This is a genomic window from Streptomyces sp. NPDC001514 (genome assembly GCF_053597075.1).
This window is the reverse complement of the sequence record NZ_JBSFHO010000035.1, coordinates 1-96,822: the sequence shown is the minus strand read 5'-3', so window position 1 is coordinate 96,822 and position 96,822 is coordinate 1. Positions and strand designations below refer to the sequence as shown.

General features: G+C 71.2%; 85 protein-coding genes and 1 tRNA gene. 45 read left to right on the top strand and 41 right to left on the bottom strand.

The annotated features are described in order from the left end of the window. Positions 1-157: 157 nt before the first annotated feature. The 3 genes from cobM to ACWCXB_RS29790 all read right to left on the bottom strand — a co-directional run bounded on the left by cobM (position 158) and on the right by ACWCXB_RS29790 (position 2,355). Positions 158-907: a precorrin-4 C(11)-methyltransferase gene (cobM, locus tag ACWCXB_RS29800; RefSeq protein ID WP_450726851.1), complete on the bottom strand. Its 750-nt coding sequence runs from the start codon at positions 905-907 to the stop codon at positions 158-160. 3 nt (positions 908-910) lie between these two features. Continuing rightward, positions 911-2,146, bottom strand: a complete 1,236-nt coding sequence (gene cbiE, locus ACWCXB_RS29795; RefSeq protein WP_450726850.1) for a precorrin-6y C5,15-methyltransferase (decarboxylating) subunit CbiE — start codon at positions 2,144-2,146, stop codon at positions 911-913. Between the two features lie 80 nt (positions 2,147-2,226). Further along, positions 2,227-2,355 carry a DUF6126 family protein gene (locus ACWCXB_RS29790; protein WP_450726849.1) on the bottom strand — a complete coding sequence of 43 codons (129 nt, stop codon included), beginning with the start codon at positions 2,353-2,355 and terminating at the stop codon, positions 2,227-2,229. 129 nt (positions 2,356-2,484) lie between these two features. On the opposite strand from ACWCXB_RS29790, the gene ACWCXB_RS29785 reads away from it, so the two are divergent. Then, on the top strand, positions 2,485-3,573 hold the full coding sequence (locus ACWCXB_RS29785; protein ID WP_450726848.1) for an LLM class flavin-dependent oxidoreductase: 1,089 nt from the start codon (positions 2,485-2,487) through the stop codon (positions 3,571-3,573). 2 nt (positions 3,574-3,575) lie between these two features. Then, positions 3,576-4,211 carry an FMN reductase gene (locus tag ACWCXB_RS29780; protein WP_450726847.1) on the top strand — a complete coding sequence of 212 codons (636 nt, stop codon included), beginning with the start codon at positions 3,576-3,578 and terminating at the stop codon, positions 4,209-4,211. A 360-nt stretch (positions 4,212-4,571) separates the two neighbouring features. Here the strand turns inward: ACWCXB_RS29780 and ACWCXB_RS29775 are convergent, their stop codons facing one another. After that, a complete protein-coding gene (locus ACWCXB_RS29775) occupies positions 4,572-4,949 on the bottom strand; it encodes a hypothetical protein (RefSeq protein WP_450726846.1) in 378 nt (125 codons plus the stop codon). A 106-nt stretch (positions 4,950-5,055) separates the two neighbouring features. Beyond that, positions 5,056-6,393, bottom strand: coding sequence for an aminotransferase-like domain-containing protein (locus ACWCXB_RS29770; protein ID WP_450726845.1), 1,338 nt, complete (start codon positions 6,391-6,393; stop codon positions 5,056-5,058). Between the two features lie 74 nt (positions 6,394-6,467). Between ACWCXB_RS29770 and ACWCXB_RS29765 the strand changes: the two genes are divergently transcribed. Together ACWCXB_RS29765 and ACWCXB_RS29760 are read left to right on the top strand one after the other, a co-directional pair. Further along, positions 6,468-7,250, top strand: coding sequence for an alpha/beta fold hydrolase (locus tag ACWCXB_RS29765; protein ID WP_450726844.1), 783 nt, complete (start codon positions 6,468-6,470; stop codon positions 7,248-7,250). Between the two features lie 37 nt (positions 7,251-7,287). Beyond that, positions 7,288-7,719, top strand: a complete 432-nt coding sequence (locus ACWCXB_RS29760; RefSeq protein ID WP_450726843.1) for a DUF7144 family membrane protein — start codon at positions 7,288-7,290, stop codon at positions 7,717-7,719. Positions 7,720-7,902: 183 nt separating this feature from the next. Here the strand turns inward: ACWCXB_RS29760 and ACWCXB_RS29755 are convergent, their stop codons facing one another. Continuing rightward, on the bottom strand, positions 7,903-8,730 hold the full coding sequence (locus ACWCXB_RS29755; protein ID WP_450726842.1) for an MBL fold metallo-hydrolase: 828 nt from the start codon (positions 8,728-8,730) through the stop codon (positions 7,903-7,905). A 206-nt stretch (positions 8,731-8,936) separates the two neighbouring features. Between ACWCXB_RS29755 and ACWCXB_RS29750 the strand changes: the two genes are divergently transcribed. From ACWCXB_RS29750 to ACWCXB_RS29735, 4 genes are all read left to right on the top strand, one after another. Continuing rightward, entirely contained in the window at positions 8,937-9,617 is a 681-nt protein-coding gene (locus ACWCXB_RS29750; RefSeq protein ID WP_450726841.1) for a TetR/AcrR family transcriptional regulator C-terminal domain-containing protein, read from the top strand. A gap of 133 nt (positions 9,618-9,750) precedes the next feature. Further along, positions 9,751-10,203 carry an FxLYD domain-containing protein gene (locus ACWCXB_RS29745; RefSeq protein ID WP_450726840.1) on the top strand — a complete coding sequence of 151 codons (453 nt, stop codon included), beginning with the start codon at positions 9,751-9,753 and terminating at the stop codon, positions 10,201-10,203. A 104-nt stretch (positions 10,204-10,307) separates the two neighbouring features. Next, positions 10,308-11,393 (top strand): endonuclease/exonuclease/phosphatase family protein, encoded by a 1,086-nt coding sequence (locus ACWCXB_RS29740; RefSeq protein WP_450726839.1) that lies wholly within the window; start codon positions 10,308-10,310, stop codon positions 11,391-11,393. A 4-nt stretch (positions 11,394-11,397) separates the two neighbouring features. After that, the gene (locus ACWCXB_RS29735; RefSeq protein ID WP_450726838.1) at positions 11,398-13,338 is read left to right on the top strand and encodes an FUSC family protein; all 1,941 of its coding nucleotides are present in this window, start codon (positions 11,398-11,400) and stop codon (positions 13,336-13,338) included. Between the two features lie 93 nt (positions 13,339-13,431). Here ACWCXB_RS29735 and ACWCXB_RS29730 read toward each other — a convergent pair whose 3' ends face one another. Next, positions 13,432-13,830 carry an RNA-binding S4 domain-containing protein gene (locus ACWCXB_RS29730; protein WP_450726837.1) on the bottom strand — a complete coding sequence of 133 codons (399 nt, stop codon included), beginning with the start codon at positions 13,828-13,830 and terminating at the stop codon, positions 13,432-13,434. Positions 13,831-13,951: 121 nt separating this feature from the next. Between ACWCXB_RS29730 and ACWCXB_RS29725 the strand changes: the two genes are divergently transcribed. Next, complete coding sequence (locus tag ACWCXB_RS29725; protein ID WP_450726836.1) at positions 13,952-15,427, top strand: APC family permease; 1,476 nt, start codon at positions 13,952-13,954, stop codon at positions 15,425-15,427. Between the two features lie 44 nt (positions 15,428-15,471). Beyond that, positions 15,472-16,449: a hypothetical protein gene (locus ACWCXB_RS29720; protein WP_450726835.1), complete on the top strand. Its 978-nt coding sequence runs from the start codon at positions 15,472-15,474 to the stop codon at positions 16,447-16,449. A gap of 52 nt (positions 16,450-16,501) precedes the next feature. On the opposite strand, the gene ACWCXB_RS29715 is transcribed toward ACWCXB_RS29720, so the two are convergent. Continuing rightward, positions 16,502-18,559 carry a PhoX family protein gene (locus ACWCXB_RS29715; protein ID WP_450726834.1) on the bottom strand — a complete coding sequence of 686 codons (2,058 nt, stop codon included), beginning with the start codon at positions 18,557-18,559 and terminating at the stop codon, positions 16,502-16,504. Positions 18,560-18,841: 282 nt separating this feature from the next. Here ACWCXB_RS29715 and ACWCXB_RS29710 point away from each other — a divergent pair, with 282 nt between their 5' ends. Together ACWCXB_RS29710 and metG are read left to right on the top strand one after the other, a co-directional pair. Next, positions 18,842-20,734 (top strand): VWA domain-containing protein, encoded by a 1,893-nt coding sequence (locus tag ACWCXB_RS29710; protein WP_450726833.1) that lies wholly within the window; start codon positions 18,842-18,844, stop codon positions 20,732-20,734. A 221-nt stretch (positions 20,735-20,955) separates the two neighbouring features. Then, entirely contained in the window at positions 20,956-22,572 is a 1,617-nt protein-coding gene (gene metG, locus ACWCXB_RS29705) for a methionine--tRNA ligase (RefSeq protein ID WP_450726832.1), read from the top strand. A 159-nt stretch (positions 22,573-22,731) separates the two neighbouring features. On the opposite strand, the gene ACWCXB_RS29700 is transcribed toward metG, so the two are convergent. Next, positions 22,732-23,493 carry a hypothetical protein gene (locus tag ACWCXB_RS29700; RefSeq protein WP_450726831.1) on the bottom strand — a complete coding sequence of 254 codons (762 nt, stop codon included), beginning with the start codon at positions 23,491-23,493 and terminating at the stop codon, positions 22,732-22,734. 240 nt (positions 23,494-23,733) lie between these two features. Continuing rightward, complete coding sequence (gene aspS, locus ACWCXB_RS29695) at positions 23,734-25,521, bottom strand: aspartate--tRNA ligase (protein ID WP_450726830.1); 1,788 nt, start codon at positions 25,519-25,521, stop codon at positions 23,734-23,736. Positions 25,522-25,680: 159 nt separating this feature from the next. Here aspS and ACWCXB_RS29690 point away from each other — a divergent pair, with 159 nt between their 5' ends. Further along, positions 25,681-27,891: an ATP-binding SpoIIE family protein phosphatase gene (locus tag ACWCXB_RS29690; RefSeq protein WP_450726829.1), complete on the top strand. Its 2,211-nt coding sequence runs from the start codon at positions 25,681-25,683 to the stop codon at positions 27,889-27,891. On the opposite strand, the gene ACWCXB_RS29685 is transcribed toward ACWCXB_RS29690, so the two are convergent. From ACWCXB_RS29685 to ACWCXB_RS29675, 3 genes are all read right to left on the bottom strand, one after another. After that, entirely contained in the window at positions 27,813-28,931 is a 1,119-nt protein-coding gene (locus ACWCXB_RS29685; RefSeq protein WP_450726828.1) for an AI-2E family transporter, read from the bottom strand. The genes ACWCXB_RS29690 and ACWCXB_RS29685 overlap by 79 nt on opposite strands. A gap of 133 nt (positions 28,932-29,064) precedes the next feature. Continuing rightward, positions 29,065-30,021 (bottom strand): pirin family protein, encoded by a 957-nt coding sequence (locus ACWCXB_RS29680; RefSeq protein ID WP_450726827.1) that lies wholly within the window; start codon positions 30,019-30,021, stop codon positions 29,065-29,067. 127 nt (positions 30,022-30,148) lie between these two features. Next, on the bottom strand, positions 30,149-30,652 hold the full coding sequence (locus tag ACWCXB_RS29675; RefSeq protein ID WP_450726826.1) for an SseB family protein: 504 nt from the start codon (positions 30,650-30,652) through the stop codon (positions 30,149-30,151). 218 nt (positions 30,653-30,870) lie between these two features. On the opposite strand from ACWCXB_RS29675, the gene ACWCXB_RS29670 reads away from it, so the two are divergent. From ACWCXB_RS29670 to ACWCXB_RS29660, 3 genes are all read left to right on the top strand, one after another. Next, entirely contained in the window at positions 30,871-32,697 is a 1,827-nt protein-coding gene (locus ACWCXB_RS29670; protein ID WP_450726825.1) for an acyl-CoA dehydrogenase, read from the top strand. 174 nt (positions 32,698-32,871) lie between these two features. Further along, positions 32,872-34,173, top strand: a complete 1,302-nt coding sequence (locus ACWCXB_RS29665; RefSeq protein WP_450726824.1) for a M18 family aminopeptidase — start codon at positions 32,872-32,874, stop codon at positions 34,171-34,173. A gap of 76 nt (positions 34,174-34,249) precedes the next feature. Next, positions 34,250-34,480: a DUF6458 family protein gene (locus ACWCXB_RS29660; protein WP_450726823.1), complete on the top strand. Its 231-nt coding sequence runs from the start codon at positions 34,250-34,252 to the stop codon at positions 34,478-34,480. Positions 34,481-34,678: 198 nt separating this feature from the next. Here the strand turns inward: ACWCXB_RS29660 and ACWCXB_RS29655 are convergent, their stop codons facing one another. Then, on the bottom strand, positions 34,679-36,499 hold the full coding sequence (locus ACWCXB_RS29655; RefSeq protein WP_450726822.1) for an NHL domain-containing thioredoxin family protein: 1,821 nt from the start codon (positions 36,497-36,499) through the stop codon (positions 34,679-34,681). A 399-nt stretch (positions 36,500-36,898) separates the two neighbouring features. Between ACWCXB_RS29655 and ACWCXB_RS29650 the strand changes: the two genes are divergently transcribed. Further along, on the top strand, positions 36,899-37,642 hold the full coding sequence (locus tag ACWCXB_RS29650; RefSeq protein WP_450726821.1) for a CAP domain-containing protein: 744 nt from the start codon (positions 36,899-36,901) through the stop codon (positions 37,640-37,642). Positions 37,643-37,833: 191 nt separating this feature from the next. Here the strand turns inward: ACWCXB_RS29650 and ACWCXB_RS29645 are convergent, their stop codons facing one another. After that, a complete protein-coding gene (locus ACWCXB_RS29645; protein ID WP_450726820.1) occupies positions 37,834-38,625 on the bottom strand; it encodes a carbon-nitrogen family hydrolase in 792 nt (263 codons plus the stop codon). Positions 38,626-38,791: 166 nt separating this feature from the next. On the opposite strand from ACWCXB_RS29645, the gene ACWCXB_RS29640 reads away from it, so the two are divergent. Next, positions 38,792-39,616, top strand: a complete 825-nt coding sequence (locus ACWCXB_RS29640) for a maleylpyruvate isomerase family mycothiol-dependent enzyme (RefSeq protein ID WP_450726819.1) — start codon at positions 38,792-38,794, stop codon at positions 39,614-39,616. A 108-nt stretch (positions 39,617-39,724) separates the two neighbouring features. Here the strand turns inward: ACWCXB_RS29640 and ACWCXB_RS29635 are convergent, their stop codons facing one another. Both ACWCXB_RS29635 and ACWCXB_RS29630 read right to left on the bottom strand, forming a co-directional pair. Next, positions 39,725-41,038: an MFS transporter gene (locus ACWCXB_RS29635; protein ID WP_450726818.1), complete on the bottom strand. Its 1,314-nt coding sequence runs from the start codon at positions 41,036-41,038 to the stop codon at positions 39,725-39,727. Then, on the bottom strand, positions 41,035-41,673 hold the full coding sequence (locus tag ACWCXB_RS29630; RefSeq protein ID WP_450726817.1) for a GntR family transcriptional regulator: 639 nt from the start codon (positions 41,671-41,673) through the stop codon (positions 41,035-41,037). Before ACWCXB_RS29630 ends, ACWCXB_RS29635 begins: the two co-directional genes overlap by 4 nt. Positions 41,674-41,911: 238 nt before the next feature. On the opposite strand from ACWCXB_RS29630, the gene ACWCXB_RS29625 reads away from it, so the two are divergent. Then, the gene (locus ACWCXB_RS29625; protein ID WP_450726859.1) at positions 41,912-42,835 is read left to right on the top strand and encodes a D-alanyl-D-alanine carboxypeptidase family protein; all 924 of its coding nucleotides are present in this window, start codon (positions 41,912-41,914) and stop codon (positions 42,833-42,835) included. Between the two features lie 83 nt (positions 42,836-42,918). On the opposite strand, the gene ACWCXB_RS29620 is transcribed toward ACWCXB_RS29625, so the two are convergent. Genes ACWCXB_RS29620 through pdhA (ACWCXB_RS29610) form a run of 3 tightly spaced genes read right to left on the bottom strand, consistent with a single transcriptional unit; the run spans position 42,919 to position 46,510 of the window. Continuing rightward, positions 42,919-44,349, bottom strand: coding sequence for a dihydrolipoamide acetyltransferase family protein (locus ACWCXB_RS29620; RefSeq protein ID WP_450726816.1), 1,431 nt, complete (start codon positions 44,347-44,349; stop codon positions 42,919-42,921). Between the two features lie 10 nt (positions 44,350-44,359). Next, complete coding sequence (locus ACWCXB_RS29615) at positions 44,360-45,340, bottom strand: alpha-ketoacid dehydrogenase subunit beta (protein WP_450726815.1); 981 nt, start codon at positions 45,338-45,340, stop codon at positions 44,360-44,362. Positions 45,341-45,343: 3 nt separating this feature from the next. Then, positions 45,344-46,510 (bottom strand): pyruvate dehydrogenase (acetyl-transferring) E1 component subunit alpha, encoded by a 1,167-nt coding sequence (gene pdhA, locus ACWCXB_RS29610; RefSeq protein ID WP_450726814.1) that lies wholly within the window; start codon positions 46,508-46,510, stop codon positions 45,344-45,346. 326 nt (positions 46,511-46,836) lie between these two features. Here pdhA (ACWCXB_RS29610) and ACWCXB_RS29605 point away from each other — a divergent pair, with 326 nt between their 5' ends. The 3 genes from ACWCXB_RS29605 (at position 46,837) to ACWCXB_RS29595 (ending at position 49,223) form a co-directional block, all read left to right on the top strand. Further along, a complete protein-coding gene (locus ACWCXB_RS29605) occupies positions 46,837-47,499 on the top strand; it encodes a response regulator (protein ID WP_450726813.1) in 663 nt (220 codons plus the stop codon). A 230-nt stretch (positions 47,500-47,729) separates the two neighbouring features. After that, entirely contained in the window at positions 47,730-48,167 is a 438-nt protein-coding gene (locus ACWCXB_RS29600) for a pyridoxamine 5'-phosphate oxidase family protein (RefSeq protein ID WP_450726812.1), read from the top strand. Positions 48,168-48,182: 15 nt separating this feature from the next. Continuing rightward, positions 48,183-49,223: a phosphotransferase gene (locus ACWCXB_RS29595; protein WP_450726811.1), complete on the top strand. Its 1,041-nt coding sequence runs from the start codon at positions 48,183-48,185 to the stop codon at positions 49,221-49,223. A 15-nt stretch (positions 49,224-49,238) separates the two neighbouring features. Here ACWCXB_RS29595 and ACWCXB_RS29590 read toward each other — a convergent pair whose 3' ends face one another. Beyond that, positions 49,239-50,786, bottom strand: a complete 1,548-nt coding sequence (locus tag ACWCXB_RS29590) for a protein kinase domain-containing protein (RefSeq protein WP_450726810.1) — start codon at positions 50,784-50,786, stop codon at positions 49,239-49,241. A 309-nt stretch (positions 50,787-51,095) separates the two neighbouring features. Between ACWCXB_RS29590 and ACWCXB_RS29585 the strand changes: the two genes are divergently transcribed. The 6 genes from ACWCXB_RS29585 (at position 51,096) to ACWCXB_RS29560 (ending at position 59,002) form a co-directional block, all read left to right on the top strand. Then, positions 51,096-52,748: a protein kinase domain-containing protein gene (locus tag ACWCXB_RS29585; RefSeq protein ID WP_450726809.1), complete on the top strand. Its 1,653-nt coding sequence runs from the start codon at positions 51,096-51,098 to the stop codon at positions 52,746-52,748. A gap of 246 nt (positions 52,749-52,994) precedes the next feature. Next, complete coding sequence (locus ACWCXB_RS29580) at positions 52,995-53,915, top strand: hypothetical protein (protein ID WP_450726808.1); 921 nt, start codon at positions 52,995-52,997, stop codon at positions 53,913-53,915. 108 nt (positions 53,916-54,023) lie between these two features. Further along, entirely contained in the window at positions 54,024-54,647 is a 624-nt protein-coding gene (locus ACWCXB_RS29575; RefSeq protein WP_450726807.1) for a PadR family transcriptional regulator, read from the top strand. Between the two features lie 89 nt (positions 54,648-54,736). Next, positions 54,737-55,498: an ABC transporter ATP-binding protein gene (locus ACWCXB_RS29570; RefSeq protein WP_450726806.1), complete on the top strand. Its 762-nt coding sequence runs from the start codon at positions 54,737-54,739 to the stop codon at positions 55,496-55,498. Beyond that, positions 55,495-58,356 (top strand): FtsX-like permease family protein, encoded by a 2,862-nt coding sequence (locus ACWCXB_RS29565; protein WP_450726805.1) that lies wholly within the window; start codon positions 55,495-55,497, stop codon positions 58,354-58,356. Before ACWCXB_RS29570 ends, ACWCXB_RS29565 begins: the two co-directional genes overlap by 4 nt. A gap of 109 nt (positions 58,357-58,465) precedes the next feature. Next, entirely contained in the window at positions 58,466-59,002 is a 537-nt protein-coding gene (locus ACWCXB_RS29560; protein ID WP_450726804.1) for a bacterial proteasome activator family protein, read from the top strand. Positions 59,003-59,147: 145 nt separating this feature from the next. On the opposite strand, the gene ACWCXB_RS29555 is transcribed toward ACWCXB_RS29560, so the two are convergent. From ACWCXB_RS29555 to pdhA (ACWCXB_RS29525), 7 genes are all read right to left on the bottom strand, one after another. Further along, a complete protein-coding gene (locus ACWCXB_RS29555) occupies positions 59,148-60,161 on the bottom strand; it encodes an NAD(P)H-quinone oxidoreductase (RefSeq protein ID WP_450726803.1) in 1,014 nt (337 codons plus the stop codon). Positions 60,162-60,193: 32 nt separating this feature from the next. Further along, complete coding sequence (locus tag ACWCXB_RS29550; RefSeq protein ID WP_450726858.1) at positions 60,194-61,249, bottom strand: potassium channel family protein; 1,056 nt, start codon at positions 61,247-61,249, stop codon at positions 60,194-60,196. A gap of 20 nt (positions 61,250-61,269) precedes the next feature. Continuing rightward, complete coding sequence (locus ACWCXB_RS29545; protein WP_450726802.1) at positions 61,270-62,751, bottom strand: molybdopterin molybdotransferase MoeA; 1,482 nt, start codon at positions 62,749-62,751, stop codon at positions 61,270-61,272. Further along, entirely contained in the window at positions 62,751-63,617 is an 867-nt protein-coding gene (locus tag ACWCXB_RS29540) for an NTP transferase domain-containing protein (protein WP_450726801.1), read from the bottom strand. The genes ACWCXB_RS29545 and ACWCXB_RS29540 overlap by 1 nt, the downstream gene beginning before the upstream one ends. 111 nt (positions 63,618-63,728) lie before the next feature. Then, positions 63,729-65,297 (bottom strand): dihydrolipoamide acetyltransferase family protein, encoded by a 1,569-nt coding sequence (locus tag ACWCXB_RS29535; protein WP_450726800.1) that lies wholly within the window; start codon positions 65,295-65,297, stop codon positions 63,729-63,731. Next, positions 65,297-66,313 (bottom strand): alpha-ketoacid dehydrogenase subunit beta, encoded by a 1,017-nt coding sequence (locus tag ACWCXB_RS29530; RefSeq protein WP_450726799.1) that lies wholly within the window; start codon positions 66,311-66,313, stop codon positions 65,297-65,299. The genes ACWCXB_RS29535 and ACWCXB_RS29530 overlap by 1 nt, the downstream gene beginning before the upstream one ends. Beyond that, on the bottom strand, positions 66,310-67,470 hold the full coding sequence (pdhA, locus tag ACWCXB_RS29525; protein WP_450726857.1) for a pyruvate dehydrogenase (acetyl-transferring) E1 component subunit alpha: 1,161 nt from the start codon (positions 67,468-67,470) through the stop codon (positions 66,310-66,312). Before pdhA (ACWCXB_RS29525) ends, ACWCXB_RS29530 begins: the two co-directional genes overlap by 4 nt. 214 nt (positions 67,471-67,684) lie before the next feature. Between pdhA (ACWCXB_RS29525) and ACWCXB_RS29520 the strand changes: the two genes are divergently transcribed. Then, positions 67,685-68,200, top strand: a complete 516-nt coding sequence (locus ACWCXB_RS29520) for an Lrp/AsnC family transcriptional regulator (RefSeq protein WP_450726856.1) — start codon at positions 67,685-67,687, stop codon at positions 68,198-68,200. Between the two features lie 101 nt (positions 68,201-68,301). Here ACWCXB_RS29520 and ACWCXB_RS29515 read toward each other — a convergent pair whose 3' ends face one another. Together ACWCXB_RS29515 and ACWCXB_RS29510 are read right to left on the bottom strand one after the other, a co-directional pair. After that, positions 68,302-68,895 (bottom strand): TetR/AcrR family transcriptional regulator, encoded by a 594-nt coding sequence (locus tag ACWCXB_RS29515; RefSeq protein WP_450726798.1) that lies wholly within the window; start codon positions 68,893-68,895, stop codon positions 68,302-68,304. 5 nt (positions 68,896-68,900) lie between these two features. Then, a complete protein-coding gene (locus ACWCXB_RS29510) occupies positions 68,901-70,433 on the bottom strand; it encodes a 3-hydroxyacyl-CoA dehydrogenase (RefSeq protein WP_450726797.1) in 1,533 nt (510 codons plus the stop codon). A 125-nt stretch (positions 70,434-70,558) separates the two neighbouring features. On the opposite strand from ACWCXB_RS29510, the gene paaN reads away from it, so the two are divergent. Then, positions 70,559-72,220, top strand: coding sequence for a phenylacetic acid degradation protein PaaN (paaN, locus tag ACWCXB_RS29505; RefSeq protein ID WP_450726796.1), 1,662 nt, complete (start codon positions 70,559-70,561; stop codon positions 72,218-72,220). 192 nt (positions 72,221-72,412) lie between these two features. Here paaN and ACWCXB_RS29500 read toward each other — a convergent pair whose 3' ends face one another. The 3 genes from ACWCXB_RS29500 to ACWCXB_RS29490 form a co-directional block, all read right to left on the bottom strand. Further along, on the bottom strand, positions 72,413-73,075 hold the full coding sequence (locus ACWCXB_RS29500) for a TrmH family RNA methyltransferase (RefSeq protein ID WP_450726795.1): 663 nt from the start codon (positions 73,073-73,075) through the stop codon (positions 72,413-72,415). Then, positions 73,072-74,271, bottom strand: a complete 1,200-nt coding sequence (locus ACWCXB_RS29495; RefSeq protein WP_450726855.1) for an HTTM domain-containing protein — start codon at positions 74,269-74,271, stop codon at positions 73,072-73,074. Before ACWCXB_RS29495 ends, ACWCXB_RS29500 begins: the two co-directional genes overlap by 4 nt. 155 nt (positions 74,272-74,426) lie before the next feature. Beyond that, positions 74,427-75,161: a DUF5819 family protein gene (locus ACWCXB_RS29490; RefSeq protein WP_450726794.1), complete on the bottom strand. Its 735-nt coding sequence runs from the start codon at positions 75,159-75,161 to the stop codon at positions 74,427-74,429. 120 nt (positions 75,162-75,281) lie between these two features. Here ACWCXB_RS29490 and paaA point away from each other — a divergent pair, with 120 nt between their 5' ends. The 6 genes from paaA (at position 75,282) to ACWCXB_RS29460 (ending at position 80,127) form a co-directional block, all read left to right on the top strand. Beyond that, a complete protein-coding gene (paaA, locus tag ACWCXB_RS29485; RefSeq protein WP_450726793.1) occupies positions 75,282-76,289 on the top strand; it encodes a 1,2-phenylacetyl-CoA epoxidase subunit PaaA in 1,008 nt (335 codons plus the stop codon). Then, positions 76,286-76,576 carry a 1,2-phenylacetyl-CoA epoxidase subunit PaaB gene (paaB, locus tag ACWCXB_RS29480; RefSeq protein WP_450726792.1) on the top strand — a complete coding sequence of 97 codons (291 nt, stop codon included), beginning with the start codon at positions 76,286-76,288 and terminating at the stop codon, positions 76,574-76,576. The genes paaA and paaB overlap by 4 nt, the downstream gene beginning before the upstream one ends. Further along, positions 76,573-77,274 carry a 1,2-phenylacetyl-CoA epoxidase subunit PaaC gene (paaC, locus tag ACWCXB_RS29475; RefSeq protein ID WP_450726791.1) on the top strand — a complete coding sequence of 234 codons (702 nt, stop codon included), beginning with the start codon at positions 76,573-76,575 and terminating at the stop codon, positions 77,272-77,274. Before paaB ends, paaC begins: the two co-directional genes overlap by 4 nt. Continuing rightward, positions 77,268-77,762 (top strand): 1,2-phenylacetyl-CoA epoxidase subunit PaaD, encoded by a 495-nt coding sequence (gene paaD, locus ACWCXB_RS29470; protein ID WP_450726790.1) that lies wholly within the window; start codon positions 77,268-77,270, stop codon positions 77,760-77,762. The genes paaC and paaD overlap by 7 nt, the downstream gene beginning before the upstream one ends. Further along, positions 77,763-78,815: a 2Fe-2S iron-sulfur cluster-binding protein gene (locus ACWCXB_RS29465; protein ID WP_450726789.1), complete on the top strand. Its 1,053-nt coding sequence runs from the start codon at positions 77,763-77,765 to the stop codon at positions 78,813-78,815. It abuts the gene before it with no gap. A 175-nt stretch (positions 78,816-78,990) separates the two neighbouring features. Next, on the top strand, positions 78,991-80,127 hold the full coding sequence (locus tag ACWCXB_RS29460; RefSeq protein WP_450726788.1) for an acyl-CoA dehydrogenase family protein: 1,137 nt from the start codon (positions 78,991-78,993) through the stop codon (positions 80,125-80,127). 6 nt (positions 80,128-80,133) lie between these two features. Here the strand turns inward: ACWCXB_RS29460 and ACWCXB_RS29455 are convergent, their stop codons facing one another. The 4 genes from ACWCXB_RS29455 to ACWCXB_RS29440 all read right to left on the bottom strand — a co-directional run bounded on the left by ACWCXB_RS29455 (position 80,134) and on the right by ACWCXB_RS29440 (position 83,534). Then, complete coding sequence (locus ACWCXB_RS29455; protein WP_450726787.1) at positions 80,134-80,475, bottom strand: rhodanese-like domain-containing protein; 342 nt, start codon at positions 80,473-80,475, stop codon at positions 80,134-80,136. A gap of 61 nt (positions 80,476-80,536) precedes the next feature. Further along, positions 80,537-81,292, bottom strand: coding sequence for a hypothetical protein (locus tag ACWCXB_RS29450; RefSeq protein ID WP_450726854.1), 756 nt, complete (start codon positions 81,290-81,292; stop codon positions 80,537-80,539). A 232-nt stretch (positions 81,293-81,524) separates the two neighbouring features. After that, positions 81,525-82,970 (bottom strand): DUF2252 domain-containing protein, encoded by a 1,446-nt coding sequence (locus ACWCXB_RS29445; RefSeq protein WP_450726786.1) that lies wholly within the window; start codon positions 82,968-82,970, stop codon positions 81,525-81,527. A gap of 204 nt (positions 82,971-83,174) precedes the next feature. Beyond that, positions 83,175-83,534, bottom strand: coding sequence for a winged helix-turn-helix transcriptional regulator (locus ACWCXB_RS29440; RefSeq protein WP_450726785.1), 360 nt, complete (start codon positions 83,532-83,534; stop codon positions 83,175-83,177). 134 nt (positions 83,535-83,668) lie between these two features. Between ACWCXB_RS29440 and ACWCXB_RS29435 the strand changes: the two genes are divergently transcribed. Continuing rightward, a complete protein-coding gene (locus tag ACWCXB_RS29435; protein ID WP_450726853.1) occupies positions 83,669-84,283 on the top strand; it encodes an FMN-dependent NADH-azoreductase in 615 nt (204 codons plus the stop codon). Between the two features lie 166 nt (positions 84,284-84,449). Here ACWCXB_RS29435 and ACWCXB_RS29430 read toward each other — a convergent pair whose 3' ends face one another. Both ACWCXB_RS29430 and ACWCXB_RS29425 read right to left on the bottom strand, forming a co-directional pair. Next, complete coding sequence (locus ACWCXB_RS29430) at positions 84,450-85,085, bottom strand: response regulator (RefSeq protein WP_450726784.1); 636 nt, start codon at positions 85,083-85,085, stop codon at positions 84,450-84,452. Positions 85,086-85,293: 208 nt separating this feature from the next. Then, positions 85,294-86,982 carry a sensor histidine kinase gene (locus ACWCXB_RS29425; RefSeq protein WP_450726852.1) on the bottom strand — a complete coding sequence of 563 codons (1,689 nt, stop codon included), beginning with the start codon at positions 86,980-86,982 and terminating at the stop codon, positions 85,294-85,296. A gap of 128 nt (positions 86,983-87,110) precedes the next feature. Here ACWCXB_RS29425 and ACWCXB_RS29420 point away from each other — a divergent pair, with 128 nt between their 5' ends. Continuing rightward, positions 87,111-87,587 (top strand): hypothetical protein, encoded by a 477-nt coding sequence (locus ACWCXB_RS29420; RefSeq protein WP_450726783.1) that lies wholly within the window; start codon positions 87,111-87,113, stop codon positions 87,585-87,587. 10 nt (positions 87,588-87,597) lie between these two features. Here ACWCXB_RS29420 and ACWCXB_RS29415 read toward each other — a convergent pair whose 3' ends face one another. Further along, complete coding sequence (locus tag ACWCXB_RS29415) at positions 87,598-88,629, bottom strand: DUF5937 family protein (protein WP_450726782.1); 1,032 nt, start codon at positions 88,627-88,629, stop codon at positions 87,598-87,600. A gap of 84 nt (positions 88,630-88,713) precedes the next feature. Here ACWCXB_RS29415 and ACWCXB_RS29410 point away from each other — a divergent pair, with 84 nt between their 5' ends. The 6 genes from ACWCXB_RS29410 (at position 88,714) to ACWCXB_RS29385 (ending at position 95,694) form a co-directional block, all read left to right on the top strand. Continuing rightward, a complete protein-coding gene (locus ACWCXB_RS29410; RefSeq protein ID WP_450726781.1) occupies positions 88,714-89,907 on the top strand; it encodes an MFS transporter in 1,194 nt (397 codons plus the stop codon). Between the two features lie 271 nt (positions 89,908-90,178). Further along, positions 90,179-90,877 carry a FadR/GntR family transcriptional regulator gene (locus tag ACWCXB_RS29405; protein ID WP_450726780.1) on the top strand — a complete coding sequence of 233 codons (699 nt, stop codon included), beginning with the start codon at positions 90,179-90,181 and terminating at the stop codon, positions 90,875-90,877. A gap of 44 nt (positions 90,878-90,921) precedes the next feature. Continuing rightward, entirely contained in the window at positions 90,922-92,379 is a 1,458-nt protein-coding gene (locus tag ACWCXB_RS29400) for a four-carbon acid sugar kinase family protein (protein WP_450726779.1), read from the top strand. Next, a complete protein-coding gene (locus tag ACWCXB_RS29395; protein ID WP_450726778.1) occupies positions 92,379-93,239 on the top strand; it encodes a class II fructose-bisphosphate aldolase in 861 nt (286 codons plus the stop codon). The genes ACWCXB_RS29400 and ACWCXB_RS29395 overlap by 1 nt, the downstream gene beginning before the upstream one ends. A gap of 92 nt (positions 93,240-93,331) precedes the next feature. Further along, a complete protein-coding gene (locus ACWCXB_RS29390) occupies positions 93,332-94,258 on the top strand; it encodes an NAD(P)-dependent oxidoreductase (RefSeq protein WP_450726777.1) in 927 nt (308 codons plus the stop codon). Further along, entirely contained in the window at positions 94,255-95,694 is a 1,440-nt protein-coding gene (locus ACWCXB_RS29385) for a GntT/GntP/DsdX family permease (protein ID WP_450726776.1), read from the top strand. The genes ACWCXB_RS29390 and ACWCXB_RS29385 overlap by 4 nt, the downstream gene beginning before the upstream one ends. Before the next feature lie 235 nt (positions 95,695-95,929). On the opposite strand, the gene ACWCXB_RS29380 is transcribed toward ACWCXB_RS29385, so the two are convergent. After that, positions 95,930-96,016, bottom strand: a tRNA-Leu gene (locus ACWCXB_RS29380). A gap of 320 nt (positions 96,017-96,336) precedes the next feature. Between ACWCXB_RS29380 and ACWCXB_RS29375 the strand changes: the two genes are divergently transcribed. Then, positions 96,337-96,822, top strand: a 486-nt coding sequence (locus ACWCXB_RS29375; RefSeq protein WP_450726775.1) for a DUF3662 domain-containing protein, incomplete at its 3' end; no start/stop codon positions are given.

Genomic DNA, 96,822 nt, shown 5'->3' with positions numbered 1-96,822 from the left:
CCGATTTCCGAGGAGGCGAGCCCGGAGGGGCCCCGCACCACCACCCACCCACAGCAGCCGCCCCAAGCCCGTCCGGCGCTTGAGGACGGACACACAGGGTGCCCACCCGGTACCGGGCAACACCGCACAGGCCCCGCACCCCGCACCGCCGGAGGCGTCAGCAGACGTGGCGGTCCCGCGCCGGGTCGTACAGGTGGCTGTCCCTGAACTGGGACGCCGCCAGCGTCCGGCCGACGATGATCACCGCGGTCTTCGTGATCCCCGCCGCCTTCGTCTGCCCCGCGATGTCGTCGAGGGTGCCGCGGAGGACCACCTCGTCGGGGCGGCTGGCCATGGCGACGACCGCGGCCGGGCAGTCGGCGCCGTAGTGCGGCAGCAGCTCCGCGACGACCCGGTCCACGTAACGGGCCGCCAGGTGCAGCACGAGCAGCGCCCCGCTGCGCCCGAGCGTCGCCAGGTCCTCGCCCTCGGGCATCGGCGTGGCCTGCTGGGCGATACGGGTCAGGATGACCGTCTGGCCGACGGTCGGGACGGTCAGCTCCCGCTTCAGCGCGGCCGCCGCCGCGGCAAAGGCCGGCACTCCCGGCACGACCTCGTACGGGATCCCCGCCGCGTCCAGCCGCCGCATCTGTTCCGCCACCGCGCTGAAGACCGACGGATCGCCGGAGTGCAGCCGGGCGACGTCGTGGCCCTCCTCGTGGGCGCGGACGATCTCGGCGACGATCTGGTCCAGGTCGAGCCGGGCGGTGTCGACGAGGCGTGCGTCCGGTGGGCATTCGGCGAGCAGTTCGCGGGGGACGAGGGAGCCCGCGTACAGGCAGACCCGGCACGACGCGAGCGTCCGCGCACCCCGCACGGTGATCAGGTCGGCGGCGCCTGGGCCCGCCCCGATGAAGTAGACGGTCATCGTTCACTCCTCCTTGGTGACGGACCACTGCGTGACCGGCATGGCCTGGCGCCACCCGGTGAAACCCCCGACGGGCACGGCGTGGGCGACGGCCAGCCGTACGAGCTCGCCGCCGTGGCGCCGGTAGCGGTCGGCGAGCAGCGCCTCGGACTCCAGCGTCACGGTGTTGGCGACCAGCCGCCCGCCCGTCGGCAACGCGCCCCAGCAGGCGTCCAGCAGACCGGGCGCGGTGAGCCCGCCGCCGATGAACACCGCGTCGGGCACGGGAAGTTCGGCGAGCCCCGACGGAGCGGCGGCGGTCACGACGCGCAGGCCCGGCACACCGAGCGCCTCCGCGTTGCGGGTGATGCGCTCGGCCCGTACCGCGTCCCGCTCCACCGTGATCGCCCGGCACGACCGGTGCGTACGCATCCACTCGATCGCGATCGACCCGGACCCGCCGCCGATGTCCCACAGCAGCTCCCCGGGTGCGGGCGCGAGCGCGGCCAGCGTCGCCGCGCGGACGTGGCGCTTGGTGAGCTGGCCGTCGTTCTCGTACGCCTCGTCCGGAAGGCCGGGCACGGCGGACAGCCGCAGCGCGCCGGGCGCCCGCGCGCACTCGACGGCGATGACGTTGAGGGGGTCCCCGGGTGCGTGCGCCCACCTCTCCGCGGTGCCGGTGACGTGGCGCTCCCGTACCGAGCCCAGCTGCTCCAGTACGTGCATCCGGCTCGGCCCGTAACCCCGCTCCCGCAGCAGCCCCGCCACCTCGCCCGGCGTGCCCGCCCCCGCGCCGAGCACGAGCAGTCGCCGCCCGTCGTGCAGGGCCGCCGCGAGCGAGCCGAGGGGCCGGCCGACCAGGGTCACTGTCTCGGCGTCCTCCAGCGGCCAGCCGAGGCGGGCGCAGGCGTACGACACGGACGACGGATGCGGCAGTACGCGCAGGGTGTCCGCGCCGAGCTCCTCCGCGAGTGCGCGGCCGATCCCGTAGAACATGGGGTCGCCGCTGGCGAGGACGGCCACGTGCCGCCCGGCGTGGGCGGTGAGCAGCCCGGGCACGGCGGGTCGCAGCGGCGACGGCCAGGACACGCGCTCACCCGGGCACTCCTCGGGAAGGAGGTCGAGCTGGCGCTTCCCGCCGATGATCACGTCGGCGGCGCGCAGGGCGGCGCGGGAGGTGTCGGGGAGCCCGTCCCAGCCGTCGGCGCCGATCCCGACGACGTGAACGGCGGGGTCGGTGGGGCGGGGGTGGGGACTCACGGACCGGAACTCTACTGGTGGGCGCCGGGGCCTGACCGGGGCGGGCCGATCACTGCTCTCGACGCGATCCCGCCGGGAGATCACTTCTGGGCGTGCTCGCCCACGTAGAACAGCAGCCAGATGAAGCCCGCGAAGAGGTGCGTCGCGAAGACGTACACGAAGACGCGCAGGGCGACGCCGCGCTCCTTCCAGCGCTCGCTCTCACTCACCGCGACCTCCTGTGCGTCCTCTGCGTACCGATACGTCGCTCCAGAGTACGGGCGGAATAGAACCGCGGCGGCCCCCGTTCCAGGTGACGGTTTAAGATTCAATCAACTGGAACCCTGGAGGCGAGCGCGATGCAGTTCGGGATCTTCACCGTCGGTGATGTGACCACCGATCCGACCAACGGCCGCACCCCGACCGAGCACGAGCGGATCAAGGCGATGGTCGCCATCGCGCTGAAGGCCGAGGAGGTCGGACTGGACGTCTTCGCGACCGGTGAGCACCACAATCCGCCGTTCGTGCCGTCGTCCCCGACCACGATGCTCGGACACATCGCCGCCCGTACCGAGAACCTGATCCTTTCCACGTCCACGACGCTGATCACCACCAACGACCCGGTGAAGATCGCCGAGGACTACGCGATGCTCCAGCACCTCGCCGACGGCCGCGTCGACCTGATGATGGGCCGCGGCAACACCGGACCGGTCTACCCGTGGTTCGGGCAGGACATCCGCCAGGGCATCCCGCTCGCCATCGAGAACTACGCCCTTCTCCACAAGCTGTGGAGGGAGGACGTCGTCGACTGGGAGGGCAAGTTCCGTACGCCGCTGCAGGGCTTCACGTCCACGCCGCGGCCGCTGGACGGCGTCCCGCCGTTCGTCTGGCACGGGTCGATCCGCTCGCCGGAGATCGCCGAGCAGGCCGCGTACTACGGCGACGGCTTCTTCCACAACAACATCTTCTGGCCGGCCGAGCACACCAGGCGAATGGTCGAGCTGTACCGGAAGCGGTACGCGCACTACGGGCACGGCACCCCGGAGCAGGCCATCGTCGGCCTGGGCGGGCAGGTGTTCATGCGCAAGAACTCGCAGGACGCGGTGCGCGAGTTCCGTCCGTACTTCGACAACGCGCCCGTGTACGGGCACGGCCCGTCGCTGGAGGACTTCACCGAGCAGACGCCGCTGACCGTCGGCTCCCCGCAGGAGGTCATCGAACGCACCCTGTCGTTCCGCGAGTCCGTCGGCGACTACCAGCGCCAGCTGTTCCTCATGGACCACGCCGGCCTGCCGCTCAAGACCGTGCTGGAGCAGCTCGACATCCTCGGCGAGGAGGTCGTCCCGGTCCTGCGCAAGGAGTTCGCGAACCTGCGGCCGGCCGGGGTCCCGGACGCGCCCCTGCACCCCGCAGTCGCCGCCACCCGTGCGACCGTCAAGGAGGCCTGACCATGGAGCAGTTGAAGCTCGTCGCCGTATCGGCGGGACTGAGCAGCCCCTCGTCCACCCGGCTGCTGGCCGACCGGCTGGCGGAGGCGGTACGCGACGAACTCGCCGAGCAGGACCGCAAGGTGGAGGTCGAGGTCGTCGAGCTGCGCGACCTGGCCGTCGCCATCGCCAACAACCTGGTGACCGGCTTCCCGCCGCCCGCGCTCGGCGCCGCTATCGACGCGGTGACGGAGGCGGACGGGGTGATCGCCGTGACGCCGGTCTTCACGGCCTCGTACAGCGGCCTGTTCAAGTCCTTCTTCGACCTGATCGACCCGCACGCCCTGACCGGCAAGCCGGTGCTGATCGCGGCGACCGGCGGCACCGCCCGCCACTCCCTCGTCCTCGACCACGCACTGCGGCCGCTCTTCGCCTACCTGCGGGCACTGGTCGTACCGACCGCCGTGTACGCGGCATCGGAGGACTGGGGTTCGGGCGGCGACGAGTACACCGAGGGCCTGCCCGCACGGATACGGCGCGCCGGCGGCGAGCTGGCCGGGCTGATGGCGGCGGTCCGGGATGCGCGGGAGGCCCAGGAGGAGGAGGCCGACGGGACGACGGAGTTCGAGCGGCAGCTCGCCGACCTCCGCTTCGACTGAGCTCGACGGAGCCCGGGACAGAGGCTCGACCGAGCTCGACTCAAGCGGGGTCACCCCGGCTCCGCCGCGGGAGCCGCTCCCACAGCTGACAGGACGCCCGGCCCCGCGTGCGCGGGGCCGGGCCCTGGCGTGTGCCGCGTCGGCCTCGTCGTACGCCCCGCTCAGCTCACAGCTCCACGACGTCCGCGCCACACACCCCACGTTGTCCGGTCCGCCTGCCTCGTTCGCCAGGGCGACCAGGGCCCGGGCCACCTCGTCGGGGTCGGGGACCGTCGCCGCGCGGCCGCCGGATCGGAATCCGGCGGCCGCGCGGTGGGTCGGTTGAGGACGACGTTCGGACGGGCAGGTCAGCCCTGCAGGTCAGTCCTCGTGCGTGTAGAAGAAGTAGAAGGTTACGCAGAACGTGGCGGCCGCGAGGGCCAGGGACAGCACCGTCACGGTGAGAATGCTGCGGCCGCTCAGGCTGTAGAGGTAGCCGGAGGCAATGCCGAGCAGCGCCGCGTACGCAGCTGCCCGCAGCTCGCGCGGCAGTGCCTGCTGATAGCGGCCGAGCGCGAAGCACAGCCCCGCCAGCACCACGGCGGAGACGAAGCCGATGACGATCTGTGCGGTGGCGGACTGCCCGGCCTCACGGGCCATGAATGACGTGTAGAAGCCGTAGATCACGCCGAGGGTGAGGGGGATCGCCCACCCGAGGGTGCCGTGATGCCGGACCGGCACCGCCGCATGTGCAGCCATGGCAGAGCTCCTTCCGCTCCATCCGCTACTCCATCCACCAGCGGACACCCGGGCGGCCTGCGTGGCAAGTGGATCAGACGGATTCGGTGGATCGGGTGGATTCGGCTCATCCGGTGCGTGCCGGGCCCGACGCAAGGTCCGCCAGTGTCTTCAGTGCCCGCGCCAGCTCCTCCGGCGGCGGGGTCGCGAGCCCGATCCTGACCGCGTCGGGAGTCGGGTGAGGGCCCACCGCGAAGGCCGAGCCCGGCGTCACGGCGATACCGCGCTCCGCCGCCGCGCCGACGAAGGTCTCCGCACGCCAGGGCGCGGGCAGCCGCCACCAGCAGTAGTACGCGCGCGGGTCGGTGCTGATGTCGAAGTTGCCCAGGCACTCCCGTACCAGCCGGTGGCGCTCCGCCGCGTCCGCCCGCTTGGCCTCGGCCACCGTCGCCACGATCCCGTCGTCCGACCATCGCGTGGCCGCCGCGAGGCCGAAGCCGGCGGCGGTCCAGGCGCCGGACCGCAACGCTCGCATCAGCGCCTCCCGATGCCCCTCGGGCGTGACGAGATAGCCCACGGTCAGCCCGGGCGCGAGCCTCTTGGACAGGCTGTCGACCAGGACGGTCCGCCCGGGCGCATGCGCCGCAAGCGGCGCCGGGGCTTCCGTCGCGAGGAAGGCCCAGGTCGTGTCCTCGATCGCCGTGAGGCCCATCTCCTCAAGCACCGCCGCCAGTTCGGCCCTCCGTCCGGCCCCCGCCGTCAGCGCCAGCGGATTGTGCAGGGTCGGCTGTACGTACACGGCGGACAGTGGCGCCCCGCGATGAGCCGCAGCCAGTGCGTCCGGACGCATGCCCTCCGCGTCGAGCGCGATTGGTACGAGGCTCGCACCGAGGCGTTCCGCGACCATCTTGACCAGCGGATACGTCAGCGCCTCGACGCCGAGACGGCCACCGGGCGGCACGAGCGACGAGATCGCGGCGGCGATGGCCTGGCGGCCGTTGCCGGCGAACAGCACCCGGTCCGGATCGGGCGACCAGCCGCTCCTGGCGAGCACGGCGGCCGCGGCGCGCCGCGCCTCGGGCGTACCGTCCGGGGCTGTCGGCCGGGTCGCCTCCGCGAGCATCTCGGAGCGTGCCAGGGCCGCGAGCCCGCGCGCCATCAGCTCCGACTGACCGTCCACCACCGGGTAGTTGAGCTCCAGGTTGACCGGGGCGCTCCCGACCGCCTCGGTGAGCGCCGGCCCGGGCAGCGGAGGCGCCGCGCGGACGAACGTCCCGCGCCCCACCTCGCCCACCACCAGGCCGCGCCGCACGAGTTCGCCGTACACCCGGATCGCCGTGGAGGGCGCGATCCGGCGCCTGCGCGCGTACATCCGCTGCGGCGGCAGCCGGTCGCCGGGCCGCAGCCGCCCGTCGGCGATGTCGGAGGCGATCTCGTCGGCGAGCCGCCGGAAGTCGTCCCGCATCCCTGCCCCCCAGAATTGCACCGAGAGCAAAGATCTTATTGCACCGATCAGTTGAGGCGCCTAGCGTCGGGACCATGCCGTCCGCACTCATCGACACCCTGACCATCGGATACGACGACAAGGGCACGGGCCCGCCCCTCGTCCTGATTCACGGCCACCCCTTCGACCGCTCGATGTGGGCCCCGCAGCTCTCGGCGTTCTCGGCCACGCACCGCGTCATCGCCCCCGATCTGCGCGGTTACGGAGCCTCCACCGTCGTTCCGGGTACGACGCCGCTCAGCGACTTCGCCACCGACCTGGCCGCCCTCCTCGACCGGCTCGGCGTGCACCGCTTCGTCCTCGGCGGCCTCTCCATGGGTGGCCAGATCGCGATGGAGTGCTACCGCCTCTTCCCCGAGCGCATCACCGGCCTCGTCCTCGCCGACACCTTTCCGGCGGCCGAGACCGAGGAGGGCAAGGTGTGGCGCAACGCCATGGCGGACCGGCTCCTCGTGGAGGGGATGCGGGGGTACGCGGACGAGGTACGGGACAAGATGGTGGCGCCGTACAACACCGAAGCCTCGGAGACCGTCCACCGGATGATGCTGGCCGCCCCGCCGGAGGGGGCGGCGGCCGCGCTGCGCGGGCGTGCCGAGCGCCCGGACTACCAGGAGCTGCTCACCCGGGTCTCGGTCCCGGCGCTGGTGGTCGTGGGACGCGACGACGCGTACACGCCGGTGGCCGACGCCGAGGCGATGCACGCGGCGATCCCGGACTCGACGCTGTGCGTGATCGAGGGGGCAGCCCATTTGCCGAACCTCGAGCGGCCGGAGGAGTTCGACGCGGCACTGCGCTCGTACCTCGAACGGCTCAACTGAAATATCCGAGCCCCGCCGTCGACCGCATGCTGGCGGCATGAGCCAGAACACAGCACCTACGTCCCCCAGGGCCCAGAGCACGAGCGGCACCAGCGGCTGGGCCGAGGGTGGCACGCTCTTCGCCGGCATCCTCCTGATCATCGTCGGAGTGATCAGCATCTTCGAGGGAATCGCCGGCATTGTCGAGGACGACGTCTATGTACGCGTCGGCAGATACATCTACTCCTGGGACCTCACCGCCTGGGGCTGGGTCCATCTGATCCTCGGGATCGTCGCCGTCATCGCCGGTTGGGGCGTCCTCAAGGACATGGAGTGGGGCCGGATCGCGGGTATCACCCTGGCGTCGCTCAACATCATCGTCCAGTTCCTGTTCCTGCCCTACTCGCCGGTGTGGGCGATCTTCTCGATGGCGGTGTCGGTGTTCGTGATCTGGGCGCTGGCGACGTACAAGACCGCGGCCAAGGTCTGACGGGCGGCGCGGGGTGGGGTGGCGCCTGCGCCCTCCGTTCCACGCGCCCGCTCTCCGGTAAAGGGCTCACTTCCAGCCCGTCCGGCGTTCGAGGACGGACACCCGGGCCGACCGGACGGTACCGGCCACCCACCACGGGCACACTGGCCCACCCGGGGCCTGGGGCCCGGGGCCCCAGGCCCCCTATTCGCCGTTCGCCAGGGCGTCGAACTCGTGCGCGTCGTGCGACGAGAAGATGCGGACCAGCCGCGGGTGCGCGCGGCGCAGTCGCATCAGGCGTTCCAGCTGGCTCAGCCGCAGTTCGTGGTCGTCCGCGACGAGCCGCTGGTGCAGCGCGAGCGGCCGCGGGCAGCGCGGGCGGCGGAGATCGACCTCGCCGTGGAAGAAGTACGCGTCGCCCGCGTGCAGCAGCCAGCGGTCCGGCTCCTGGACGGCGACCGCGCTGTGGCCGCGGGTGTGGCCCGGCAGCGGCACCAGCAGGATGTCGGGGGCGCGCAGCACGCGGGACGCGGGGAAGCCGAACCACTCGAAATCGGCGGTGTCGTGGACGACCCAGTCCACGCCGTGCGCCCACTGGGCGGACAGATAGCGGTTCGCCTCGAGGCGGGTGTCACGGCGCATCGCCGACCGGTACTCGTCGGCCATCACATGCACCCTGGCATGCGGAAAGTCGGCGAGCCCGCCCGCGTGATCCAGGTCGAGATGGGTGACGACGATGTCGCTCACGTCGTACGGGTCGTACCCGAGCGCCCGCACCTGATGGACGGCCGTGCGGGACAGATCGAGCTCGGGCCGCATCGTGTGGCGGAACAGCGCACCGATCCGCCGCGGGTCCGAGACCTCCGCCGCCCCCAGCCCGGTGTCGACAAGGACGAGCCCGCTGCCGGTCGCTATCAGCAGGCAGTGCGAGACGAGCGGGGCGCCGCCGAGGGGGCGCATGGGTGCACAGTCCAGATGGTGAATGGTCAGCGAGGACCGCCGCTGGGGGGTGGGGGTGGTACGCACAGACATCTGTGCCTCCTGCTGCCAGGGGGAGACCCGGCGGGAGACCGGGCTGGGAGAGGATGGTGGCCGTGCTGATGTGGACGCACGCATCTCGCCCTGCCTCCACTGCAGTTGTGCCACTTACACCGTAAGTACGTGAAGGAGAGAAGCACTTACGCTGTAAGCCGTCAAGCGTTACCGCGCGTAGCCGCTCGAAAGAGGAGCCACCACCCATGGCCCACGGATCACGACGCGAACTTCCCCGACCCCGCGAGCCGTTGACCCGGGAGCGGATCGTCGGAGCAGCACTGGTGATCATCGACGAGGAGGGCGTGGACGGACTGTCCATGCGCCGGATCGCGGCCCGCCTGGGCGTACAGGCGATGTCTCTCTACAACCATGTGCAGAGCAAGGCGGACATCCTGGACGGCGTCACCGAGTTCGTCACGAGGCAGATGCGGATGCCGCGGCGGATGACGGGCGACTGGGAGGACGGGGTCCGCTCGATCGCGTACGGCTTCCGGCAGGCGTCGCTGCGGCATCCACGCGCATGCGAACTCGTGCTGATGCGGCAGCTGTCCACACCGACGGCGCTCGCGCCCGTCGACACGATGCTCGCGATGATGCTCGACCACGGCTTCGACGAGGAGACGGCGGTGCACGCGCTGCGGCTGTTCATCTCGTTCCAGGTCGGCTCGCTGCTGACGCATGTACGAGCCGCTGCCGGCGCCGGCACCGACCGTGATCCGGGGGCGGAGCTGGCGCGGCGGACCGCGTACTTCGCCGGCTCCGGCTTCCCCGCGGTGGCGAAGGTCGCGCCGATCCTCGCGGTGAACGATCACGAGGCGGAGTTCGCGTTCGGCGTCGAGCTCCTGATCGACGCGCTGAGACGGCTGGCGCCGGTCCGCAACTGAGCCCGGTACCGCTCGGGGGCCCGGTATACCCCTCGGTGGGCCCGGGTGTCCGTGCCCCCGGGGGTGTCCGTACCCCCCGAGTGTCCGTGCCCCCGAGTGGCCGAATGCCACGCGCGGGCGCAGGCTGGCTCGTATGAGAACGGTCCGAGGCGCCGAGCGCGCCCGTCACGCGCTCATGGGCACCGCCGCCGCCGCGCTGATCGCGGCGGGGATCACCGGCTGCTCCGACTCCGACGAGAGCCCCGAGTCCCTGGCGTCCAAGGCGAGCGACGTCGTCGCTTCCGCGACGGCCAAGCTGTCCGACATCCAGGGCGGCATCAACGCGAAGGGGGATGTGAAGGCGGCGCCCACCGAGAACAAGGACGGCCGCGCCGTCTCCGAGATCACCGCGACCAACAGCGCGAGCAAATCCGCGGACTACACGATCCTCGTGAACTTCAAGGACTCCGACGGCAACCTCCTCGACGCCGCCGTCGTCACCATCGACGACGTCCCGGCAGGGGGCTCGAAGTCGGGCGAGGCCCGCAGCAACCGCGATCTGTCGGGCACCCCGAAGGCCGAGATCGGCCGGGCGGTACGGCACTGAGGCGGTACGGCGCCGAGACACCGAGGCGGTGCGGCACCAGCCACTGACGCGGTGGCCGCAAAACTCGCGCAGAACTCTTCCCGGGCGCCGACCGTTCGACGGACATGGACCCTCTCGACAGCCGCCCGGCGGCGAGGCAGGCCACGGATCCCGCACCCGCGGCCGGGACGACGCACGCGAGCCGGGAGCGGCAGACGGCGCGGGCGACGCGGACAGCGCGGACGGCGCGGACGGCGCGGACGGCACGCACCGCCGCCGCCTGGTCCGCCGGGCTGCTGCTCGCCGCGGTCGCCGTCGTCGTCGGCTGCCGCGCCGCCGGTGTCGACGCGTACACACCCGTCCCGCAGCTCCTCGCGTTTCTGCCGTGGCTGCTGGTGCCCGCCGGGCTCGCGCTGCTGCTCGCCGCGCTCGCCCGCCACCGCGTGCTCCTCGTGTGCGCGCTGGTGGTCCTGACCGTGACCGGCTGGTACGTGCGGCCGTACGGGGCCGGACCGACCGATGCGCGCGGTCCCGTGCTCGTCCAACTCCGGGTGCTCACAGCGAACGTGGAGTTCGGGCAGGCCACACCGGACCTCATCGACACCGTCCGCCGCGAGAAACCGGACCTGGTGTTCGTCCAGGAGTGCGCCCGCACCTGCAGCGAGGCCCTCGCCGCCCGGATCCCGCGCGCCGACTACCCGTACCGGCACGTCGTCGAGGGCGAACTCGCCCACGGCTCCGCCATCCTCTCCGTGCATCCGCTCAGGAACAGCCCGGGCATCCCGGGCGAACTGGCCATGCCGGGAGCCGAGGCGCGGATCGGGGGCCGGACGGTCCGGCTGCAGCTCGCACATCCGCTGCCACCCGTCCCAGGCGGCCTCGGGTCCTGGCGCCAGGACCTCGGCCGGGTGCGGGCGTACGCCGCCGACAGCAAGGGCACGCCCACGATCCTCGCGGGCGACTTCAACGCCACACAGGACCACGCCGTCTTCCGACGGATCCTCGACGCCGGGGACCTGCACGACAGCGCCCGCGTCGCCGGGGCCTTCCGCACCCCCAGCTGGCCGGCGACGAGCCCCCGCCCCCTCGGCGCACAGATCGACCACGTGCTGGTCAGCGACGACTTCGGCGTGACGGACGCCCGGTTCCTCGACTTCGCCGACACCGATCACCGCGCCCTGCTCGTCCGCCTCGAACTGCACGGCGGGTGACCCCATGGCACGGGAACGCGGACGGCTCGCCCCACCCCCCTGGCTCGTCAGGGGCCTGCGCCCACAGCCCGCGCCCATCCCCTGGGCCGCCGTCGCCCGCGCGTCCGTCGCGCTCTCCGCCCCGCTCGCGGTCGGCTTCGCCGTCGATCAGCCGGTGTACGGGGCACTCGTGTCGATGGGCGCCCTGTCCGGGGTCATCGGCGACACCGCGGACGCGTACCGGATGCGGATCTTCAACATCGCGGTCCCGCAGCTCTTCGGCGCCATCGGCGTCACTCTCGGCACGCTCGTGTACGGCGAGGGCTGGATCGCCGTCGGCGTGCTCACCCTCGTCGCGCTGCTCTCCGGGATGATCTCGTCGATCGGCGCGGTCGCCTCCGTGTCCGGGCTGCTGCTCCTGCTCAACGCCGTGGTCGGGGCCGGGCTGCAACTGCCCAGCCCCTGGTGGAAGGCGCCCCTGCTGCTCTCCCTCGGCGGCTGCGTCGTCCTCGCCCTCGCCCTCCTCGGCTGGCCGCTGCGCGGCGGTGTGCCCGAGCGGTCGGCGGTCGCCGCCACCTATCGCGCCGTCGCCGGCCTCCTCGAAGCGGCGGGCGGCGACCCCGGCACCTACGACGCCCGCCGGCAGGCCGTCACCGCATCGCTCAACACCTCCTACGACCTGGTGCTCGCCCGCCGGACCCGCGACCACGGCCGCAACCCGTCCCTCGTACGGCTGCTCGCCCAGCTCAACGCCGTCATCCCCATCGTCGAGGCGGCTCCCGCCGCCCATCAGCTGGGCCGCCCGGTGCCGGAAGCGGTCCCCGCCGCCGTACGGAGCCTCGCGGACGCCGTCGAGGAGGGCCGCACCGGCGACCCCGGCCTCGATCTGCCGCCTCCGCGCACCAGCGCCGATCGGGCCGTCGACGAGGCCCTGCGCCATGCGGCCACCGTCGTCCACGACGCCGACCCGGATCCGAACAACGTGGACGACCGCCTCGGCCGCCCCGCCGCCCTGCGCATCCGGGCCCGCCGCACCGCCCGCAACGTGCTGCTCTCCGAGGCGTCCTGGCGTTACGGGCTCCGGCTCGCCCTGTGCATCGGCCTCGCCCAGGCCCTGGTCTCGTTGGTCGTACTGGACCGCTCGTACTGGGTCGCCCTGACCGTCACGTTCGTCCTCAAGCCCGACTTCGGCTCGGTCTTCTCGCGGGCGGTGCTGCGCGCGCTGGGTACGGCGGCGGGGCTCGTGGTGGCCGCGGCCGTGCTGGCTGAGGTGCCGCGGGGCTGGTGGGACGTGCCGGTGATGATGGTGCTCGCCGCGCTCATCCCCGCCTTCTCGGCGAAGGGGTACGCCTTCCAGACGGCGGCGATCACCCCCGTCATCCTCCTCCTCTCCGACCTCATCAACCGGCAGGGCACCGGCCTGATCCTGCCGCGGCTCGTCGACAGCCTCATCGGCTGTGCGATCGCGCTGATCGCGGGCTATCTGCTGTGGCCGGAGAGCTGGCACACCCGCATCGGCGACCGGCTCGCGGACTCCGTGGGGTACGCGGCGCACTACGTGGAGCTGTCCTTCGCCGCGGACGGCGACCAGGGGGTACGGGTGCGGTCGCGCCGCCGCTTGTACCGGGACCTGTCCGCCGTACGCTGCGAATTCCAGCGGGCCCTGACCGAGCCTCCGCCGACCGGGACGCGCGCAGCCGCGTGGTGGCCGCTCGTCGTCGCCGTCGAGCGCATCGCCGACGCGACGACCGCGGCCCGGGTCCGGGTCACGCACGGGGCGCCGGCCCCTGCCCCCGCGGAGGTCGCGGAGGTCGTGCACCACCTGCGCGAACTCGCGGACGGCATCCGCTCGAGCGAGGAGCTGTACGCAGTACGGACGGACCTCCCCGGTGACGAGCGGAGCGTCCTCTCCGCCCTCCGCCAGGAGGTCGCGGCCGCTCGCGCGATCGCCTCGCCACGGGACTGATGCTCAGCCCGTCCGGCGTTCCAGGACGGACACCCGGCCCGCCGGGCGGTATCGGCTCGCCCGCAGGGCGTACGGGGCCCTGGGGCGCGGCCCCTACCCCTGGCGCCCGTGCAGCCGGTCCAGGTCGCGGCGCTCGCGCTTCGTCGGGCGGCCCGCACCCCGGTCCCGCACGCCCATCGGCGCCACGAACTCGCGCGGCGGAGGCGGCGGGCTGTTGTCCACATAGCACTCCACCGCCGCGGGCGCGCCCACCCGCTTGCGGATCACCCGCGAAACGACCACGATCCGCTCCCGGCCCGCGTGGAACAGCCGCACCTCGTCCCCGGCCTTCAGCGCATGCGCGGGCTTGACGCGCTCGCCGTTCACGCGGACGTGGCCGCCGCGACAGGCCGCCGCCGCCTGGGAGCGGGTCTTGGTGAGCCGCACGGACCAGATCCAGCTGTCGACCCGTACGGTCCCCTCGGCCCCCGCGGGCCCTTCGTGATCCGCCATACCACCGACTGTACGGGGGAGGACTACGATGCGCTCCGTCTCCCGGGTGCGGAAGGATCGCTTCAGCTCGGCGAACGCTTCCTGATACATCGCTACATGCCCTGCCATACAAGGACATTCGATGAGCAGCAACTCCGGCAGAGGGCTCCAGCCCAATGTCCTCGGTACGTTCGACACGATCGTGATGGCCGTCGCGGGGAGCGCCCCTGCGTACTCGCTCGCCGCGACCACCGCGGTCCTGGCCGGAGCCGTCGGGCTGGCGAGCCCGGCCGCACTCCTCTACTGCGCGATACCCATGTTCGGCATCGTCCTGGCGTTCAGCCGCCTCGGGCGGATCGACGTCAACGCCGGAGCGAGCTACTCCTGGGTGGGCCGCACACTCCACCCCTTCCTGGGCTTTCTTTCCGGCTGGGCCCTGGTCGTCTCCGCGACGATCTTCATGGTGGCCGGCTCGCTGCCGGCCGGCGCGATGACCCTCGCGCTCTTCGACCCGGGCCTCGCCGAGAGCACCGGGCTCGCCACGGCAGTCGGTGCCTGCTGGTTCCTGGTCATGCTGCTCGTCGTCCTCGGCGGCGCCCGGCTGACCGTACGCGCGCAGCTGCTGATGTCCGGGGTCGAGCTGCTCCTCCTCGTGCTCTTCCTCCTCGCCGCCCTGCTGCACAAGGGCTCCGCACACGCCTTCGACTGGTCGTGGCTGGGCTTCGGCCATTTCGACGGGGTCTCCGGCTTCGCCTCGGGCGCGCTGATCGCCGCGTTCTACTACTGGGGCTGGGACGTCACCAGCAACCTCAGCGAGGAGACCCGCAACAGCCGCAGGACGGCCGGACTCGCCGCGCTCGTGGGCGTCGGTGTCGTCTTCCTGCTGTTCGAGGCGTTCACGATCGCCGTCAACGTCATCCTCAGCTCCGAGCAGATCCAGAGCGGCAGCGGAAACGTCCTCGGCGTGCTCGGCGACGAGATCTGGCCGGGCGTCGGCGGAAAGCTCCTGGTCATCGCGGTGATGCTGTCGACCGTGGCGACCCTGGAGACCACCCTCATCCAGGTCACGCGCTCGCTCTTCGCGATGGGCCGCGACCGTACGCTGCCGCCCTCGCTCGGCACCGTTCACCCGCGCTGGAACACGCCCTGGGTGGCGATCGCCGTCGTCGGGGCGGTCGCCCTCGCGATGTTCGCCGCATCCACCGCCCTCGGCTCGGTCGGCCAGATCCTTGAGTACGCGGTCAGCGCGATCTCGCTGCAGATCGCCGTCTATTACGGCCTCGCGGGAATCGCCGCGGTCGTCGCGTACCGCAAGATGCTGCTGACGTCCGTGGCGAACTTCCTGCTCGGCGGACTGTGGCCGCTCCTCGGCGCTGCCTTCATGTTCTGGACCTTCTTCGCCGCGCTCGGCGAGCTGAGCGACGCCGCGATCGCGATCGGCCTGGGCGGGCTGGTGGCCGGACTGGTGCCGATGCTCTGGTACTGGCGCCGGGGGAGCACGTACTACCGGCCCGCGAAGCTCGACGCGGTCCGGTCGATCGAGGTCGAGCAGCCGTACGCGGGGTCCGCTTCGGCCCGCCCCGATTCCGCCCGCGACGCCCTGGCCACCGACTTCTGAACTCCCCCACAGCAGTAGGCAGATCCCAGAAAGCAGGCACCCCCATGGCCGCTGCCCGCCGCCGCTTCGAGCCGGTCTTCGACCCCGACTCCGGCGACCGCGCGCTCACCGAGGCCCGCCACGACATCGTGATCGGCCGCTGGCAGGGCGTAAGGGATCTGCTGCACGCCACCGGCGACAACTGGCCGCGCCGCACGCACCGGGTGCGCCAGCTGTCGCACGCCGCGGCGGGTTCGTCGGCGGTCGAGTCCTGGCGGGCGGCCGAACCCGACAACCCTGACGCGGCCGTGCTGCGCGCCGCGACCGAGGTGGTGCGGGTCTTCGACCAGGCCATCGCCGCGGGCCGCGGCGCCGCGGCCGACCGGGCCCGGCTCGATGTGGCGGTGATGGCCTGCCTCGGAGCGGCGGAGTCGGCGCCGGCCGATCCGATGCCCTGGGTGTCGCTGCTGACCGTGGCCCGGCTGTACGAGGGCGGGGTCGGCCGGCGCGAACTGCGCGGCTGGTGGGACGAGATGCGCCGCCGCGATCCCGACAACACAGAGGGGCACGTTCAGTTGCTGCGCTACTGGTCGGCGCGGTGGCACGGCACGCACGGCGCGATGTACGACGTCGCGCGGGACGCGGCGGGCGCGGCGCCGCCCGGATCCCCGCTGCCGGTCCTGGTGCAGATCGCGCGGGTGGAGGAGTTCCGGTACGTCGCCGAGGGTTCCCTGGGCCGCGGCCGCAGGCACGGGGACTCCGCCCCGGACTACGGCCAGCACTGGAAGCACGAGCTGGCGGTGACGGAGGTCCGACGCACCTGGGAGCGGTGGATCGGCGGCCGGGAGAACGGGCCGGTGCTGCCTGAGGAGATCCCCGAGCTCAACTATCTGACCCACGCGGCCTGTTACGCCGGTGAGACCGAGCTGGCCCGCGGGCTGTTCGGGATGCTGGGCACGCGGGCGGCACGGGTGCCCTGGTCGTACACGGGCGACCCGGCGGAACAGTTCCTACGTTTCCGGAAAGCGACGGGCCTGGAGTGACTCCTCCCTGCGGGCCCGGCGGGAGCTGCCGGGCCCACAGGGGTCACTGGAGTCAGACGCCGATGTCGCGGCCGTCCTTGCGGTAGACGGCGACGACCGACGGGCGCACGATCTTGCCCGGGCCGTCGGGCCACACCGAGGCGGGCTTCTCGACGGTCGCGCCGTCGATCTCACCCGGGTGCTGCACGGCGACGATGACGCGGCGGTCCTGGATGATCGGACCGCAGGTCTCGGCGCCCTTCGGGACGGTGAGGAACTGCTTCAGCTCACCGCGCCGCTCGCCCTGCGTGGCGACGCCGAACAGGCCGTCGTGCGAGCCGAGCTGGGAACCGTCCGTGGAGATCCACAGGTTGCCGTGCGGGTCGAAGGCCACGTTGTCCGGGCAGGAGATCGGGCTGACCTTGTCCTTCGGGTAGCCCGCGAAGTACGTGGCCGGGTCGTTCGGGTCGCCCGCGACCAGGAACAGCCGCCAGGCGAAACCGTCGCTCGACGGGTCGTCCCAGTGCTCGGCGAGCTCCAGGACCTGGCCGTGCTTGTTGAGGTTGCGCGGGTTGGCCTCGTCCACACCCGGGTTGGTGCCCTTGCCCCGGTTGGAGTTGTTCGTGAGCGCGACGTAGACGCGGCCGGTACGGGGGCTCGGCTCGACGTCCTCGGGACGGTCCATCTTGGTGGCGCCGACCTTGTCACCGGCGAGGCGGGTGAAGACGTACACCTCCTCGGCGGTCATGCCCTCGACGTGCGAGACATCGCCGGTGGCCAGCGGGATCCACACGCCGGTGCCGTCGAACTCGCCGTCGTTCGGGAGCTTGCCGGTGCCGTCGATCTCGGCGGCCGGGGAATCGCCGGTGAGCTTGGCGACGTACAGGGTGCCCTCGTCGAGCAGGGTGAGGTTGTGCTCGTGCGCGGCGCGCGAGCTGCCCTTCTTCATCCGCTTCGACGAGACGAACTTGTAGAAGTAGTCGAAGCGCTCGTCGTCGCCCATGTAGACGACCGGGCGGCCGTCACGGGTGAGCCGCGGCTGCGCGGCCTCGTGCTTGAAGCGGCCCAGCGCGGTGCGCTTGCGGGGCGTGGAGTCGGGGTCGTACGGGTCGAGCTCGACGACCCAGCCGAAGCGGTGCGACTCGTTCGGCTCCTGGGCGGCGTCGAAGCGCTTGTCGAAACGCTCCCACTTGCGCTCGGTGGCGCCGGTGCTCAGGCCGTAGCGCTTGTCGGTGGCGCTGGAGCCATTGGCGAAGTACTGGTTGAAGTTCTCCTCGCCGTGGAGCGTGGTGCCCCAGGGTGTGGTGCCGCCGGCGCAGTTGTTGAGCGTGCCGAGGACCTTGGTGCCGGTCGGGTCGGCGGAGGTCTTGAGCAGGTCGCTGCCCGCGGCCGGGCCGGTGAGCCGGAACTCGCTCGTGGCCGTCAGGCGGCGGTTGAGGTGGTGCCGGGTGACGGGCGTGAGCTTGCCGCTCTTGCGCTCCTCCTGGACCACGACGACGGAGAGGCCGTGGGCCGCCCAGGCGATCTCCGCCTGCTCGCGGGTCGGGTTGGCCGGGTCGTAGCCCTTGAACATCAGGACTTCGTCCGTGTACTCGTGGTTGGCCACGAGGACCTGGCGGCCGTGCTCGCGCAGGGGCAGCAGGCTCAGGAAGTCGTTGTTGTAACCGAACTGGGCGGCCTGCGCCTTGGCGCTCTGGTTGTCGGCGTCGAAGGCCGGGGCGCCACGCAGGATGGGCTCACCCCAGCGGATGACGACATTCTGGGTGTAACCCTCGGGAACCGTCACCTGGTCGGCGGTGTTGGGCGCGACCGGCGTGAAGCGGAGGCCGCGGGCGCCGTCGCCGGTGCTGCCGTGGCGGGTGCCGGCCGCGGCGGCGTCCGTCGCGGCCTCCGCGGACGGGGCGCCCTGCGCGACGACGGCAGCGCCCGCGGCGGTGGCGACGGTCACGACGGCGGCCGCGCGCATCATGGAACGACGCGACAGCGCACCGGCGATGATGTCGCCGGCGTACTCGTTGTCGCTGGTGTTCGGCACCTCGTGGAAGCAGGCGTCACCACATCGGTAACGGCAGGTGAGAGCGGACCGGCCGCCCGCGTGATTCGTACCCAGCAGCGGCAGCAGTTTGCGCACTTCTTCCCCCAGACCCTTCGGCGCAACCCCGCGCCGACATCGTGTCGGAACATGTCCGGCCGTGACGCTAGGGGCACATATGTGCAATGTGGCGGCGGCGAGGTGAACACGGGATGAATGCGGGTCGACCGGGGCGGTCTTGACACCGGAGGGGGTTGCCGAGATCACGCACGGGCGGCCGCTAACCTTACGTGTCCGCCGTGGCCAGGGATGCGGGGCTGCCGCCCCGACGCCCTCGGACCGGACATGGATCGCACCCAAATCACGCGAAAGGCCTCGCCCATGGGCATTCGGAGCTTGCTGCGCAAGGTGTTCGGACGCGAGCGTACGGAGCCGTCGTCCACGGCCGCCACGACAACAACCCCGACCCCCGCCGCCGTCCCGCCCCAGGCCGAGGCCCCCACCGGCCCCGTCGCCTCCCCGCAGGAACGCGCGGCGGATCTCGTCGCGGCGTCCTTCGACAACCCGGCGCCGCGCGCGACGATCCCCTCGGCGAGGACGACGGCGGAGTCGGCGTCGCACGCCACCGAGCCGGCGGCTGCGGACGGGGACGAGCCCGCCGCCGCCCCTTCCGGTGAGCCGGAGACCGCCGAGGATCACGTGCCCGCGGGCGCGGACGACCCCGCCGGGGACCTGGACCGGCCGGAGGCCCGGGACTCGGAGACCACCGCGGACCCGGTGCCCGCGGACACCGAGGCTGCCGCGCAGGCGGAGGCCGACGCGGAGGCGGAGGTGGAGCCCGCTGCGGACGCGGAAGCCCTGACAGCAGTTGACGGCGACAGCGACGGCGAAGCGACCACCGGGGAAATCACCGCGCAGGTGGCGGCGGACACGGAGCCCGCGCAGGCCGCCACGGACACCGACACTGTGGCCGAAGAGACCGCTGCCGCGCCCGCGGAGGCGACCGGTCCGGAGCAGGCCGACGCCGCCGCCGAAGCCGTACGGGACGACGCACCCGCCGACGAGGCACCCGCGCCTGTCGCCGTCGCCGTCGCCGAAGCGGAGCCGGCACCCGCCGCAGGCGACGACGCGACCACGCCGCAGGCCGAGACCGCCCCCGCCGAGGCACCGATGGATGCCGACACGGCGGACGGGGCCCAGGCCACGACCGCGGAGCCCGAGGCCACGGCCACAGCCACGGCCACGGCCACGGCCACGGCCACGGCCACCGAAGTCGACCCGGCCCCCGCCGCAGTCATCCCCGCCCAGTCCTCCGGCGCGTCCGCCACGGACGCCGTTGCACAGCCCGAGGCCCAGCCCGAGGCCGAGGCCGAGGCCGAGGCCGAGGCTGAGGCTGAGGCTGAGGCTGAGGCCGACGAGCCCGCCGCCGACTCCGCCCCCGCCGAGGCGGTGACGATCCCCGCCGCGCGCGGAGAGTCCGCCGCAGTGGAGGCGACCGTGGCCGCGGAGCCGACGCCCACCGCCGCGCCCACCACCTCGGCCGAGACTGACGCGGAGCCCGCGGCAGCCGACGCCGTCGCCGGCAAGCCCGCCTACTCGCTCGCGCGGGTCAAGGCGCGGGCCGCCGGGCTCGTCGGGGCGTACAAGGCGGCCGGTACCACGCTCAAGGACGGCGGGGCGGCAGGGGCGCGGGCCACGGTGTACCTCGTGCTGGACCGGTCGGGGTCGATGCGGCCGTACTACAAGGACGGCAGCGCACAGCAGCTCGGCGAGCAGGTGCTCGCACTCGCCGCGCACCTCGACGAGGCCGCGACCGTGCACGTCGTCTTCTTCTCGACCGATATCGACGGGACCGGGGAGCTGACGCTCACCGACTACGAGGGTCGCGTGGACGAACTCCACGCCGGCCTCGGCCACATGGGGCGCACCAGCTACCACCGCGCCGTCGAGGAGGTCGTCGGGCACTACGAGAAGTCCGGCGCCGAAGGGCCCGCCCTCGTCGTCTTCCAGACCGACGGTGCGCCCGACGCCAAGCAGCCCGCCAAGCAGGCACTCGCGGACGCCGCGGACAAGCCGATCTTCTGGCAGTTCGTGGCGTTCGGGGAGCACGAGGCCAAGGGCTTCGACTTCCTCCGCAAGATCGACGCGGACAAGGAAGCCGGCAACGCCGCGTTCTTCCACGCCGGCCCCGACCCCCGCGAGCTCACCGACGCCGAGCTCTACGAGGGGCTCCTCGGCGCCTTCCCGGAGTGGCTGAACAGCCGGAACGGCTAGGTCCTGTCCGGTCGATCAGGCCGGCCCGGCAAGATCGGCCGGACAGGACCTAGATCACCGGAGACGGCGGAGGGCCGGCCCGCCCGCACCACGGGCCCGCCCTCCGCACCGGCCCGGTCTCCCCGTGCCGAGGACGACGACGTCGTGGTCGTGCGGGCCCGGCCGGCAGCCCTGATTCATGGGTGTGAGTCGATCTTCCGGCGGCCGTTAGGATTTCGACCATGGCGGCCACTGGATCCGAGAAGCAGGGGACGAAGGCTTTCTACGTCTCGACCCCCATCTACTACGTCAACGACGCTCCTCACCTGGGCCACGCCTACACGACCGTCGCAGGCGACGTGCTCACGCGCTGGCACCGTCAGCGCGGCGAGAAGGTGTGGTACCTCACCGGCACGGACGAGCACGGTCAGAAGATCATGCGCACCGCGGAGGCGAACGGCGTCACCCCGCAGGAGTGGTGCGACAAGCTCGTGGAGGAGGCCTGGAAGCCCCTCTGGGAGCACCTGGAGATCGCGAACGACGACTTCATCCGCACGACGGAGAAGCGCCACACGGACCGCGTCCAGGAGTTCGTGCAGGACCTGTACGACAAGGGCGAGATCTACAAGGGCGGGTACGAAGGCCCGTACTGCGTGGGCTGTGAGGAGTACAAGCTCCCCGGCGAGCTGCTCGACGGCGAGGGCGAGTACGCCGGGCAGAAGCTCTGCCCGGTCCACAAGAAGCCGGTGGAGATCCTCAAGGAGGAGAACTACTTCTTCAAGCTCAGCGAGTACGGCCCGAAGCTGCTGGAGTTCTACGCGTCGAACCCCGGCTTCGTCCAGCCCGAGTCCGCCCGCAACGAGGTCGTGAACTTCGTTAAGCAGGGCCTTCAGGACCTGTCGATCTCCCGGTCGACGTTCGACTGGGGCATCCCGATCCCGTGGGACGAGAAGCACGTCATCTACGTGTGGGTCGACGCCCTGCTGAACTACGCGACGGCGGTCGGCTACAACGAGAACCCGGCGAAGTTCGAGGACACCTTCCCGGCGAACGTGCACCTGGTCGGCAAGGACATCCTCCGCTTCCACGCGATCATCTGGCCCGCGATGCTGATGGCGCAGGGCCTCCCGGTGCCCGGCAAGATCGCGGCCAACGGCTGGCTGATGGTCGGCGGCGAGAAGATGTCGAAGTCGAACCTGACGGGCATCAAGCCGCAGGACCTGACCTCGCACTTCGGCGTGGACGCGTACCGCTGGTACTTCCTGCGCGCGATCGCGTTCGGCCAGGACGGCTCGTTCTCGTGGGAGGACTTCTCCGCCCGCTACACGAGCGAGCTCGCCAACGACTACGGCAACCTGGCGTCGCGCGTCGCCGCGATGGTCGGCAAGTACTTCGGCGGGACGCTGCCGGAGGCTACGGCGAACGGCGAGGCCGAGAAGGCGGTCCAGGAGGGCCTGGCGAAGGCCGTGGCCGAGGCCGACCGGAAGATCGGCGAGGAGCTGGACTTCCAGGGCGGCATCCTGGCGATCTTCGACTTCGTGAAGCAGGTCAACGGCTACATCACGGAGCAGGAGCCGTGGAAGGTCGCCAAGGGCGATTCCGATGAGGCCAAGGCCCGCCTCGCGACCATCCTGTACACGGCGGCCGAGTCCCTGCGGGCCGTCGCGGTCCTGCTGAACGCGGTCATGCCGGACACCTCCCAGAAGCTGTGGGACTCCCTGGGCGCGGAGCCGACGCTCGGCGCCCTGGCGGACCAGCGCGTCCAGGACGCGGCGGACTGGGGCCGGCTCCCGGTCGGCTCGACGGTGACGAAGGGCGCGGTGCTGTTCCCGCGTCTTGAGGAGCCGAAGAAGGACTGAGTTCGCGGGAACGCGGGGGTCTGGGGGTCGCCCCCCAGAAGACACAGCCCGCGTCTTGAGGAGCCGAAGAAGGACTGAGGCCTTCGCGGCGACGCTCGCGTCGTATGCCAGGCCCGAGGGGCCCGGAACCTGCGCGGTTCCGGGCCCCTCGTCCTTGCGCTAGCGCGCCAGGGACGCCGCGTCGCCCATCACCACCACCGGCTGCTTCTCCGGGTCCAGCCACAGCAGGAGCTCCCGCATGTGCTCCAGCGCCAGCGACACGCACGCCTGCGTGGGCCCGTCGTGATCGACGTGGATCCAGACTCCCCCACCCCGGTCCCAGCCCATGGGGCGGCTGCCGTCGTCATAGAGCGGCGACGTACCCGGGTAACGGTTGTAGTTGATCGCGACGACGTAGTCGAAGGAGCCGTCGAGCGGCTCCCCGAGGAACCCGGTGCCTTCGGCGTTGAAGACAGGGGTCTCGTGGTACGGGAGCCTCGTGCCCGGGTCCGGGAGCCGGCCGCCCGCGTCGGTGAGGCCGAAGACCCCGATGGGTGACCGGTTGTCGCCGGCCCAGTGCTCGTCGGTCCAGCCGTTCAGCGCGTTGTGGGCCGGCCAGGCCCCGGAAACCTGCTGCCAACCCTTGTCGGGGTCGCGCTCGTACAGGACGGCCACGGAGTCGCTGGAGCCCCGGGCGTCGCCGGTCACGACGACGGCCTGGGAGGTGTCGTCCGGGATGTCGGCGCGGGTCGCCGGGCCCAGACCCGGGATCCCTGCGGGCCACGCCGGGACGGCCTTCCCGTTCGCTGCCTGCGGGTGCGGCGCGCCGGCGGCCGGACGTGGCGGCGTGGATTTCGCGCAGCCTCCGAGCAGCAGTCCGGCGGCCAGCAGTCCGACAACCGTCCCTGCTGCCGCTGCTCTGGTCAGTACGGTGCTGAGCACTCCGCGATGTCCTCTCGTGGTCCGTCAGGTCCGTCCGGTCCGTCCGGCTCCGTCCGGTTCGTCATCGTCGGTACGTCATCCGTCCCTGCCCTCCCTTCCCGTTCGGGCCGCCCACCGTCGGCCCTGGCCCCGTGAACGACTCGTAAGGAGCACGAATTACGCGAGAACGCGTAAGGGGCCCGGAACCTTTCGGTTCCGGGCCCCTCGACGTGCGGCCGTGCGGCAGTGCGGCCTATGGCCTCACTTGGTGGGCTTGTACGGCGTCGGCTTCGCCGGGCCCTTGTAGACGCTGATGTGGAGCTCCTTGAGGCGGGCCTCGTCGACCTCCGCGGGCGCGCCCATGAGCAGGTCCTGCGCGTTCTGGTTCAGCGGGAACGCGATCGTCTCGCGGATGTTCGGCTCGTCGGCGAGCAGCATCACGATGCGGTCGACGCCCGGGGCGATGCCACCGTGCGGCGGGGCGCCGAACTGGAAGGCGCGGAGCATTCCGGAGAACTCGTGCTCCACGGTCCCACGGTCGTAGCCCGCGATCTCGAACGCCTTGAACATGATCTCGGGCTCGTGGTTACGGATCGCACCGGAGGACAGCTCGACGCCGTTGCAGACGATGTCGTACTGCCAGCCGAGGATGTCCAGCGGGTCCTGGGTCTCCAGGGCCGCCAGGCCGCCCTGCGGCATGGAGAACGGGTTGTGCGAGAAGTCGATCTTGCCGGTCTCCGCGTCCCGCTCGTACATCGGGAAGTCCACGATCCAGCAGAACCGGAAGACGTTCTCCTCGAAGTGGCCCGCACGGCGCGCGGCCTCGACCCGCACCGCGCCCATGATCTTGGAGACCTCGTCGAAGTCACCCGCGCCGAAGAACACCGCGTGGCCCGCGGCCAGGCCGAGGCGCTCGGTGAGGACCTTGACGTTCTCCTCGGTGAGGAACTTGGCGATCGGGCCGGACAGCGCGCCGTCCTCGCCCACGCGCACCCAGGCGAGGCCCTTGGCGCCCTGCTCGATCGCGTACTCGCCGAGCTGGTCGAAGAACTTGCGCGGCTGGTCCTGGACGGCCGGCACCGGCAGCGCACGGACGTGCTTGCCCGCGAAGGCCTTGAACTCGGAGCCCTCGAAGACATCGGTGATGTCGACCAGCTCCAGCTGGGCACGGAGGTCCGGCTTGTCGGAGCCGTACTTCAGCATCGCCTCGCGGAACGGGATCCGCGGGAACGGCGAGGTGACATGGCGGCCGTTGCCGAACTCCTCGAACAGCTCGGTCATCAGCTTCTCGACCGGCTGGAAGACGTCCTCCTGCTCGACGAAGGACATCTCGATGTCGAGCTGGTAGAACTCGCCCGGCGAGCGGTCGGCGCGGGCGTCCTCGTCGCGGAAGCAGGGCGCGATCTGGAAGTAGCGGTCGAAGCCCGCGATCATCAGCAGCTGCTTGAACTGCTGCGGGGCCTGCGGCAGCGCGTAGAACTTGCCCGGGTTGAGGCGGGACGGCACCAGGAAGTCACGGGCGCCCTCGGGGGAGCTCGCGGTGAGGATCGGGGTGGCCATCTCGTTGAAGCCGAGCGCGGTCATCTTGTGCCGGATGGCGGAGATGACGGCGGTGCGCAGCATGATGTTGCGGTGCATGCGCTCGCGGCGCAGGTCCAGGAAGCGGTGCTCCAGGCGCCGCTCCTCGTTGACGCCGTCGTCCGTGTTGATCGTGAAGGGCAGCTGGGCGGAGGCGCCGAGCACCTCGACCTCGGCGACCTCGATCTCGACCTCACCGGTCGGCAGGTCCGGGTTGATGTTCTCGGCGCCACGGGCGGAGACCTTGCCGTCGATGCGGACGACGGACTCCTTGGTGAGGCGGCCGAGCGCCTCGTTGGCCGCGGTGCCGGGACGGGCGACCAGCTGGACCAGACCGTAGTGGTCGCGGAGATCGATGAAGAGGATGCCGCCCAGGTCTCGGCGATTGTGCAGCCAGCCGCTCAGCCGGACGTCGCTACCGACGTCAGAGGCGCGGAGCTCGCCGCAGGTGTGGGACCTGTACCGATGCATCGTCGTTCATCCAGTCTTCGTCGCGGTGGGGATGTGGGCAGACCCACTCAGGTTACCGTCCGGCCCGGGATCCCCCTTCCGGAATACGCGCCGGCCCGGCGGCGTGTATGTCGAAAGCCCGGCGTGTAAATGCCCACGAGACGTGAATACAGTAGGAAAATGCGCACCGAGGACGTCCTGGCCGCGATCGCGACCGGCCTGTGGAGCTGGGACAACGCCTCCGGGACCGTCTCCCTCGACGCCGAGGCCGCCCGGCTGCTCGGGCTGTCCGCCGGAGCCGGCACCTTCACCCAGGCCGCCGTGCGCTGCCGTTTCCACCCGGTCGACTGGAACGAGATCTACGGCGTCGTGAATCTCGCCGTCACCGAGGACACCCTCGCCGAGTCCCGGCTGCGTGTCGTGGACGAGGCGGGCCGGGTGCTGCGTACCGTACGCGTCCGCGCCAAGCCGGTCATCGAGGGCGGCGACTACAAGCTGACCGGCACCCTCCAGGAGGTCGCCGAGCCCCATCCCGGCACGACCGCCGCGCACACCCCCGTCACCGGCGACTGGCGCCGCTCCCGTGAGGCGTTCCTGCTCGACGCGGGCCGGGCGCTGGCCGAGGCCCGGTCGACCGCGGAGGTGCTGCGGGTCGCCGCGTCCCTGTCGATGCCGGGCTTCTCGCCCGACGGCCTCGCGGTCTTCGGGATCGAGGGCGGCCGGCTGACGGTCCTGGGGCAGCACGGGTACGACCCGTCCGACGGAGGCCCGTTCGCCGGTATGCCGCTGGAAACCGAGTACCCGGCCGCCGAGGTCATCCGTACCGGCCGCGCCCTCTACATCCCGTCCCCCGGGGAGTACCGCCGCCGCTACCCGGTCATCTGGCCGGTCATCGAACGCTTCGGCCGCCGCTCCTGGGCCTTCGTCCCGCTGATCGTCGCGGGGCGCACGATGGGCGCCTGGATGGCGGCCTTCCGTCATCCGGTCGCCTTCACGCCCGACGAGCGGTCGGTGCTCACCACGGTCGCGCGGATGCTGGCGCAGGCCCTCGCCCGGGCCGGGGTCGCCGAGAACGAGCGGGAGCTGTCGCGCGGCCTGCAGCGCTCGATGATGCCGAGCCTGGGGCCGAGCATCCCGGGGATGTCGGTGGCCGCGCGGTACGTGCCGACCGGCGGCGGGCTGCAGGTGGGCGGCGACTGGTTCGACATCATTCCGCTGCCTGGGGGTACCTCCCCTGCCGAAGGCCAGGGGGGAGGGCGGATCGCGCTGGTCATCGGCGATGTGCAGGGCCATGACGTCCGGGCCGCCGGGCTGATGGGGCAGCTGCGGATCGCCCTGCGCGCGTACGCCTCCGAGGGCCACCGCCCCGACGCCGTGCTCGCGCGGGCCTCACGCTTCCTGGTGGGGCTGCACGACTACGCGGAGAGCGAGGCGTACGACGACGGCGATGTGGTCGGCCGTATCGGCTCGTACAGCGGACCCCGCTTCGCGACCTGCCTCTATCTGGAGTGCGACCCGGCGACCGGCACCCTCGACATCGCGCGCGCCGGGCACCCCGACCCGGCGATCCGGATGGCCGACGGCACGGTCATCCTGCGGCCCACCGCCGGCGGACTGCCGCTCGGCATCGACCCGGACGCGGACTATCCGACGACGCGGATCGTGCTCGAACCCGGCGAGACGATCATGGTCTGCACGGACGGTCTGCTGGAGACCGGCGGCCATGACCTGCAGAGCGGCTGGGAGCGCATCCGGGCCGTGCTGGAGGAGCACCGAGGCGAGGGCGACTCGCCGGAGCTGGAGAAGCTCGCCGACGCGCTCGTCCAGGCCGTGCACGGGCCCGCCTCGCACTACACGACGGGGCCGCTGGCCGACAGGCGCGAGGACGACATCGCGGTGCTGCTGCTGTCCCGGCTCGGCAGGCCGCCCCGCCTGGCCCCGCGCCGTACCGTCCTCACCGTCGCCCAGGCGGAGCCGGAGCGGCTCGCGATCGCCCGGCAGCAGATGCGCGATCTGCTGCACGACTGGGCGGACGGGGAGCAGCTCGACTCGGCGGTGCTGATGGTCTCCGAGATGGTCACCAATGTGCTCGTGCACACCGACGGCGACGCGCTGCTGGTGGCGGAGGCGGCGGGTGAGCACGGGAGCCGGCGGCTGCGGGTCGAGGTCTCGGACGCCAGCGACGAGCTGCCGCACAAGCGGCGGCCCGGTGAGATGGCGTCGTCCGGGCGCGGTCTGGTGCTGATGGAGATGCTCGCGGACGCCTGGGGCGTGGATCCGCGGGGCGAGGGCAAGTCGATCTGGTTCGAGCTCTACGAGCCGGGTCCGCCGGAGGGTGCTCCGGAGGTGCTGCCGCCGGGTCCCTCGGTGGGCTCGCCGACGGGTTCGTAGCGCTTGCGCAGCTCGCCGATCACGCCGAACGCGGCGGCGGTCAGCGGCACGGCGAGCAGCATCCCGAGGACGCCGGCGATGGTCGCCCCGGCCGTGATCGCCAGCATCACGACCGCCGGATGCATCCGGACCATCCGGCTCTGGATCATGGGCTGCAGAACGTGCCCCTCCAGTTGCTGTACGGCGATGACCACGCCCAGCACCCACAGCGCGATCACGACTCCCCGGTCCGCGAGTGCGACGAGGATGGCGACCGCACCGGAGACGAAGGCCCCGAGATAGGGGATGTACGCGCCGACGAAGACGAGCGCCCCGAGTCCGACGGCTCCGGGCACGCGCAGGATCAGCAGACCGGTGGTGATGCAGACCGCGTCGATGAGCGCGATGAACGTGGTCCCGCGCATGAAGCCCTCGACGGCCCCGAAGGCCCGTCGCCCCATCGCCTCCGCAAGGTCGCCGGCGGAACGGGGCACGAGCGAGCGCAGGGCGCCGACCGCACGGTCGCCGTCACGGAGGAAGAAGAACATCAGCAGCAGGGAGAGGACGGCGATCGCGATCATCTCGCCGACGACGCTGAGCCCGGAGATCACTCCGGACGCGGCCGTCCCGCCGAACTTGCTCAGCAGATCCTTGGAGTTGGTCGCCAGGTCGTCGAGTGACGTCCCCGCGGCTCCGAAGTGCTTCGTAAGATCCGCGGCGGCCCGCTTGAGCGCGGCGATGATCTCGTCCCCGGTCTCGATGAGGGCGTTGACCACGATGTAGACGGCCCCGCCGACGACCGCGACCACGGCGACGCAGGTCAGCCCGGCAGCCAGCGAACGCTGCACCTTCATCCGGATGAGCCGCCGGTACAGGGGCCTGAGCAGCGCGGTGCCGAGCAGCGCGAGCAGCACGGGCGTGACGGCGGTCTTGAGGACGATGACCAGCCACACCCCGACGGCGGCAACCCCGGCGACGAGCAGCGCGACCGCGCACCAGGCGGCGAGACGCCTCACCGGTGCGGGGAGGAGCGGCTGGTGCGAGGGCTGCGACGGGGGCACGACCCCCAGCCGATCACGCGCGGTACGCCGCGGCGCGCCCGTCCGGGCCGGACGGGTGACGCCGCATCAGCTGTGGTGTCGCGCCCGGCAGTGCGGGCCGGGCGCGGCAATCGAGTCGCGGGCTTGCCCGCGCTTACATCCCGTGCACGGCGGGGATGGTGCCCAGCCGGCCCTTCTGGAAGTCCTCGAAGGCCTGCTGCAGCTCCTCGCGGGTGTTCATCACGAACGGCCCGTAGTGCGCCATGGGCTCGCGGATCGGCTGCCCGCCGAGCAGCACGACCTCCAGGTCCGGCGTGTTCGAGTCCTGCTTCTCGTCCGCACGGACGGACAGCGAGGAGCCCGCGCCGAAGACGGCGGTCTGGCCGGTGTGGACCGGACGGCGGTCCGTGCCGACGCTGCCACGACCGGCGAGGACGTACACCAGGCCGTTGAAGTCCTCGCGCCACGGCAGGTTGATCTCGGCGCCGGGGCGCAGGGTCGCGTGGACCATGGTGATCGGCGTGTGCGTGATGCCGGGGCCCTCGTGGCCGTCGAGCTCACCCGCGATGACCCGCAGCAGTGCGCCGCCGTCGGGGCTGGTCAGCAGTTGGACCTGACCGCCGCGGATGTCCTGGTAGCGCGGGGGCATCATCTTGTCCTTGGCCGGCAGGTTCACCCACAGCTGCAGACCGTGGAAGAGGCCACCGGACATGACGAGCGACTCCGGCGGCGCCTCGATGTGCAGGAGGCCGGCGCCCGCGGTCATCCACTGGGTGTCGCCGTTGGTGATGGTGCCGCCACCGCCGTTGGAGTCCTGGTGGTCGAAGACGCCGTCGATGATGTACGTGACGGTCTCGAAGCCGCGGTGCGGGTGCCACGGGGTGCCCTTGGGCTCGCCCGGCGCGTACTCCACCTCGCCCATCTGGTCCATCATGATGAACGGGTCGAGGTACTTGTAGTTGATCCCGGCGAACGCACGTCGCACCGGGAAGCCCTCCCCCTCGAATCCGCCGGGCGCCGTGGTCACGGCGAGCACGGGACGCGCCTGGGCATCGGCGGGCGCGGCGACGCGCGGCAGGGTGAGCGGATTCTCGACAGTCACAGCAGGCATTGCGGGACCTCCTTGGTGCGTCCGAGTTTAGTTGAACGCTGAACTTCTTGCCACCCCGCAACACGAAACGCCCGGGAGCAATTCCCGGGCGTTGGTCACGACGGCCGCGATCGGCCGCACACCGGACTCATCCGTACATACGGCGCATCGCGAAGTCGACCATCTGCTCCACGGCCTTCGCGTCGAACACCATCCGGTGATCACCCTCCATGTCCAGGACGAAGCCGTACCCCGTCGGAAGCAGATCGATCACCTCGGCACCCGTGATCACGAAGTACTTCGACTCCTTGCCCGCGTACCGCCGCAGCTCCTTGAGCGACGTGAACATCGGGATCACCGGCTGCTGCGTGTTGTGCAGCGCCAGGAACCCGGGGTTGTCCCCGCGCGGGCAGTACACCTTCGACGTCGCGAAGATCTGCTGGAAGTCCTCCGCGGACAGCGACCCCGTCGTGAACGCCCGCACCGCGTCCGCGAGCGACGGCGGTGACGGCTCGGGATACAGCGGCTGCTCGCCGTATCCGCCAGACTGCCCGCCGTATCCGGCACCCGGCATGCCGGCGCCGGGCATCGGCTGCTGCGGCGGGGCGCCGTAGTGCTGCTGAGCACCGGGATTCTGGTCGTAGCCGTACATGCCCCCGAGCGTAGTGGGTCCACGCCCCCACCGGCGTGCCGCTTCCGAGGACCGGACCCGGAGCCCGACCCGGGGCCCGCGGCATGCGCCACGCGTCACAGTTGCCCGGTCGGGGTTGCACCTTATTACCCGCGGGTAGCATCATCGTAGCTACTTGCTGGTAGATGTACTGAGGTACGAGGAACCCTGCCTCCCCGATCCCTTACGGAGCCGTCGCCATGGGGCACTACAAGTCGAATCTCCGCGACATCGAGTTCAACCTCTTCGAGGTCCTCGGGCGCGACAAGCTGTACGGCACCGGCCCGTTCGCGGAGATGGACGTCGAGACCGCCAAGAGCATCCTGGACGAGATCGCCCGCCTCGCGGAGAACGACCTGGCGGAGTCCTTCGAGGACGCCGACCGCAACCCGCCGGTCTTCGACCCCGCGACCAACACCGCACCCGTCCCCGCGTCCTTCAAGAAGAGCTACCAGGCCTTCATGGACTCCGAGTACTGGCGACTCGGCCTGCCCGAGGAGATCGGCGGGACCACGTCCCCCCGCTCCCTGGTCTGGGCCTACGCCGAGCTGCTGCTGGGCTCGAACCCGGCGATATGGATGTACTGCTCCGGTCCGGCCTTCGCCGGGATCCTCCACGAGGAGGGCAACGAGGCGCAGAAGAAGGTCGCCCAGATCGCGGTCGAGAAGCGCTGGGGCTCCACCATGGTCCTCACCGAGCCGGACGCCGGCTCCGACGTGGGCGCCGGCCGCACCAAGGCCATCCAGCAGGAGGACGGCTCCTGGCACATCGAGGGCGTGAAGCGCTTCATCACCTCCGGTGAGCACGACATGGAGGAGAACATCCTCCACTACGTGCTGGCCCGCCCCGAGGGCCACGGCCCCGGCACCAAGGGCCTGTCCCTCTTCCTCGTGCCGAAGTTCCACTTCGACTGGGAGACCGGCGAGCTGGGCGAGCGCAACGGTGTCTACGCGACGAACGTCGAGCACAAGATGGGCCTCAAGGCGTCCAACACGTGCGAGATGACGTTCGGCGACCAGCACCCGGCCAAGGGCTGGCTGATCGGCGACAAGCACGACGGCATCCGCCAGATGTTCATGATCATCGAGTTCGCCCGCATGATGGTCGGCACGAAGGCGATCTCCACCCTCTCGACCGGTTACCTGAACGCGCTGGAGTACGCCAAGGAGCGCGTCCAGGGCTCCGATCTGTCGCAGTTCATGGACAAGACCGCGCCCAAGGTCACCATCACGCACCACCCCGACGTGCGCCGCTCCCTCATGACGCAGAAGGCGTACGCGGAGGGCATGCGCTCCCTCGTCCTCTACACCGCCGCGGTGCAGGACGAGATCGCCGTCAAGGAGGCCGCGGGCGAGGACGCCAAGTCCCTGCACGGCCTGAACGACCTGCTGCTCCCGATCGTCAAGGGCTACGGCTCCGAGAAGGCGTACGAGCAGCTGGCCCAGTCCCTGCAGATCTTCGGCGGCTCCGGGTACCTCCAGGAGTACCCGATCGAGCAGTACATCCGGGACGCCAAGATCGACACCCTCTACGAGGGCACCACGGCCATCCAGGGCCAGGACTTCTTCTTCCGGAAGATCGTCCGCGACCAGGGCCAGTCGCTGAACGCCCTCGCCGAGGAGATCAAGAAGTTCCTCGCGGTCGGCACCGGCGGCGACGAGCTGGCCGGCGCCCGCGACGCGCTCGCCAAGGCCGCCGTCGACCTGGAGGCGATCGTCGGCCGCATGCTGACCGACCTCACCGCCACCGGCGAGGACGTCAAGAACATCTACAAGGTCGGCCTCAACACCACCCGCCTGCTGATGGCCTCCGGCGACGTCGTCGTCGGCTACCTGCTGCTGCGCGGCGCGGCCGTCGCCGCCGAGAAGCTGGAGTCGGCCTCCGCGAAGGACAAGGCCTTCTACCAGGGCAAGATCGCCGCGGCGAAGTTCTTCGCCGCGAACGTCCTGCCGGGCGTCTCGCTCGCCCGCGAGATCGCCGACGGCGTCGACAACGAGCTGATGGAGCTGGACGAGGCCGCGTTCTAGGTCCGGTCCGGGAGTCCGCCGGGTCCGGTCCGGGACCCGGCGGGCTCCGGAAGCCGCCCGGAACCGTCCGGAAGCCGTCCGGACACCGGACGCGCCGCCTCCGCAGTGCCTCCTCGTACGGGGCCCGCTTCCCTTCCCGGGAGCGGGCCCCGTTCCGTCGTTAAGGTGAACACCATGAGCAGCAGCGCACCCACCCGCTTCGACCGCGGCCACACCGACGACCTCATGTCCTTCCTGGCGGCGTCCCCGTCGCCGTACCACGCCGTGGCGAACGCCGCCGAGCGGCTGGAGAAGGCCGGCTTCCGGCAGGTCGCGGAGACCGACGCCTGGGACGGGACGAGCGGCGGGAAGTACGTGCTGCGGGGCGGGGCGCTCATCGCCTGGTACGTCCCGGAGGGCGCTGCGCCGCACACCCCGTTCCGGATCGTCGGCGCCCACACCGACTCGCCGAACCTGCGCGTCAAGCCGCAGCCCGACATGGGCGCGCACGGCTGGCGGCAGGTCGCCGTCGAGATCTACGGCGGACCGCTGCTCAACTCCTGGCTCGACCGCGACCTCGGCCTGGCCGGCCGGCTCTCGCTGCGCGACGGCACGACCCGGCTGGTCAACATCGACCGCCCGCTGCTGCGCGTGCCCCAACTGGCCATCCACATGGACCGCTCGATCTACGAGAAGGGTCTGCAGCTCGACAAGCAGAAGCACATGCAGCCCATCTGGGGCCTGGGCGAAGGCGTCGGCGAGCGCGACCTGATCTCCTTCCTGGAGGAGGAGTCGGGGCTGGCCGCCGGGGACGTCACCGGCTGGGACCTGATGACGCACGCGCTGGAGGCGCCCGCGTACCTCGGCCGCGACCGCGAGCTCGTCGCCGGGCCGCGGATGGACAACCTGCTGTCCGTGCACGCCGGCACGGCCGCGCTCGTCGCCGTGTCCGGCCGCGACGCGCTGTCGTACATCCCGGTGCTCGCCGCCTTCGACCACGAGGAGAACGGCTCCCAGGCGGACACCGGAGCGGACGGGCCGCTGCTCGGGTCGGTCCTCGAGCGCTCGGTGTTCGCGCGCGGCGGCACGTACGAGGACCGGGCCCGCGCCTTCGCCGGTACGGTCTGCCTGTCCTCCGACACCGGCCACGCCGTGCACCCCAACTACGCGGAGCGCCACGACCCGACGCACCACCCGCGCGCGAACGGCGGCCCCATCCTGAAGGTCAACGTCAACCAGCGGTACGCGACGGACGGCAGCGGCCGCGCCGTGTTCGCGGCGGCCTGCGAGCGCGCCGGAGTGCCGTGGCAGACGTTCGTCTCCAACAACGCGATGCCGTGCGGCACGACGATCGGCCCGATCACCGCCGCGCGGCACGGAATCCGGACCGTCGACATCGGCGTCGCCATCCTGTCGATGCACAGCGCCCGCGAACTGTGCGGCGCGGACGACCCGTATCTGCTGGCGAACGCGCTGGTGGCGTTCCTCGAGGACTGACGCCGGACGTCTCCCCCGCGTAGGTGCGCCGAGTCGGGGTACCCGTACCACCTACGCGGAATAGGAGGCGAAGACCATGGGCCTCGGAGGCTGCATCCTGCTCATCGGCGCGGGGGCGATTCTCACCTTCGCGACCGACTGGGAAGCCGAGAGCGTCAATCTCGATCTGGTCGGTCTCATCATGATGGCGGTCGGCATCATCGGTGTCGTCACCTTCACGAGCATCGCGCGCCGGCGACGGGTCGTGGTGCCATCGGCCGCCCCGACGGTCGTCGACGAGGACGGCACGACCGGATACCGCCGCTGACATCTGCGAAACGCCGTGCCTGACACGGTGTTTCGCATGGTTCCGGGAGGGCCGACGGCACGGGCGAGCGGACCGAAGAGCTGCTGACCGGCGGCTGTGTCCGCACCGGCCACCCACAACCCGGGGTCGTGGGTGGCCGGTTGCCGCGACGGCGCGACGGCGCGACGGCGCGACGGAAATCCGTCGACGCGCCAGGGGCTACGCGGCGGGCCCCTCGTCCATCCCGGCGAGTACGAGCGGCAGCCGGGCCGCGCCCTCGGCCGTCACGCGAACCGGAACACCCCAGTCCTGCTGGTGCACATGGCAGGCCGGGTACTCGTTCTCGGGATCGTCGTCGCAGGACGCGGCCATCGCCGAGACATGCAGCACGCCCTCCGTCACCGCCGGGTTCAGCTTCAGCTCCCGGAACAGGTCGGTGCCCGCGCCCTCGCCCCCGGCCAGCAGCTCCGGCGGGGTCGAGGAGACCAGCAGCCGGGTCGAAGGCCCGTAACGGGTGTCGAGCTTCTGCCCGGCCGGCGCCTGGAAGACCACGTCCAACCGCAGCGTCCCCGGGGCGACTTCGGTCGCGGCGCGCTGCGTGCGGTGGGCGACCGCCTCGACCCGTACCGCCTCCTCGGGCAGCCGCAGCCGGGTCAGCCGGTGCCTGGCCGACTCCACGACCACGATGTCCTCGCCGACGAGGACGGCGGCGGACGGCTCGCGCAGATCGGTGGCGAGGGTCGTGACCTCATCGCTCGCCGGGTCGTAGCGGCGCAGCGCGTGGTTGTACGTGTCGGACACCGCGACCGAGCCGTCGGGCAGCGCGGTCACGCCGAGCGGGTGCTGGAGCAGCGCCTGGTCGGCGGCGCCGTCCCGGTGCCCGAAGTCGAACAGCCCGGTGCCGACGGCGGTGTGGACGACGCCGTCGGTGTCGATCCAGCGCAGTGCGGACGTCTCCGAGTCGGCGATCCACAGCCGGTCATCGGTGGCGGCAAGCCCGGACGGCTGCGCGAACCACGCCTCGGCCGCCGGCCCGTCGACGAGCCCCTCGTTGGTCGTACCGGCGGCCACCTGGACCGTCCCGGCCTCGGGGTCGTACGTCCACAGCTGGTGGACGCCGGCCATCGCGATCCACACCTTGTCCTGCCACCAGGCCACGTCCCACGGCGACGACAGATCCACCTCGCGTGCCGGACCCGATGTCGGCGACCCCTGCCACCACTGCCGCCCGGTACCGGCGACGATCTCGATCGCACCGCTCTCGGGGTCGTACGTCCGCAGCGCATGGTTCACGGTGTCGGCGACGATCACCCGTCCGTCCGGCAGCAGCGCGAGCCCCTGCGGCTCCCGGAACTCCCCGTCCCCGATCCGCCGCACGACGGTCTCGCCGTCCGCCTCGAGCTCGACCAGCTGATGCCGCGTCGAGTCGGACACCAGGAAGTTCCCGGACGGCAGCACCACGGCCTTCCCGGGGAACCGCAGATCGGTCGCCACCGGCTCCGGCGGCACATACGGCCCGTCCCCGCGCCGCAGCGTCCCCTTCGCCTCGTGCTCCGCCTCCAGCTCCTCCACCAGCCGCTCGATGGCGTGCGCATGGCCCTCACCGGCATGCTGCGCGACGACGTACCCCTCGGGGTCGATCACGACGAGCGTCGGCCAGGCCCGTACGGCGTACTGCTTCCACGTCGCCAGCTCGGGGTCGTCCAGAACCGGGTGATGCACCTCGTACCGCTCGACGGCGTCGACGACGGCCTGGTGCTCGGCCTCGTGCACGAACTTCGGCGAGTGCACGCCGATGATCACCGTGGTGTCCCGGTGCTTCTCCTCGAGCTCGCGGAGCTCGTCCAGGACGTGCAGACAGTTGATGCAGCAGAATGTCCAAAAATCCAAGATCAATATGCGACCTCGGAAGTCGGCGAGCTTCAGATCCTTCCCGCCGGTGTTGATCCAGCCGCCCTTGCCGATCAGCTCGGGGGCACGGACACGGGCACGGCGGCGGGGCGCGGGCGCGGGGGTGGGCGCCGGGACGGCATCGTTCATGGTTCAAGAGTGCCATCCGCCCATGAACGCCTGATCACGGCCGTACGACGCGGGTGACCTCCCCGGGTGGGACGAGCCACTCCCTCCCTTGACGAGGTCGTTCTTCGATGCCGCGCCTTTCCCGGAGGACACATTCAGGCTTTGAGGCCGAGAACTGTTATCCCGGGTGCCGTGCACCGCTCTCCCATACGCCGGACGGACCGGCGTTCCCATGAGAGCGGGGCCCCGATGCAGCACATGAAGAGGCCGACCTGGTTTCCCGAGACCGTGGAGACCCAGGCAGGCCGGACTCCTGCAGACCGGCAAGGCGGGCGGCGGCGGGCCGCGGGGAAGGGGCGGCACAGCCGTCGCCCAAGGCCGGGGTTCCTGCCGGATGCCCCGCGGCCCGCAGTCGTGGGCGTGGCCGCAGCGGCCGTGCTCGCGGGCGGGATCTTCTCACTGAGCGGTTCGGACGGGGACGCCGGGCGCAACGGGACCGCAGCGGCGTCCGTACGGGAGGTACCGGTGGACCCAGGCCTCGCGGTGGCCCCGGGTGGCGAGCTCTCCGGATTCATACCCCCGGCGTCGCCCGCGGTCGTCCCGTCGACGTCGCCCTCGACGTCTCCCGGGAAGACGGACGGGACGTCCACCGAGTTCCGGAACCGTCCCCGCACCCCGCACAGCACGTCTCCCAGCACCTCACGGCACAAGGAGCGCACCGCACAGCCCGCCCCGGAGCCGACGCAGCAACAGGGAGCCGGCACGGCGACGGGCCAGGCGGCCCGGTTCGCCGACCGGATCGCCGAGCTGGTGAACGCCGAGCGGGCGAAGGCCGGCTGCGGCCCGCTGCGGGTGAACGCTCAGGTGCAGGCCGCGGCCCAGGCGCACGCCGACGACATGGCGGCCCGCAACTACTACGAGCACGCCAGTCCGGAGGGACGGCATGCCGACGACCGGATGAACGCCGCGGGCTATGCGACCGGCAAGTGGGGCGAGAACATTTACCGGGGGCCGAGCGACCCCGCGACGGCGATGATCGGCTGGATGAACAGCCCCGGTCACCGCGACAACATCCTGGACTGCGGGTTCAAGGACTTCGGTGTCGGCGTGAACCTCAGCGCCAACGGGCCGTGGTGGGTGCAGAACTTCGGCACCCGCGTCTGACCGCCGCCGGAGGACCGCGGACGCGGCCGGCCGCACGGCCCGCACACGGGATCGCCGGTCCCAGCGCGGCCCGGGTCGGTGCCGCGGGGAACGCTGCCGTAGAGGTAGGCGCTGTGGGGTCGGGTGCCGTCGTGCGTGCTGCCGAAGTGTTCGGTGAACCGCGCGAGCGCGACGCGCTCACAGTGACGGGCTCACCGCGGCGCCGGGAGCCCCAGCACGCGGTCCTTGAGGGCCGGGAACTGCTCGCGGGTCGTGGCGACCTTCGACGGGTCGAGGTCGACGGTGAGGACCTCCTCCGCCGCGCCCGCTTCCGCGAGGACCTCGCCCCAGGGGTCGACGACGATGCTGTGGCCGGCCTGTTCGACTCCGGCGTGGGTTCCGGCGCTGCCGACGGCGAGGACGTACGCCTGGTTCTCGACTGCGCGGGCCTGCGCGAGGAGGGTCCAGTGGGCGCGGCGGCGCTCGGGCCAGCCGGCCGCGACGACGAGGACGTCCGCACCCGCGTCGACGAGGCCGCGGTAGAGCTCGGGGAAGCGGAGGTCGTAGCAGGTGGAGAGGCCGAGCGTGGCGCCGGGCAGCGGGACGGTGACGAGCTCGGTGCCGGCGGCCATCATCACGGCCTCGCCCTTGTCGAAGCCGAAGCGGTGGATCTTGCGGTAGACCCGGGCGAGCTCGCCGGTGGGGGAGAAGACCAGGGACGTGTTGTAGAGGGGGCCGTCAGGGTCTCGTTCGACGATGGAGCCGGCGTGCAGCCAGACGCCCGCGTCGCTCGCCGCCTTGGACATCGCCTCGTACGTCGGGCCCTCGAGCGGTTCCGCTTCCGTCGCGAACAGCTCGTACGCGAAGGCTCCGACCGGCCACAGCTCGGGCAGGACGACAAGATCGGCGCCGGCCTGCTCCCGTACGAGGGAAGCCGCTCGCTGCCTGCGGGAATCGACGGATTCGTCCGGGTCTACTGCGATCTGGATGAGCGAGGCGCGCACACTACCACCGTCCTGGCATTCGAGCCGTCAACACGGGCCTACGATCGTCACCTGAAAGCACTCCCGGGGTGCCTGGGGGCAGCGTACTGTTCTCTCCCGGGGGATACCCCCGGACCCCCCGCAGCCCACACAGCACCCAGCCCGCGCACAACCGTCGAGGGGTTCCGTGACCGTCCATCCAAGCCTGCAGACCTACGCCGACGCCTGGACCCACTCCATCGAAGCGATATCCGAGCTGGTGCAGCCGCTCGTCGAGGGGGAGTGGAACCGCGCAACGCCGTGCCCCGGATGGTCGGTGCGCGACATCGTGTCGCATGTCATCGGCATGGAGTGCGAGATGCTCGGTGACCCCCGGCCGATTCACACTCTGCCTCGGGACCTGTACCACGTACGCAGTGAGTTCGCGCGCTACATGGAGATGCAGGTCGATGTGCGTCGGCACCACACCGGGCCCGAGATGACCTCCGAGCTGGAGTACACGATCATCCGGCGCAACCGGCAGCTGCGGAACGAGAACCGTTCGCCCGACACCATGGTCCGCGCCCCGCTGGGTGCCGAGCAGACGCTGGAACTGGCCTATCGGATGCGGGCCTTCGACATCTGGCTGCACGAGCAGGATCTGCGCGTGGCGCTCGGCAGGCCGGGCAACCTCGACTCCCCCGGCGCCCTTGTCGCCCGCGACAACTTCCTCATGATCCTGCCGAAGGTCGTCGCCAAGGACGCGGGCGCCCCGCCGAACTCGGCGGTCGTCTTCGACGTCAGCGGGCCCGTGGAGTTCCTGCGGACCGTGCGCGTCGACGCGGACGGGCGCGGCACGGTCGACGGCGCTCCTTCGCTGGGCCCCGCGGTGACGCTCGCGCTGGACTGGGAGACGTACGTACGGCTCGCCGCCGGCCGGGTCAGGCCCGCGGCGGTCGCCGACCGGATCAAGGTCGAGGGCGACGCGGATCTGGCCGCGGCGATCCTGGGCTCGTTCGCGGTCACGCCGTAGCGGCGCGGGCGGGGCCGTCCCCAAGGCCCCGCAGCGGGCGCTTCGGTGGCGGGCTCGACGCGACCCGGCGGGGGCCGGCGCAACTCCGGCGGGCGCCGACGCGACCCGTCACACCGGTACGTGCACGGCCTCCACCCGGCTCGCCACCAGCCGTTCCCGCTCCCGCCGCGCCGTGCGCGATCGCAGCCGCAGGATCTGGATCACGCCCAGCGTCTCCAGCACGAAGACGGACGAGAACGCGATCCGGTAGTTGTCGCCGGTCGCGTCCAGGAGCACGCCCACGGCCAGGAGCGTCGTCATGGAGGCGACGAAACCGCCCATGTTCACGATCCCGGATGCCGTGCCCTGCCGTTCGGGCGGATTCGCGGGGCGGGCGAAGTCGAAGCCGATCATCGAGGCGGGCCCGCAGCTGCCGAGCACGGTGCACAGGGTGATCAGCAGCCACATGGGCGCCTGTTCACCGGGATACGCGATGGTGGCCCCCCACACCGCGGCGGTCAGCCCCACCGTGCCGAGTGCGAGCGGCGCCCTTGCCGCATGGTGCCGGGCGATGATCTGCCCGTAGACGAGACCCACGCCCATGTTCACGACCACCACCAGCGTGAGCAGCGCGCCCGCGGTCTCCCGCGACAGCCCCTGCGCCTCGACGAGGAACGGCAGCCCCCACAGGAGCAGGAACACCATGGCGGGGAACTGCGTGGTGAAGTGCACCCACAGGCCCAGCCGGGTGCCGGGCTCGCGCCAGGACTCGGCGATCTGCCTGCGGACGAAAGCGGCCCCGGCGTGCGTCGCCGGGGCGGGCTCGTGGCCCTCGGGGTGGTCCTTCAGAAAGAGCACCAGCAGGACGAGGACGACCGCGCCGGCCGCCGCGCTGCCGGCGAACGTCGCGGTCCAGCCGAGCCCGTGCAGCAGCCGCGCGATGAGGATGGTCGAGACGAGATTGCCCGCCATGCCGAACAGTGCGGCGATCTGGGCTATCAGCGGCCCGCGCCGCGCGGGGAACCAGCGCGAGCCGAGCCGCAGCACGCTGATGAAGGTCATTGCGTCACCGCAGCCGAGCAGCGCGCGGGAGGCGAGGGCCATGCCGTACGAGGGGGAGAGCGCGAAGCCGAGCTGTCCCACCGTGAAGAGGACGACGCCGAGGGTCAGGACCCTCTTGGTGCCGAGCCGGTCGACCATGAGGCCGACGGGTATCTGCATGCCCGCGTACACGAGCAGCTGGAGTATGGAGAAGGTGGAGAGGGCGGAGGCGTTGACGTCGAAGCGGTCGGCGGCGTCGAGGCCCGCGACGCCCAGCGACGTACGGAAGATGACGGCGACGAAGTAGACGGCGACGCCGATGCCCCAGACCGTGTAGGCACGGCGGCCGCCGGGTGGATCGCCGGGGAGGGACAGGGCGGAGGCGCCCGCGGAGGGGCTCATCGCTCCTCACCCCGCACCAGCAGCTTGACCCAGCTCAGGTGCTGCCGCACGCACACGGCGGCGCCCTGGGCGTCGCCCGCCCTGATCCGGTCGAGGATCTCGGCGTGCTCGATGATGTTCTTGGCGATCCGGTCGGGGTGCGAGTGCATCACCGCGACGCCCATCCTCAGCTGCCGGTCCCGCATCTGGTCATAGAGCCGGGAGAGGATCTGGTTGCCCGCGTTGCGGACGATCTCCGCGTGGAAGCTGCGGTCGGTGGCGGCGACGGCGGCGAGGTCACCGGCCTCGGCGCGCTGCTTCTGCTCCGCCAGCAGCTCCTCCAGCCGGGCGAGCAGCCGGGGCGGTGCCGGTACGGCCTTGCGTACGGCGAACTCCTCGACCAGCAGGCGGGTTTCGACGACGTCGGCGATCTCCTGCGCCGAGACGGCGAGCACCAGTGCGCCCTTCTTCGGGTAGAGCTTGAGCAGCCCTTCCATCTCCAGCTTCAGCAGGGCCTCGCGCACCGGGGTCCTGGACACGCCGACGGCCTCGGCGAGCTCGCCTTCGGTGAGGAGCGTTCCGCCCTCGTAACGGCGGTCGAGGACCGCCTGCTTGATGTGGGTGTAGACACGTTCGGCGGCGGGTGCGGCGGGCATGCGCACAGCTTAGATACAAGAGGGGTGCATCCAGAAACCACGTCCACGATGCAGGACGTGCGCGAGGGATCGGGGACGCGGGGCCGACACGGGAGGGGGTGAGGCGTGAAACGGGGGCGAGATGTGAGATGTGTGCGACATCCGTACATCCATGCGTCGGCCTCGTAGGTCTGACACGTCGACAGCCGACGTTTATCGCCATCTCGGAGCGTCCCATTTGAGAACCAAGAACAAGGTCGTGCGCAGGCTCGCCACGGCCACCCTCGCGGGCGGTCTGCTGCTGACGGCCTCCCCCCTGGCCTCACCCGCCCAGGCGGCCGTGCCGCTCCCGACCATCAGCGCCAAGGGCGCCTATCTGATGGACCAGGTGACGGGCAAGCCGATCTACGGCAAGGCCAAGGACGTGCGGCGCCCGATGGCCAGCACGACGAAGGTCATGACGGCCGCCGTGGTGCTCACCACCCCCGGCGTGGACCTCAACCGCAAGGTCACCATCAAGCAGGCCTACCGCGACTACATCGTCCGCGTCGGCGGGAGCACCGCCGACCTGCGCACCGGCGACAAGGTGACCGTCCGCCAGCTGCTGTACGGCCTGATGCTGCCGTCCGGCTGCGATGCCGCGTACGCCCTCGCCGACACCTTCGGCACCGGCACGACCACTGCCGCGCGCACCAAGTCGTTCATCGCGAAGATGAACGCCAAGGCCACCTCACTCGGCCTGGTGAACACGAAGTTCGACTCCTTCGACGGCGTCTCGACCACGGGGAACAACTACACGACCCCCCAGGACCTGGCGAAGATCGGCCGCTACGCGATGGGCAACGCCAACTTCCGCGCGGTCGTCAAGGCGACGTCGTACAGGACCACCGCGACGACCAGCACCGGCGGCACCCGCACGTACACCTGGTACAACACCAACAAAATGCTGGGCTCCTACAGCGGCGCCACGGGCGTCAAGACCGGCACCGGCTCGGTGGCGGGCCCGTGCCTCGTCTTCACCGCCGCACGCAACAGCAAGTACCTCATCGGAGTCGTTCTGGGCAGTACGAACGTCACCGAGCGCTACAACGACGCCGGCAAGCTGCTGGACTACGGCTTCGGCTCCAGCACCACCAGCACGATGCAGCTGCGGACTCTGCCGCAGGGCGCTCAGCAGGACTGACCGAGCGGCCGCTCGGCCGAGATGAACGAGGCGGCCCCGCAGGACAGTGACTGTCCTGCGGGGCCGCCTCGTCGAACGGGCCGTCAGGCCCAGGTGATCAGCCGCTTCGGCTGCTCCAGGATCGCAGCGATGTCCGCCAGGACCTTGGAGCCGAGCTCGCCGTCGACCAGCCTGTGGTCGAAGGACAGCGCCAGCGTGGTGACCTGACGGGGCTTCACCTTGCCCTTGTGGACCCACGGCTGGAGCTTGATCGCGCCGATCGCGAGGATCGCGGACTCGCCCGGGTTGAGGATCGGCGTACCGGTGTCGACGCCGAAGACGCCGACGTTGGTGATGGTCACCGTCCCGCCCTGCATGGCCGCGGGGGTCGTCCTGCCCTCGCGGGCCGTGGCGACCAGCTCGCCGAGGGACTCGGCCAGCTGCGGCAGGGTCTTGTCGTGCGCGTCCTTGATGTTCGGCACGATCAGACCGCGCGGGGTGGCGGCGGCGATGCCCAGGTTGACGTAGTGCTTGAGCACGATCTCCTGGTTCACCTCGTCCCACGTGGCGTTGACCTCGGGGTTCCGCTTGATCGCGACCAGCAGTGCCTTGGCGATGAGGAGCAGCGGGTTCACGCGGAGCCCCGCCATGTCCTTGTCGGCCTTGAGCTCCTCGACCAGCTTCATCGTGCGGGTGACGTCGACCGTGATGAACTCGGTGACGTGCGGCGCGGTGAAGGCGGAGCCGACCATCGCCTGCGCGGTGGCCTTCCGTACGCCCTTGACGGGGATACGGGTCTCGCGGGCGCCGCCCACGGCGACGGGCTCCGGAGCCGGTGCGGTCACCTGGGCAGGCACGGCGGCGGGTGCGGGGGCGGCGGCAGGGGCAGGAGCCACCGCCGCGTGGACGTCCTCGCGGGTGATGATCCCGTCTGGCCCGCTCGGCACGACCGTGGCGAGGTCCACGCCGAGGTCCTTGGCGAGCTTGCGCACCGGCGGCTTGGCGAGCGGCCGGTCGGTGACGGGGTTCGCGGCAGGGATCGCGATCCCGTGCCCGTTGAGCTCGGCCTGCACCGCGGCCTGCGCGGCCTTGGCCTGGGCCTGCTCGGGTACGGGCGAACCCTTGCGCGGGCGGCGCTTCGTGGAGGACTCGGCGACCCCGTACCCGACCAGCACCGGCTGGCGGCCCGCGGGCTTGGCCTCCGGCTCCGGCTCCGGCTCGGCGGCGGGAGCAGGGGCGGCTGCGGGGGCGGGGGCTTCGCCCGACCCCGGCGCCACGTCCACCGTGATGATCGCGGTGCCCACGTCCACCGTGGTGCCCTCGTCGAAGCGCAGCTCGTGCACCACGCCGTCGTACGGAATCGGCAGCTCCACCGCCGCCTTCGCCGTCTCGACCTCGCACACCACCTGACCGTCGGTCACGGTGTCGCCGGGCTGGACGTACCACTTGAGGATCTCGGCCTCGGTGAGTCCCTCGCCCACGTCGGGCATCTTGAACTCACGGAAACGAGCAGAAGCGTCTGTCATCGTCGTCACGACCCTCTCCTCAGTACGCCAGCGAGCGGTCGACGGCGTCGAGCACCCGGTCCAGTCCCGGAAGGTACTCCTCCTCCAGCCGGGCCGGCGGGTACGGGGCGTGGAAGCCGCCGACGCGCAGCACCGGCGCCTCCAGGTGGTAGAAGCACCGCTCGGTGATGCGGGCGGCGATCTCCGCGCCGGAGCCGTAGAAGACCGGGGCCTCGTGGACGACGACGAGCCGGCGGGTCTTCTCGACCGACTTCTGGACGGCGTCGAAGTCGATCGGGGACATCGAGCGCAGGTCCAGGACCTCCACCGACTTGCCCTCCTCCTGGGCGGCCGCTGCGGCCTCCAGGCAGACCTTCACCATGGGCCCGTAGGCGGCGAGCGTCACGTCGCTGCCGGTGCGGACGGTGCGGGCGGCGTGCAGCGGGTCCGGGATGGACTCGGTGTCGACCTCGCTCTTGTCCCAGTAGCGCCGCTTCGGCTCGAAGAAGATCACGGGGTCGTCGCTCTGGATGGCCTGCTGCAGCATCCAGTAGCCGTCGGACGCGTTCGACGGAGAGACCACCTTGAGGCCGGCCACGTGCGCGAAGAGCGCCTCGGGCGACTCGGAGTGGTGCTCGACCGCGCCGATGCCGCCGCCGTACGGGATACGGACGACGACCGGCAGCTTGATCTTGCCGAGCGCGCGGGCGTGCATCTTGGCGAGCTGGGTGACGATCTGGTCGTACGCGGGGAAGACGAAACCGTCGAACTGGATCTCGACGACCGGGCGGTAGCCGCGGAGCGCGAGACCGATCGCGGTGCCGACGATGCCGGACTCGGCGAGCGGGGTGTCGATGACCCGCTCCTCGCCGAAGTCCTTCTGGAGCCCGTCGGTGATCCGGAAGACTCCGCCGAGCTTGCCGACGTCCTCACCCATGATGAGGACCTTGGGGTCGGTGTCGAGTGCCTTGCGCAGCGACTCGTTGAGCGCCTTCGCGAGGGACATCTTCTCTACGGCCATGGCTTACTTGCCCTCCTGCGCCGGTGCGTCCGCGAACGACGCCTGGTAGGCGGCGAACTGCGCGCGCTCCTCGTCGACGAGGGCGTGCCCGTCGGCGTAGACATTGTCGAAGATCGCCATGTGGTCCGGGTCGGGCATGGCGCGGACGGCCTCGCGCACGCGCTTGGCGAGCGCGTCGCTCTCCTCGTCGAGGGCGGTGAAGAACGCCTCGTCGGCGTGGCCCTCGTTCTCCAGGTACGTGCGCAGACGCAGGATCGGGTCCTTGGCCTCCCAGGCCTGGCGCTCCTCGTCGTGCCGGTACTTGGTCGGGTCGTCCGAGGTGGTGTGGGCACCCATCCGGTACGTGAAGGCCTCGACCAGCGTCGGGCCCTCACCGCGGCGTGCGCGCTCCAGCGCGGACCGGGTCACGGCGAGACAGGCGAGCACGTCGTTGCCGTCGACGCGGACACCGGGGAAGCCGAAGCCCTGTGCGCGCTGGTAGAGCGGCACCCGGGTCTGGCGCTCGGTGGGCTCGGAGATCGCCCACTGGTTGTTCTGGCAGAAGAACACGACCGGGGCGTTGTAGACCGCGGAGAAGGTGAAGGACTCGGCGACATCGCCCTGGCTGGAGGCGCCGTCACCGAAGTACGCGATCACCGCGGAGTCGGCGCCGTCCTTGGCGACACCCATCGCGTAGCCGGTCGCGTGCAGCGTCTGCGAGCCGATCACGATCGTGTACAGGTGGAAATTGTTGCTGTTCGGGTCCCAGCCACCGTGGTTCACACCACGGAACATCCCCAGCAGATTCGTCGGGTCGACCCCGCGGCACCAGGCGACTCCGTGCTCCCGGTAGGTCGGGAAGACGTAGTCGTCGTCGCGCAGGGCCCGTCCCGAGCCGATCTGGGCGGCCTCCTGGCCGAGCAGCGAGGCCCACAGGCCCAGCTCGCCCTGGCGCTGGAGGGCGGTGGCCTCAGCGTCGAAACGACGCGTCAGGACCATGTCCCGGTAGAGCCCGCGCAGCTCCTCGGGGCTCAGGTCGATGTCGTAGTCCGGGTGCTCGACCCGCTCACCCTCGGGCGTCAGCAGCTGTACGAGCTGGGGCTCGGAAGTCTGCGGCTTCTTCGCGGCGCTGGCGCTGGCGCGCTTACTGCTGCGGCGCGGTTTGCGCGCGGCAGTGCTCTCCACGGTCACGTGCGTGCTCCTCCGTCTGTCCGGCCCCCGGGGTCCGCCGGGAGACCAGTGCGGCTCGCCTGTATCCGTACCCGTGCACGGGGTGGGTGCCGCTCGGCCGGGAACAGGCGTGACAGGTGCCCCGGCGAGCGCCCTGCCAAAGGCACGTTACCCAGTGGGCCGCATTACTGCGAAACCCCATTTGACCTGCGATTTTGCTTGGATTTCCAAGTAAATCGAGAAAAGCGGGAACAACCACTGGTCACAGCCTTGCGGGCCGCCGGAACAGGGGCACGTTATCCCGCTCACCCCGGGCACGGGAAGAGTGAGTATGTGAGACTGTTTTAGTGGGCGACGAGGGAAAAATCACGGTATTCCTGGTTGACGACCACGAGGTCGTTCGGCGTGGCGTCCATGAGCTGCTGTCGGTCGAGGACGACATCGAGGTCGTCGGGGAGGCCGGGACGGCGGCGGACGCCCTGGTCAGGATTCCGGCCGTCCGTCCCGACGTGGCCGTGCTGGACGTACGTCTTCCGGACGGCAGCGGGGTGGAGGTGTGCCGTGAGGTCCGTTCCCGCAACGATGACATCAAATGCCTGATGCTGACGTCGTACGCCGACGACGAGGCCCTTTTCGACGCGATCATGGCCGGGGCCTCCGGTTACGTCCTCAAGGCGATCCGCGGCACCGAGCTCCTGACGGCGGTACGGGACGTTGCGGCGGGCAAATCGCTGCTGGACCCGGCGGCCACCGCGCGCGTCCTGGAGCGGCTGCGGGACGGCAACACCCCCAAGGGGGACGAGAAGCTCGCGAGCCTGACCGATCAGGAACGCAGGATCCTGGACCTGATAGGGGAGGGACTGACGAACCGGGCGATCGGCGAGCGGCTGCACCTCGCCGAGAAGACCATCAAGAACTACGTCTCCAGCCTGCTCGCCAAGCTGGGCATGGAGCGGCGCTCGCAGGCCGCGGCGTACGTGGCGAGGATGCAGGCGGAGCGACAGCGCTGAGGGGGCGCGGCTGACGGGGCACGGCTGAGGTGGTGCGGCTGAGGGTGGTGCGGCTGAGGGTGGTGCGCTGCTGTAGGCGCGCGGCTCGGGGTGCGCCCCTGAAAGGTGCTGTTGCTGAAGTGCGCCGCTGAAGTGCGGCGGCTGAACGTCCGTTTCAGGACCTACGTCCCTCCGGGGCCGGGCCGGGTGGCCCTTTTCCCGGGCACGACCAGCGGCCGATCGTGGAGTTCATGCCCTCCGAAGACCCCTGTCCCACCGACGAACTGCGCACCGTCGAGCTGCTCTCCCGGGTGTCGTACGGACGGCTGGCGACCAACCTGCACGCGATGCCCGTCGTCGCACCGGCCCGCCACGTCGTCTCGGACAGGCACGTCCTGCTGCGCGTCCACGCCGGCCTCGGATTCCACCAGACGTGCGGCGGCAGCGTGGTGGCCTACGGCGCGGACAACCTCAACTCGGGAGCGGCCGCCCTCTGGTCGGTCCAGTTCACCGGTACCGCGGAGGTCGTCACGCCGACAGCGGCCGAGATGGAGAGCTTCGGTGACGCCGGGCCTCGCCGCGTCAACGGGGAGCCCTTCGATCCGGTGTATCTGCGCATCGAGCCCCGGTTCGCCTCGGTGCACGAGTTGGACTATTCCGAAGAGCGACCTGAGCGACACGCTGCGTGATCTATCATCTGGCAAGTGCCGCGCTCATCTGCTACTGCCCGACCTCCGCTGGGTGAACTGCTGCGCCGGTACGAGAGCCCCGGCGAGCCCCTCTCCTGCGAGCCCGTCACCCAGGGCCTCCTCAACCGCGGCTACCGCCTCGCCACCACCCGCGGCGCCTACTTCCTCAAGCACCATCTGGACGCGCCGACCGCCGACCGCGACACCATCGTCCGCCAGCACCGCGCCACCCAGCGCCTCCAGTCCCTGGGCGTCCCTGTGGCCCCGCCCGTCCAGGACACGGCGGGCGACACCGTCGCGGTCATCGGCGGCCGCTGCTACGCCCTGCACCCCTGGGTGGACGGCCGGCACCGGGTCGGCGCCCAGCTGACCACCGCCGAGTCCCGGCGCCTCGGCGCGCTGCTGGGCCTGGTGCACACCGCACTGGAGCGGGTGATGGAGACCGGCCACAGCAGCGGGGGCAACGGCGAACACGGCCGCGACGAGCACCGCAGCGCCGACCCGGACGAGACCTTCGCGCTGATCGACGAGCTGCTGGATCTCGCCCGCGCCCACCGTCCCCGGGACGCCTTCGACGCCCTCGCCGAGCACCGGCTGCTGGAGCGCCGCGCCCTGCTGGAGCGGCACGCGCACCGCCGCCCTCCCCCGGGCGCCGCCGGCGGCTGGGTGCACGGCGACTTCCACCCGCTGAACCTCCTCTACCAGGGCGCCGAGCCCGCCGCGATCGTCGACTGGGACCGGCTGGGGGTACAGCCTCGCGCCGAGGAGGCCGTACGGGCCGCGGCGATCTTTTTCGTACGACCGGCGGGCGAGCTGGAGCTGACGAAGGTACGGGCGTACGCGCGCGCCTACCGGCGGGCGGCCGGGGCGGACCGCGCGGAGCTGGCCGCCGCGGTGCACCGGGTGTGGTGGGAGCGGCTCAACGACTTCTGGATACTGCGCTGGCGCTACCAGCTGCACGACCGCAGGGCCGACCCGCAGTTTCCTGCGGCGTCGGCCCTGGCGGTGTGGTGGACACGGGAGTACGAGGCGGTGTGCGAGGCCTTCGCGGGGTGAGCGAGGGGGTCAGCGCTAGGGGGTGCCGCCGTTCGCGCCCGCGGTGGTGCCGCCGACAGTCGTGCCACCGTCCGCCGCCGGGTCCGTGGGCGGGTCCGTCGGCGGGTCCGTCGGCGGGTCCGTCGGGGTGTCCGTCGGGTCGTCGGTCGGGGTGTCCGTCGGGTCGTCCGTCGGGTCGTCCGGCGGGGTCTCCGGCGCGGACGGAGTGTTCTCCGTCGGGGTGTCGGACGGCGTCCAGGGCTCCTGGTTGCCTCCCGTGGACTGCTCCGGCTGCTCGCTCTCCTCGTCCTCCGTCTCCGGCGGCGCCGAGGACGGCTCCGCCGACGTGCTGGGAGTGTTGGAGACGGTTGTCCGGTCGCCCGGGTTCTTGCCGGAGTCGGCCGCGCGGTCCAGCGCGAAGGCCACACCCGCGGCGATCGCGATCACCGCGAGGACGACGAACAGCAGCACCTTGCCGCGGCCACCGCCCCGGCCGGCGGCGCCTGCGCCGATGTACGCCCCGTCGTCGGGGTTCCGCGGCGGCAGGAGCGGGCCCTGCGAGGTGTCCCCGTGGGGCGGGTGCCCCATCGCGGTCGTCGCGGTCATGCCCATCGCCGGGGTGTGGCCGCCCTCGTGCATCTCGACCGGGCCCGTGTTCCACGTACCCGTGTGGCTGCCCTGCTGCTGGAGCATCTGCAGCCCGTACTGCACCAGGCCGCGCATCTCCTCGGCGCTCTGGAACCGGTCGTCCGGGTCCTTCGCGAGCGCCCGGATGACGAGCCCGTCCAGCTCGGGCGGCGCCACGTCCGAGGCCTCGGACGGCGGCACGGGGGCGTCCTGGACGTGCTGATAGACGACGGAGAGCGGGGTCTCACCGGTGAACGGCGGACGCAGCGCGAGCAGTTCGTACAGCAGACAGCCCGTGGCGTACAGGTCCGAGCGGTGGTCGACCGCCTTGCCGAGCGCCTGCTCGGGGGAGAGGTACTGCGGCGTGCCCATGACCATGCCGGTCTGGGTCATCGTCGTCGACGCGCCGTGCAGGGCGCGGGCGATGCCGAAGTCCATCACCTTCACGGCGCCGCTGTGGGTGATGATGACGTTCGCGGGCTTGATGTCGCGGTGCACGATGCCGTGCTGGTGCGAGTACGCGAGTGCTTCGAGGACGCCGGAGACGATGATCAGCGCCTGCTCGGGCGGCGGCGCCTCGGCGTCGATGAGGAGGTCGCGGATGGTGCGGCCCTCGACCAGCTCCATGACGATGTAGGGCACGGACTGGCCGTTCGCGACGTCCTCGCCGGAGTCGTACACGGCCACGATGGCGTGGTGGTTGAGTCCGGCGACCGACTGCGCCTCGCGCGTGAAGCGGGCCTTGGACACGGGGTCCTCGGCGAGGTCGGCGCGCAGCAGCTTGACGGCGACGGTGCGGCCGAGCCGTACGTCCTCCGCCGCGAACACCTCGGCCATGCCGCCGCGTCCGAGGCGGTGCGTCAGGCGGTACCGCCCGTCGCCGACGAGTCCGCCGACGCCCCAGGATTCCGCAGCATCCCAGACTCCGCCGCCACTTGCTTCGGGTTCGGGTGCCATCAGTCCTCGCCGTCGTATCTTTGCCGGGCCGAGCGCTCGCGCGGTCGGTGTTCCTCGGGTGCCTTGGTGCTCTGCCACGTCACGCTACAGGCTCCGCGCGGCGGCCCGGTTCGAGATGGACCGGCCATCAAACCCGTTGCCGCTGCGCCCATGCAAATTCCATGAGTTTCCTGTAACGCTTGCGAGACGCTTCTTGTGCGTACGGTCACGGAACGGGCACCCGGCTTGACGTGTCCGTGCCCTGGGGCAGACTTGGCCCGTAAATCCGGATCATCGCGGGCACGCCAGCGCGCGTAGGGGGAGCACGACATGAGCCAGGACGGGGCACACGGCGGCGGCCGTTACGCGGGCGGTTCGGTCGCCGGCGGCCGGTACCAGCTTCGCGACCTGCTCGGCGAAGGCGGTATGGCCTCGGTCTATCTGGCCTACGACAGCGCGCTGGACCGCCAGGTCGCCATCAAGACGCTCCACACCGAGCTCGGTCGCGAGCAGTCCTTCCGCGAGCGCTTCCGGCGCGAGGCGCAGGCCGTCGCCAAGCTGTCCCACACCAACATCGTGTCGGTCTTCGACACGGGTGAGGACGAGCTCGACGGTTCCCTGATGCCGTACATCGTCATGGAGTACGTGGAGGGCAATCCGCTCGGTTCGGTCCTGAACGCCGACATCCAGCAGCACGGCGCGATGCCCGCCGACAAGGCGCTCAAGGTGACCGCGGATGTGCTGGCGGCGCTGGAGACCAGCCATGAAATGGGCCTGGTCCACCGGGACATCAAGCCCGGCAACGTGATGATGACCAAGCGCGGCGTCGTCAAGGTCATGGACTTCGGTATCGCACGCGCCATGCAGTCGGGCGTCACGTCGATGACGCAGACCGGCATGGTCGTCGGTACTCCGCAGTATCTGTCGCCCGAACAGGCGTTGGGGCGCGGTGTCGACGCCCGCTCCGACCTGTACTCGGTCGGCATCATGCTCTTCCAGCTGCTGACGGGCCGGCTGCCGTTCGACGCGGACTCGCCGCTGGCCATCGCCTACGCGCATGTGCAGGAGGAGCCGGTCGCTCCGTCCTCCATCAACCGCGCGGTGACTCCGGCGATGGACGCGCTGGTCGCCCGGGCGCTGAAGAAGAACCCGAACGAGCGTTTCCCGAATGCGGCCGCGATGCGCGACGAGTGCATGCGCGTCGCCGGCGCGGGGCAGACGGGTGCGCCGGTGATCGTCGCCGGGGGGCCGGTCAGCAGCGGCGCGGGCGTCGGCTCGGCGGTCTTCCCGCCGGTGGACCAGGCGACGCCGGCCCCGCCGAGCGTTCACCAGCCGTACCAGCCGGGGCCGGTTTCGGGTCCGGTTCCAGGGCCGGTTCCGGGACCGTACGGGCATCCGACACCGGCCCCGGCGCCCGCACCGGCTCCGACGTACGGGTACCCGCATCAGGCCCCGCCGCCGGCCCCGGTGTACCAGTCGACGACTCCGCCTCCGTACACCATCTCGCCGCAGCAGACGGGCGGTTCGACGGGCGGCGGTGGCGGCAGCCGGAACATGCCGGTGATCGTGGGCTCGGCCGTGGTGGCGCTGCTGGCGATCGGCGGTCTGATCGCCGTCCTGAACCTGGGCGGCAAGGACGACCCGGGCGCGGGCGGCACCACCTCGGGCGCGAGTGGGACGCCGGCGGCGGAGCACAAGCCGCCGGAGCGCAACCGGACGATGGACAAGGAGGAGTGCACGGATGCCTCCGAGGACAGCGACGATCCGAAGAAGGTCCAGGCTCCGAGCTTCGTCTACAAGGACCTGATCTCCGTCAAGCAGTGCATCCAGGCGGCGGGCTGGCAGATCAAGGAAACCCGGGTGGACAACCCTCAGTACGCGGAGGACCAGGTCATCGAGCAGTTCCCGACCGAGGGCACGGCCGTGGTGCCCGGGAACCAGACGTTCGAGCTGAAGATCGCCACCGGAGACCCGGGGCAGTAGTCACCTCTTCGGTCACCTTCTTCTCGGTCACCTCCTTCGGTCACCTCCTTCCTCCTTCGGTCACCTTCTTCGAAACGGCCCGGCACGCGACTGGCGTGCCGGGCCCATTTGCGTGCGCCGGCCGGACTCCGTACCCGGGATGCCGGAAATGCTCAGGTATGTGACGCTGAGTCCGGTATTCCTGAATCTCGGCGACTTGGCACGGGAGGGGGTCACCCAGTGGCTCCGAGGCTCCGCACGCATTGCGTGACGACCATCGCGGCTTTCGCGGCCGTTGTGCTGGCGACCATGCCTGTCGGGGCGTACACCGATGACCACGACTCGTGGGGCTTCGCAGCAACGTTTCGGGGGAACGCCGACGGCCGGCACGGCGCTGAGGGCAGCCGGAGCCTTGAAGCCCAGGACCGCGAGGACGCCAAGCACCCGCACGGCCTTCAGGACCCTCAGGACCGTCATGACCCTCAGGACCCTCAGGGGCGTCGGGCGTCCCGGGTGACGGGCACGCCGACACCCGTTCGGCCCAGCGGTTCCGGGAAGCCTGCGCACGGCAAGACGCCGAGGACCACCGGAGAGCAGGACCCAGGGCCGTCGGCACGGCCCGGCACGAGCGCAGGACGGGGCCCGAAGCAGGACCCGCAGCCGGACCCCAAGCCGGACACCGAGCGGGACCCGAAGGGGAACGTCGACGCCCGCCCCAAGAGCACCCCGAAGGCCTCCCCCTCCATGTCCCCTTCACCCTCGCTGGCCGGGCGTCAGGCAGGTGAGGGCCGTCGGCGACCTGGCCGTACGGCCCCGCCCGTCCCCACCGCGACCGCGTCGCCCGAGGCCGGGCACGACAGCGGGGACCACCGCGAACTCGAGCGCCAGCGCGAGCGCGAGCAGGCGAGTGAGCGGGAGCGAAAGCGCGAGGCGGCGGAGTTGCGGAAGCAGCTGCTGATGGAGCAGCGCGAGCGGGAGGCACGCGACGCGGCCTCGGCGCCCGCCGTCCCCGTATCGCCGCCCGTGGCGCCCCCGTCGCCCAGCGCACCCGCCGCCGTCGGCAAGGCGGCGCCACCGTCCCTCACCCGGCCACTGGAGCGCCAGGTTCCGATCATGACGCTCGGCGCCGGATTCGCCCTGATGGGGCTGGGTCTCGGCTACATGGGACTGCGACTCCGTCGCCACTAGCCCTGGGCCGGAACCCTCCGTGAGGCCCCTCGTCCCTCGTACGGCCTATGCGCAACATCCGTCTCAGGTCGGTTGTCCGCGCCGACATACCCGGTATACATACTGAGTATGTCGATCCGCCACGGACTTCTCGCCCTCCTCGAACGCGGCCCTCGCTACGGCTCTCAGCTACGTACGGAGTTCGAGTCCCGTACGGGAGCCACCTGGCCGCTCAACGTCGGCCAGGTCTATACGACTCTCAGCCGGCTGGAGCGCGACGGCATGGTCGTACAGGACCAGGAGGACGAGGCCGGTCATGCGCTCTACGCCATCACGGACGCCGGGCGCGGAGAGCTGAAGTCCTGGTTCGAACGGCCCGTCGACCGCACCAGCCCGGCCCGCGACGAGCTGGCCATCAAGCTCGCCATGGCGGTCGGCGCGCCGACGGTCGACATCCGCGAGGTCATCCAGTCCCAGCGCCGGCACACCGTGAAGGCGATGCAGGACTACACCCGCCTCAAGGCCCAGGCGCTGGAATCACTGGAATCCGATCCCGCGAACCGCGACGAAGTCGCCTGGCTGCTCGTCCTGGAACAGCTCATCTTCCAGACCGAGGCGGAGGCCCGCTGGCTCGACCACTGCGAGGCCCGGCTCATCCGGCTCTCCGCGACGGCGTCCCTGGCTCCGGAGCCCGCACCCCCACCTGCCCCCGCTCCGGCGCCCGCACATGACCACCGGAGGCGGCGGGGCTGAGCTCCGGCTCCGTTCCGTGTCCCGCGTACCTCTCTCTTCACATCCGCTCGCGTACGCCCCTGCGCGCACGCCCAAGGGGGGACCCCTCCATGTCCGACCACTCCCACCAGCCGCAGCAGTCACCACAGCAGCCCGTGCTGCAGCTGCGGAACCTGACCCGCGTCCACGGCAGCGGCGCCACCGAGGTGCACGCCCTGCGCGGCGTCGACCTCAATGTGTACCCGGGTGAACTCGTCGCTGTCATGGGCCCGTCCGGCTCCGGCAAGTCGACGCTGCTCACGATCGCAGGAGGCCTCGACACCCCGAGCTCGGGCCAGGTGATCGTCGAGAACACCGACATCACCACCGCCGACCGCAAGACGCTCGCCGCCCTGCGCCGCCGCAGCATCGGTTACGTCTTCCAGGACTACAACCTCATCCCGGCGCTCACCGCGGCCGAGAACATCGCCCTGCCGCGCGAGCTCGACGGCACGTCCGCCCGCAAGGCCCGCGTCGAGGCCCTCGCCGCGCTGGAGGAGATGGGCCTGGGCCATCTCGCGGACCGCTTCCCCGACGAGATGTCCGGCGGACAGCAGCAGCGTGTGGCGATCGCCCGGGCCCTGGTCGGCGACCGCCGTCTCGTCCTCGCCGACGAGCCGACCGGCGCCCTGGACTCCGAAACCGGCGAATCCGTGCTCGCCCTGCTGCGCGCCCGCTGCGACGCGGGCGCGGCGGGCATCCTCGTCACCCATGAACCGCGCTTCGCGGCCTGGGCGGACCGGGTGGTCTTCCTGCGTGACGGCGCGGTCGTCGACCAGACCGTCCGTAGCGAGGCGGACTCCCTGCTGAGCGGGCAGGCGGCCGAGCGGTGACGAACTGGTACCACTCCTGGCGGGCCGCGATACGCATCGCCCGCCGTGACGCCTGGCGCGCCAAGGGGCGCAGCTTCCTCGTCCTGGCGATGATCGCCCTGCCGATCCTCGGTGTGAGCGCCGCCGATCTGACCCTGCGCAGCGCCGAACTCTCCACCGAGCAGAGCCTTCAGCGCACGCTCGGCGCCGCCGACGCCCGGATGTCCGACCCCGGCACCGGCGGGATGCCGATCCACCAGGCCCCCGACGGCACCAACTACGCCCCGGTGGAGAACGTCGACGACAAGCCGTTGCCCGACGGCGAAGCGGACATCAGCAAAGCCTTCCCGGCGGGCGCGAAGACCCTGGAGGACTCGACCGGCTACGGGAAACTGCGCACCGCCCACGGCCTGTTGAACGCCGACATCCGTGAGCTCAGAGCCACGGACCCGATGGCCGCGGGCATCATGACGCTCGTCAGCGGCCGGTTCCCCAAGGGGACCGACGAGGTGGCGGCGACGACCCATTTCCTGGAGTCCAGCGGGCTGAGCGTCGGTTCCAAGCTCTCGGTGCGCGGGTTCGACCGGGAGTACACGATCGTCGGCTCGTACGAGCTGCCCCAATCGCTCGCCGCCGACCAGGTCAACGCGCTCCCCGGGGCCCTGCTCGACCCGCTCGACAAGGCGCTGGTGGCCGGCGACCTGCCCGGCGTCGAGAAGAGCACCACCTATCTGGTGAGTGCTGCCGGTGGTTTCACGTGGAACATGGTCAAGGAGGCCAACACCAAGGGTGTGCTGGTGGCTTCGCGGGCCGTTCAGCTCGATCCGCCCGCCGATCCGGAGGTACCGCTCTATCAGCGGGAGGACTGGGGCGGCGGCTACGAGGAGAGCGTCGGCGCTCAGGCGGCGGCACTGGCCGCGGTCGGCACCGTCGTCGGCCTCGCCATGCTGGAGATCTGTCTGCTGGCCGGGCCGGCCTTCGCCGTGGGTGCCCGGCGCTCGCGCCGCCAGCTCGGACTGGTCGGTGCCAACGGCGGCGACCGCCGTCACATCCGCGCCATCGTCCTGGCAGGCGGCCTGGTGATCGGCTTCGTGGCAGCCGTCGTGGGCACCGTCCTCGGTCTCGTCCTCACCTTCGCCCTTCGCCCGCTGCTCGAGGAGTACATCGGGGCGCGCTTCGGCAGCTTCGACATCCGGCCGCTGGAGCTGCTCGGCATCGGGCTGCTCGCCGTGATGACCGGTCTGCTGGCCGCGATCGTTCCGGCCGTCACCGCCTCCCGGCAGACCGTCCTGGCCTCGCTCACGGGCCGCCGGGGCGTGCGCCGCAGCAGCCGGGTGCTTCCGGTGATCGGGCTGGTCGCGGTGCTGCTCGGCGCGGCGATCGCCCTGTACGGGTCGGTGTTCTCGGAGCAGTTCGTCATCGTCGCGGGCGGCAGCGCGATCGCGGAGCTGGGTGTGGTGGCCCTGACGCCCGCGCTGGTGGGCCTCTTCGGCCGCACCGGGCGCTGGCTGCCGCTCTCGCCCCGGCTCGCACTGCGCGACGCCGTGCGCAACCGGGGCCGCACGGCTCCCGCGGTGGCCGCGGTGCTGGCCGCGGTCGCGGGGACGGTCGCGGTGGCCACGTACGCGGCGAGCACGGACGCCCAGGGCGCGGCCGAGTACGAGGCCCAGCTGCCGCGCGGCGGGGTGTCCCTGGTGTTGGACGCGCCCGGCGGCCGGGATGTCGCCGAGGCCCGCGCTGCGGTGCAGAAGTACCTGCCGGTCGATGTGCGTGCCGATGTGGACCGTATCTCCGTCGGGAAGAAGCAGTGCACGATGTCCTACAGCGGCAGCCGCGGCTGCGGCCGCTACGAGGTCGTCGTACCGAAGGCGAACCAGTGCCCGCTGTGGACGTTCGGTCCCGGGGACGAGGACCCGGCGGAGAAGTTCACCGTGGCGCAGCGCCGCGCCTTCTCCAAGGACTGGCGCTGCCAGGAGAACCGCGGCTCCGTGTACGCCGAGGGCGGGGTGGTCATCGGCGACGCGAAGCTGCTGGAGGCCCTCGCCATCGAGGATCCGGGAGCCGTGAAGGCACTGGCGGACGGCAAGGTCGTGTCGTTCGACAAGCGCAACGTGGACAAGAGCGGCACGATCGGTATCCGGCTGATCACCGACAGCGAGGCGGCCGACAAGGCGGCCGAGGAGGGCAAGGAGGCGCCGGGCACGGTCAAGACGTTCCCCGCCTACCAGGCGCCCGGGGAGGTCACGTCGTACGGAATCTCCATGATCGTGCCCCCGGCGGCGGCCGGGACGGCCGGCGTCGCCACGGTCCCGTACGGCGCGTACTACACGACCGAGCAGGCGCCCACCAGCGAGCAGCGGCAGAAGCTCAACGGTGAGCTCGACAAGTCGGGTGCCGACGTCATGCTCCACATCGAGGAGGGGTACACCAGCGAGAACAACATCGTGCTGCTGGCGCTGACCGTATTCGCCGGGCTGATCACCATCGGTGCGGCCGGCATCGCCACCGGGCTCGCCCAGGCCGATGCCGAGGCGGACCTGAAGACGCTGGCTGCCGTCGGCGCCCCGCCGAGGGTGCGGCGCACGCTGAGCGGCTTCCAGTGCGGTGTCGTGGCCGCGATGGGTGTGGTGCTGGGCTCCGCGGCCGGTGTGCTGCCCGCGGTCGGGCTGCGGCTGACCGAGCAACGCCAGCAGCTCAAGTGGTACGAGGAGGTCCTCGACGCGGGCTTCGGCGGAGGCCTCACCCGGCCGCACGTCCTGATCGTCGTCCCCTGGGAGACCCTGGCCGCCCTGATCGTCGCCGTCCCGGTCGGCGCGGCCGTCCTCGCGGCCCTGGTCACCCGCTCCCGCGGGGCACTGGCCCGGCGGGAGGCCATCTGACCGGCCGATTCTGCGGCTCTGTGACGGGTCTGTGCCCCCGTACGAGGGTGGATCACCCTTGTACGGGGGCACACCCTGTGGGACAGCACATGTGCGAGAGAATGGCGGCATGGAGATGCCGAGGAATGAACGGTCGCCGCAGAGCCCCCACGTCCTCGTAGTGGGACAGGACGGGATGGCGCTCGGAGGCGGTGAAGCTGACGACGAATCGCGCGAGGTCCCTGTGACGGACATGGTGGAACAGCCTGCGAAGGTCATGCGCATCGGAAGCATGATCAAGCAGCTGCTGGAGGAAGTGCGGGCGGCACCTCTCGACGAGGCCAGCCGCGTCAGACTCAAGGAAATCCACCGCGGCTCGGTCAAGGAGCTCGAGGACGGCCTCGCTCCGGAACTGGTCGAGGAGCTCGAGCGTCTCTCGCTGCCGTTCACCGACGAAGCGATCCCTTCGGAGGCGGAACTGCGCATCGCGCAGGCCCAGTTGGTCGGCTGGCTGGAAGGCCTCTTCCACGGCATCCAGACGGCGCTGTTCGCCCAGCAGATGGCCGCCCGCGCCCAGCTGGAGCAAATGCGCCGCGCCCTGCCTCCGGGAGCCCCGACCGACGACGACTCCTCCCACGGCGCCATCCGCTCGGGCCCGTACCTCTAGACGCCTGCGTGTGGGCCCCTAGACGCCTGCGTGTGGGCCCCGTTTCCCGAAAGGGAACGGGGCCCACGGCTGTACAGGGAACCCCAAGTCCGGCCGCAGGCGGGCGCACGCCCACCGGCCTGTGGGCCGACCCGCAGCCCCCGCCTCAGCCCGCAGCCGGGTCCGTGTCACCGCCCGCCGTCGGCGCCACCAGCACCACCTTGCCCACGTTCGCACCCGACTCCAGCACCCGGTGCCCCTCCGCCGCCTCCCGCATCGGCACGGTGCGATCCACCACCGCCCGCACCGTCCCGGCCGCGACCAGCGGCCACACGTGCTCCCGCACCGCCGCCACGATCGCCGTCTTCTCATGCAGCGGCCGCCCCCGCAGCGACGTCGCCGTCACCGCCGCCCGCTTCCCCAGCAGCGCCCCCAGATTCAGCTCGCCCTTCACCCCACCCTGCAGCCCGATCACGGCAAGGCGGCCGCTCACGGCCAACGCCCGCACATTCCGGTCCAGATACTTCGCGCCGATGATGTCGAGGATGACGTCCGCTCCCGCGCCCCCCGTCGCCTCCCTGATCTCCTCCACGAAGTCCTGCTCGCGGTAGTCGATCAGGATGTCCGCGCCCAGCTCCGCGCAGCGCGCCAGCTTCTCCGGCCCACCCGCGGTGACCGCGACCTTCGCGCCCACCGCCTTCGCCAGCTGGATCGCCATCGTGCCGATCCCGCTGGCACCACCGTGCACCAGCAGCGTCTCGCCCGGCCGCAGATGCGCCACCATGAACACGTTGGACCAGACCGTGCACGTCACCTCCGGCAGCGCCGCCGCGGTGACCAGGTCCACCCCCTCGGGCACCGGCAACAGCTGCCCGACCGGCACCGCCACCTTCTCCGCGTATCCGCCGCCCGCCAGCAGCGCGCACACCTCGTCGCCGACGCTCCACCCGGACACCCCGGGGCCGAGCTCGGCGATGCGCCCCGAGCACTCCAGCCCGGGGTACGGGGACGACCCGGGCGGCGGGTCGTAAAAGCCCTGCCGCTGCAGCAGATCCGCGCGGTTGACGGCGCTCGCGGCAACTTCGACAAGGACTTCCCCCTCGCCGGCCTCGGCATCGGGCACCTCCGCCCACACCAGCGCCTCGGGACCACCTGGTTCGGGAATCGTGATCGCATGCATGGCCGCGAGGCTACTCCGACGTCCCCCGGCCGCTACTCGACGGCACCCGGGGGCGGCGCGTTCGTCGCCCGCACGATGGCGATCAGACGGTCCGTCAACTGCAGCGGGCTCGCCTGAGGATCGTCGTAACCGAGCAGCCGGTGCCCGCGCAGCACGCTCACCACCAGGTCGTCCGTCTCCCGGACGCTCTTGCCGACCTCGCTCTTCGTCACCGGCCGCTCGATGACATCGAGCCCGGTGCCCTGCTGGATCAGGTCCTCCATCACCCTGCCCGCACTCGGGCTGAGCACGGACAGCCCGAGCAGGCGGCCCGCCGCACTGGCGCTGGTGATCACCGCATCCGCCCCGGACTGCCGCAGCAGCGGTGCGTTCTCCTCTTCCCGTACCGCGGCGACGATCTTCGCCCCACGATTGAGCTGCCTCGCCGTCAGCGCGACCAGAACGGCCGTGTCATCACGCTGTGTGGCGATGATGATCTGTCGTGCCCTCTGCAGCTCCGCGCGCAGCAGCACCTCACTGCGGGTCGCGTCCCCGATCACGCCCGCGAACCCGTCCACGTTCGCCGCCTCGATGACCTTCGAACTCGGGTCCACGACGACGACCTGCTCCTTCTTCAGGCCCGTGGCGCACAGGGTCTGAACTGCGGAACGTCCCTTCGTACCGAAGCCGACGACTACGGTGTGGTCGCGCACGGTGTCCCTCCAGCGGTTCAGCCGCCACTCCTCCCGGGTCCGCCTGGTGAGAACCTCGAGAGTCGTGCCGACCAGGATGATCAGAAAGACCACGCGCAGTGGTGTCACGACCAGCACATTGACCAGTCGCGCGCTGGCACTGTGCGGCACGATGTCGCCATACCCCGTGGTGGAGAGGGTGACGGTCGCGTAATAGACGGCATCGAGGAAATCGACGCGCTCGTCCGCGTTGTCGTAGTAGCCGCCGCGGTCGAGCCAGACGATGAGCACCGTCAGCAACAGCACCAGCATCGCCACCAGCAGGCGTTTGCCGACCTGGCGCAGGGGCCGCTCGACGACCGGGCGTGGCATCGTCACACGTGCGGTGACCAGCTGTTCCTCCGCCTGCCGGGCCATCGCGTCCTGGCCAGGCAGTTTCACGTGAAACACCCTTCGCCGGCCGGCGACCACGGCAGATCGAGGACCTCCAGCTCATCGCCGACGCGCGCCCCGCCGGGCGGTACGACGGCGAGGCCGTGCGCGGCGGCGATACCCCGGAGCATGGCCGGACCGTTGTAGTGCACCGGTACGAGCCGGTCGCCGCGGCGCACCACAGGCACCAGCCGCGTGTCGTACGGATGACCCTGTACCTCGTCCCGCAGGCAGGTGCGATACGGGGCCGGGGCAGCCACCGCGGCCTCCCGCCCGGACATGCCCCGCAGCAGCGGCTCGGCAAGGGTGAGCAGCCCGGAGACCGCGGCCAACGGATTTCCGGGCAGCCCCACCAGATACCGGCCGGGCGCGAGCCTGGCCATCAGCATGGGATGTCCAGGACGTACGGCGACACCGTCGACGAGCAGCTCGGCCCCCGCCTTCCGCAGCACCGGGTGGACATGGTCGACCGGTCCGGCCGCCGTACCGCCCGTGGTGACGAGGAGGTCGGCCTCCGACGATGTGATGGCCCGGTGCAGCGCCTCCGCGTCGTCACCGATCCGCCGGGTCGCGAGCACCTCGGCGCCGAGCGCGCGCAGCCAGGGCCCGATCATCGGCCCGAGGGCATCACGAATGAGCCCATCCTGGGGCAGCCCCATGGTCAGCAACTCGTCGCCGAGCACGAGCACTTCGACGCGCGGTCGGCGGACAACCAGCAACTGGTCGTATCCGGCGGCCGCGGCGAGCCCGAGCGCGGCCGGAGTCACCGGGGCTCCGGCGGGCAGGAGTTGGTCCCCGGACCGGCATTCCTGGCCGCGGGGTCTGATGTCCTGACCGTGCGTCACCTGCCGCTGGGCATGGAGATGGCCGCTCCCGTCGGCGCGGGAGTGCTCGCTGCGGATGACGGCTGTGGCCCCGGCCGGGATCCGGGCGCCGGTGGCGATCCGCACGGCCGTACCGTCGGTGAGCGCCTCCGGCTCGCTGTGCCCGGCGAGGATGCCGCTGCCGCTGCTCCGGACCGTCCACGGGCCCGGTCCTGCGACGGCCCAGCCATCCATGGCGGAGGTGTCGAAGGACGGCAGATCGGTGAGCGCGGTGAGCGGTTCGGCGAGGACCTGCCCGAGGGCCCGGTCGAGGGGCTCGTGCCGGACCCGAGGCGGAGTACCGCGGCCCGCACGCGCCGCGAGGGCACGAGCCTCGCCCCAGGGGATCGCCCGGTGCCGCTCGGTCTCGGTGGCAGGTCGCCCCTTGCCGGGGGCGGGCTGCCGGCCCACGAGGGCGAGAGCGTCCTCCATGCCGTCGTCGTCGGCGGCGCCACCGGCCATGGCCGCAGCCGTGCCTGTGGCCGGTGACGCAGCCGTGCCCGTGGCTGGGGCCGTGGCTGGGGTGTCTGCGTGGCCGCCGACGCCCGGACCCGTACCGGACCCTCCTGCGTCAGCCTGTCCGGGCGCGCCCGGAGCATCGGGTTCGTGGTCCTGCGTGGTCATCAGCTGCCGGCCTCGTCCGCTTCCGCCGCTTCCGCCGCCCAGCGGTCGGCGAGCGCGGCCGCCTTGCGCGCCGCTTCGGCAACCGCCTGGGCGCTGTCACCGCCCGCCTTGGCCGCCGCATAGCCGACGAGGAACGTGGTCAGCGGTGCTGCGGGCCGGGCGACGCCGTGCGCGGCGTCCCGGGCCAGGTCGAGGAGGACGCCGGTGTCGACGTCGAGCTCGATGCCGAGTTCGGTCTTGACTGCGGTGATCCATTCATCCAGCACGTTCCCATGCTCCCTGATTCGGGCCCTGGCCGCGGCAATGTCCTCCCAGGTGTCGCAGTCGAAGGCGTCGAGCGGCCCCGCGGCGACCCGGTGGAACTTCAGCTCCTGCGTCAGACGCCGCAGCGGCAGCCCGGCGAGTCCGCCGTGCTCGGTGGCGATGAGCGCCAGTTCGCGGCGCAGCGGCTCCGTCCGGTAGGCGGCAACGAGCGGCTGGTCCCGCCCGTCGGCGTCGGTGAGCAGCGTGGCTTCCGGCCCGCCGGGCTCCAGCGCGTCGATCAGCCGTCGTACCGTCGCATCGCCGAGAAACGGCAGATCCGCGGAGAGCACGAGAACCGTGCCGGCCGCGGTCTGCCGCACTCCCGCGTCGAGCGCGGCGAGCGGACCTCCGCCGGGCGGGGTCTCGCGCGCCCAGATCACGGGGCGCGCGGTCGCCCGCCGGTCACCCACGACGACGGTGCGGCCGGCGCCTTGGCACACCGCGAGCACACGCTCGAGCAACGCCCGGCCGCCGACGCTCACTCCGGGCTTGTCCGCTCCGCCGAGCCGCTTGGCGGCACCTCCGGCGAGCACGATCGCGTCGTACTCCGCTTCCGCAGTCACCCCAGCAGTATGGGCCGCGATCACCCGTACCGAACCGCTCGGGACCGCTCGGGACCGCTCGGAGACCGCGGACGCCCCGGAATCGCCCGGGATCCCCGGAAACGCTCGGCGCTACAGCGTGCGCAGCAGCACTGCCGGATTCTCCACGCAGTCGGCCACATACCGGAGGAAGCCGCCCGCCGTGCCACCGTCGCACACCCGGTGGTCGAAGGTGAGCGAGAGCTGGACGATTTGCCGGACCGCGAGCTCGCCCTCGTGCACCCAGGGCTTCGGCACGATGCGGCCGACCCCGAGCATGGCCGCCTCCGGGTGGTTGATGATCGGGGTGGACCCGTCGACACCGAACACTCCGTAGTTGTTCAGCGTGAACGTGCCGCCGGTGAGATCCGCCGGGGTCAGGGCGCCCCGTCGTGCCGTCTCGGTCAGCCGGGCGAACTCCTCGGTGAGCGACTCGGCCGTACGGCTGTGTGCGTCCCGCACGACGGGGACGACCAGGCCGCGCTCGGTCTGGGCCGCGAAGCCGAGATGCACCTCGGGCAGACGCACGATCTCCCTGGCATCCAGGTCCACCGTGGCGTTCAGCTCGGGGTAGCGGGCGAGAGCGGCCGTGCAGATCCGGGCGAGCAGGGCGAGGAGCGAGATCTTCGGCCCGCCCGCCGCGTTCATCGCCCGGCGCGCGGCCATCAGCTCGGTCGCGTCCGCGTCGACCCAGCAGGTCGCGTCCGGTATCTCCCGGCGGCTGCGGGACAGCTTCTCCGCGACGGCCCCGCGCACCCCGCGCAGCGGGATCCGCTCGACTCCTGCGACAACGGGTGCGGGCGCGGAAGTGGGTGCCGCTGCGGGCGTCGGAGTGGGCGCGGCCTGCTGCGGCGCGGCGGTGCCGGCGAGGGACCGTACCGCCTGCTCCACGTCGGCCCGCAGAATCAGCCCGTCGGGCCCGGATCCGTGCAGCTGACGCAGATCGACCCCGTTCTCCCTGGCCAGCCTCCGCACCAGCGGCGAGATCACCGCCACAGGGCCTTCACGGTCCGTCGCGAGCGGAGCGGCAGGAGCGGCAGGAGCGGCAGGAGCGAACTCCTCGTCGATGACCGCATCGGGCGCCGGGCTCTCCACAGCGCTGTCCCACACGGGCTCCGGGAAGCTGTGCCCGCCGCCCGGCCGGTCCCCCGACGCGGACGCATGGGCAGCGCCCGGCGAGACATGGCCGCCTGCCCGGCCGGCACCCGGAGCACCGCTGCCGGCCGACGCCGTGGAGTGAGCGGCGCCCGACAGCGCCGTCGGCCGGATCCGGCGTCGACGGGCCGCCGGGGCGCCCGTGCCGTACCCGACCAGCACATTGCCGGAGGACTCGTCCCCGGAGATTCCGGAGCTGCCGGAGGTGCCAGAGGCGCCGGATCCGGCCGCCGCCCCGGAGTCCCCGGGTCCCGGTTCCGACGCGCCTACCGCGACGGTCAGCAGCGGCGACCCGACGGGCAGCTCCGTGCCCTCCTCACCGAAGCGCGCGGTCACCACGCCCGCGTACGGGCACGGCACCTCCACCATCGCCTTGGCCGTCTCGACCTCGACGACCGGCTGGTCGATGGCGACGACATCGCCCACCGAGACCAGCCAGCGCACGATCTCCGCCTCGGTCAGGCCTTCACCGAGGTCGGGCAGCTTGAATTCGAGCACCTGGGCCATCAGCTCTGCGCCTCCCACTGCAGCCGGGCGACCGCATCCAGAATCCGGTCCACACCCGGCAGATGGTGCCGCTCCAGCATCGGCGGCGGGTACGGGATGTCGAAGCCGGCCACGCGCAGCACCGGCGCCTCCAGGTGGTGGAAGCAGCGCTCGGTGACCCGGGCGGCTATCTCCCCGCCAGGGCCGCCGAAGCCGTTCGACTCATGGACGACGACCGCTCGCCCGGTGCGCCGCACCGACGCGCACACCGTCTCGTCGTCGAACGGCACGAGCGAGCGCAGATCGACGACCTCGAGGTCCCAGCCCTCGGCCTGTGCCGCCTCGGCCGCCTCCATACAGACCGGCACCGACGGGCCGTACGTGATGAGCGTGGCGCTGCGACCCGGGCGCCGTACCACCGCGCGGCCGATCGGCTCCACCGCCGCCGGGGCTTCCGGCGACCAGTCGGCCTTCGACCAGTACAGCCGCTTCGGCTCCAGGAAGACCACCGGGTCGTCGGAGGCGATCGCCGCCCGCAGCAGCCCGTAGGCGTCGTCGACCGTCGCGGGCGTGACGACATGGAGCCCCGGAGTCGCCATGTAGTACGCCTCGGAGGAGTCGCTGTGGTGCTCGACGCCGCCGATCCCGCCGCCGTACGGCACCCGAACCGTGATCGGCAGCGGCATGGCGCCCCGCGTGCGGTTGCGCATGCGGGCGACATGGCTGATCAGCTGCTCGAACGCCGGATAGGCGAAGGCGTCGAACTGCATCTCCACGACGGGCCGCAGCCCGTACATCGCCATGCCGACGGCCGTCCCGAGGATGCCGGCCTCGGCGAGCGGCGTGTCAGTACAGCGGTCCTCGCCGAACTCCTTGGCGAGCCCGTCGGTGACCCGGAACACACCGCCGAGCGTGCCGACGTCCTCGCCCATGACATGGACGGACGGGTCCTCTGCCATCGCGTCGCGCATCGCGCGCTGGAGGGCCTGCGCCATCGTGGCGGGCTTGGCGGCCCGCCCGGCAGTTGCCGTGCTCATCGTGCGTCACCCTCCGCGCCGTGCGCGCCTTCCCCGTCCTCGGCGTCCAGCTCCGCACGCAACTGCGCGGCCTGCTCCCTCAGTTGGCTGGTCTGCTCGGTGTAGACATGCGCGAACAGGTCCATCGGGTCGAGCACCGGATCGGCGTTCATCCGCTCCCTCAGCTGTGCGGCCATCGTCTCCGCGGCGTCGGCGGCCGCCCGTACGGTGTCCTCGTCGAGCAGTCCGCGCCCGGTCAGCTCTCGCTCGAGCAGCCGGATCGGGTCGTGCTCACGCCAGGTCTCCACCTCGGCGTCGGCCCGGTACCGGGTGGCGTCGTCGGCGTTCGTGTGCGCGTCCATGCGGTACGTGACGGCCTCGACGAGTGTGGGGCCCCCGCCGCGCCGCGCCCGCGCGACGGCATCGGTCAGCACCTCGTGCACCGCCACCGCGTCGTTTCCGTCGACCAGCCGGCCCGGCATTCCGTACCCGACCGCCTTGTGGGCGAGGGAGGGCGCGGCGGTCTGCTTGGCAAGCGGGACGGAGATCGCAAAGCCGTTGTTCTGCACGAGGAAGACGACGGGGGCCTTCCATACGGCGGCGAAGTTGAGCGCCTCGTGGAAGTCGCCCTCGCTGGTGCCGCCGTCGCCGACCATGGCGAGCGCGACGACGTCGTCACCCTTGAGGCGAGCCGCGTGCGCCAGGCCCACTGCATGCGGGAGCTGGGTGGCGAGTGGGGTGCACAGGGGCGCTATGCGGTGCTCGTGCGGGTCGTAACCGGTGTGCCAGTCGCCGCGCAGCAGCGTGAGCGCCTGGACGGGGTCGAGGCCACGGGCCACGGCCGCGAGGGTGTCCCTGTAGCTGGGGAAGAGCCAGTCGCGCTCCTCCAGGGCGAGCGCGGCGGTGACCTCGCACGCTTCCTGGCCGGTGCTCGACGGATAGACGGCGAGCCTGCCCTGCTTGGTGAGCGCGGTCGCCTGCGCGTTGTACCTGCGGCCGCGCACCAGCTCGGCGTACAGCCGCAGCAGCAGCTGGGGGTCCGCCCCGGCGGCCGCCTCCGTACCGAGCACGCGGTACGGCTCGGCGTCCGGAAGCAACGGCGCGGGGTCGGTGCGCGGCTTCCACGCCGGCGGCGGGGTGGGCCGGTAAGCGGCACCCGGCCGCTCCTCGACCGTCATGCTGCTCTTCTTCAACGCGAGCACCTCCTCGTGGGAGCGGGCATAAGGACCCGTGAAGGGCGCGGAGTGTGAGGCGCCTCACCTACCGATTGTTCGGTCGTGGGCGCATTTTGGCTACAGGCACCTTCAGCCTGTGGACAAACGGTTCTCCACAGCCTGGGATAGGAACAGGTCGTCCATGAGAGAGAGGCGGGGGGACGTGACAGCTGAACAAATGGCCGAGGGCGAGGACCGGACGGTTTACGAAGCCGTGCCCGGAGCCGCCCAGAGCCCGCCGCCCCGCCCCCTCGATTCGATCGACCGGGACATCCTGCGCATCCTGCAGACGGACGGCCGCGCCTCGATACGCTCCGTGGCCGAACGGGTGCATGTCTCCCGCGCCAATGCCTACGCCCGCATCAACAGGCTCATCGACGACGGCGTGATCCGCGGCTTCAGCGCCCGTGTGAACCACGAGCGCGCCGGGCACGGCGCTTCCGCCTACATCACGCTCAAGATCGTGCAGAACTCCTGGCGGACGGTGCGCGAGCAGCTCCAGGCGCTGCCGGGGGCCGCACACATCGCTCTGGTCAGCGGCGACTTCGACGTACTGCTGCTGGTCCACACGCCGGACAACCGCACGCTGCGCGAACTCGTCCTGACCAAGCTCCAGTCGATCCCCGAGGTGCTCTCCACCCGCACTTTGCTGGTCTTCGAGGAGACGGATCTGGATCCTGATCCGTCTCGCTGAAAGAGCGCTACGTGATCGTGTGCGGCCCGTGCCGCGCGATCGTGTGCATCCGGTGCCACGTGATCGTGTGAGCCCGTGCCACGCGATCGCGTGCAGCCGTGCTAGGGGGTCGTGCGCAGCCCGTCGAACGCGAGCCGTACGACCGCGTCGGCGACCTGCTCCCGGTCGTAGCCGGTGCCGGCCTGCGGGCGGTACCACTCCACCAGGGAGTTGACCATGCCGAAGAGCAGCCGGGTCGCCAGCCGCATGTCCATGTCGGCCCGGAGATCGCCTTCGGCCGCTGCGGCCTTGAGCAGATCGGCGACCTTGTGGTCGAACTCCCGGCGCCGCTCCAATGCCCAGCGCTCGGTCCTGGTGTTGCCGCGCACACGCAGCAGCAGGGTGACGTAGGGCAGCTCGGCCATGAGCACCTCGACGGTGCGCCGGGTCACGTACTCGACGCGCTCTATGGCACGCCCGCGGGTGGCCCCGGGCTCGTCGAGGATCCCGAAGAGCCCGTCGAGCGCCCGGCTCACCGCACGACGCAGCAACTCTTCCTTGCCCGCGACGTGGTGGTATATCGACGATTTGGAGATACCGGCGGCCTTGGAGAGGTGCTCCATGGAGGTGCCGTCGTAACCGCGCTCGTTGAAGACGCGGACGGCGACGGAGAGCAGGGTCTCCGGGGTGTAGGTGTCGCGCTTGGCGGTCGTCATGGGACCTACTCGCTCTTCATCTGGACGTAGGACTGGCGGTAGAGACCCAGGGACGGCGCATAGCGGCCGGTGGGCACGCGCGCGTGGAGCTCGTCGAGCAGCTCGTGCGCCCAGGCGCGGCCGAGCCTGCGGCCCCATTCGACCGGGCCGATCGGATAGTTGACGCCGAGCCGCATCGCCGTGTCGATGTCCTCGGCGGACGCGACGCCCTTGGCCACGGCGTCGGCAGCGAGGTCCACCAGCATGGCGACCGTACGCGCAACGATCATGCCCGGTATGTCGCCGATGACGCTGACGCTCTTGCCGAGCGCCTGGAACAGGCCGATCGACTGCCGGAGCGTCTCCCACTCGGTGACCTCGGAGGCGGACAGGGCTATCCGGGTCGCCGCCCGGTAGTCGAGGGCGAGGTCGAAGTAGACGACGTCCCGGAACTCGGCGGACGTCTGACCGTCGGCGAGCGCCAGCTGCCCGCCGCTCGGCAGCAGGATGCGGGTCCCCCGGTCTTCCTCCTCCTCGCGCACCGTGATGCCGGCTTCTCGGCACAGTGCGAGCACCTCCCGCGCGGGGCCCAGATCGCCCTCCACGGTGATGTGCGGGGGCGGCTCCGTGGCCGGAGCGGTGTGCGGCGCGGGGCGCTCGGCTCCGTCCGCGTACGAGAACCAGCCCTGTCCCGACTTGCGGCCCAGGCGTCCGGACTCGACCAGCCGTCGCTGGGCGAGCGACGGCGTGAATTTCGGGTCCCGGAAGAAGGCCTCCCACACGGATCGGGTGACCGCCTCGTTGACGTCCTGGCCGATCAGATCGGTGAGCTCGAACGCGCCCATCCTGAAGCCGCCGCACTCGCGCAGCACCGCGTCGATGGTGGCAGGGTCGGCGCCCCGCTCCTCGTAGACGGCGAAGGCCTCCGCGTAGAAGGGCCGCGCGATGCGGTTGACGATGAAACCGGGGGTGTCGGTGCAGCGCACCGGGGTCTTTCCCCAGGCCTTGGCGGTCTCGTACGCGCGCGTCGCCGTGCCCTGGTCGGTGGCGAATCCGCTGACGACCTCGACGAGCGGGAGCAGCGGGGCCGGGTTGAAGAAGTGCAGTCCGACGAACCGGCCGGGCAGGCGCAGGGCGCCCGCGATGGCGGTGACGGAGAGGGAGGAGGTGTTCGTGGCGAGTATGCAGTCCTCGGCGACGACCTCCTCCAGTGCGCCGAAGAGCTCCTGCTTGACAGGGAGTTGTTCGACAACGGCCTCGACGACCAGCGCACTGTCGGCGAGCTCCTTGAGGTCGGTCGTCCGCTCCAGCCGTAGCTCCGCGGCGCCGCGCGCTTCGTCGTCCAGTCGCCCCTTCTCGACCAGCCGCTCCAGACGGGCGAGGATCGCACCCGCGCCCGCCTCCACCTGGGCGGGGGCGACGTCGTAGAGGCGCACACGATGGCCGGCGAGAAGCGCGACCTGGGCGATGCCCTGGCCCATGGTCCCGGCGCCGACGACCGCGACGGTACGGCTCGGCGCGATGGCGCCGGTCCCCTGGGTGGCGTCGGTGGCGGTCATGGCTGTGATCCTCCCCTACGAGTTGTCCACAGGTTTCTGCGGACCCCCCTTGTCCCGACCGATCGTTCGGTTACTCTAACTCTGTCCGCGTTTCCCTGCCCAGCTCGACGAGGAGTTGGTCTTCCATGCAGCTGACCGAGACCCACCGGCCCACGCTCGACCAGGCCCTCGAAGCGATCCGCTCCCGGGCGTACTGGTCGCCGCACCCCGAGCACCCCAAGGCGTACGGCGAGACGGGGGCGGCCGACGGCCTCGCGGCTCACCAGGCCCTGCTGGGCACCCGCTTCGAGCTGGACCAGCCCGGCACCGACGCCTGGACGGGCGGCGAAGTGTCGCCGTACGGCCCTGATCTGGGCATCGAGTATCCCCATCCCGACCTCGACGTGCTGCTGCCCGCGATGCGCGCGGGCATGGCGGCGTGGCGCGACGCCGGTCCCGAGACCCGCGCCCTGGTCTGTCTGGAGATCCTGTCCCGCATCAGTGCCCGCACCCATGAGTTCGCGCATGCTGTCATGCACACGAGCGGCCAGGCGTTCATGATGGCGTTCCAGGCGGGCGGCCCACACGCCCAGGACCGCGGCCTGGAAGCGGTGGCGTATGCCTACGAGGAGCAGACGCGCACCCCTGCCGCCGCGGACTGGTCCAAGCCCCAGGGCAAGCGTGACCCCCTGGAGCTGCGGAAGGAGTTCACCGCGGCCCCGCGCGGCATCTCGCTGTTGATCGGCTGCAACACGTTCCCCACGTGGAACGGGTACCCGGGCCTGTTCGCCTCCCTGGCCACCGGCAACCCGGTCCTGGTCAAGCCGCACCCCCGCGCTGTGCTCCCCCTGGCACTCACGGTGCGGGTCGCTCGCGAGGTGCTGAGCGAGGCGGGCTTCGATCCGAACCTGGTCGCACTGGCCGTCGAGCGCCCGGGCGAGGGCATCGCGAAGACCCTCGCCGTGCGCCCCGAGATCAAGATCATCGACTACACGGGCTCCACGGCTTTCGGCGACTGGCTGGAGGCCAACGCCCGCCAGGCCCAGGTCTACACGGAGAAGGCCGGGGTCAACACGGTCGTCATCGACTCCACCGACGACTACAAGGGGATGCTGTCCAACCTGGCCTTCTCCCTCTCGCTGTACAGCGGCCAGATGTGCACCACCCCGCAGAACCTGCTGATCCCGCGCGACGGCATCACGACGGACGCGGGCCAGAAGTCGTACGACGAGGTGGTCGCCGACCTCAGCGCCGCCGTGGCCGGCCTGCTCGGCGACGACGCCCGGGCGAATGCCCTGCTGGGCGCCCTGGTCAACCCCGATGTGAAGGCCCGCCTGGAGGCGGCAGCCGGCCTGGGCGAGGTGGCCCTGGCCTCGCGCGAGGTCGCCAACCCCGAGTTCCCGGACGCCGTGGTGCGTACGCCGGTGATCGTCAAGCTGGACGGGGCCAAGCCCGACGACGAGGCCGCGTATCTGTCGGAGTGCTTCGGCCCGGTGTCGTTCGCGGTCGCGGTCGACTCGACGACGGACGCGGTGGAGCTGCTGCGCCGCACGGTGCGCGACAAGGGCGCGATGACGGTCGGGGCGTACACGACGTCGCCGGAGACCGAGCAGGCCGTCGAGGAGGTCTGCCTGGAGGAGTCGGCTCAGCTGTCGCTCAACCTGACCGGCGGGGTCTATGTGAACCAGACGGCCGCCTTCTCCGACTTCCACGGCTCGGGCGGCAACCCGGCGGCGAACGCCGCACTGTGCGACGGCGCCTTCGTGTCGAACCGCTTCCGCGTGGTGGAAGTGCGCCGCCAGGCCTGACGGCGAGGGGGGTCCGTTGCCCGCACCTGCGGGCCACGGACCCCCAACGCGCACTGCCCACGGCTGCCGACGGTGAGCAGCCATCAACGCCGGCCGCGGCCACGAACGGCACGGGCCACAGGACCACGCGGCCCGCGATCGGCCCGCCGCGGCGCCGCCGATCGGCTGCGCCGCGGATCGGGGCGGCGGGCCTCAGCCTGCCTGGCCGGGGATCTCCGCGTACCGCTGCACCCACGCATGCATCGCGATCGCCGCGGCCGCGCCTGCGTTGATCGAGCGGGTCGAGCCGAACTGGGCGATCGAGCAGACCATCGCGACGTGCTTGCGCGCCTCCTCGGTCAGCCCCGGGCCCTCCTGGCCGAAGAGCAGCACGCACCGCCGGGGCAGCTCGATCCGCTCCAGCGGCACTGCGCCCGGCAGGTTGTCGATCCCGATGATCGGCAGTTCCTCGGCCGCCGCCCAGGCGGTCAGCGACTCCGTGTCTGCGTGGTGGCGCACATGCTGGTAGCGGTCGGTGACCATCGCTCCGCGCCGGTTCCAGCGCCGTCGCCCCACGATGTGGATCTCCTTCGCCAGGAAGGCGTTGGCGGTCCGGACCACGGAGCCGATGTTGAAGTCGTGACCCCAGTTCTCCACGGCCACGTGGAAGTCATGCCGCCGGGTGTCCAGGTCGGCGACGATCGCCTCCCGTGTCCAGTACCGGTACCGGTCGACGACATTGCGCCGGTCCCCGTGGGCGAGCAGCTCGGGGTCGTACGGTCCGCCCTCCGGCCAGGGGCGCGGATGGGGTCCGACACCGACCTCCGGGCCGTAGCCGTCGTCGTACTGAACCGGTTCCTGGGTCTCGCTGCTCACCCGACGAGGGTACGTGCGGCCTGCGCCTCGGGCGCACCGCGCTCCTCGGGGACCCGCTCCCGCCCCCGGCGAAGCACCCTGTCCCGCCCCTGCGCCACGCGGCCCCCGAGCCACACCAGGAACACGGTCGGCAGAAACACCGCATCCGCGGCGATCATCGCCAGCGAGAAGAACGGCAGGCCGAGCAGCACGGCGATGCCGGCGTGCTCCATCATCATCGCCACCAGCAGGACGTTCTTGACCTTGCGGTTGAAGAGCGTGAACGGGAAGGCGACCTGCACGATCACCGTGCCGTACGTCAGCAGCATCACGATCAGGCCGCTGCCGGCCAGGATGCCGGAGAGCGCGGGCCAGGGGGTGAAGTAGTCGAGCTTGAGCGGGTAGTACAGGGCACTGCCGTCCTGCCAGCGCGAGCCCTGGATCTTGTACCAGCCGGCGGTGGCGTAGATCAGACAGACCTCGGCCATGACCACGGCGAGGGTGGCATTGTGGATGAGGTTGGCGAGGACGTCGAGCAGCGTGCGCAGCTCGCTGCCCGGTGCGCGGCGATTCACCGCCCACCACACTCCGTGGAAGACCCACAGCGCCCAGAGCAGGGTGAGGAGCCACCACTCCCCGCCGAGCCGGTCAAGGACCGTCCCCGCGAGAAGGACCACGCCGAGCACCGCCCAGAGCACAGGGCCCGACCGGTCCCGTGCCGCGCCGCCCTGGCCTCGCGCGGCGTCACGCCGGGCGCGCCTGGCGTCCAGGGACCACACCTGCCCGCAGCGGGTGAGGACGAGATAGATCGCCATGAGGTGGATGACGTTGTCGCCGCCGTCGCCCATGAAGATCGACCGGTTCTGCAACGACAGCACACCGACCATGAAGAGCACCGACATGGTCCGGGTCCGCCAGCCGAGCATCAGCAGCGCACCGGAGAGCACGGCGACGACGTACACGGCCTCGAACCAGACCGTGCTGTCGGACCACATCAGCGCGGTGAAGGCATGGTTGTTGGCGATCAGCTGCTGGGCCATGTCCCAGCCCCACGGGCCATCGGGCCCGTACAGCTCCCGGCGGTTCGGGAACTCGCGCAGCAGGAAGAACAGCCAGGTGGCCGAGAAGCCGATACGGACGATCGCGCTCTGGTACGGGCCGAGGGCGGTCGATGTCACGCGCTGGATGGCGTGGGCCAGCCGGCGGTCCGGGGTCAGGCGCTCGAGGCGCGTGCGGTCCTCCTGGCCGGCACGGCCCGCACGGCCCGCACGGCCCGCACGGCTCTCGTGGCTCTCGTGGCTCTCGTGGCTCTCGTGGCTCACGGTGTTGTCTCGGTTCTCGCGGTCGGGAGTCTCCGCGTCGAGGGCCTGGGTCACTTGGCCGCCTCCGTGCTTGCTGCGCCGTCGTTCCGCGTATCCAGGGGGAGATCCGCGCCGGTCACCTTCCACCACGGGAGAACCCGGTAGTACGGCCGGGTGTCCGTCTTCTCCTTGCTCCAGGCCGGGGCCTTGACGGAGCGGGTGACGGACCGCAGCTGGACGCGCTCGACCTTTCCGCCGAGGTCGTGGTGCTCGAGGCGCATCATCACGATGCGGCGGATGTAGCGCTCGGAGAGCTGGCCGCGCAGGCCGTTGGGCCGGTTGTCGTCGGTGTGCGAGTTGGCGTAGAAGTCCCAGGCGCGGCGGAGCTCGTTCTGGTCGACGTGGCTCGGGAGAAGATTGCCGCGAATCGCCTCGCCGTCCTCGGCCGTGAGGTCGATCCACTCGCTCGTACTGCGGGCACCGTCACCGTCCGTGACCTCCGCCCGCGCCTGGACACCGATGTTCTGCTGCAGCGGATTGGGGGCAAAGAGCTTCCAGTTCTGCTCGAACTCGGGGTAGATCCAGCCGTCGACAGCCTCGCCGTGCTGCTTGGTCATGGTGTTCGAGGGCGCGACATGAAGAAAGACCATGGCCAGGTGGGCGCAGGCGAGCACACCGATGACCGCGAGAGCGACCGCGGCCACGACCTGGTAGGGGAGGGAGAGGCTCACTATGCCCCCCTGGGCGCCCCCGTCGCCCGGAGGCGCGTCCTCGCGCCTCGCGCCCTCGTTGCCGTACGCGTCCATCCCGCCCCGATCCCCATGGTCACTTCGGTCCACCGCGGTTATCCACAGGGTTGACACCTTACGGGCCTCAGACTCACCATTGAAGTCATTCAACCGAACGATCGGTCGGTAGGGGGCCCCATGACGGCAGTGACTGCAGAGACGACTGCGGCTATGACGCACCAGGCGGGGTTCGACGCTGCCGTGGCCGCCGACGAGCGCATCGAGCCTCGCGACTGGATGCCCGACGAGTACCGCGCCTCGCTGGTCCGCCAAATGGCCCAGCACGCGCATTCGGAAATCATCGGCATGCAGCCTGAGGCGAACTGGATCACGCGAGCGCCCTCCCTGCGCCGCAAGGCGATCCTCATGGCCAAGGTGCAGGACGAGGCGGGCCACGGCCTGTATCTCTACAGCGCGACGGAAACGCTGGGGACGAGCCGCGACGAGCTCCTCGACAAGCTCCATTCCGGTCGGCAGAAGTACTCGTCGATCTTCAACTACCCGACGCTGACCTGGGCCGACGTCGGCGCGATCGGCTGGCTGGTGGACGGCGCGGCGATCACCAACCAGGTGCCGCTGTGCCGCTGCTCCTACGGGCCGTATGCACGCGCCATGGTCCGGATCTGCAAGGAGGAGTCCTTCCACCAGCGCCAGGGGTACGAGCTGCTGCTCGCGCTCTCACAGGGCACACCCGCCCAGCACGAGATGGCGCAGGACGCGGTGAACCGCTGGTGGTGGCCGTCCCTCATGATGTTCGGCCCCCCGGACGACGCATCGGCACACTCGGCGCAGTCCATGGCCTGGAAGATCAAGCGGCACTCGAACGACGAGCTGCGTCAGCGCTTCGTGGACATCTGCGTCCCGCAGGCGGAGGCACTCGGCCTGACCCTCCCCGACCCCGATCTGCGGTGGAACGAGGAGCGGGGTCACTACGACTTCGGGACGATCGACTGGGACGAGTTCTGGCAGGTCCTGAAGGGCAACGGGCCGTGCAACGAACAGCGGATCACCCAGCGCCGCCGGGCCCATGAGGAAGGCGCCTGGGTCCGCGAGGCGGCTGCGGCGTACGCCGCGAAGGCGGCCTCCAGCAGGCCGGACAAGTCGAACGAGAAGCGCGACGAGGCGCAGGTGGAGGCAACGGCATGAGCAGCTCGACCGACTGGCCGCTGTGGGAGGTGTTCGTGCGTTCGCGGCGCGGGCTGTCCCACACCCACGCGGGCAGCCTGCACGCCCCGGACGCCGAGATGGCGCTGCGCAATGCCCGGGATCTCTACACCCGGCGCAATGAGGGCGTCTCGATCTGGGTGGTGCCGTCCACGGCGATCACCGCTTCCTCCCCGGACGAGAAGGACCCGTTCTTCGAGTCGGCTGCCGACAAGCCGTATCGCCACCCGACCTTCTATGACATTCCGGAGGGGGTGAAGCACCTGTGACCGCCGCACTCGCGCTGGGCGACGACGCTCTGGTGCTCTCGCACCGGCTGGGGGAGTGGGCCGGCCACGCCCCGGTCCTGGAAGAAGAGGTCGCCCTGGCCAACATCGCCCTCGACCTGCTGGGACAGGCCCGGACCCTGCTCTCCCTCGTCGGCGACGAGGACGAGCTGGCGTATCTCCGTGAGGAGCGGGCCTTCCGCAATCTCCAGCTGGTCGAGCAGCCGAACGGCGACTTCGCGCACACCATCGTCCGGCAGCTGTACTTCTCGACGTTCCAGCGCTTGCTGTTCGGACAGCTGGCGGCGGGCGACAGCGAATTCGCCGGGCTGGCGGCTAAGGCGGTCAAGGAAGTCGCCTACCACCAGGACCACGCGGAGCAGTGGACCCTGCGGCTGGGCGACGGCACGGCCGAGAGCCATGAGCGGATGCAGCGGGCCTGTGACGCGCTGTGGCGGTTCACCGGTGAGATGTTCCAGCCGGTCGAGGGCCTGGACGTGGACTGGGAGTCGCTGCGCACGGGCTGGCTGGAGTCGGTCACCGGCGTGCTGGAGCGCGCCACGCTGACCGTCCCGGACACGGCGGACAAGGGCGCCTGGTCGGCGGGAGCGGGGCGGCAGGGACTGCACACCGAGTCGTTCGGGCGGATGCTGGCCGAGATGCAGCATCTGCACCGCAGCCACCCGGGGGCGTCATGGTGACCGACACACTGCTGGAAGCCGAGCTGCGCAGACTGGCGGGTTCCGTGCCCGACCCCGAGCTGCCCGTGCTGACGCTGGAGGAGCTCGGTGTGCTTCGCGGGGTGCAGATCCTCGGCCCTGGCAGGGTCGAGGTCGAGCTGACCCCCACCTACACCGGCTGCCCGGCCATCGAGGCGATGACCTCGGACATCGAGCAGGTGCTCCACGACCACGGCATATCGGAGGTGTCGGTCGTCAAGGTGCTCTCCCCGGCCTGGTCGACGGACGACATCAGCGCGGAAGGCCGCCGCAAGCTCTCGGAGTTCGGGATAGCCCCGCCGCGCCCGGGTGCCGCGAACGGGCCGGTCCCGCTCACGCTCACCGTGCGCTGCCCGCACTGCGGCTCCACGGACACAGAACTGCTGAGCAGGTTCTCCTCCACGGCGTGCAAGGCGCTGCGCCGCTGCACGACCTGTCGCGAACCGTTCGACCACTTCAAGGAGTTGTAGATGTTCCATCCGCTCCGGGTCAGCGAGGTCGAGCGGCTCACGGACGACTCGGTGGCCGTCACCCTCGCAGTCCCCGCCGAGCTGCGCGACGCCTTCCGCCACACGCCCGGCCAGCACATCGCCATCCGTCGTACGGGAGCCAACGGCGAGGAAATCCGGCGTACGTACTCGATCTGCGCTCCCGCCGCCCCCGCCGGTGAGGATCCCATGCTGCGCGTGGGAATCCGGCTGGTCGAGGGCGGCGAATTCTCGACGTACGCCCTGAAGGAGCTCACCGTCGGGGACACGGTCGAGGTCATGCAGCCGATGGGCCGCTTCGTCCTGGAGCCGCGTGCCGGGCACTTCGCGGGGATCGTCGGGGGCAGCGGTATCACCCCCGTGCTGTCGATTGCCGCGACACTGCTGGCGCGGGAGCCGGAGGGTCGGTTCTGTCTGATCCGCAGCGACCGTACGGCGGCCTCGACGATGTTCCTGGAGGAGGTCGCCGACCTCAAGGACCGTTATCCGGACCGCTTCCAGCTGGTCACCGTTCTGTCCCGGGAGGAGCAGCAGGCGGGTCTGCCGTCCGGGCGGTTGGACCAGGAGCGACTGGCCGGTCTGCTGCCCGCGCTGCTTCCGGTGCCGGATGTGGACGGATGGTTCCTGTGCGGGCCGTTCGGGCTGGTGCAGGGCGCGGAGCGGGCGCTTCGCGGGCTGGGTGTGGACCGGAGCCGTATCCACGAGGAGATCTTCCATGTGGACGAGGCGCCCGCCCCGGCGCCGGTCGCTGCGCCCGCGCACAGCACGCTGAGTGCGACGCTGGACGGCCGCTCGGGCACGTGGCCGGTGCAGGAAGGGGAGTCGCTGCTCGAGACGGTGCTGCGGGCCCGGTCCGACGCGCCGTACGCCTGCAAGGGCGGCGTATGCGGGACCTGCCGGGCGTTCCTGGTCTCGGGAGAGGTGCGGATGGACCGCAACTTCGCGCTGGAGCAGGACGAGACCGAGGCGGGCTATGTGCTGGCCTGCCAGTCGCATCCGGTGACGTCCGAAGTGGAGCTGGACTTCGACCGCTGACGCGGAGGAGGCCGGGCCTGCACCACACGTCCGCACTGCCCGTTGCCGTACTGCCGACGCCATTCCCTTCCGCTAGAACCTGTTCTATCTTGACGACCCGTCAGATCTGTCAGGTCGGTCGGATCCGTCGGGTCCGATCGACACGGGCAGGGCCGGTGCGCGGAAGGACTGGGCAGTGGACTTCACCTTCACCGAGGAGCAGCAGGCGGCCGTCGAAGCGGCGAGGGCGGTCTTTTCGGGCGTGGCGCCCGACGGGGTGCCGAGCCCCGCGCTCAGTCCGGGCGCAGTGGCCGAGGAGTTCGACCGGCCACTGTGGGCGAGGCTCGCGGACGCCGACCTGCTGAGCCTCGTGGTCGCCCCGGAGCACGGTGGGGCGGGCCTGGACCCCATCGCGCTCTGCCTGGTGCTGCGGGAATCGGCGAAGGTGCTGGCCCGTGTGCCGCTGCTGGAAACCAGTGCGGTCGCGATGGCCGTGCAGCGTTTCGGAGGCGAAACGCTCGGGGTCGACATCCTGCCCCGGGTCGGCCGCGGCGAACTGGTGCTGACCGTCGGGGCCAATGGCCGCACCGGCCATGATGCTGCCGAGCTCGCTGTCACCGCCCGCCAGGACGGCGACCTCTGGGTTCTCGACGGGGTGCAGACCGGCGTGCCCTGGGCCCAGTGCGCCGATCTGATCGCCGTCCCCGCACACACCGACGGCGGACGAGCGGTCCTCGCTCTCGTGCCCCGCGGCCATGAGGGCCTGACGCTCGCCGAGCAGATCTCCACCAGTGGCGAACTCTTCGCCGAGGTCCGGCTGAACTCGGTACGGCTCGAGGGCGGCGCGCTCATCGACGCCGAAGGCGCCTGGGAGTGGCTGCGCGGGCTGCTGGCCACCGGGACCTGTGCGCTGGCGCTCGGCCTCGGCGAGCGCGTGCTGTCCATGACGAGTGAATACACCAGCAAGCGCGAGCAGTTCGGGTTCCCCGTCGCGACCTTCCAGGCCGTGGCGGTGCAGGCGGCCGACCGCTACATCGATCTGCGAGCGATGGAGGCGACCCTGTGGCAGGCCGCCTGGCGGATCGCCACCGGCTCGGGTGGGGCGCTGCCGGCCGCCGGGGATATCGCCGTGGCGAAGATCTGGGCGTCCGAGGGCGTGCGTCGCATCGTCCAGACCGCGCAGCATCTGCACGGCGGCTTCGGTGCCGACACCGACTACCCGCTTCACCGCTACCACGCCTGGGCCAAGCAGCTCGAGCTTTCGCTCGGCCCGGCGGCGGCCCATGAGGAGGCCCTGGGCGACCTGCTCGCCGCCCACCCACTGGGGTCCTGAAGGCGCCTACAGCACGTACGCCGGGCTGCCGTCCTCGGTAACCATCGGGCGCCCGGCGGCCTCCCATGCCTGCATCCCGCCGTCGATGTTCACGGCGTCGATGCCCTGCTGCACCAGATACTGCGTGACCTGTGCGGACCGGCCGCCGACCCGGCACATCACATAGGCGCGGCCCTCGGCCACGGCCTCGGTGACCTCGCCGTAGCGGGCAACGAAGTCGCTGATCGGGATGTGCAGCGCGCCCTCGACGTGGCCGGCCGCCCACTCGTCGTCCTCCCGGACGTCGAGCACCAGACCGTCGGCCGGGACGGACACGACGTCCACCGAGGGCAGCGGGGCGAAATTCATGGGGTTGGCCTTCTCTCGTACCTACGGGGCGTGCCGCGTATGACGGGCGCCCATGGGAAACCTACTGCACCAGGCCCGCCAGCTCGGCCTCGCGCTGTGCGACCTGCGCCAGCAGCTGCTCGGCGATCTCTTCCAGCAGCCGGTCCGGGTCGTCGGGTGCCATCCTCAGCATCGCGCCGATCGCACTGTCCTCCAGCTCCTTGGCGACCAAGGTCAGCAGCTCCTTGCGCTGCGCCAGCCACTCCAGGCGGGCGTAGAGCTCCTCGCTCTCGCTGAGCCGGGTAGCCTCCGGCACCGGTCCGGCGTCCCACTCCTGCGACAGCTCACGGAGCAGGGCCTCGTCCCCGCGCCCGTAAGCGGCGTTCACGCGCGTGATGAACTCCTCCCGGCGGGCCCGCTCCTTCTCCTCCTGCGCCAGATCCGGGTGGGCCTTGCGGGCGAGCTCCCGGTAAAGCTTGCGCGCCTCGTCACTCGGCCGCACACGCTTCGGCGGCTGCACTGACTGGTCCGTCAGCATCGCGGCGGCCTCGGGCGGGAGACCGTCCGAGTCGATCCAGTCGTGGAAGAGCTCGTCGACGCCGGGCATCGGCATCACCATCGCCCGTGCCTCCTGCGCTCGGCGCAGATCCTCCGGATCGCCGGTGCGGGCGGCGCGGGCCTCCGCGATCAGGGCGTCGAGCTCGTCGAGCCGGGAGTACATCGGGCCGAGCTTCTGGTGGTGCAGCCGCGAGAAGTTCTCCACCTCGACGCGGAAGGTCTCCACGGCGATCTCGAACTCGATCAGCGCCTGCTCGGCGGCGCGCACGGCTCGCTCCAGGCGCGCCTCGGGCCGCTCACCGCCCGTTGTCCGAGCAGCCCGACTGTCCTGCGCGTCCTGGCCGTCCTGTGCGTCCTGGCTGCCCTGCTCGTCCACGCTGCTCTGTTCGTCCACGCGGTGGTCGTCCTGCTCGTCGTCGGTCCGGGTCGTCGGCGCCCCGGGAGGATCCTGGGTCACCCGCCCAGCGTATGGCAGAGCTCCCTCCACCCCGGACGGACGGGCTCCCGGCCCGTCACACGCCGAGCTCGGCGGCTATCCGCCCGCTCCGCACGGCAGCAACCAGCTCGGTGTGGTCCGCCTCCGTCCGGTCCGCATAGAGCACCGCGAAGCCGGCCACGGCCTCGTCGAGCTCCTCGTTCTTCCCGCAGTACCCCGCGACCAGTCGCGGGTCGACGCTGTGCGCATGAGCCCTGGCCAGCAGTGCTCCCGTCATCCGGGCGTAGTCGTCCACCTGGTCGGCCGCGAGGGCTGCCGGGTCCACGCTGCCCTTGCGATTCCTGAACTGCCGCACCTGGAAGGGCCTGCCCTCCACCGTCGTCCAGCCCAGCAGGATGTCGCTGACGACCTGCATCCGCTTCTGTCCCAGCACGACCCGGCGGCCCTCGTGCATGGGCTCGGGCTCGTCGAAGCCGGCGGCCCGCAGATGCGGCAGCAGCGCGGAGGCCCGCGCCTCCTTCACCTGGAGCACCAGCGGCTCGCCCCGGTGGTCGATCAGCAGCACCACATAGGACCTGGTCCCGACGCTCCCGGTGCCCACTACCCGGAACGCGACATCGTGGATGGCATACCGCGCGAGCAGCGGCAGCCGGTCGTGGGAGAGCGTCTCCAGGTACTCCCCGAGCGCCGCGGCGACGGCGGCGGCCTCCTCGTCCGGCACCCGGCGCAGCACGGGCGGCGCGTCCACGAAGCGGCGGCCACCGTCGGGCCCGGCCTCCGTCGACCTGGCGGCGAACCGCGCGCTGGTGTTGCTCCGGGCCTTCTCCGAGACCCGCTCGAGCGTGCCGAGCAGATCCCGCGCGTCCGTGTGCGAGACGAGCTCCTCGTCCGCGATCGCGTTCCACGCGTCGATCACCGGGAGCTTGGCCAGCAGCCGCATCGTCCGGCGGTACGCACCGGCCACGTCGAAAGCGGCCTTGCGACAGGTGTCCTCGTCGGCACCCGCCACGCGGCCGGCCAGGACGATCGAGGCCGCGAGCCGCTTGAGGTCCCACTCCCAGGGGCCGAGAACGGTCTCGTCGAAGTCGTTCAGATCGATGACCAGGCGCCCGCGCGCGTCCCCGTACAGCCCGAAGTTCGCCGCATGCGCGTCGCCGCAGATCTGCGCCGTGACGCCGGTGACAGGGGTGGCGACCAGGTCATGAGCCATCAGTCCCGCCGCACCGCGCAGAAACGCGAAGGGAGACGCGGCCATCCGCCCGACCCGGATCGGAGCGAGCTCCGGCACCCGGCCACGGCTGGACTCCTCGACCGCCCGCAAAGCATCTGGTCGCCCCGCATCGATGAGCAGCGTGTCGTGCGACGAGCGCGGCACCCGGGCCCGCAGCGCTTTGCCCGCCTCTTTGGGCGAGTCGGGCTCACTCCCCGTCGCGTGACGCCGGGCGAATCCGGCAACATCGGGAACCCGCACACCCCCGGAAGCCGACCGCTGCACCGGCACGACCGCTTCGACCTCACCCATGGCGGGACCGCCTCCCCCGACGTCGTACAACATCAACTGCCCAAGACGGTACAGCCACGTCAGACAGCCGTCTCCCCCTGTGGACAACCTCGGAAAACCTCGCCACCAGCCGTCCCCGAACCGCCCCGCCACCGGCACAGGCTTCGCCGACAGGTCAGCAGTCAGCGCGGCAGCGGTCGGGTACTTCGCCGCAGTTGTCGGCAGTCAGCAGGGCTGCCCGTCTCCTCGCACACCGCCCGGCAGATAGGCCTCGGCCCACCGCCCCAGCTCTTTGAGTGCGGGCTCCAGTGCCGAACCGGCCTCCGTCAGCCGGTACGACACGCGCAGCGGCGGCCCTTCGTCGACCTCGCGCACGACCAGTCCGGCCGCCACCAGCTCGGTCAGCCGGTCGGACAGCATGCGCTCGCTGATGCCCGGGATCGCCCTGCGCAGCTCGGCGAAGTACACCGGCCGCTGCATCAGCACGGAGACGATCGGGCCGGTCCAGCGCTTGCCGAACAGCTCGAAGACGTGCGTGATCGCCCGGTCGACCTGCCTGCACGTCTGCTCGCTGTGATCCGCCATGCCCCCAGCGTACTGCCCTCTCGTGAGGGGGTGAGAAAAAGTAAGCAGCTGTGCTATTCATAGTTACGCACGGAACTTTAAGGCGCTTCCGCCTCGTGCCCACCCCCTGCACACCTGCACATCTGGAGAACATCGTGGCCACGCTGCTGCACATCGATTCCGCCGTCTTCCCCCAGGGCTCCGCATCGCGCGAGGTCACCGCCGCCTTTGTAAAGTCCTGGCTGGAGGAGCACCCCGAGGGCAAGGTCGTCTACCGCGATCTGGCCGCGAACCCGCTGCCGCACCTCGACATTGCCGCCGTCTCCGCAGGCGCGGACGACGCGCTCCGCCGCGAGCTCGCCGACGAGCTCGCGGCGGCGGACGCCGTACTGATCGGCGCCCCCATGTACAACTTCACGATCCCGTCCACGCTCAAGGCATGGCTGGACCAGGTGATCATCGTGGGTCACAACGCGGGCAGCCCCGACGGCCCGGTGGCGGGCACCCCGGTCACCGTCGTCGCCAGCCGCGGCGGCTCGTACGCCCCCGGCACACCGCGCGAGGACTTCGAGTTCGTCCAGAACTACCTGGAGAAGGTCCTCACCGGGATGCTCGGCGCCGAGGTCGACTTCATCGTGCCCGAGCTGACCATGGCACCCGCGAAGCCCGAGATGGCCGAGCTCGTCCCTCTCGCCGAGGCCTCCCGGGCCAAGGCGTTCGACCAGGCCACGCAGAAGGCGAAGGAGCTGGCAGCGCGCCTGGCCGCGTAACCGGCCACCCCACCGCGGGAGCGGCGGGCATCGGCGGTGACGGCTCAGCCGCTCCCGCCGATGTCCCGCGTGTGTTCCACGTGAAACATCGCACACCCGGACGGCGACAGCACACACCTGGATGGCGACAGCCGGCAGCCATCCGCTCCAGCCCGGAAAGACTGCGCTACAGCCCCGCGTCGCGTGCCAGCAGCGCCGCCTGCACCCGGTTGTCGCACTCCAGCTTGGCGAGGATTCTGCTGACGTACGTCTTCACGGTCGCCTCGCTCATATGCAGCCGGCGCCCGGCGTCCGCGTTGGACAGCCCCTCCCCGAGCAACGCCAGCACCTCACGTTCACGCGCACTCAGCGCCGTCACCCGCGCCCGGGCCTGCTCGCTGCGCGCCGCGGCCCGCCCCGAGGCCAACTGGTCCACCACATGTCGGGTGGCTCCGGGCGACAGATACGCGTCACCGGCGGCCGCGGCCCGTACCGCGCGGATCAGTTCCGCGGGCGCGGTGTCCTTCAGCAGGAAACCGGCACCGCCGTGCTCCAGCGCCCGCAGCACGTTCTCCCGCTCGCCGAAGGTCGTGAGCACGACGACCCGGGCCGCCGGAACCGCCCTCCGCAGCTCGGCCAGGGCCGTGAGGCCGTCCATGACCGGCATCTGTATGTCGAGCAGCACCACGTCCGCGCTGTGCGAGCGGGCCAGGTCGACGGCCTCGCGGCCGTTCGCCCCCTCCGCCACCACCTCGATCTCCCGGTCGGAGGTGAGGATCATCCGGATCCCGGCACGGATCAGCGGCTCGTCGTCGGCGATCACGACCCTGATCGGCGTGCCGGGCGAACCCGGAGACCCCGGCGAACCCGACGTCCCCGAATCCGAAGACCCCGAACCCGACGTCCCCGAACCCGAAGACCCCGAACCCGGCGCCCCCGGCACATCCGCAGAACCCGCAGAACCCGCAGACCCTGAATCCGAAGACCCCGAAGCCCCCGCAGACCCGGTCACAGAAACTCCCCCTGCTTTCCTACCGCTTGACCTCGTACGCCTTCTTCTCCACCAGCTTGCCGTCCTTGAAGCAGAACCGGAACACCGGTTCGGTCTCCAGGCTGTCCCCCGTCTCGGAGGACATCAGCACCAGGCAGGACGACCCCTTCGGCTCCTTCGGACCCTTCCCGTGAAGACCTGACGTCGTGATGGTGTCACCGTCCGGCAGCCGGTCGCGTACGTCCTTCTCCGCCATGCCGACCTCGATGGCGTCGTACTGCTCCGGGTCGATCATCCCCTTGCTCAGCGAACCCATCAGGAAGAAGAGCCCGAAGAGACTCGCCACCACGAGCAGCACCAAGGCAGCCACCGCGATCCCGCACCCCAGAGCCCATCCGCCGCTCCTGCTCCTGCTTCCGCCACCCATTGCCAGCTCCCTCTCCGAAACGGTCCAGTCCATGACCGGAACACCGTTCCCGAGCGGGACGGCCGGCGACTGCTGCCGGAAGTCGTCCACCGCATCGCCGATGGGCGCGGCTTCGACGACGCCGTAGGGAAGGACGCCCGCCACCCGGAAGCCGCCGCCGGCAACCGGCCCCGCGTGCACCATGCCCCCGACGAGCCGGGCGCGTTCGTGCAGCCCGGTCAGCCCCTGACCACCCCTGACGGCCTCACCCACGGCCTCCACGGCAGCGGCCGCGGCCCCGTTGACGATCTCCACCACGAAGGAGTCGGGCTCGTACCGCAGCTCCACCGTGATCGGCGCTCCCGGCGCGTGCTTGAAGGTGTTGGTCAGCGCTTCCTGAGCAATACGGAACGCGGCGTGGTCGGCCGCCGCCGCCAGTGGCCTGGCCTCTCCCGTACGCCGCAGCTCCACCGTGTTGCCCGCGGCCCTGGCCGCCTCGACCAGCCCCACGACACCGGCCGTCCCGCGTGTGGCACGCCCGGACTCGTCCACGGCGGGCGCCGCCGGAGCCTCCACCCCGTCCCTCAGGATGCCGACGACCTCGCGCAGCTCGTGCATCGCGGTCACCGATGCCTCCCGCAGGACCCCGACAGCCTCCCGCTGCCGGCTGGTCAGCTCACGGTCGACCTCGAGAGCGCCGGTGTGCACGGCGATGAGGGCCAGTTGATGTCCGAGGCTGTCGTGCATGTCCTGGGCGATCCGCTGCCGCTCGCGCAGCCGCGCCTGCCCGGCGACCATCGCGCGTTCCCGCAGCAGCTGGACATTGCGCTCCTGGAGGGTGTGCAGCAGGGTCCGCCGCTGGGTCCAGTAGCGGCTGGCGAGGCCCGGCACGACCGTCGTCGCCAGGTAGAACAGCGTCGTGAACAGCACGATGCCCATCCCGACGTCCTGCGACCAGCCGTCGGTCAGTGTCGTGCCGACGCAGAGGACGTACGCACCGGTGAACGCGGCCAGCGCCCTGCCGGCCCCGGGAATCCGCCGACCGGCCGACCAGCCCACGACCATCATCAGCGGAGCGAACCCGTCCACCACCGGGGCCAGCCCCGACGTCACGACCAGGACGGTCACGGGCAGTCTCCGCCGCATCAGGGACAGCACGGCGGTCGCGGCCCCCTCGGCGGCGATGGCTGCCCCCGACGCCCCCAACAGCTCGGCCAGCCCCGCGCTCATCAGCCCCAGTACGAGCGCGAGGACGGCCTCGCCCGCGAGCCTGCGCCGGGACCACAACTCCGGCGCGGCCAGCCAGCGCCAGCCCGCCCGCACCCCGGCCCGTATGTTCGATGACGCGTCCACGGCAGGCACCCTATTCAGCGCCCACCGCCGCCCGCGGTCCACTTTCGTCGCACGGGCACGCGACGAAAGTGGAATTCGGATCCGCCTAGGGTGAGTCCGTGAAGGCAGCGAGTCCCTGGAGGCATCCCCGCTGGGGACTCCAGTTCCATTGGTGGGCGGTCGATCCGTCAGGTCATGTCGGTTTGTTCTACTCGGCGTTCGGGCCTGTTCCCGGCGCGGCCCATGACCAGGTCCTGATCATGGACAAGGCGACGTCCGGGGCGAGGGCTCTGCATCCTGAGTGGTTCGATCCCATCTGCCATGAAGACGAGTGCCCGGAGACGACGCACTGCCCCGTCGAGCTGCAGCGAGGTCCCTACCTCTTCACCTGGGACGAGGAGCACGACGACCGTTACACGCGCTACGGCGTGCCGAGGGAGCCGGTCCTCGTTTCCGAGATGCCGGGCGACTTGGCCGCCGCCGCTCTGCTTGTCGAGGTCGGCTTCCGTTTCGACGGAGCCACCCGGGTCGACCTGAGCTATCCATGTGGGCGCGAAGTCCTTTCGGCACTGCAGAAAGATGCCGAGCCGAGCTGACCTCCGGTGGTCAGTCCCACCAGGACACTCCCGGACTCCCGGCCGGCGGTCGGTCTCCGGTGGGGGCCAGGAGTGCGTCGGCGACGGCCGTGCGGGCGTAGAGGACCGAGCGGCCGCTGCGGTGGGCGGTGACCAGACCCGCATTCCGCAGGGCTGTGAGGTGCTGGGAGACACCCGCGGCGGACAGACCGGAGTGCTGGGCGAGTTGAGTGGTGGAGGCCGGTGTGTCGAGATCGGTCAGGAGCAGCGTGCGGGAGCGGCCCATGACGGCCGCGACCGCGTCGGCGGCAGCGGTGGCCCTCGGCTCCCACAGATTGCCGATACCGCGGGCCGGATACGCGAGTTGGGGTGGCTCCGGCGGTACCGAGCGGGTCAGCACACGCGGCCAGGCGAACGCCGAGGGCACCAACAGCAGTCCCGAGCCCGCTTTGTCACGCGTCAGAGCGCAGTGGCGGCGCACCAGGCGCAGGGTGCCGTCGTCCCACCGTACGGTTTCGTGGAGTTCGCCCAGGACGTGGGCCGAGCCGTACTCGGCCACTTGCCGGGCGCGGTGGAACACGTCGGCTTCGAGGAGCCGCCGGATCCGGGCCCAGTAAGGACCGAGGGCGAGCTCCCAGTAAGTCTCGATCTCGGCGCAGACCTTCTCGAGAGCCGCCTCAGGGGCTTGTTCCAGCAGTCTGATCCTCGGGGACGGACCGTGGTCGCGCTCGGCCCTCAGCATGTCCAGGTCGGTACGTACCTGCTCGGGCCGGGTGCGCCGGATCGCCTCCAGTTCGGCGGCAAGGGTGGGGAACGGGGCGGTGGGGGTCGGGTTGAGGAAGTCCGCGAGATAGCCACGGGCGGGGACCAGCTCGGCCAGCCAGCCGCGGTCGAGCCCCGCATGTGCCAGCCGGGGCCGTACCTGTGTGGCCCATCGCCGGTGAAGTGGTGGCTCGGCCCTGTCCCTGAGCAGCCGGAAGCTGGTGACGACCTCCCACATCGGTGAGACCGCGAAGCGCGTCTGGGCCAGGTCCGCCGTGGAGAAACTCAGTCCCGACTCCATGTGCCAACGCCCCCTTCCAATCGTTGGATTCGGTCTGAGCTTAATCAATGGTCCACCGAGGGGGCTGGGCCGCAGCCTCCTGGCATGCTCTCCACCTTCCGCGGACTTCCGCCCACCGTCTGGACCGTCTTCGCCGGCACGATCGTCAACCGTCTCGGCTACCTGGTCACTCCGTTCCTGGTGTTCTTCCTGGCCGCGCGCGGCGTCACGGGGACGGAGACCTCTTTTGTCCTCGGCGCCCTGGGCGCGGGCAATCTGCTCGGCCCGGCGGCCGGCGGGCTGCTCGCCGACCGGATCGGCCGTCGCCCGACGATGCTGATCGGGCTCCTCGGTGCGGCGGCGGCGCAGGGTGCGCTGTTCGTGGCTCCGGGCGTGCCGACGATGGCCGCAGCCGCACTGCTGATCAGCGCGACGGGCGCGATGGTCGGGCCCGCCGCGTACGCCTTGATGGCCGACTCCGTGGACACGGAGCACAGGCAGCGGGCGTACGCCCTGTTCGGATGGGGCGTCAACATCGGTACGGCCGTGGCCGGGGTGCTCGGCGGTCTTCTCGCCGCGCACGGGTACTGGCTGCTCTTCGCGGTCGATGCCGGGACCATGCTGATCTACGCCGCTGTCGTCGCGACCCGGCTGAGCGAGCCGCGGCCCACGGCGAAGGATCCGGTGCGCAAGGACGACGGCATCGGCTACGGGGTCGTCCTCCGGGACCGTTTGATGCTGGCGCTGCTCCCCTTGTTCGGTATTCAGCTCTTCGTCTACTCGCTGACCGAGGCCGCCCTGCCGCTCGCCATTCACGACAGTGGGCTCTCCCCGGCCGTCTACGGGGCGATGGCGGCGGTCAACGCGGTCCTTGTGGTGGTCCTCCAGCCGTTCGCGACGGCGCGGCTCGCCCGGCTGCCCCAGCTCCCGGTCCAGTGCGCGGGCAGCGCGCTGATCGCCGCCGGCGTGGCACTGACAGGAGTCGCGGACAGCATCGCGGGCTACGCGTTCTCGGTGATCGTCTGGTCCCTCGGCGAGGTGGTCGTGGCCGGTATCGCCGCCACAGTCGTCGCCAACCTCGCTCCGGCCCACGCACGCGGCCGCTATCAGGGAGCCTTCAGCTGGATCTGGGGCGTCGCCAGGTTCGCCGCCCTCACCCTGGGCGTCACCCTCTACACCGGTCTTGCCCCGGCGGTCCTCTGGTGGACGGCGCTCCTGGCCGGCGTCCTTTGCTCCGCTGCAACCCTGGCTCTCAAGGGACGTGTCACCCGGCGCATCGATCACGCCCTTGCAGCCTGAGGGGCCACGGGCGGGAGGCGCCCTTCAGTATCGCCATCCCGGCCATGTCCATGACCGGCTCCGACGCTGACGTCCGAGATCGACCGGGCTCACGCATGAGGCCTGCCCCGCCCCGGATGTTCGTTTGAGTGATTGAAAGCACACTACGAGCGAAGCACCCGTTTGACGCCACTCGCCGGGTATTGACGCGCCCCTCTCTCGCTGTCATTGTTTCCAACAGGTAGACATCTGATGTCTGATGTCTGATGTCATTGAACGTGAGGTGCTCACCATGTCGCTCTCAGACGACCTCGCGGAGCAGCTGCTCACCGCGATCATCGACGGCCGGTACCCGCCGGACTCCGCCCTCCCGCCGGAGGGCGAGCTCGCGGAGCAGGGCGGGATCAGCCGCCTGACCGTGCGCGAGGCGGTCAAGCAACTCCGCGCGCAGAACGTCGTCCGGGTGGTGCGCGGTCGGGGCACCTACGTCAACCCGCCGGACCGGTGGACGGCCCTGGAGCCGGTGGTGCGCGCGACCTCGCGCACGTCCAGCGGTGCCCTGTCCGAGCGGCTGATCGAGGCGCGCCGCCTCATCGAGAACGGCGCCTGCGAGCTGGCCGCTTCCCGCCGTACCGAGGAGGACCTGGAGGCGTTGCGGCAGCATCTGGACGTCATGCGCAAGGCCGCCGAAGCCGGTGACACCGAGCAGTTCGTGCAGGCCGACATCGACTTCCACGACACAGTGATGCGGGCGACGGGCAACCTGTTCGTCCCGCTGCTGTTCGAGCCGTTCGGTCCGCTGCTCGTCGAGGGCCGCCGGGAGACCTCGGCCGTCCCAGAGATCCGCGAGAACGCCATCGCGCACCACGCGGCAGTGCTGGCCGCACTGGAATCGGGAAGCCCCGAAGCGGCGCGTGCCGCGATGGACGCCCACATGAAACAGACCGCGGACGATCTGCGCACCCACGTCATTAAGCGTGACGGCGACTGACGCCCCACCTCCCCCCATCTCCCCGCTCAGCCCAGGAATGCGCCATGCCCCCACCTCTCTCCGCCTCCACCCGGCCCGGCACGCCGGTGCCCGAACACCAGGTGCTGGACGGCCTGCCCCCGGTCCGCGAGGTGACCGCCGACGAGGTGGCCGCCCGTATCTCCTCAGGGCCCCGTCTGGTCGTCCTCGACGACGATCCGACCGGCACCCAGACCGTCGCCGACGTCCCGGTGCTGACCTCCTGGACGGTGGACGACCTTCGCTGGGCGCTGCGCCAGGACAGCGCCGCCTTCTTCGTGCTCACCAACACCCGCAGTCTGTCGCCGGAGGACGCCGCCGCCCGCAACCGCGAGGTGGTGTGCGCCCTTCATGAGGCGTCAGAGGCCGAAGGCACCGGCTACGTGCTGGCCAGCCGCGGGGACTCCACGCTGCGCGGTCACTTCCCGCTGGAGACCGACGTACTCGCCGAGGAACTGTCGGCGCTGTGCGGGGGCGCAACGGACGGCGTGGTGCTCGTACCCGCGTACATCGAGGCGGGCCGGCTGACCGTCGGCTCGCACCACTGGATGCGCACCACGGACGGGCTGCTGCCGGTCGGCGAGAGCGAGTTCGCCCGGGACGCCACGTTCGGATACCGGAGCTCGTCACTGCCCGAGTGGGTCGAGGAGAAGACGGGCGGACGCGTTGCCGCGGGCGACGTGCTGCGCATCACGCTCGACGACCTGCGGGGCGGTGGCCCGGCGCACACGGCGCGGATGCTCGCCTCGCTGCGCGACGGGCGTACCGCCGTGGTCGACGCGGTCTGCGACGACGACCTGCGGGTGCTGGCCCTGGCTCTCGCCGAGGCGGAGGAGAAGGGCTCACGGCTGCTGTACCGGGTGGGGCCGTCCTTCGTGCGGGCCCGCGCAGGCCAGTCCGGTCGGCCGCCCCTGACGCCGGCGGAACTGCACCGATCGCGCGGGGACGCCCCGCACGGACTCATCGCTGTCGGCTCCCATGTGTCGCTGACGACAAGGCAGTTGGACCGGCTGCGGGAACGCGGCGGGGTCACCGAGTTCGAGCTCGATGTCGCCCTCCTGCTCGACGAGGAGCGGCGCGACGCCCACATCACCGAGGTCGCGGCGGCCGCCGCCGAGGCACTCGAGTCCACCGACGCGGTGATCCGTACCTCGCGCACGCTGGTGACGGGTGCCGACGCGGACGACAGCCTGGCGATCTCGCGCCGGGTCTCGGCGGCGCTCGTCGAGGCCGTACGCCGGGTCAACGAGGCCCGCCGGCCCGCATTCGTCATCGCCAAGGGCGGTATCACCTCCAGCGACACCGCCACCCACGGTCTGCGGATCCGCCGCGCCTGGGCACGGGGCACGCTCCTGCCCGGCATCGTCTCGCTGTGGGAGCCGGTGGACGGCCCCGCCGCCGGTATCCCCTACATCGTCTTCGCCGGGAACGTCGGCGGTGACGACGCCCTCGCCGACACCCTCGACCTGCTCAGGAGCGCATGATGCTGCTGCACGGAACCGACGCCCTCAAGCGGGCCGCGACGGAGGGGCGGGCGCTGCCCGGATTCGTCGCGTACAACCTGGAAACGGTCCAGGGCATCACGGCCGCCGCCGAGGCCGCCGGACGGCCCGTGCTGATCCAGGCCGGCTCGAGTCCCTTCAAACACGCCGGGCGACAGGCGCTGATGCGGCTGGCGCTGGACGCCGCCGAAAACTCCGCCGCCCACCTGGGCGTACATCTCGACCACAGCCGGGACCTGGAGGAGATCACGGCCTGCCTCCGGGCCGGCTACACCTCCGTCATGGTCGACGGCTCTCACCTTCCCTTCGCGGAGAACATCGCCCTGACCCGCGAGGCGGTACGCCGCGCCCGCGACCACGGCGCCTGGGTGGAGGCCGAACTCGGAGCCCTCGCGGGTGACGAGGACGTCTCCACGAACGCAGTCGCCCGGACCGCGGCGATGACCGACCCCGCACAGGCGGCCGAGTTCGTGGCCGCGACGGGCGTGGACGCGCTCGCCGTCGCGGTCGGCAACGTCCACGGCTTCACCAAGGATCCGGTACGCCTCGACCTGGAGCGCTTGGCCGCGATCCACCAGGCCGTACCGGTGCCGCTGGTCCTGCACGGCGCCAGTGGCCTGCCCGTCGAACAGCTCCACGGCGCCCTCACCCGTGGTGTCGCCAAGGTCAACGTCAACGCCGAACTGCGGCGCGCCTTCCTGGAAGCCGTCCGCACGACCCTCCCAGGCGCCCTCCCCGGCTCCGACGTGGTCTCCGTCTGGGCGGCGGGCCGCGATGCGGTGACCGCCGCAGCGCTGGAGGTCATCGCGCGCCTGACGCCTCCTGACGGCGTGGGCTCCTGACACCGCTCGCCGTCCCCCGTGGCCCCCCACTCATCCGTCGCGGCCCTTCCCCAGCCGCGACGCACCTCCCATTTCTCCCCTGGAGGACAAAGATGTCTCCCCACCCCCGTCCCCGCACAGCCGTGATAGGCCTCGGCGCCATGGGTATGCCCATGGCCCGGCGGCTGACCGGCGGACTTCCCGTCACCGTCTACGACATCGCGGCCGACCGCAGGGCTTCACTCGCTGCGGAAGGGGCCCGCGAGGCGGCGTCCCCGGCCGAGGCCGCCCGCGAGGCCGACATCGTCGTCCTCGCGGTCCGGGACCAGGCCCAGGTCGAGGGCGCGCTGTTCGGCGAACACGGCGCGATGGAAACGCTCCGTCCGGACTCGGTGGTGGTGCTGACCAGCACCGTGGGTCCCGAGGCGGCGCGCACCACCGCCCGACGGCTCGCCGAGCGCGGTGTGCTGACCGTGGACGCGCCGGTCAGCGGCGGCCCGGTGCGGGCCGGCGAGGGCGACCTGCTGATCGTCGTCGGCGCCGAGGACGTCGCGCTGAAGGCGGCGCAGCCGGTGCTCGACCTGCTCGCCTCGACGCTCACCGTCGTCGGACCGCGGCCCGGCGACGGGCAGGCCCTCAAGGCTGTCAACCAGCTGCTGGCGGGCGTGCACATCGCCGCGGCGGCCGAGGCGATCGCGCTCGCCCGCGGGCTCGGACTCGACCCGGCCACGGTGGTGGAGAGCCTCAAGCACGGCGCCGCGGGCTCCTTCATGTTCGCCGACCGCGGGCCGCGCATGGTCCAGACGTACGAGGACGGTCCCGAGCCCGAGGTCAAGTCGCGGCTCGACATCTTCGTCAAGGACATGGGCATCGTGACCGGTATCGCGAAGGACGCCCATGTGCCGGTGCCGCTGGCTGCCGCCGCCGAGCAGCTGTACCTGCTCGGGGAAGGCGCCGGGCTCGGCGCCCACGACGACTCCTCTGTCGTCACCGTGCTCTCCCCGAAGGCGCCGGACGGTGCGGAGGGAGCGGGACGATGAGCAACAGCGGCCTTCTGATCATCGCGGTCGCCGGAGTCGCGGCCCTGCTCCTGCTCATCCTGAAGGGCAGGGTACAGCCCTTCGTGGCCCTCATGGTCGTCAGCATCGGCGTCGCGCTCGCCGCGGGCGTGCCCCCCGCCGACCTGGTGAAGACCATCGAGGACGGCATGGGCTCCACGCTCGGGCACATCGCCACCATCATCGCCCTCGGCGCGATGGTCGGCCGGATCATCGAACTCTCCGGCGGCGCCCACTCGTTCGCGCACGCGCTCATCGAGAAGTTCGGCACCCGACGCACCGCGCTCGCGCTGACCGTCGCCGGGTTCATCCTGGGCATCCCGGTGTTCTTCGAGGTCGGCCTGATCATCCTGATGCCGATCGCCTACGGCGTCGCCCGTGCCGCCCGCAAGCCGCTACTGGTCTACGCGCTGCCGATGGGCGCCGCGATGCTCACCGTGCACGCCTTCCTGCCCCCGCACCCCGGCCCGGTCGCGGCCATCGAGGCGATCGGCGCCAGTCAGGGGCTGGTCCTGCTCATGGGCATCCCGATCACGGCGGTGGTGACCCTGCTCGGCTACCTGCTCTCCCGCCGCCTCACCCGCCGCGAGTACCCGATGGACCCGGCGGTGTACGCCGAGGTGTACGGCGACCCCAGCACCGTCGAGGACACGCCCGCCCCGGTGGAGACGACCGGTGGCGTGGCGCCGGAGGGCCACGGCACCGCGGTCCTGACCAAGCCGGCCGTGTCGGGTACCGACGTGCGTCCGCCGTCCTTCGGCATGGTGCTGACGCTGATCGTCCTGCCGATCCTGCTGATCCTCCTCGGCACCATCGGCCAGAACACCCTCGCCGCGGACTCGGTCCTGCGGTCCGTGCTCACCGTGGTAGGCGCCCCGATGGTGGCGCTGCTGATCGACCTCGGCCTGTGTGCCTACTTCCTCGGGGCCCGGCGTGGCTGGGACCGCGCGCGCATCGCCGAGGTGATGGGTTCGGCGTTGCCGCCCGTCGCGGCGGTGATCCTGGTGGCGGGCGCGGGCGGTGTCTTCGGGAAGGTGCTGGTCGCCAGCGGCATCGGCAACGCGATCGCCGACGTCCTGGAGCGCACCGGACTGCCCGTCCTGCTGCTGGCGTTCCTGACGTCCCTTGCGCTGCGCGCCGCCCAGGGTTCGGCGACCGTCGCGCTCATCACCACCGCGGGCATTCTCACGCCACTGCTGGACCGAGCCGACCTGTCGGCAGGTCACCTGTCGCTGGTGGCGCTGGCGATGGGTGCGGGCGCCCTCGCGCTCTCGCACGTCAATGACGCCGGGTACTGGATGTTCACCAGGCTCGTCGGCCTCGACGTCGCCACCGGCCTGCGGACGTGGACGGTCCAGACGACCGCCATGGGCCTCATGGGCTTCGCCCTCACCGCAGGGCTGTGGCCACTGGTGTGACCTTCCACCGCGCGGATCGGTGAACGTGGGGGTGCCCGCCCCGGCCGCTTCGGCGGCCTGAAGATCAACTGAAGATCAGGGCCCGCATCGTGGCGTATGCCACGGTGTGGGCTCTTTCACGTGGAAACCGCCCGAATCCGCCTCAGCTCGGACCGCAGCGCTGCCGAACAACGAGAAACGGGCCCTCACCAGGACTTTCGTCTCTGGCGAGAACCCGTTTCGTCGGTTTCTCTGGTGGTGCGCGAGGGGGGAGTTGAACCCCCACGCCCTTGCGGGCACTGGAACCTGAATCCAGCGCGTCTGCCTATTCCGCCACCCGCGCATTGGGTGTTGCCGCCGGATCCCCCACCTGTTCGGTGCGAGCGCCTTGCGACATGCAGAACATTAGCACGCTGCCGAGGGTCGATTCACATCCCTTTGTTCAGCGGACCAGGCAGCTCCGGGGGTGGCACCTCCCCCTCTTCTCCGCGGTACTCGCCGGGTGCGGGACACTGTCAGGAAGCCGCCTCTACGATCCATGTGGAGATCCGTGTGAGAGGTGACACTCATCGACGGGGCAGACAAGGGGAACCAGCCGATTTCCCGACGCGTGGATACGATCAGTAAGCAGTACCAGGACGGCAACGACGGAGGAGGTGCCCCATGGGAGTCCTGAAGCGTTTCGAACAGCGACTCGAAGGTCTGGTCAACGGCACCTTCGCCAAGGTCTTCAAGTCCGAGGTCCAGCCCGTCGAGATCGCGGGCGCCCTCCAGCGCGAGTGCGACAACAACGCGACGATCTGGAACCGCGAGCGGACCGTCGTCCCCAACGACTTCATCGTGGAGCTGAGCGCGCCGGACTACGAGCGCCTCAGCCCCTACTCCGGCCAGCTCGGCGACGAGCTCTCCGGCCTGGTCAGGGACTACGCCAAGCAGCAGCGGTACACCTTCATGGGCCCGATCAAGGTCCATCTGGAGAAGGCCGAGGACCTCGACACCGGTCTGTACCGGGTCCGCAGCCGTACGCTCGCGTCGAGTACGTCACAGTCGCCCGACCGCGCCCCGGCCGGACCGGGAGCAGGCCCGCACGGCGCCGGCCCGCACGGCGCCGGCCCGCACGGCGCCGGCCCGCACGGCGCCCCCGCGGCC

Bases quoted from the DNA above. Each gene is read 5' to 3' on its own strand.
- cobM (WP_450726851.1), bottom strand. From the start codon at position 907: ATGACCGTCTACTTCATCGGGGCGGGCCCAGGCGCCGCCGACCTGATC.
- ACWCXB_RS29785 (WP_450726848.1), top strand. From the start codon at position 2,485: ATGCAGTTCGGGATCTTCACCGTCGGTGATGTGACCACCGATCCGACC.
- ACWCXB_RS29780 (WP_450726847.1), top strand. From the start codon at position 3,576: ATGGAGCAGTTGAAGCTCGTCGCCGTATCGGCGGGACTGAGCAGCCCC.
- ACWCXB_RS29775 (WP_450726846.1), bottom strand. From the start codon at position 4,949: ATGGCTGCACATGCGGCGGTGCCGGTCCGGCATCACGGCACCCTCGGG.
- ACWCXB_RS29770 (WP_450726845.1), bottom strand. From the start codon at position 6,393: ATGCGGGACGACTTCCGGCGGCTCGCCGACGAGATCGCCTCCGACATC.
- ACWCXB_RS29765 (WP_450726844.1), top strand. From the start codon at position 6,468: ATGCCGTCCGCACTCATCGACACCCTGACCATCGGATACGACGACAAG.
- ACWCXB_RS29760 (WP_450726843.1), top strand. From the start codon at position 7,288: ATGAGCCAGAACACAGCACCTACGTCCCCCAGGGCCCAGAGCACGAGC.
- ACWCXB_RS29755 (WP_450726842.1), bottom strand. From the start codon at position 8,730: ATGTCTGTGCGTACCACCCCCACCCCCCAGCGGCGGTCCTCGCTGACC.
- ACWCXB_RS29750 (WP_450726841.1), top strand. From the start codon at position 8,937: ATGGCCCACGGATCACGACGCGAACTTCCCCGACCCCGCGAGCCGTTG.
- ACWCXB_RS29745 (WP_450726840.1), top strand. From the start codon at position 9,751: ATGAGAACGGTCCGAGGCGCCGAGCGCGCCCGTCACGCGCTCATGGGC.
- ACWCXB_RS29740 (WP_450726839.1), top strand. From the start codon at position 10,308: ATGGACCCTCTCGACAGCCGCCCGGCGGCGAGGCAGGCCACGGATCCC.
- ACWCXB_RS29735 (WP_450726838.1), top strand. From the start codon at position 11,398: ATGGCACGGGAACGCGGACGGCTCGCCCCACCCCCCTGGCTCGTCAGG.
- ACWCXB_RS29730 (WP_450726837.1), bottom strand. From the start codon at position 13,830: ATGGCGGATCACGAAGGGCCCGCGGGGGCCGAGGGGACCGTACGGGTC.
- ACWCXB_RS29725 (WP_450726836.1), top strand. From the start codon at position 13,952: ATGAGCAGCAACTCCGGCAGAGGGCTCCAGCCCAATGTCCTCGGTACG.
- ACWCXB_RS29720 (WP_450726835.1), top strand. From the start codon at position 15,472: ATGGCCGCTGCCCGCCGCCGCTTCGAGCCGGTCTTCGACCCCGACTCC.
- ACWCXB_RS29710 (WP_450726833.1), top strand. From the start codon at position 18,842: ATGGGCATTCGGAGCTTGCTGCGCAAGGTGTTCGGACGCGAGCGTACG.
- metG (WP_450726832.1), top strand. From the start codon at position 20,956: ATGGCGGCCACTGGATCCGAGAAGCAGGGGACGAAGGCTTTCTACGTC.
- aspS (WP_450726830.1), bottom strand. From the start codon at position 25,521: ATGCATCGGTACAGGTCCCACACCTGCGGCGAGCTCCGCGCCTCTGAC.
- ACWCXB_RS29690 (WP_450726829.1), top strand. From the start codon at position 25,681: ATGCGCACCGAGGACGTCCTGGCCGCGATCGCGACCGGCCTGTGGAGC.
- ACWCXB_RS29680 (WP_450726827.1), bottom strand. From the start codon at position 30,021: ATGCCTGCTGTGACTGTCGAGAATCCGCTCACCCTGCCGCGCGTCGCC.
- ACWCXB_RS29675 (WP_450726826.1), bottom strand. From the start codon at position 30,652: ATGTACGGCTACGACCAGAATCCCGGTGCTCAGCAGCACTACGGCGCC.
- ACWCXB_RS29670 (WP_450726825.1), top strand. From the start codon at position 30,871: ATGGGGCACTACAAGTCGAATCTCCGCGACATCGAGTTCAACCTCTTC.
- ACWCXB_RS29665 (WP_450726824.1), top strand. From the start codon at position 32,872: ATGAGCAGCAGCGCACCCACCCGCTTCGACCGCGGCCACACCGACGAC.
- ACWCXB_RS29660 (WP_450726823.1), top strand. From the start codon at position 34,250: ATGGGCCTCGGAGGCTGCATCCTGCTCATCGGCGCGGGGGCGATTCTC.
- ACWCXB_RS29655 (WP_450726822.1), bottom strand. From the start codon at position 36,499: ATGAACGATGCCGTCCCGGCGCCCACCCCCGCGCCCGCGCCCCGCCGC.
- ACWCXB_RS29635 (WP_450726818.1), bottom strand. From the start codon at position 41,038: ATGAGCCCCTCCGCGGGCGCCTCCGCCCTGTCCCTCCCCGGCGATCCA.
- ACWCXB_RS29630 (WP_450726817.1), bottom strand. From the start codon at position 41,673: ATGCCCGCCGCACCCGCCGCCGAACGTGTCTACACCCACATCAAGCAG.
- ACWCXB_RS29615 (WP_450726815.1), bottom strand. From the start codon at position 45,340: ATGGCCGTAGAGAAGATGTCCCTCGCGAAGGCGCTCAACGAGTCGCTG.
- ACWCXB_RS29600 (WP_450726812.1), top strand. From the start codon at position 47,730: ATGCCCTCCGAAGACCCCTGTCCCACCGACGAACTGCGCACCGTCGAG.
- ACWCXB_RS29590 (WP_450726810.1), bottom strand. From the start codon at position 50,786: ATGGCACCCGAACCCGAAGCAAGTGGCGGCGGAGTCTGGGATGCTGCG.
- ACWCXB_RS29585 (WP_450726809.1), top strand. From the start codon at position 51,096: ATGAGCCAGGACGGGGCACACGGCGGCGGCCGTTACGCGGGCGGTTCG.
- ACWCXB_RS29575 (WP_450726807.1), top strand. From the start codon at position 54,024: ATGTCGATCCGCCACGGACTTCTCGCCCTCCTCGAACGCGGCCCTCGC.
- ACWCXB_RS29570 (WP_450726806.1), top strand. From the start codon at position 54,737: ATGTCCGACCACTCCCACCAGCCGCAGCAGTCACCACAGCAGCCCGTG.
- ACWCXB_RS29560 (WP_450726804.1), top strand. From the start codon at position 58,466: ATGGAGATGCCGAGGAATGAACGGTCGCCGCAGAGCCCCCACGTCCTC.
- ACWCXB_RS29555 (WP_450726803.1), bottom strand. From the start codon at position 60,161: ATGCATGCGATCACGATTCCCGAACCAGGTGGTCCCGAGGCGCTGGTG.
- ACWCXB_RS29550 (WP_450726858.1), bottom strand. From the start codon at position 61,249: ATGGCCCGGCAGGCGGAGGAACAGCTGGTCACCGCACGTGTGACGATG.
- ACWCXB_RS29545 (WP_450726802.1), bottom strand. From the start codon at position 62,751: ATGACCACGCAGGACCACGAACCCGATGCTCCGGGCGCGCCCGGACAG.
- ACWCXB_RS29535 (WP_450726800.1), bottom strand. From the start codon at position 65,297: ATGGCCCAGGTGCTCGAATTCAAGCTGCCCGACCTCGGTGAAGGCCTG.
- ACWCXB_RS29530 (WP_450726799.1), bottom strand. From the start codon at position 66,313: ATGAGCACGGCAACTGCCGGGCGGGCCGCCAAGCCCGCCACGATGGCG.
- pdhA (WP_450726857.1), bottom strand. From the start codon at position 67,470: ATGACGGTCGAGGAGCGGCCGGGTGCCGCTTACCGGCCCACCCCGCCG.
- ACWCXB_RS29520 (WP_450726856.1), top strand. From the start codon at position 67,685: ATGGCCGAGGGCGAGGACCGGACGGTTTACGAAGCCGTGCCCGGAGCC.
- ACWCXB_RS29515 (WP_450726798.1), bottom strand. From the start codon at position 68,895: ATGACGACCGCCAAGCGCGACACCTACACCCCGGAGACCCTGCTCTCC.
- ACWCXB_RS29510 (WP_450726797.1), bottom strand. From the start codon at position 70,433: ATGACCGCCACCGACGCCACCCAGGGGACCGGCGCCATCGCGCCGAGC.
- paaN (WP_450726796.1), top strand. From the start codon at position 70,559: ATGCAGCTGACCGAGACCCACCGGCCCACGCTCGACCAGGCCCTCGAA.
- ACWCXB_RS29490 (WP_450726794.1), bottom strand. From the start codon at position 75,161: ATGGACGCGTACGGCAACGAGGGCGCGAGGCGCGAGGACGCGCCTCCG.
- paaA (WP_450726793.1), top strand. From the start codon at position 75,282: ATGACGGCAGTGACTGCAGAGACGACTGCGGCTATGACGCACCAGGCG.
- paaB (WP_450726792.1), top strand. From the start codon at position 76,286: ATGAGCAGCTCGACCGACTGGCCGCTGTGGGAGGTGTTCGTGCGTTCG.
- paaD (WP_450726790.1), top strand. From the start codon at position 77,268: ATGGTGACCGACACACTGCTGGAAGCCGAGCTGCGCAGACTGGCGGGT.
- ACWCXB_RS29465 (WP_450726789.1), top strand. From the start codon at position 77,763: ATGTTCCATCCGCTCCGGGTCAGCGAGGTCGAGCGGCTCACGGACGAC.
- ACWCXB_RS29455 (WP_450726787.1), bottom strand. From the start codon at position 80,475: ATGAATTTCGCCCCGCTGCCCTCGGTGGACGTCGTGTCCGTCCCGGCC.
- ACWCXB_RS29445 (WP_450726786.1), bottom strand. From the start codon at position 82,970: ATGGGTGAGGTCGAAGCGGTCGTGCCGGTGCAGCGGTCGGCTTCCGGG.
- ACWCXB_RS29440 (WP_450726785.1), bottom strand. From the start codon at position 83,534: ATGGCGGATCACAGCGAGCAGACGTGCAGGCAGGTCGACCGGGCGATC.
- ACWCXB_RS29415 (WP_450726782.1), bottom strand. From the start codon at position 88,629: ATGGAGTCGGGACTGAGTTTCTCCACGGCGGACCTGGCCCAGACGCGC.
- ACWCXB_RS29410 (WP_450726781.1), top strand. From the start codon at position 88,714: ATGCTCTCCACCTTCCGCGGACTTCCGCCCACCGTCTGGACCGTCTTC.
- ACWCXB_RS29405 (WP_450726780.1), top strand. From the start codon at position 90,179: ATGTCGCTCTCAGACGACCTCGCGGAGCAGCTGCTCACCGCGATCATC.
- ACWCXB_RS29400 (WP_450726779.1), top strand. From the start codon at position 90,922: ATGCCCCCACCTCTCTCCGCCTCCACCCGGCCCGGCACGCCGGTGCCC.
- ACWCXB_RS29395 (WP_450726778.1), top strand. From the start codon at position 92,379: ATGCTGCTGCACGGAACCGACGCCCTCAAGCGGGCCGCGACGGAGGGG.
- ACWCXB_RS29390 (WP_450726777.1), top strand. From the start codon at position 93,332: ATGTCTCCCCACCCCCGTCCCCGCACAGCCGTGATAGGCCTCGGCGCC.
- ACWCXB_RS29385 (WP_450726776.1), top strand. From the start codon at position 94,255: ATGAGCAACAGCGGCCTTCTGATCATCGCGGTCGCCGGAGTCGCGGCC.